The sequence below is a fragment of the Chryseobacterium nakagawai genome (genome assembly GCF_900637665.1).
Taxonomy (GTDB): domain Bacteria; phylum Bacteroidota; class Bacteroidia; order Flavobacteriales; family Weeksellaceae; genus Chryseobacterium; species Chryseobacterium nakagawai.
In genome coordinates this window covers 4,670,942-4,786,284 of the sequence record NZ_LR134386.1, presented here as the reverse complement: position 1 = coordinate 4,786,284, position 115,343 = coordinate 4,670,942, and the positions used below count along the sequence as shown (strand labels likewise).

Annotated in this window: 97 protein-coding genes and 1 tRNA gene (2 of these 98 running past the window's edge); 50 read left to right on the top strand and 48 right to left on the bottom strand. The window is 35.5% G+C overall.

Annotated features, from left to right (window positions below):
- Both ribB and EL260_RS21480 read left to right on the top strand, forming a co-directional pair.
- Positions 1-538, top strand: partial view of a 3,4-dihydroxy-2-butanone-4-phosphate synthase gene (gene ribB / locus EL260_RS21485; protein ID WP_123857543.1) — the 3' end only. 584 nt of this gene lie to the left of the window's left edge; only the last 538 of its 1,122 coding nucleotides appear in the window; its start codon lies beyond the left edge, outside the window; it ends in the stop codon at positions 536-538.
- Positions 539-640: 102 nt separating this feature from the next.
- Positions 641-1,225 carry a Crp/Fnr family transcriptional regulator gene (locus EL260_RS21480; RefSeq protein WP_123857542.1) on the top strand — a complete coding sequence of 195 codons (585 nt, stop codon included), beginning with the start codon at positions 641-643 and terminating at the stop codon, positions 1,223-1,225.
- Between the two features lie 125 nt (positions 1,226-1,350).
- Here the strand turns inward: EL260_RS21480 and fmt are convergent, their stop codons facing one another.
- From fmt to folK, 6 genes are all read right to left on the bottom strand, one after another.
- Positions 1,351-2,295: a methionyl-tRNA formyltransferase gene (fmt, locus tag EL260_RS21475; RefSeq protein ID WP_123857541.1), complete on the bottom strand. Its 945-nt coding sequence runs from the start codon at positions 2,293-2,295 to the stop codon at positions 1,351-1,353.
- A gap of 96 nt (positions 2,296-2,391) precedes the next feature.
- Positions 2,392-4,299: a RecQ family ATP-dependent DNA helicase gene (locus tag EL260_RS21470; protein WP_123857540.1), complete on the bottom strand. Its 1,908-nt coding sequence runs from the start codon at positions 4,297-4,299 to the stop codon at positions 2,392-2,394.
- Positions 4,300-4,377: 78 nt separating this feature from the next.
- A complete protein-coding gene (locus EL260_RS21465) occupies positions 4,378-5,814 on the bottom strand; it encodes an OmpA family protein (protein ID WP_123857539.1) in 1,437 nt (478 codons plus the stop codon).
- A gap of 212 nt (positions 5,815-6,026) precedes the next feature.
- The gene (locus tag EL260_RS21460) at positions 6,027-7,553 is read right to left on the bottom strand and encodes an OmpA family protein (protein WP_123857538.1); all 1,527 of its coding nucleotides are present in this window, start codon (positions 7,551-7,553) and stop codon (positions 6,027-6,029) included.
- 56 nt (positions 7,554-7,609) lie between these two features.
- Positions 7,610-8,731, bottom strand: coding sequence for an OmpA family protein (locus tag EL260_RS21455; RefSeq protein WP_123857537.1), 1,122 nt, complete (start codon positions 8,729-8,731; stop codon positions 7,610-7,612).
- Positions 8,732-8,748: 17 nt separating this feature from the next.
- Positions 8,749-9,165, bottom strand: coding sequence for a 2-amino-4-hydroxy-6-hydroxymethyldihydropteridine diphosphokinase (gene folK / locus EL260_RS21450; RefSeq protein ID WP_123857536.1), 417 nt, complete (start codon positions 9,163-9,165; stop codon positions 8,749-8,751).
- A gap of 20 nt (positions 9,166-9,185) precedes the next feature.
- Here folK and sppA point away from each other — a divergent pair, with 20 nt between their 5' ends.
- A complete protein-coding gene (gene sppA / locus EL260_RS21445) occupies positions 9,186-10,943 on the top strand; it encodes a signal peptide peptidase SppA (protein WP_123857535.1) in 1,758 nt (585 codons plus the stop codon).
- Between the two features lie 73 nt (positions 10,944-11,016).
- Here sppA and EL260_RS21440 read toward each other — a convergent pair whose 3' ends face one another.
- The 6 genes from EL260_RS21440 to rpmB form a co-directional block, all read right to left on the bottom strand.
- A complete protein-coding gene (locus EL260_RS21440) occupies positions 11,017-11,277 on the bottom strand; it encodes a GlsB/YeaQ/YmgE family stress response membrane protein (RefSeq protein WP_115968688.1) in 261 nt (86 codons plus the stop codon).
- A gap of 73 nt (positions 11,278-11,350) precedes the next feature.
- The gene (ftsY, locus tag EL260_RS21435) at positions 11,351-12,304 is read right to left on the bottom strand and encodes a signal recognition particle-docking protein FtsY (protein WP_123857534.1); all 954 of its coding nucleotides are present in this window, start codon (positions 12,302-12,304) and stop codon (positions 11,351-11,353) included.
- Between the two features lie 15 nt (positions 12,305-12,319).
- A complete protein-coding gene (locus tag EL260_RS21430; RefSeq protein ID WP_123857533.1) occupies positions 12,320-12,790 on the bottom strand; it encodes a RidA family protein in 471 nt (156 codons plus the stop codon).
- Between the two features lie 89 nt (positions 12,791-12,879).
- Positions 12,880-13,029, bottom strand: a complete 150-nt coding sequence (locus EL260_RS21425; RefSeq protein ID WP_065395045.1) for a DUF4295 family protein — start codon at positions 13,027-13,029, stop codon at positions 12,880-12,882.
- A 20-nt stretch (positions 13,030-13,049) separates the two neighbouring features.
- Complete coding sequence (rpmG, locus tag EL260_RS21420) at positions 13,050-13,232, bottom strand: 50S ribosomal protein L33 (RefSeq protein WP_027373683.1); 183 nt, start codon at positions 13,230-13,232, stop codon at positions 13,050-13,052.
- 6 nt (positions 13,233-13,238) lie between these two features.
- Complete coding sequence (rpmB, locus tag EL260_RS21415) at positions 13,239-13,481, bottom strand: 50S ribosomal protein L28 (RefSeq protein WP_002976757.1); 243 nt, start codon at positions 13,479-13,481, stop codon at positions 13,239-13,241.
- A gap of 240 nt (positions 13,482-13,721) precedes the next feature.
- On the opposite strand from rpmB, the gene EL260_RS21410 reads away from it, so the two are divergent.
- Positions 13,722-15,434 (top strand): T9SS type A sorting domain-containing protein, encoded by a 1,713-nt coding sequence (locus EL260_RS21410; protein ID WP_228445564.1) that lies wholly within the window; start codon positions 13,722-13,724, stop codon positions 15,432-15,434.
- A 370-nt stretch (positions 15,435-15,804) separates the two neighbouring features.
- On the opposite strand, the gene lnt is transcribed toward EL260_RS21410, so the two are convergent.
- Positions 15,805-17,439 carry an apolipoprotein N-acyltransferase gene (lnt, locus tag EL260_RS21405; protein ID WP_123857532.1) on the bottom strand — a complete coding sequence of 545 codons (1,635 nt, stop codon included), beginning with the start codon at positions 17,437-17,439 and terminating at the stop codon, positions 15,805-15,807.
- A 55-nt stretch (positions 17,440-17,494) separates the two neighbouring features.
- On the opposite strand from lnt, the gene EL260_RS21400 reads away from it, so the two are divergent.
- On the top strand, positions 17,495-17,908 hold the full coding sequence (locus EL260_RS21400; RefSeq protein ID WP_123857531.1) for a VanZ family protein: 414 nt from the start codon (positions 17,495-17,497) through the stop codon (positions 17,906-17,908).
- Here the strand turns inward: EL260_RS21400 and proC are convergent.
- The 8 genes from proC to EL260_RS21360 all read right to left on the bottom strand — a co-directional run bounded on the left by proC (position 17,898) and on the right by EL260_RS21360 (position 28,382).
- Positions 17,898-18,701 (bottom strand): pyrroline-5-carboxylate reductase, encoded by an 804-nt coding sequence (gene proC, locus EL260_RS21395; protein ID WP_123857530.1) that lies wholly within the window; start codon positions 18,699-18,701, stop codon positions 17,898-17,900. The two genes, EL260_RS21400 and proC, sit on opposite strands and share 11 nt — an antisense overlap.
- Before the next feature lie 123 nt (positions 18,702-18,824).
- The gene (locus EL260_RS21390) at positions 18,825-19,973 is read right to left on the bottom strand and encodes a cytochrome-c peroxidase (RefSeq protein ID WP_123857529.1); all 1,149 of its coding nucleotides are present in this window, start codon (positions 19,971-19,973) and stop codon (positions 18,825-18,827) included.
- A gap of 2 nt (positions 19,974-19,975) precedes the next feature.
- Positions 19,976-21,499 (bottom strand): DUF6850 family outer membrane beta-barrel protein, encoded by a 1,524-nt coding sequence (locus EL260_RS21385; RefSeq protein WP_123857528.1) that lies wholly within the window; start codon positions 21,497-21,499, stop codon positions 19,976-19,978.
- A gap of 28 nt (positions 21,500-21,527) precedes the next feature.
- Positions 21,528-22,751 (bottom strand): DUF4876 domain-containing protein, encoded by a 1,224-nt coding sequence (locus tag EL260_RS21380; protein ID WP_123857527.1) that lies wholly within the window; start codon positions 22,749-22,751, stop codon positions 21,528-21,530.
- 19 nt (positions 22,752-22,770) lie between these two features.
- On the bottom strand, positions 22,771-25,524 hold the full coding sequence (locus EL260_RS21375) for a TonB-dependent receptor (RefSeq protein WP_123857526.1): 2,754 nt from the start codon (positions 25,522-25,524) through the stop codon (positions 22,771-22,773).
- 139 nt (positions 25,525-25,663) lie between these two features.
- On the bottom strand, positions 25,664-26,677 hold the full coding sequence (gene murB / locus EL260_RS21370) for a UDP-N-acetylmuramate dehydrogenase (RefSeq protein ID WP_123857525.1): 1,014 nt from the start codon (positions 26,675-26,677) through the stop codon (positions 25,664-25,666).
- Positions 26,678-26,680: 3 nt separating this feature from the next.
- The gene (locus tag EL260_RS21365; RefSeq protein ID WP_123857524.1) at positions 26,681-27,166 is read right to left on the bottom strand and encodes a hypothetical protein; all 486 of its coding nucleotides are present in this window, start codon (positions 27,164-27,166) and stop codon (positions 26,681-26,683) included.
- Positions 27,167-27,176: 10 nt separating this feature from the next.
- Complete coding sequence (locus tag EL260_RS21360; RefSeq protein ID WP_123857523.1) at positions 27,177-28,382, bottom strand: pyridoxal phosphate-dependent aminotransferase; 1,206 nt, start codon at positions 28,380-28,382, stop codon at positions 27,177-27,179.
- Positions 28,383-28,596: 214 nt separating this feature from the next.
- On the opposite strand from EL260_RS21360, the gene EL260_RS21355 reads away from it, so the two are divergent.
- Both EL260_RS21355 and EL260_RS21350 read left to right on the top strand, forming a co-directional pair.
- Positions 28,597-30,390, top strand: a complete 1,794-nt coding sequence (locus tag EL260_RS21355) for a T9SS type A sorting domain-containing protein (RefSeq protein ID WP_123857522.1) — start codon at positions 28,597-28,599, stop codon at positions 30,388-30,390.
- A 242-nt stretch (positions 30,391-30,632) separates the two neighbouring features.
- The gene (locus EL260_RS21350) at positions 30,633-31,088 is read left to right on the top strand and encodes a DUF1801 domain-containing protein (protein ID WP_123857521.1); all 456 of its coding nucleotides are present in this window, start codon (positions 30,633-30,635) and stop codon (positions 31,086-31,088) included.
- A 512-nt stretch (positions 31,089-31,600) separates the two neighbouring features.
- On the opposite strand, the gene EL260_RS21345 is transcribed toward EL260_RS21350, so the two are convergent.
- The 5 genes from EL260_RS21345 to EL260_RS21325 all read right to left on the bottom strand — a co-directional run bounded on the left by EL260_RS21345 (position 31,601) and on the right by EL260_RS21325 (position 40,712).
- Positions 31,601-32,884: a TolC family protein gene (locus EL260_RS21345; RefSeq protein ID WP_232534818.1), complete on the bottom strand. Its 1,284-nt coding sequence runs from the start codon at positions 32,882-32,884 to the stop codon at positions 31,601-31,603.
- On the bottom strand, positions 32,859-35,969 hold the full coding sequence (locus EL260_RS21340; RefSeq protein WP_123857519.1) for an efflux RND transporter permease subunit: 3,111 nt from the start codon (positions 35,967-35,969) through the stop codon (positions 32,859-32,861). The genes EL260_RS21345 and EL260_RS21340 overlap by 26 nt, the downstream gene beginning before the upstream one ends.
- A gap of 65 nt (positions 35,970-36,034) precedes the next feature.
- Positions 36,035-37,138 (bottom strand): efflux RND transporter periplasmic adaptor subunit, encoded by a 1,104-nt coding sequence (locus tag EL260_RS21335; protein ID WP_123857518.1) that lies wholly within the window; start codon positions 37,136-37,138, stop codon positions 36,035-36,037.
- A gap of 191 nt (positions 37,139-37,329) precedes the next feature.
- The gene (gene mgtA / locus EL260_RS21330) at positions 37,330-40,002 is read right to left on the bottom strand and encodes a magnesium-translocating P-type ATPase (protein ID WP_123857517.1); all 2,673 of its coding nucleotides are present in this window, start codon (positions 40,000-40,002) and stop codon (positions 37,330-37,332) included.
- Between the two features lie 11 nt (positions 40,003-40,013).
- On the bottom strand, positions 40,014-40,712 hold the full coding sequence (locus EL260_RS21325; RefSeq protein ID WP_123857516.1) for an MgtC/SapB family protein: 699 nt from the start codon (positions 40,710-40,712) through the stop codon (positions 40,014-40,016).
- A gap of 438 nt (positions 40,713-41,150) precedes the next feature.
- On the opposite strand from EL260_RS21325, the gene EL260_RS21320 reads away from it, so the two are divergent.
- Positions 41,151-42,002, top strand: coding sequence for an EamA family transporter (locus EL260_RS21320; RefSeq protein ID WP_123857515.1), 852 nt, complete (start codon positions 41,151-41,153; stop codon positions 42,000-42,002).
- Positions 42,003-42,213: 211 nt separating this feature from the next.
- Here the strand turns inward: EL260_RS21320 and EL260_RS21315 are convergent, their stop codons facing one another.
- Positions 42,214-43,581: an ATP-binding protein gene (locus tag EL260_RS21315; protein ID WP_123857514.1), complete on the bottom strand. Its 1,368-nt coding sequence runs from the start codon at positions 43,579-43,581 to the stop codon at positions 42,214-42,216.
- Positions 43,582-43,591: 10 nt separating this feature from the next.
- Complete coding sequence (locus EL260_RS21310; protein WP_123857513.1) at positions 43,592-44,293, bottom strand: response regulator transcription factor; 702 nt, start codon at positions 44,291-44,293, stop codon at positions 43,592-43,594.
- A gap of 131 nt (positions 44,294-44,424) precedes the next feature.
- On the opposite strand from EL260_RS21310, the gene EL260_RS21305 reads away from it, so the two are divergent.
- Entirely contained in the window at positions 44,425-45,057 is a 633-nt protein-coding gene (locus EL260_RS21305; protein WP_228445562.1) for a YiiX/YebB-like N1pC/P60 family cysteine hydrolase, read from the top strand.
- A 312-nt stretch (positions 45,058-45,369) separates the two neighbouring features.
- Positions 45,370-45,681 carry an NIL domain-containing protein gene (locus EL260_RS21300; RefSeq protein ID WP_123857511.1) on the top strand — a complete coding sequence of 104 codons (312 nt, stop codon included), beginning with the start codon at positions 45,370-45,372 and terminating at the stop codon, positions 45,679-45,681.
- 433 nt (positions 45,682-46,114) lie between these two features.
- On the opposite strand, the gene murA is transcribed toward EL260_RS21300, so the two are convergent.
- Both murA and EL260_RS21290 read right to left on the bottom strand, forming a co-directional pair.
- The gene (gene murA / locus EL260_RS21295) at positions 46,115-47,422 is read right to left on the bottom strand and encodes a UDP-N-acetylglucosamine 1-carboxyvinyltransferase (protein ID WP_123857510.1); all 1,308 of its coding nucleotides are present in this window, start codon (positions 47,420-47,422) and stop codon (positions 46,115-46,117) included.
- The gene (locus EL260_RS21290) at positions 47,422-48,093 is read right to left on the bottom strand and encodes a DUF4290 domain-containing protein (protein WP_123857509.1); all 672 of its coding nucleotides are present in this window, start codon (positions 48,091-48,093) and stop codon (positions 47,422-47,424) included. Before EL260_RS21290 ends, murA begins: the two co-directional genes overlap by 1 nt.
- Positions 48,094-48,280: 187 nt before the next feature.
- Here EL260_RS21290 and EL260_RS21285 point away from each other — a divergent pair, with 187 nt between their 5' ends.
- Complete coding sequence (locus EL260_RS21285; protein ID WP_123857508.1) at positions 48,281-49,720, top strand: alpha-amylase; 1,440 nt, start codon at positions 48,281-48,283, stop codon at positions 49,718-49,720.
- A gap of 135 nt (positions 49,721-49,855) precedes the next feature.
- On the opposite strand, the gene EL260_RS21280 is transcribed toward EL260_RS21285, so the two are convergent.
- Both EL260_RS21280 and EL260_RS21275 read right to left on the bottom strand, forming a co-directional pair.
- Positions 49,856-50,266 (bottom strand): thiol-disulfide oxidoreductase DCC family protein, encoded by a 411-nt coding sequence (locus EL260_RS21280; RefSeq protein ID WP_123857507.1) that lies wholly within the window; start codon positions 50,264-50,266, stop codon positions 49,856-49,858.
- 5 nt (positions 50,267-50,271) lie between these two features.
- Positions 50,272-50,739, bottom strand: a complete 468-nt coding sequence (locus EL260_RS21275; RefSeq protein ID WP_123857506.1) for a heme-binding domain-containing protein — start codon at positions 50,737-50,739, stop codon at positions 50,272-50,274.
- A 503-nt stretch (positions 50,740-51,242) separates the two neighbouring features.
- On the opposite strand from EL260_RS21275, the gene katG reads away from it, so the two are divergent.
- The 4 genes from katG to EL260_RS21255 all read left to right on the top strand — a co-directional run bounded on the left by katG (position 51,243) and on the right by EL260_RS21255 (position 61,169).
- Positions 51,243-53,519 carry a catalase/peroxidase HPI gene (gene katG, locus EL260_RS21270; RefSeq protein ID WP_123857505.1) on the top strand — a complete coding sequence of 759 codons (2,277 nt, stop codon included), beginning with the start codon at positions 51,243-51,245 and terminating at the stop codon, positions 53,517-53,519.
- Between the two features lie 598 nt (positions 53,520-54,117).
- On the top strand, positions 54,118-54,555 hold the full coding sequence (locus tag EL260_RS21265) for a T9SS type A sorting domain-containing protein (RefSeq protein ID WP_123857504.1): 438 nt from the start codon (positions 54,118-54,120) through the stop codon (positions 54,553-54,555).
- A 6-nt stretch (positions 54,556-54,561) separates the two neighbouring features.
- A complete protein-coding gene (locus tag EL260_RS21260; protein WP_123857503.1) occupies positions 54,562-60,729 on the top strand; it encodes an RHS repeat-associated core domain-containing protein in 6,168 nt (2,055 codons plus the stop codon).
- A gap of 8 nt (positions 60,730-60,737) precedes the next feature.
- Complete coding sequence (locus EL260_RS21255) at positions 60,738-61,169, top strand: hypothetical protein (RefSeq protein ID WP_123857502.1); 432 nt, start codon at positions 60,738-60,740, stop codon at positions 61,167-61,169.
- Between the two features lie 177 nt (positions 61,170-61,346).
- Here the strand turns inward: EL260_RS21255 and EL260_RS21250 are convergent.
- A tRNA-Gln gene (locus EL260_RS21250) sits at positions 61,347-61,417 on the bottom strand.
- A 257-nt stretch (positions 61,418-61,674) separates the two neighbouring features.
- Here EL260_RS21250 and der point away from each other — a divergent pair.
- On the top strand, positions 61,675-62,985 hold the full coding sequence (der, locus tag EL260_RS21245; protein WP_123857501.1) for a ribosome biogenesis GTPase Der: 1,311 nt from the start codon (positions 61,675-61,677) through the stop codon (positions 62,983-62,985).
- Between the two features lie 113 nt (positions 62,986-63,098).
- On the opposite strand, the gene EL260_RS21240 is transcribed toward der, so the two are convergent.
- Entirely contained in the window at positions 63,099-63,581 is a 483-nt protein-coding gene (locus tag EL260_RS21240) for a GNAT family N-acetyltransferase (RefSeq protein ID WP_123857500.1), read from the bottom strand.
- Between the two features lie 31 nt (positions 63,582-63,612).
- Positions 63,613-67,533 (bottom strand): Pls/PosA family non-ribosomal peptide synthetase, encoded by a 3,921-nt coding sequence (locus EL260_RS21235; RefSeq protein ID WP_123857499.1) that lies wholly within the window; start codon positions 67,531-67,533, stop codon positions 63,613-63,615.
- A 141-nt stretch (positions 67,534-67,674) separates the two neighbouring features.
- Here EL260_RS21235 and upp point away from each other — a divergent pair, with 141 nt between their 5' ends.
- Positions 67,675-68,325 carry a uracil phosphoribosyltransferase gene (upp, locus tag EL260_RS21230; RefSeq protein ID WP_123857498.1) on the top strand — a complete coding sequence of 217 codons (651 nt, stop codon included), beginning with the start codon at positions 67,675-67,677 and terminating at the stop codon, positions 68,323-68,325.
- 2 nt (positions 68,326-68,327) lie between these two features.
- Here upp and EL260_RS21225 read toward each other — a convergent pair whose 3' ends face one another.
- The 3 genes from EL260_RS21225 to EL260_RS21215 all read right to left on the bottom strand — a co-directional run bounded on the left by EL260_RS21225 (position 68,328) and on the right by EL260_RS21215 (position 71,344).
- A complete protein-coding gene (locus EL260_RS21225) occupies positions 68,328-69,014 on the bottom strand; it encodes an alpha/beta fold hydrolase (RefSeq protein ID WP_123857497.1) in 687 nt (228 codons plus the stop codon).
- A 136-nt stretch (positions 69,015-69,150) separates the two neighbouring features.
- Positions 69,151-69,804, bottom strand: a complete 654-nt coding sequence (locus EL260_RS21220; protein ID WP_123857496.1) for a ComF family protein — start codon at positions 69,802-69,804, stop codon at positions 69,151-69,153.
- Positions 69,805-69,871: 67 nt separating this feature from the next.
- Entirely contained in the window at positions 69,872-71,344 is a 1,473-nt protein-coding gene (locus EL260_RS21215) for a helix-turn-helix domain-containing protein (protein WP_123857495.1), read from the bottom strand.
- 127 nt (positions 71,345-71,471) lie between these two features.
- On the opposite strand from EL260_RS21215, the gene aceB reads away from it, so the two are divergent.
- The 7 genes from aceB to EL260_RS21180 all read left to right on the top strand — a co-directional run bounded on the left by aceB (position 71,472) and on the right by EL260_RS21180 (position 78,964).
- Positions 71,472-73,046, top strand: coding sequence for a malate synthase A (gene aceB, locus EL260_RS21210; protein WP_123857494.1), 1,575 nt, complete (start codon positions 71,472-71,474; stop codon positions 73,044-73,046).
- A 118-nt stretch (positions 73,047-73,164) separates the two neighbouring features.
- Positions 73,165-74,445, top strand: a complete 1,281-nt coding sequence (gene aceA / locus EL260_RS21205; protein WP_123857493.1) for an isocitrate lyase — start codon at positions 73,165-73,167, stop codon at positions 74,443-74,445.
- A gap of 226 nt (positions 74,446-74,671) precedes the next feature.
- Positions 74,672-75,244, top strand: coding sequence for an OmpH family outer membrane protein (locus EL260_RS21200; protein WP_123857492.1), 573 nt, complete (start codon positions 74,672-74,674; stop codon positions 75,242-75,244).
- A 139-nt stretch (positions 75,245-75,383) separates the two neighbouring features.
- Positions 75,384-75,785, top strand: coding sequence for an acyl-CoA thioesterase (locus EL260_RS21195; RefSeq protein ID WP_123857491.1), 402 nt, complete (start codon positions 75,384-75,386; stop codon positions 75,783-75,785).
- Positions 75,775-76,158 carry a hypothetical protein gene (locus EL260_RS21190; RefSeq protein WP_123857490.1) on the top strand — a complete coding sequence of 128 codons (384 nt, stop codon included), beginning with the start codon at positions 75,775-75,777 and terminating at the stop codon, positions 76,156-76,158. The genes EL260_RS21195 and EL260_RS21190 overlap by 11 nt, the downstream gene beginning before the upstream one ends.
- A gap of 88 nt (positions 76,159-76,246) precedes the next feature.
- Entirely contained in the window at positions 76,247-77,689 is a 1,443-nt protein-coding gene (locus EL260_RS21185) for a serine hydrolase (RefSeq protein ID WP_123857489.1), read from the top strand.
- 15 nt (positions 77,690-77,704) lie between these two features.
- Positions 77,705-78,964: an erythromycin esterase family protein gene (locus EL260_RS21180; protein WP_123857488.1), complete on the top strand. Its 1,260-nt coding sequence runs from the start codon at positions 77,705-77,707 to the stop codon at positions 78,962-78,964.
- Positions 78,965-78,991: 27 nt separating this feature from the next.
- Here the strand turns inward: EL260_RS21180 and EL260_RS21175 are convergent, their stop codons facing one another.
- Complete coding sequence (locus EL260_RS21175) at positions 78,992-80,458, bottom strand: tetratricopeptide repeat protein (RefSeq protein ID WP_123857487.1); 1,467 nt, start codon at positions 80,456-80,458, stop codon at positions 78,992-78,994.
- Between the two features lie 275 nt (positions 80,459-80,733).
- Between EL260_RS21175 and EL260_RS21170 the strand changes: the two genes are divergently transcribed.
- The 4 genes from EL260_RS21170 (at position 80,734) to EL260_RS21155 (ending at position 83,804) form a co-directional block, all read left to right on the top strand.
- Positions 80,734-81,180, top strand: a complete 447-nt coding sequence (locus EL260_RS21170) for a 6-pyruvoyl trahydropterin synthase family protein (RefSeq protein WP_045500594.1) — start codon at positions 80,734-80,736, stop codon at positions 81,178-81,180.
- 24 nt (positions 81,181-81,204) lie between these two features.
- Positions 81,205-81,975, top strand: coding sequence for a UDP-2,3-diacylglucosamine diphosphatase (locus EL260_RS21165; protein WP_123857486.1), 771 nt, complete (start codon positions 81,205-81,207; stop codon positions 81,973-81,975).
- Positions 81,976-82,169: 194 nt separating this feature from the next.
- Positions 82,170-83,162, top strand: coding sequence for a LuxE/PaaK family acyltransferase (locus EL260_RS21160; protein WP_123857485.1), 993 nt, complete (start codon positions 82,170-82,172; stop codon positions 83,160-83,162).
- Positions 83,163-83,258: 96 nt separating this feature from the next.
- Entirely contained in the window at positions 83,259-83,804 is a 546-nt protein-coding gene (locus tag EL260_RS21155) for a hypothetical protein (RefSeq protein WP_123857484.1), read from the top strand.
- 269 nt (positions 83,805-84,073) lie between these two features.
- On the opposite strand, the gene aqpZ is transcribed toward EL260_RS21155, so the two are convergent.
- Positions 84,074-84,790 carry an aquaporin Z gene (gene aqpZ, locus EL260_RS21150; RefSeq protein ID WP_123860595.1) on the bottom strand — a complete coding sequence of 239 codons (717 nt, stop codon included), beginning with the start codon at positions 84,788-84,790 and terminating at the stop codon, positions 84,074-84,076.
- A 219-nt stretch (positions 84,791-85,009) separates the two neighbouring features.
- Between aqpZ and EL260_RS21145 the strand changes: the two genes are divergently transcribed.
- The 12 genes from EL260_RS21145 (at position 85,010) to EL260_RS21090 (ending at position 98,441) form a co-directional block, all read left to right on the top strand.
- Positions 85,010-85,630, top strand: a complete 621-nt coding sequence (locus tag EL260_RS21145) for a DUF5715 family protein (protein WP_123857483.1) — start codon at positions 85,010-85,012, stop codon at positions 85,628-85,630.
- Between the two features lie 64 nt (positions 85,631-85,694).
- A complete protein-coding gene (locus EL260_RS21140; RefSeq protein ID WP_228445560.1) occupies positions 85,695-86,465 on the top strand; it encodes a hypothetical protein in 771 nt (256 codons plus the stop codon).
- Between the two features lie 17 nt (positions 86,466-86,482).
- Entirely contained in the window at positions 86,483-87,106 is a 624-nt protein-coding gene (locus EL260_RS21135; protein WP_123857481.1) for a hypothetical protein, read from the top strand.
- Between the two features lie 17 nt (positions 87,107-87,123).
- On the top strand, positions 87,124-87,888 hold the full coding sequence (locus EL260_RS21130) for a sensor histidine kinase (RefSeq protein ID WP_228445558.1): 765 nt from the start codon (positions 87,124-87,126) through the stop codon (positions 87,886-87,888).
- Positions 87,857-88,534 carry a response regulator transcription factor gene (locus EL260_RS21125; RefSeq protein WP_123857480.1) on the top strand — a complete coding sequence of 226 codons (678 nt, stop codon included), beginning with the start codon at positions 87,857-87,859 and terminating at the stop codon, positions 88,532-88,534. Before EL260_RS21130 ends, EL260_RS21125 begins: the two co-directional genes overlap by 32 nt.
- 153 nt (positions 88,535-88,687) lie before the next feature.
- Positions 88,688-90,031, top strand: a complete 1,344-nt coding sequence (locus tag EL260_RS21120) for a T6SS phospholipase effector Tle1-like catalytic domain-containing protein (protein WP_123857479.1) — start codon at positions 88,688-88,690, stop codon at positions 90,029-90,031.
- A gap of 358 nt (positions 90,032-90,389) precedes the next feature.
- Positions 90,390-92,318 carry an ABC-F family ATP-binding cassette domain-containing protein gene (locus EL260_RS21115; RefSeq protein ID WP_123857478.1) on the top strand — a complete coding sequence of 643 codons (1,929 nt, stop codon included), beginning with the start codon at positions 90,390-90,392 and terminating at the stop codon, positions 92,316-92,318.
- Between the two features lie 148 nt (positions 92,319-92,466).
- A complete protein-coding gene (locus EL260_RS21110; RefSeq protein ID WP_123857477.1) occupies positions 92,467-92,820 on the top strand; it encodes a hypothetical protein in 354 nt (117 codons plus the stop codon).
- Positions 92,821-93,109: 289 nt separating this feature from the next.
- Positions 93,110-95,494, top strand: coding sequence for a TonB-dependent receptor (locus EL260_RS21105; RefSeq protein ID WP_185145925.1), 2,385 nt, complete (start codon positions 93,110-93,112; stop codon positions 95,492-95,494).
- A gap of 27 nt (positions 95,495-95,521) precedes the next feature.
- Positions 95,522-96,073 carry a hypothetical protein gene (locus tag EL260_RS21100; protein WP_123857476.1) on the top strand — a complete coding sequence of 184 codons (552 nt, stop codon included), beginning with the start codon at positions 95,522-95,524 and terminating at the stop codon, positions 96,071-96,073.
- A 175-nt stretch (positions 96,074-96,248) separates the two neighbouring features.
- Positions 96,249-97,583 carry a trigger factor gene (locus EL260_RS21095; protein WP_123857475.1) on the top strand — a complete coding sequence of 445 codons (1,335 nt, stop codon included), beginning with the start codon at positions 96,249-96,251 and terminating at the stop codon, positions 97,581-97,583.
- 171 nt (positions 97,584-97,754) lie between these two features.
- On the top strand, positions 97,755-98,441 hold the full coding sequence (locus EL260_RS21090) for a hypothetical protein (RefSeq protein ID WP_123857474.1): 687 nt from the start codon (positions 97,755-97,757) through the stop codon (positions 98,439-98,441).
- 195 nt (positions 98,442-98,636) lie between these two features.
- On the opposite strand, the gene EL260_RS21085 is transcribed toward EL260_RS21090, so the two are convergent.
- Together EL260_RS21085 and EL260_RS21080 are read right to left on the bottom strand one after the other, a co-directional pair.
- Complete coding sequence (locus EL260_RS21085) at positions 98,637-99,221, bottom strand: DUF3109 family protein (RefSeq protein WP_123857473.1); 585 nt, start codon at positions 99,219-99,221, stop codon at positions 98,637-98,639.
- A gap of 6 nt (positions 99,222-99,227) precedes the next feature.
- Positions 99,228-100,133: a DUF6427 family protein gene (locus EL260_RS21080; RefSeq protein ID WP_123857472.1), complete on the bottom strand. Its 906-nt coding sequence runs from the start codon at positions 100,131-100,133 to the stop codon at positions 99,228-99,230.
- Between the two features lie 42 nt (positions 100,134-100,175).
- On the opposite strand from EL260_RS21080, the gene EL260_RS21075 reads away from it, so the two are divergent.
- Positions 100,176-100,409, top strand: a complete 234-nt coding sequence (locus EL260_RS21075; protein WP_123857471.1) for a DUF6341 family protein — start codon at positions 100,176-100,178, stop codon at positions 100,407-100,409.
- Between the two features lie 79 nt (positions 100,410-100,488).
- On the opposite strand, the gene EL260_RS21070 is transcribed toward EL260_RS21075, so the two are convergent.
- The 5 genes from EL260_RS21070 to EL260_RS21050 form a co-directional block, all read right to left on the bottom strand.
- Complete coding sequence (locus EL260_RS21070; protein WP_123857470.1) at positions 100,489-100,932, bottom strand: universal stress protein; 444 nt, start codon at positions 100,930-100,932, stop codon at positions 100,489-100,491.
- Between the two features lie 59 nt (positions 100,933-100,991).
- A complete protein-coding gene (locus EL260_RS21065; RefSeq protein ID WP_123857469.1) occupies positions 100,992-101,597 on the bottom strand; it encodes a fumarylacetoacetate hydrolase family protein in 606 nt (201 codons plus the stop codon).
- A gap of 81 nt (positions 101,598-101,678) precedes the next feature.
- Positions 101,679-102,080: a putative signal transducing protein gene (locus EL260_RS21060; protein WP_123857468.1), complete on the bottom strand. Its 402-nt coding sequence runs from the start codon at positions 102,078-102,080 to the stop codon at positions 101,679-101,681.
- A 2-nt stretch (positions 102,081-102,082) separates the two neighbouring features.
- Positions 102,083-102,847: a 3'-5' exonuclease gene (locus EL260_RS21055; RefSeq protein ID WP_123857467.1), complete on the bottom strand. Its 765-nt coding sequence runs from the start codon at positions 102,845-102,847 to the stop codon at positions 102,083-102,085.
- A 59-nt stretch (positions 102,848-102,906) separates the two neighbouring features.
- Complete coding sequence (locus EL260_RS21050) at positions 102,907-103,620, bottom strand: CDP-alcohol phosphatidyltransferase family protein (protein WP_123857466.1); 714 nt, start codon at positions 103,618-103,620, stop codon at positions 102,907-102,909.
- 89 nt (positions 103,621-103,709) lie between these two features.
- Here EL260_RS21050 and EL260_RS21045 point away from each other — a divergent pair, with 89 nt between their 5' ends.
- From EL260_RS21045 to EL260_RS21005, 9 genes are all read left to right on the top strand, one after another.
- Positions 103,710-105,638 carry an LTA synthase family protein gene (locus EL260_RS21045; RefSeq protein WP_123857465.1) on the top strand — a complete coding sequence of 643 codons (1,929 nt, stop codon included), beginning with the start codon at positions 103,710-103,712 and terminating at the stop codon, positions 105,636-105,638.
- A 122-nt stretch (positions 105,639-105,760) separates the two neighbouring features.
- Positions 105,761-106,180, top strand: a complete 420-nt coding sequence (locus tag EL260_RS21040) for a DUF2147 domain-containing protein (RefSeq protein WP_123857464.1) — start codon at positions 105,761-105,763, stop codon at positions 106,178-106,180.
- A 351-nt stretch (positions 106,181-106,531) separates the two neighbouring features.
- A complete protein-coding gene (locus tag EL260_RS21035) occupies positions 106,532-107,512 on the top strand; it encodes a pyruvate dehydrogenase complex E1 component subunit beta (RefSeq protein WP_123857463.1) in 981 nt (326 codons plus the stop codon).
- Between the two features lie 123 nt (positions 107,513-107,635).
- Positions 107,636-109,627, top strand: a complete 1,992-nt coding sequence (locus EL260_RS21030; protein WP_123857462.1) for a KUP/HAK/KT family potassium transporter — start codon at positions 107,636-107,638, stop codon at positions 109,625-109,627.
- A 68-nt stretch (positions 109,628-109,695) separates the two neighbouring features.
- Positions 109,696-110,169: a Fur family transcriptional regulator gene (locus EL260_RS21025; protein ID WP_002976876.1), complete on the top strand. Its 474-nt coding sequence runs from the start codon at positions 109,696-109,698 to the stop codon at positions 110,167-110,169.
- Between the two features lie 3 nt (positions 110,170-110,172).
- Positions 110,173-111,915, top strand: coding sequence for an OstA-like protein (locus EL260_RS21020; RefSeq protein ID WP_123857461.1), 1,743 nt, complete (start codon positions 110,173-110,175; stop codon positions 111,913-111,915).
- A gap of 214 nt (positions 111,916-112,129) precedes the next feature.
- The gene (locus tag EL260_RS21015; protein ID WP_123860592.1) at positions 112,130-113,305 is read left to right on the top strand and encodes an aspartate aminotransferase family protein; all 1,176 of its coding nucleotides are present in this window, start codon (positions 112,130-112,132) and stop codon (positions 113,303-113,305) included.
- A 189-nt stretch (positions 113,306-113,494) separates the two neighbouring features.
- Positions 113,495-113,881, top strand: a complete 387-nt coding sequence (locus tag EL260_RS21010) for an START-like domain-containing protein (RefSeq protein ID WP_034696870.1) — start codon at positions 113,495-113,497, stop codon at positions 113,879-113,881.
- 78 nt (positions 113,882-113,959) lie between these two features.
- On the top strand, positions 113,960-114,775 hold the full coding sequence (locus EL260_RS21005) for an aminotransferase class IV (RefSeq protein WP_123857460.1): 816 nt from the start codon (positions 113,960-113,962) through the stop codon (positions 114,773-114,775).
- Between the two features lie 82 nt (positions 114,776-114,857).
- Here the strand turns inward: EL260_RS21005 and EL260_RS21000 are convergent, their stop codons facing one another.
- Positions 114,858-115,343, bottom strand: partial view of an N-acetylmuramoyl-L-alanine amidase family protein gene (locus tag EL260_RS21000; RefSeq protein ID WP_123857459.1) — the 3' portion only. Its footprint extends 99 nt past the window's final position; only the last 486 of its 585 coding nucleotides appear in the window; the start codon falls outside the window, past its right edge; its stop codon occupies positions 114,858-114,860.

Sequence of the window (115,343 nt, the reverse complement as noted above, 5' to 3'; positions counted from 1 at the left end):
TATTGAAGATTTAATTCACTATCAGCTTAAAAAAGGGAATCTTGTAGAAAGACTGGAAGAGAAAAAAGTAAAAACACATTACGGTGACTTTGACTTCTATGCATTTAGAGAGACTTCTAACGATCAGATCCATTTTGCATTGACAAAAGGAGCATGGACAGTAGATGAGCCGGTTTTGGTAAGAGTACAGTCTTCAGACTCATATTTTGATGTATTAACAAGATTGAATAATGGTGAAAAACCTTTATTGGAAAAAGTAACCAATATGGTGAACGAAGCTGGAAAAGGAGCTATCATCTTCATCAATAACGTTTCAAATTCAGAAAATACATTAAGAAAACTTCAGCAATTCCTGAACTATCAGGATGGGCAGGAGCAGCATCCTACTTTAGCGTACAACTATAGAGATTATGGTATCGGAACGCAAATCTTAAAGAATTTAGGAATTAATAAGTTTAAAGTAATCACTCAAAACCCTGCTATCAAGCCTCAGGTTGGAGGATATGATGTAGAGGTTACTGAATTGGTACAGCTATAATAAGTAAATAGACAATAGTGAATTTACTTCACTTTGAATAATTGTTTATAAAATGAAATAAAAGGTTTAGGATTTTTCTAAACCTTTTTTTATTTTTAAACCATGACCGAGTCTTTACAAAAACATATCCGGGAGTATGTGGAAATTTCAGATGAAAAGCTGGAAAAATATTGCAATGCCTTTACCCATCGAAAAATAAAAAAGAAAGAGTTTTTATTAATGGAAGGAAGTATCTGTGATTTTGAAGGATTTGTAGTGAGTGGTTGTTTTAAGGTTTTTCATACCAATCGAAATGCAGCAGAGCAGATATTATATTTTGCTATTGAAAATTGGTGGATCTCTGATATAGACAGCTTCATCAACAGGATTCCATCCAAGCTTACCATTCAGGCACTCGAAAACAGTGAAATTCTTTTGATTTCAAGAAAAGATAAAGAAAAGCTTTACCAGGAGATGCCGGAAGTGGAAAGATTAATGAGACTTAAATTTCAGAGTTCAATTATTGCATTACAACGCAGAATTATTGATAATTTAAGCAAGTCTTCTGAAGAGCGCTATATTGAATTTTTAAAAAAATATCCCCAAACAGCCCATCGTCTTACCAATATTCAAATTGCAGCTTATCTGGGAGTAACTCCTGAATCTCTCAGCAGAGTTCGTAAAAATATTGTAAAGAAAGATGAATAAGATCCGATGTTTTTTTTGCTTAAAAAAGTTATTTGACTTAACGATCCTGAATGGTTCAAAAAAGAAAAGTCACAACAAAAATGCCTGTTGTGACTTTTATGTATGGTTAAAATTCAACCGTAAAATTACAGGCTTATTTCGTCAAAGTTTCTGAAACCATTCAGGAAGTCCTTTACCGTCATTCTTTTCTTGCCTTCTAACTGAAGTTCCTGGGGAAAGTATACACCATCCTGAGTGTATATTTTGAACTCACTTTTTGAAATATCCAATGTTCCGGCAGGCTTTCCATGATTGGAGATTTCAAATTTTCCACTAAATATTTTTAATCCTTTTTCCTCTTCACCAATTTTCAAAGTTGTGAAAGCAGCAGGATAAGGCGACATTCCCAGAATAAACTGATGTACAGTTTTAGAGGGTGCCAACCAATTGATTCTAGTATCCTCTTTGAATATTTTATAGGCATTTTTCGGGTGCTCAACCTGGGGTTGAGGTTTTTCTTCAATAGCATTGTCAGCCAATCCATCTAATGTTCTTACGACTAATTTTGAACCCATTTCCATCAATCTGTCATGAAGACCTCCTGCATTTTCATCCGGTAGAATTTCAAGCTCTTCCTGAAGAAGAATATTTCCTTCATCAATTTTTTCATTAATGAAGAACGTAGTTGCTCCAGTTTTTTCTTCCCCGTTAATAACTGCATAGTTGATAGGAGCAGCACCTCTGTAGTCAGGAAGTAAGGATGCATGAAGGTTAAATGTTCCCATTCTAGGCATTTCAAAAAGAACCTTAGGCATCATTCTAAAAGCTACCACTACAAAAACATCAGCATCCAGTTTTCTGAGTTCTTCTAAAAATTCAGGATTTCTTAATTTTTCCGGCTGAAAAACAGGAATATTATTTTCTGAAGCATACACTTTTACTGGTGATTGGGTTATTTTCTGGCCACGTCCGCTTGCTTTATCCGCTACAGTTACCACACCTACAACCTGATGATGAGATTGATGAATAGCCTCCAAAGAAGTTTTTGCAAACTCAGGAGTACCTAAAAAAACGACTTTCAATGATTTCATAATGCAAAGATAAGTTTTTGCTCTGAGAGTGGGTAGCATATGAGACTTAGGAGAAGAGAAATGGTCTTTTTAAAATGCAAATCATTTCATTACTCATTACCCATGATTAAGTGCATAGGTTCTGAAATTCAACATTTTTACCTTTCCGGAGTCTAATAGAAAAATTAAGTTTTCCAATATGCTTTCTTTGGAATGATAACTTAGCTGTACAGAAAGTTCTTCGATGGTTGCTGATTTTTTTGCCAGTAAATTAATGATCTGCTGGGAAATGTTTTTGCCAAAAATAGACTGTTTATTCTTTTCACAAACAGAACACTGGCCGCAGTTTTTTGAATTTTTTTCCCCGAAATAAGCCAGAATAAGTTTCATTTTACAGTAATCCTTATCTTCAACATAGAATTTCATTTCTTCCCATTTCTGAATCTTATTTCGTTGAATATGTTCAAAAAGTTTCCAATAAGCATTATTGACAGCTCTCTCATCACGAGGTTTCAGAAATTTGATACTCGATAAAGCTCCGTCCAGATATTCAAGATAGTTTCTCTGTTGAAGCTCCTTTAGACGTTCTTTGATTAAAGGAATACCCACTCCAATTTTATTACTTACCTGTTGTTCACTGAACATCACTTTATGGGTTGTAATTCCGGACACAGTGCGGAGTAAAAGCTCTATGAAATATGCATCTTTTTGTGGCAGCTGATCTATTTCATCAGATTTAATAAAAAGCTCCAAAGATGACAGGCTTTTATTGTCATTGTAGTAAATGATTTCCTGGTTATGAAGGAAATTGAGGACATTATTGATTTTGGCTTTTGATAACCTGGTAAAGTTTTGTATTCCGGTTGTATTCAGTTGGAATGTTTTCTCGGGTAACTCAAATTCTGCTACCTGAAAAATAGAGTAGAGGTAGCTGATGATCTTTAAAAATTCAGCCTTGTTGGGAATCTGGTTTTTGAGAATTTGATCAAAGTTCAAAAGCTCCTGTTTGTTCCAAAGCATAAACGCAAAACTCTCCTTACCATCCCTTCCGGCTCTTCCTATTTCCTGGTAATAATTTTCAATTGAAGCAGCAGGTGAGTAGTGGAGCACAAAACGAACATTATCCTTGTCAATTCCCATCCCAAAGGCATTGGTAGAAATTAAGACCTGATTATCACTATTATTCCAGGTGTTTTGTCTTGTATTCTTTTCCTTTGTAGTTAAGCCTGCATGAAAATAATCTACATTTTTTAGCTGATTTTTCTTTAAAAACTCTGAAAGCAGTTCAGCTTCTTTTCTGGTTCTTACGTAAACAATTCCTGAATCTGTATTGTATTTTAAAATATCCAGAACCCGCTGAAATTTATCGGAAACCTCTTCTGTAAAGATTTTGATATTATTTCTTTTAAAGCTTTTCTGGAAAACAGCCGGATTTCTCAGCTCAAGCTTATTTTTGATCTCTTCCAAAACTTTTGGAGTTGCAGTTGCAGTAAGTGCCAGGCATGGAGTTTCCGGATTATTCATTCTGAAACCTTTAATATTCTGATAGCTTGGACGGAAATCCTGTCCCCATTCAGAAATACAGTGTGCCTCATCAACAGCAATGAATGATAGCTCTATTTCTTCGATATTCTGAAGAAACTGAATATTGGTTAGTCTTTCAGGAGATACATAAAGCAGCTTGGTAAGACCTTCTTTGCAACGATTGTAAATAGCTTCAGCATCATATTCATCCAATTCAGATGACAGGTATTCTGCTTCTATACCACGGAATTTTAGCTGATTCACCTGGTCTTTCATTAAAGCCAGCAAAGGGGAGATCACCAGACAGGTTCCTTCTTTTAATAAAGCAGGCAGCTGGTAACATAATGACTTACCGGCCCCTGTAGGAAGAAGTACCAGACTGTCTTTTTCATTGATAACAGCATTGATAATTTCTTCCTGAGAATCTCTGAAGCCGGTATAGCCCCAGAAATACTTAAGAGTATCATATTTTAGCTTTTGAAAATCCTGTGGAGAAATCATGTTGTAAAAATAAGGAAAGTATTAAGACAAAAAAAGCCACGCAATGCGTGACTTTTATATAATAAATTAATAAGCTTATTATTTAGCTTCGAAGTATACTCTTCTGTTAGCTCTGTTTTTCCACTCAGGGCATTTCGTTGCTGGTTCACACTCAGGATATTTAAGGTCTTTTTCACCTTTACCTACAGCGTTTAATTTGCCAGACTGAACTCCGTTTTTGATTAGATAGTTCTTAACGTTGTTGGCTCTTCTCTGAGATAATTTTTGGTTGTAAGCATCAGTACCTCTTGTATCAGTAGCCCCTACAACATTGTAAGAACCGTTTGAAGAATTGATGTAGTTTACGGCATTATTTAAGATAGGAGTGTTTGAAGGTAAAATTCTGTCAGAATTTAAATCAAACTCAATACCTTCCAGTTTAGTTTCAGTTTCTATTACTGGTCCTGTAGTGGTAGTAGGACAACCGTTGTTTTCAACAGGTCCTGGAACCGTTACACACTTATCGTAAAGGTCAATAACTCCATCAAGGTCTGTATCAAGAGCTACACCGGCACCATCCACTCTAGCTCCTGCAGGAGTGTCAAGCTGTCTGTCCCAATCGTCGCATACTCCATCGTTATCAGCATCCCCTTTCTTACATACTTCGATATCCTGGTTTTTATTAGCCAAAACATCAAGTTTGTAATAGATTTCCTGAAGTGGGTCATGCCACATTAAGTGAGACTCATGTTTTCCTAATTTTACAGAAAGTCCTAACGTTGCATTGAAGAAGTTATCAGAAACTTGTGAAGAACGTCTGTTGATATCACTGTATGGATCACCTCCACCATCAAAAGTATCATCACCAGTTACTACATACATTAATCTACCTTCAATATCAATTCTTCTGTTCACTTTAAACTTCAGACCTGTACCAGCCTGCATGAATAAAGAACCTAATTTAAATGGCTTCACTTCAGTCATCAATCTTTGTCCAGTGGCATCTTTTTGGTATGCTCTGTAAGCAATGGTACCAACACCGGCATATCCGTGTAGGGCCCATCTGTAAGGAGAATGATTATCAACTCTTCTTAAAAGGTTAGAGAAGTTAATATCTCCCAAGATTGAAATCGCGTCGTATTGAGTTCTACCCGCTACCGCCTTTGCATCAGGTGCTGCATCTTTGGTATTGAACCATCCTTGTCGTGTTTCACCTCTGTCATATTGTAAATTGATTCCAAATGCATGGGTGATCGCTTTATCAATACTTACATAAGCTGAATATCCGAAAAGGTTTTTACCGTTACCATTCTTAATGGAGGTTAAATCTGCTGACTGAAGTAGTGGAACTCCAACCCCTGCAGAAATAGACCAGTCATTAAATCTTTTTGATTGATTTGTGAATGGGGAAACGTTGGCAGACCCAGACGAGAACGTATTGGGATACTCTCCTTTTGAAACTGCCGTTGAGTCTTGTGCATAACTGGCAGTAGGAATCGCCAAAGCTAATGCAACAATTGCTAAACTTAATTTCATAGTGTTATTTTTTTAGTTAAGTTATTTTAAATGATTTTTTTACGCTAAAAAGTGATTTTTGTATTATTTTTTCCAAAACAATAGTGTCTATATCTTGCCAATCTTGCACCTATTCCCCGGAAAATGATATAAAGGTATGTAAAAAAATTCGTAGTAGAAAAAAAAAAACCGAAAAGAACAATTCTTTTCGGTTTTACATGTATTATAAGAAATTACTTCTTCTTTTTCTTAGATGGTGCTTTTTTTACTGGTTTTTTTACAGAAGCATCTTCATAGTCTTTCTTTTTAAGAGAATCCCATTCTGAACCTTCTATAAATCTTACCGTAACTTTTCTATCTGCCATTCTTTCAGCATCAGAGGCTGAAGCTGGAATTTTAGCATCTACAGATCCTACTCCTCTTGATTTCAGTACACTTTCATTGATACCTCTGTTTTCAAGCGCTCCTACTACAGCAGCAGCTCTTTCTTTAGATAATCTTAGGTTATAAGCTGCATTTCCTTTAATATCAGTATGTCCTGTTAATAAGTAGGTACCTCCGTTTTCTTTAATAATCGAAGCTGCTACATCAAGTTTACTGTTAGATTCAGGTCTGATCGTAGCCTTATTAAAGTTAAAGTAGATGTCTTTCAACGTTTTTTCTACTTCTACAGCAGTCTTATGATTATCTTTTTTCTCTATTGGACAACCGTTGTTTTCAACAGGTCCTGGAACTGTTACACATTTATCGTAAAGGTCAATAACTCCATCAAGGTCTGCATCAAGAGCAACACCGGCACCATCCACTCTAGCTCCTGCAGGAGTGTCAAGCTGTCTGTCCCAGTCGTCGCATACTCCATCATTATCAGCATCCCCTTTCTTACATACTTCGATATCCTGGTTTTTATTAGCCAAAACATCAAGTTTGTAATAGATCTCCTGAAGTGGGTCATGCCACATTAAGTGAGACTCATGTTTTCCTAATTTTACAGAAAGTCCTAAAGTTGCATTAAAGAAGTTATCAGAAACCTGTGAAGAACGTCTGTTGATCTCACTGTATGGATTACCTCCACCATCAAAAGTATCATCACCAGTTACTACATACATTAATCTACCTTCAATATCAAGTCTTCTGTTTACTTTAAACTTCAGACCTGTACCTGCCTGCATGAATATAGAGCCTAATTGAAATGGTTTCACTTCAGTCATCAATCTTTGTCCAGTGGCATCTTTTTGGTATGCTCTGTAAGCAATGGTACCAATACCGGCATATCCATGTAATGCCCATCTGTAAGTAGAATGGTTATCAACTCTTCTTAAAAGGTTAGAAAAGTTAATATCTCCAAGAATTGAGATTGCATCATATTGAGTTCTACCTGCTACTGCTTTTGCATCAGGTGCTGCATCTTTGGTATTGAACCATCCTTGTCTTGTTTCACCTTTGTCATATTGTAAATTGATTCCAAATGCATGGGTGATCGCTTTATCAATACTTACATAAGCTGAATATCCGAAAAGGTTTTTACCATTACCATTCTTAATGGAGGTTAAATCTGCAGATTGAAGCAGTGGAACTCCTGCTCCTACAGAAATAGACCAGTCATTAAATCTTTTTGATTGATTGGTAAATGGGGAAACATTCGCAGATCCAGAAGTAAAAGTATTAGGATACTTTCCATCTGCAGCTGCTGATGAATCTTGTGCATAGCTGACGGTAGGGATCGTCAATGCCAATGCAACGATTGCTAAACTTAATTTCATCGTGTATTATTTATTTTTTTGAATTTTTTTTGGAAAATAGCCTTTAGGCTTTTTTATTATTTGATAGGGCATCCGTTGTTTTCAACAGGTCCAGGAACGGTTACGCACTTATCATATAAGTCAATAACACCATCAAGATCCATATCTAAAGCAACACCGGCACCATCTACTCTTGCTCCTGCAGGAGTATCAAGTTGTCTGTCCCAATCATCACATACTCCATCATTGTCCTGGTCTCCTTTTTCACAAACAACAAAGTCTGTAGCAGCATTTTCTAAAACATTGGTTTTGTAGTATGCTTCCTGAAGTGGGTCATGCCATGCTAGGTGAGATAGATGCTTTCCTAACTTGAAAGATACTCCTAAAGATACCGTCCAGGCATTGTAAGATCTTCTGTTGTTAAGGATTGTATATCGATATCCTGATTCTGTAGGCGCTTTAGGATCGTAACTTGAATTATTGTATCCACTACCATCAAATGACTGCTCCCCACTGATAATATACATGGTTCTTGCTTCAACATCAATAAGTGGTGAAACATTATACTTTAGTCCTAAACCAGCCTGATAATATACAGAATTAATATCAAGGTCCTGCTTTACAAATAATGGTGTTCTTTTAGGATTGTCACTCCATCTGTTTCGATCATTGTCGTGTAAAGAAGTTCTGTACCCTTGAAGTCCAATTCCTCCATACCCGTGGAATGCCCATCTGTAAGGGGAATGATTATCTACTCTTCTTAATAAGTTGGAAAAGTTGATATCACCCATCAAAGCGATTTGGTCAAACTGTGTAGTTCCGGTAGCTACGCCCGCAGCTATTCCAGGAGCTCCAGGAAGTTGTCCTGTTTGTTTCGTTTCTCCTCTGGTGTAAATAAGGCTTAAACCGAAAGTATGTGAGATCTGCTTATCAATACTTATATAAGCATTGTATCCCCAATTCGTCTTATCCGAACGAAGAGATTTAAGTGCAGAGTGAACCATAAATGCGGAACCACCTCCTACGGAGATTGACCAGTCTCTGAAGCGTCTGGCTTTGTTGTCAAAAGGCTGTACGTTAGCTGACCCTGAAGAGAAGGTATTAGGATACTCAGTAGAAGAGTTTACTGTAGTACTGCTATTCTGAGCGAAAGCTGCAATTGGCAAGGTTGTAGCCAATAATAATAAACCTAATTTCATACAATATGTTTTATGTTTTAAATAAAATCTTTTAATAATATTCTGGAAAAATCCCTTTCAAAAAGATGTTTTTTATGAGGGATTTCTAATCTTTCTGATCTAAAATTTAATTCATTATACGTAATGATATCAATATCTATTATCCTGTCTGTGTAACCTCCGGATACTTTTGAATCATTAATTCTTCCCATTTCAACTTCTATCTCTTTAATACAATCAAGCAGCTGAATTGGTGAAAGATGCGTGAATATTATTGTTGCAATATTACAAAAAATATTGGAACTGGCAAATTCTACAGGATCTGATATCAAAAATTCGCTTATTTGTGAAATGTGATTTCCGGCATCACTTATTTTCTGTAAAGCAAGCTCTAAATTTTTTTTTTGCTCTCCTAGGTTACTTCCGAGTAACAAAACTACCTTTTGTTGCGACATATTAGAAAATTGATTGATTTATGAGAAGTTTCTTTAAAAATGTTTTGGCAAATATAGTAGCAATAATCATACTTTGCGCTGTGTTTTTCGTCTTTTTTATTATGATGCTTGTGTTTAGTTCTATGGGAAGCGACAAGTCTGTGGTAGTAAAAAAGAATTCGGTTCTAACGATTAATTTAAAGACCAATATAATAGACAGCCCTACAGAAGAACAAATGGATCTGTTTGGTTTAGGCAGCCAAAATAAGAATGTACTTCTTTATGATGTACTTGAGGCTATTAATAAAGCTAAAACTGATGATAATATTAAAGGGATCAGTATTGAGATGGATGACCTGAATGCAGGACTCACTCAAATTGACGATGTTAGAAATGCTATTGAAGATTTCAAGAAAAGTGGAAAGTTTGTATACGCTTACGGAAACGGAGTTTCTCAATCTGCTTATTATCTGGGGTCAGTAGCAGATCAGTATTATCTTCATCCTGCGGGAGGAATAGAATTGAAAGGACTTTCTACTGAGGTTACTTTCTTTAAGGATTTTGCAGACAAATATGGTATTGGAATAGAGGTGATCCGTCATGGTAAATTCAAGTCTGCGGTAGAGCCTTTCTTAAGAAATGATATTTCTCCGGAAAATAAAGAACAGCTAAGTACCCTGTTGAATGACCTTTGGAAAAATACATCTTATAAAATGGCAACGTCAAGAAAAATTGATACTGCTCAATTCAGAACGATTGTTGACAGCTTATATGGAATGATTCCTGAGCAGGGGTTAAAATATAAACTGGCAGATAAGCTTATCCAAAAATCAGAATATGAGGATATGCTTAAAACGAAGTTGAATGTAAAAGATAAAGAAAAACTGAATAAGGTCTCTTTAACCAACTATATCAGTTCTTTAACTAATGAAGATAAGTCAGGAGAAAAAGTAGCTATATTATATGCTTCTGGATCTATCAATAATGGTGATCAGTATAATGATATTCATTCTGAGAAGTATGTTAAGTATATTAAAAAGCTTCAGGAAGATGATAAAGTAAAAGCGGTTGTATTCAGAATTAACTCTCCTGGAGGAAGTGCGAATGCTTCAGATGAAATTTTATTTGAATTGCAGCAACTGAAAAAGAAAAAGCCATTGGTAGTTTCTTTTGGTGATTATGCAGCTTCTGGTGGTTATTATGTAGCGATGGCAGCAGATAAGATCTATTCGGAGCCTAATACACTTACAGGTTCTATTGGAGTATTTGGAGTATTACCTTATTATAAAGATATAGCCAATAAGAATGGTATTCGTGCAGATGTTGTGGCTACCAATGCTAACTCAATGTATTATTCAGGATTAAACGGAGTAACTCCTTATGGAGTAAACATGATGACGAGAAGTGTGGAAGGTACTTATAAAAGATTTGTACATTTCGTTACTCAAAACAGAAAGAAAACATTTGAACAAATTGATAATGTAGGTGGTGGTAGAGTATGGAGTGGTGTCCGTGCAAAGGAAATCGGTCTGGTAGATGAATTGGGAACTCTTAATGATGCGGTAAAGTTTGCAGCACAGAAAGCAGGGGTGAAATCTTACTATGTAGAATCTTATCCTAAGAAAATGACTCCATTCGAGCAAATCTTTAAAGATCTTAATGAAGAAGATGTTTCTGCAAGAATTATCAAAAATAAAATAGGAAAGGCGAACTATGAAATCTTACAACAGATTACAGACAAGAAATTACAGTCTGAGGTAAAAATGGAAATGCCTTACCAAATCAGAATCAACAACTAACTAAATTATATTGTACAAAAATCCCGGATCTGAAATTTCAGATCCGGGATTTTATTTTTTTATCAGCATTACATTAGCTTTTCTTCGTGGCCATTCCGTAAATCCAGAGGACAATCAAAGCTCCTCCGATGGCAAGAATCCAGCTTCTTGGATTCCAGAATGAAGTAACATCTCCCCAATGTAGAATGTAAACTCCTATAGCTCCTCCTACAAATGCTCCTATAATTCCTAGGATAATAGTGATTAGCCAACCTCCTCCTTGAGTTCCCGGCATAATCATTTTAGCGATTGCACCTGCAATAAGACCGAATAAGATCCATGTTATAATTCCCATAGTTGCAAATTTTTTAATGGTTAATATTTAAAAATGATTTGTTTTACTAATATAAGGGAAAACATGATGTAAATCATCTTTTCTTGAAGAATGAGTCTACAAATTCCGTACCATTGAAAAGCTGCAGATCTTGCATTTTTTCACCTACTCCTATATATTTTACTGGAATTTGGAACTGATCTGAGATCCCGATAACAACACCTCCTTTTGCTGTTCCATCTAATTTTGTCACAGCTAAAGCATTCACTTCTGTTGCTGCTGTAAATTGTTTAGCCTGTTCAAATGCATTTTGTCCTGTAGAACCGTCAAGAACCAATAAGATTTCATGAGGAGCATCAGGAATCACCTTTTGCATTACTCTTTTAATCTTGGAAAGCTCGTTCATCAGGTTGATTTTATTATGAAGTCTTCCTGCAGTATCAATGATAACAACATCTGCATTTTGAGCTACAGCACTTTGTACGGTATCAAAAGCTACAGAGGCAGGATCAGAGCCCATTTCCTGTTTTACAATAGGAACACCCACTCGCTCGCTCCATATAACAAGTTGATCTACTGCAGCAGCTCTGAAGGTATCAGCAGCTCCAAGAACTACTTTTTTGCCTTCGGATTTGAATTGGTGAGCTAGTTTTCCAATAGTGGTTGTTTTTCCAACTCCATTTACTCCTACGACCATAATAACGTAAGGTTTTTTTGAAGCATCGATATTTCCTGTTCCTGCATGAGGATTTTCAAGAAGTAATCCTGAAATTTCCTCACGAAGAATGGTATCCAGTTCGTTCACGCCCACATATTTGTCGCGGGCAACACGTTCTTCAATTCTCTCTATGATTTTAATGGTAGTGGAAGCGCCTACGTCAGAGGCAATCAGTACTTCTTCCAGATCATCCAGAACTTCATCATCTACTTTGCTTTTACCGACTACGGCCTTCGTCATTTTTTCAAAGAACCCCTGGCTGGATTTTTCCAATCCTTTATCCAGTGTTTCTTTTTCTTCCTTTTTGAAAATATTTTTAAACCAACTCATAGTTTTAGTTTATTCTTATCTTTTGTTTTTAATCACTGCTGTGGCTTCTACTTCTATCAGTACATCATTCCTGAAAAGCTTATTGACCTCTACAAGGCTGCTTACGGGAGGATTCTGAAGATTGACATATTCATCCCTTATTTTTCTGAAATCCGGGGTTTTTGAGATGTCTGTGATGAAGATAGTCAGTTTGACGATATCTTTCCCCGTACCTTCATACTCCTTCAGAATATTTTCAATGTTTTTGAAAATCTGATGGGTCTGTTCCTCTACATTATTTCCCACCAGGTTTCCTTTTGAATCTAAAGGAACCTGACCAGATAATAAAATCATTCTGGAAGTACCGCAATCAATGCTTACTGATTGTGATAATCCCGGGATGCTGAAAACTTTTGGTGAACTTTTGTATACTATAGGATCCATCGTTTTCTGACTGAATGAAAATTGAAAAATAACTGTGCCCATTAGTACAAGAATCTTCTTCATATTTCACTGATTAATAATCTGGTGAACAAAGATAACAAAAAAACTACCCAAAATATGAGTAGTTTTTTATATTGTAAATAAAGTATTGATTATTTTTTCAAAAAACCATCTACTTCATCAGCATTCATTACTTTTTCTTCGAAAACGTAAGCTCCTGATTTAGAAGACTTCACCATTTTCACCACTTTAGTCATTTTCTTAGACCCAGTTTGTAGGGTTGCTACTACTTTCTTTGCCATGGTAAGTTATTATTTAAAAATTACTTAATTTCTTTGTGAAGGGTAGATCTCTTAAGAACAGGATTGTATTTTTTCAATTCCAATCTTTCTGTTGTGTTCTTTTTATTTTTTGTAGAAATGTATCTAGACATTCCTGGCATACCGCTTTCTTTGTGCTCTGTACATTCAAGGATTACTTGAACTCTATTTCCTTTTTTTGCCATGATTTATTAATTCTTTTTAATCAATCCGTTTCTTGTAGCTCTTTCAATAGCTTCCTCGATTCCAATCTTGTTAATCACTCTCAATCCATGAGCTGATACTTTCAGTGTAACGTGCTTATCTTGCTCTGGAAGGTAAAACTTCTTCTCTAATAAGTTAATTTCAAAACGACGCTTCGTTTTGTTATTAGCGTGAGAAACGTTGTTACCAACCATTGCACGCTTTCCTGTTATTTGGCAAATTCTTGACATATCTCGATGTTCTTATTTGTATAATATTTGAGAGTGCAAAATAACGAAGAATTTTTTAGATAGACAAATCTTTTGGAAAATATTTGTAAATAAGTGACTGATTATAAATATTGATTTTTTAAAATATTCGAATTTTCGGGATATAGCAGTAAATCAGTGCTGATATATTTCATACCCGTTTTTTTTAAAGCAAAAAAAATAATATTCTATCTTTGTTTTTAATTAATCTAAATAAAAATTATGAAGAGAATTTATATTCTATTGTCTATGCTGCCTGTTGGTTTATGTGCTCAGAATTTTACGGAGATACAGACCGGGATGAACAATTTTTATTTCTCAGCTTCTGATATCGCTGATGTAGATAATAATGGTACACTGGATATTGTAGTCAATGGAGCTATAGATTCAGATGGAGATGGGAGCCCTGATGCTACCTATAATGAAGTGTATCAGAATACGGGAACAACCTTTCAGCCTTATACGGACCTGGGTGGAGATGTAACGCATTTGGGCGATATAAAATTCATCGACTATAACAATGATGGGTTGATGGATATTATTTCTACCGGGTTGAGCTATATGGATATTGTAAACTATAAGCATTACCGTTTTAAAAATACCGGAGTAGGTTTCACAAGAGAGGAGGAGCTTCCGGGAAAAATTTATGGCTCGTTAGAAGTTTTTGACTTCAATCATGACGGAAAGCAGGACTATGCCATCAATGGGACCCAATTTGCTCATGGAGGAGGCTTCAGAAATACGGTTGATTTTTATAAAAATACAGGATCGGGCTTTGATATGACTGAAAATTGGGCTGATGGAACTCAAAATGGAAGCTTTAAAATGATAGATCTTAATAATGATCAGCTTTTGGATATGGTTATTATAGGCTCAGATATTAATGGTGATCCGGTTTCTAAAGTATATATTAATCAGAATGGAACATTGGTTGATACACAAGCTCTTGATTCTTTAATTTCAGGAAAACTGGAAGTGGCTGATTTTAATGCGGATGGTTTTCAGGATATTGTAGTGGCGGGTAAGGATGCGAATGATGACCCCTATCTCGCAGTTCTTATGAATGACGGAACCGGTAATTTAATCACTCACCAAATCACATCAGAGGTTTCTGAAGCCTCAATAAGTGTTGGAGATTTGAATAATGATGGATATTATGACTTTATGATTGCCGGAGATATTAATTATAACGCAGTTGTAAAATCTTATTTATATAATGCATCCAGCCAGACGTTTACTGAAGGGGCTATCACAGGCTTACACAGCTTAGGTGGACCGGGAACGATGCAGCTGTTTGATTTTAATAATGATAATCATTTGGATGTCTTTTTAAGTGGATTTGATTGGGCCAGCCAGGATATTCCCTCTTTGACAAAAGTTTTTAAAAATAATGCTACAGAGCAGAATGCAAAGCCAATGGCTCCAACGCATTTGAATCTGACTAAAAACGGAAACCGATTTAACTTTACATGGAGTGGAGCAACAGATGATAAAACTCCAGTTAATGCGCTACGTTATGAAATTAAAGTAGGATCTACACCAGGTTCACATAATATTGCCAAATATATTGTAACGACTCCTTCATGGTTTCTGGATCTTGATCCGTCTGTTCAAAATGTATACTGGAGTGTAAGATCAATTGATGCTTCAAAGGTATATTCTGATGCATCTGCACAAGGAACATTGGCAACGAAAGAGAATACGATCAATCGTGAAAAAGACTTTGTTATATATCCTAACCCAACTTCTGATAAAGTTTATATGAAAGGGGAGAAGGTTTCAGAAGCTGAGATCTATTCAATGGAAGGCCGAAAGCTGAATGTGATTTTAAACAGAGATCAGTCTATTGATGTATCTCATCTTCCTAAAGGAGTATATTTATTAAAACTGAAAATAAAAAACGAAATAACCACTAAAAAAATTACTATTAAATAAATAACTGAATCATTTATTCTATCTTGAGAGAAGTCAGACGTCCAGCTGGCTTCTCTTTTTTTTTGTTCTGATAATCTATTATTATCCGTGAAAAAGATTGATTTGATGGAAATGATGCTAAAAAGTTTCCCGCAGATCTCACGGATTACGAAGATGTTTATGGATAGCGGCATGATAATGAACTTGTTTACTCATGGATATTACAGGTTTACATGGATGCTTGTATGAAAATTATGATATTGATGGGTTGCTAAATAAAAAAATCTGCGTCATCAGCTTAATCAGTGAGAGTTTACTATCTCTTAGATCTTGCAGATAACGCAGATTATATTTTTTCAGTATAAAAATCAGTGTGGCTGATATTCAAATACTAAGCTTTTTTGATTTTTGCCTGAAATCTTTTAATCAGATAATAGAATAATAAAAACCCTAAAGCAAACATTGAAAATCTCGAAAGAAGATCTCCTGCTCTTGAGTAAAATGTCATTCCTTCATAAAGATTGATCTTTGAAAATAATGCGGTTTGGTCTCCGTAGAAGGTATCTGCCATCACTTCTCCTTTAGCATTGATATGGGCTGAAATTCCACTGTTGGCAGCACGGGCAATTTCTCTTCTGGTTTCAATAGCTCTTAATTTTGCATAAGATAAAAGTTGCTTGTGTCCTTCTGTAACGCCCCACCAGGAATCGTTGGTCATAATACCCAGAAAGTTAGCTCCCTTCTTTACATAATCAGTGACAAATTCCCCATAAATACTTTCGTAGCAAATAATAGGCGCCATTTTTCCTTTGTTGTAAGGGTTGGAAAAGGCCATTCTTTCTTTATCTGTCCCTAAAGAAGCAACTGTTCCTCCTAAATTCAGCATGGCATCCCCTAAAATAGGTTTTAAAACATTCATATAAGGGAAAATTTCAACACCGGGAACCAATTTTCCTTTGTGATAGATCTGAGTTTTTTGTTGTGGAGCAAGCTGAATAGCGGTGTTGTAGCTTGCTACCCAAACTCCAGGATTGATCTGGTAAGCTTCTTTTGGTAGTGCTGCGGGATCGAAATACAAACGATGTGAGGAAATTCCTGTTGCAAAAACAGATCCGGGATGTCTAGATAAAAAGTCCTTGATATTATTTAAAAGTAAACTCTTTTCAATGCCTGTTTCAGAAATAGAACCTCTGCCTGGCAGGGATGTTTCCGGGGCAATATAGTAATCTATTTTTGTTGTTGAATTTTTCTCGGCCAGTGCCAAAAGATCCTGTTCGATCGTTAAGCTGTCTTTTGAATATTTTTCAGCATAAGGATCAAGATCAGGCTGAAGCATCAGTACATTAACCTGCCCGGATGGCTTTTCATTAAAACCGTTATATTTAATGATTGAAATGATCATCGGAACAGCAATTAAAGCTACTATAATTGATGAGTTTTTAATCAAATCTTTTTTCTTTCTTCCGGCTTCCCATGTTCTTACAGTATAGAAAATGAGAACATTGATTAATAAGATCCAGAAGCTTCCTCCGGTTGCTCCTAAGGTATCATACCATTGAATCAGTTTTGGATAATCTGAAAACACGTTTCCTAAGTTCAGCCAGGGCCAGGTAAGTTCCCAGCCTAAGTGGAATTTTTCAAAGCTCATCCAGATGGCGATAAAGAATCCTAATCCCCAATAGGTTCCCTGTGCATTTTTATACCAATGATAACATTGGAACACCAAAGAATATAAAAGTGAATTGACAAGAACCGGGAATACAACAGCCATCAGAGAGTGACTGCCATCCGGGTTTTTAGAGCCATACAGCCATCCTGTAGTGACAATATTCCAGATAACAAAGCAAAGATAGGATAGCCCGAAGATCATCCAGCTTTTTCTTTTATAGTCTGAAAATTTTGAAATTCCATGTTCCATCATGAGAAGAGGAACGAGGGCGAAAAATATAAAAAACGGAACTCCATAAGTAGGCCAAGAGACCGACAGCAGCATTGCTGAAATAAGTGTTAGCAGAACGTATTTCATTAAATTATTTTAATATACAAATTTAATGTTTTTGAAATGAATATATTAGCATCCGATGTTAAAGAAATTATATAAAATTATTATTCTTCCTTACACCCTGTTTCTGCTTTATCTGATGTTTTTTGGAATGGGCAGGTTTCAGTATGAGGATAATCTGATTACGGTTGAGCCCGTGTTTTCCACCATAAAATTTATCCAGGGTGCAATGTCATGGAAGGATATTGTAATTATTGTGGTGGGAAATATTGTGATGTTTATTCCTTTTGGTTTCCTGGGCTGGATTTTTCCAAAACTGGAAGATCTGAAATCTTTACTTTTTACTTTTATACCAGCCATTACCATTGTGGAAGGACTTCAATATTTTACAAGAATGGGAATATTTGAGGTAGATGATATCCTCCTGAACACGTTCGGTGTGTATTTAGGATGGCTGGTGTGTAGGTGTATTGAAAAAAGATTTAGCTATTGAGTTCTTTTGCTCTTTTTTCAGCATTTAAAATTCCCAGTTTTAGAATTTCCTTAAAGTTGTTTTCTTCAAAAGTTTTCAAAGCGGCTTCTGTGGTTCCACCTTTGGAGGCTACATCTTTGATCAGTTCTTCAAGGTTCTTTTCTGAATTATTAATGAGATGATAAGCTCCCAGCATGGTTTGTTTTACAAATAATTTAGAAAGGTTTTCTTCAATTCCCATTTCGATTCCTGCTTTAATCATAGCATCAATAATATAGTAAAAATAAGCAGGCCCACTTCCAGAAAGCGCGGTAACGCCATCCAAAAGATTTTCATCTTCTAAATACACAGACCTCCCGGTACTGTTTAATAATCTTTCAATGTTGATAAGCTGGCTAAAGGAAATACCATCTGCAGCCGTATAACCTGTAATTCCCATTCCCAGAAGGGTAGGAGAGTTGGGCATTGCTCTTACAACGAGTGGATGGTTTAATGATTTTTGAATTTTCTCAATATTAATTCCAGCCATAATGGATAGAACCATTTGATTATCCTTTAAGGTAAACTTAAAATTCTGAGCAACTGTCTGGAAATCCTGTGGTTTTACGGCAATGATAATTAAGTCTGCATCCAGCTCTGTAACTTCATCAAAGGTGGATGTTTTTGATTTGGGAAATTCACCTGTTATTTTAAAAATTTTAGTATGGCTTCGGGTAATCAGGTGAAGGTTTTCCGGCTTAATCAGTTCATATTTCAAAAATGATTTTGAAAATGATAGTCCCATGTTTCCGGCTCCCAAAATAGCTATTTTCATATTGGCGTGTTTATTTCTAACGAAATTAATGTTTTTTATCGGGATGAGGAAGAGGTGGGAAGCTGGGAGGTATTACAGTATTTTCAGCAACAAAAAGGTCCGGCGAATGCCGAACCTTTTTGTTTATTCTACCGGAAATTCCGGTCGTCTCATTTTATATTTTGTGCCTGAAAGAGCTTCAAGGAAGGAAACCAAAGCTTTTTTCTCTTCTTTGGTGAGCTTTAAAGGTTTTAATAAAGGATCAGTTACGGGATACAGCGGATCTTTCTCTTTTGCTTCAGGAGAAGGATCTATCATGTGCATTCCACTGTTGTATATATTTACGATCCCTTCCAATTCTCCGAAAAAGCCATTATGCATCCATGGTTGAGTAAGCATTAGATCTCTTAGCTGAGGGGTTCTGAATTTTCCTACATCTTCAGGTTTTTTGGTAATATTATACAATCCGAGATCTTCGTATTTTCTTTTGTAATAGGTAAGGCCAATATTGTGGAAAGATTCGTCTGTAAGATTTTGGCCGCTGTGGCAGTTCATACAGCGTGCTTTTGTTCTGAAAACATGCATTCCATAGATTTCTTCATCAGACAATGCATTGTATTTTCCCTCCAGGAATTTATCAAAACGGCTTGGCTGGCTTTTAATGGTTTTCTGGAAATCAGCTATTGCCTTTACAATTCTGTCATAGGTTACTTTCTCATCACCATAGGCATTTTTGAAAAGAGGTTTATATCCCTTTATAGCCTGGATTTTTGCAGGTAATGTTTTCACATCCATTGCCATTTCATGATGGGCTCCGAGTGGGCCTGCTGCCTGTTCTTCAAGCGTTTTTGCTCTGCCATCCCAGAAAAATGACTGTCTTTCTGCTATATTATACAAAGATATTGTATTTCTGTTTCCAAGAAGGTGATTGTTCCCTAATGCTACCTGTCTTCGGTCTGACCAACCCATTTCAGGATCGTGACAGGAGCTGCACGAAATCTGACTAGATTGGGATAATTTTGGATCAAAGAATAGCATTTTCCCCAGAATAACACCAGGCTTATCCTGTTCTACAAAAAATGTGGAGTCTCTTTTAATAGGGGAAAATTCTTTCCATTTTACACCATGATCAATATCCGGTTTGGGCCATTCTGAGATTGCTTTTTTATAACTTTTTACAATATCTTCGATGGTAGGGTCCTGAAGTTCCAGTAAATCCCGATTTACCTTAGGTGTAAAGCTTAATAAAGTCAATACAATACCCCCTAATCCCCAATATATTAATTTTTTCATGTCTAAAATGTTATCCCTATGCTTGCCGCTGCAAAATTATTGTTTTTTTCCTGGATTTTTTGTGTCTGGTATTGTGCACTTACAAAGAATGCCGGTAGTTTATCTAACTTAAAGTCATATCTCAGAACTGCTCCAAAAGCATTAATATCACTGGCCTGGAACATGTAGTCCTGTAATACCCATTCATCAACCGCCAGATTTGCTGTTGTGCTTAAAGCATTGATAGACTGGTTGACCATTCTTTTATAAAAATACGGCTGGAATGTAAGCATCTGATTATTATTAATCTGTTGTTTGTAATCAGCATTAAGTCCTAAATAAGAATATACAAATTTCTGTCCTGAATTTGGGTAAAGCCTGCGTTCCTTGATTTCTTCATATCCAAAAAACGGAACTGCTGTAATGGAGAACCTTTCCTGATTATACTGGTAAAAACCTTTGACGGTTGCAATGTAATTATCTCTGCGGTAAGCTTCTCTTTTGAAGATTTGAGTCATGATGGAAGTATTCATTGAATACCCATATTCAGAGCCAGTTTTTCGGGAAGAAGTATATCCTGCTAATAATCCGATACGGTGTTTTTCGTTAATATTAAAAAATTTAGCTCCTTCCAATTTAAATTCTTCATTTTTCAAGTCAGAAATGTTATTGTAGGTATTGGAGCCATCATTGTAGCTTTTAATGTTGTTCGCTTTTCCTATAACAGCCTGAAGGTAGAAATCTCTTCCTTGTTTGTTGGAGATCTGGATTCCTCCTTTATAAGCAAATTCTTCAAAAGTATTGGTAGGACGTGTTCCTCCGTTAAACAGATAGTTAGAAAAACCAAGTCCAGACATGAGGTATACATAAGGTCTTCCCAGAAGACTTTGAAACTGAATCGAATTATTTTGGGTGTATTTGTTAAATTCACCAAAAACTCCGACTTCATATTCTCTAAAGGCTCTGTAATTCACACCGGCATTTATTCTCAGGTCTGAAGTTTTACTTTCCAGTCTGGGATCTTTTGAACGATAGCCCATCTGTGCAGAATAACTTATCTGTCCGGCAACAGTCCATCGGCCCATTTTCTCAAGGTATCCTCCGGCAAACTGATAACGCTCCAGATTTAATTTCCCTCCAACAGAATCTGAGGTGATGTAAGGAGCTATACGTTCATAATCTAATGTTTCGTTCCACTTTACAGAGCTCATTTTTAAGTTCTGATAGCTTGCACTTCCCCATACAGATCGGTTAGGTTTCAGCTTTTGAAAAGACTGGGCTTTTATCATTAGTCCTTTGCTGCCATTTCCTAATTGCTGACGGTAAGCATTTTCTTTATTGTCCTGATAACCGACACTGAATTCTGAAAATGAAGAAGTACTATAACCCGACATGGATGCCGGGTTATAGTAAAAGTTATTTTTAAAATCTCTTTCCTGATTGTATTGATTATTGAGCGTTTTGAATAGTTTTAGACTATCCTGAGCTTTTATATTAAAAGAAACGACAATCAATAACAGGCAGAAAAATGTTTTTGTATGTAACATAATTTGCTGTTGAATATCGAACTGTATTTTAGTGAACGATACCATCTTTTAAACTTGGTTGAGCATCTTTTACAAAGTCATTAGATGAGTTGTTGGTATCCAGATAAAGGTTTTTACCATTAGTCATCTGTCCGTTTACCTTACGTCTTACGGATTTTCCGAAACGGGTAGGATCTTTATCAATAGTTCCTACGGAGGTCCATCCACCATCAATACTTGCAGAAGTAAGAGTATGAGCAAATTTTGAAGAGATGCTGTTGTTTACTCCATCAATAATCCATGAGTTAGGAATAGAATAAGCACTTTTCGATGTAACTCCACCTGCACTGTTGATGTAAGTATAATCATATTTGTTTTTATTCAGGAAGCTTTCTTCATTTTCATCGAATGGAAAACGGGCGATTACATAACTTTCAAAACCACGATCGTGTAAAAAGAACATGTTAAAGTTCATTTGTGAATAGATCACTTTTGCATTCGGAACAGAAGGATTGTCTACCTGTCCTAATGCCGGATTGTTTGAAGGATATTCAAAGTTCGCATTGTGAAGGTCATATGCTGTACTTGTCTGAGCTTTATGGTTGATCGCGTTGTCTGCAATAACGATGAAATCTCCTGGTTGTACAGGATACTCAGTACCGGAACCTGGAAGTACCATCACTGCTTTTACCGGGAATGACAGGTTAGCATTGTATGGAGTAGGGTTTTTATCTTCTACAGTCAGGAACTCAGACTGCCCAATGATTAGTCTGTCTGCAAATAATACTTCCTTGGTATTATTCGTTAATTTAAAATAACGCCCTGAGTTGTAGTTTTTACCTTCTACTGTTTTGATTCCTGTAAAGAAAACTTCTTCAATGATAAAGTCATCATGAAATTTCTTAATAATAATTGGAATAGTAAGGTTAGTGGCCGCCAGAGCAATATCGGTTTGAGCCATCGCTCCAACTGATACTTCTTCATTACCGGAAATTACACCACCGTTTACTGTAATTTTATAAGATCCATAAGGTAAAGGTAAAGAATACGTATTCACATTCTTAATGGTTTCTCTTCTTACCGCACCTGTATTTACTTCTCTGATTTCAAGATCCAAGCTTTTGTAAGACGAAATATTTTCACCTGAAAAATTTAATGTTAAAACTCCATTTTGCGTAGTTGTTGCTCCGAAATCATCACTTGTACATGATGTTACTGTAAATGTCGTAGCCATCATAGCGGCTAAACTTAGTAGTAAAACTCTTTTTTTCATGTTATTTTTTTGATATATATTAAAAATTGTAGTTTAATTCCATCCCAAAGTAAGGGCTGTTACCTCCTTTTCTGTAAACTTTTACATTGTTGAAAGTATAGGGGGCACTATAGTTAAAAAGCCTGTTGACAAATAATGAGGTCCGAAGCGCCTTATAAATACTTTTAGTGACTTTAATATTTCCTACCATAGTAAAAGTGTAAAGTCTATCCAGATTATCAGAAACTGAAACGTTTCTTACCAGCCATTGTTTATAAGTATCTGTTCTGTCTGCATCTGTAAAAGGATGTATTACTCCATCTACTCCATAATAAGAAATAGGCTCAGCAATTCTTCTGTCATTTCTGCTATAGTCATATAAGCTTCCTTGTATAGAAGCTGAAATAATCATATCCAGACTCGGGAGATACGTGTCTATAAGCAGATTGTAGTTGAGGTTTGAATTAACATAACCATAATCGGATTTATAGATTCCATAATAAGGATAGGCTTCTGTTCCGATAGATACGCTAGGCCTTTTAATAACAGGTGCTGAATTTCTGTATTGGGTTTTGAACCATGCACCGGTGAAAGTAAATCTTGTATTGATGGCTTTGATTCTTGGTGAGGTATACCCAAATTCAATTCCTTGCTTTAAAGTTTCGCTTCCGTTTTCAGTAGTGACATATTCCCCAAAAACAGTTTTAACTTCATAAGGGACATTGGTTAGATCCGGTCCGTTAGGGGTCCATTGGGTTAAATCTACTTTTGTGTTGTCATATTGTTTATAACGTTGAACAGTAGTCTGATCCATATTCCGGAAACCATTGTTCATGTTTTCTTTAAAATAAGTCATAAAGAACTCATGATTTCTGTATGCCAGGTCTAAACGAATTTCTTTTTTAATACTTTTTGCTGCATGAAGTTCTTTATTTTCCCTTGGCTGTACATAGGTCATAAAATTTACATATCGATACTGTTCATCATTATGGTAGTGATTCAGCTGAGTGTAATCCCAATATTCTTTGTTTGGATAAAGCATCAACAGCGTAGGCTGTTTGTAGAAAAGACCATATCCTAAGGTAACGTCTGTTTTTAATGGATAATCATTAATCATGAGATGAGGCAGGCTGTATTGGAAATTTAATCTTGGTTCAGCAAAAACTTTTTTACTGATAGAATAAGAATTATCAATTCCCAGGTTTTTGGACAATCTCAGTCCTGCATACAATGTAAATTTATGTTGATTGAGAGCGTAGCTCATTTGATCGCCTAAAAAAGCAGCTAATAGGTTGGAAGCAGGAATATCATTGTAAGGTCTTGGTCTTGCTATTCCTGAGCTGGCAGAAGGAGGTGTTTTCATATCGTACTGCATCCCCTTACCATTATTTTTTGAATATCTCCAGTCAAGTCCAGCTTCGTATTGGTGTGTTATTCCGAATGTTTTCTTTGTTCCGTTTGCCTGGAAAAAAGCTGTCATATCCAATGGTTTACCTTCAGTAGAAAATTCAGTGATATAACGTAGATTCGGATAATATCCTACATTCTCTCCTTGTTCTGTAGCCAGAGAAAAAGAACGGGGACCGGATAGCTGAACCAGTTTTACCTGTTCTATCTTTTCAAATCCCTGACGAATGGCTGTATTTAAAGTTAACTTGTTGAAAAATGAACTTTTATCCAGTTGATAAATAAAATTATTCGTTACGCTGATTCTTTTATTATTGGATTCATACTTGTCCGTTGAAGGATAGCCGTTGTCTGGATCATATTTTTTATTATCAATATTAGTGGAAAAGTCAATAGCAGATTTCCATTCCAATGGTCTCGACCATAGCGTTGAAATTTTCTTTGAACGGATGGAAGCGGTGATACGCTGGTAGGTTTCAAAATCATCAGTAGGATTTGCCTTTGAGTCTAGGTAATCTGCACTTGCGCTCAGTTGCCACTTATCGGTAATTTTAAAACCCTTGCTCAGATAATACTGCTTACTAAAACCGTCTGCTTTAAATCTTGCCTGAAGGGGAGAGGCCTTTATTCTTCGTTCAATTTTGATCAGCCCTGAAGTAAGATCTCCATAAGCAGCTGAGGGAATACCACGGATTATTTCTACCTTCTCAATATCATTGGTCGAAATAGTTCTCATATCAACTCCGGAAGTAGATGTTTCTCTACCTTTTGGGCCTTCTGCAAATTGCCTGTTATCTACCGAAATCTGCATATCTGCGTTGGAATTGATGATGTTATCATCAATCATGAATTGTACTCCAAGAGATGAAGTATTGTATTCATTTCCGCTATAGCCTGCTGTATTTTCTCTAAGAGTCGCTCTATTATTATAGTTTAAGACGGGAGCTTTCGAAAGCCCGCCGGGAAGAAGTTCCATAAGGTCCGTGAAACTTGAAGGCTGTAAATGTTGCATAGCCTGTCTGTCAATAACAGACTTAGTGGTTAATCCTTTTCCCTCTTTTGAAAATACAACCACTTCTTCCAGTTTATTAATGGGCTGAAGCTTAATGGTAATGTTTTGAGCGGAAGTAAGTGTAATGTTAAGCTCTTTTTCCTGGAAATCAGGATGAAGAACTTTTAGGTGATATTTACCATTGGGAATAGAAATATCTGTATTTCCATTTTTATCAGTAGTCAAAGAGGTTTGATTGATGGTAACGGAAGCCCCTTTTAATTCTTTATTGTTTTCATCAAAAACAGTAATGTTCAGTTGCAATTTTTCATTTTGAGCCTGTATAAACTGTAGACTGAAAATAAAAAAGAAAACAAAAAATAAAGATCTTTTCATTTTTATTTATTCTAAATAAGCAGGCTGCAAAATTATAAAATATAATGATGCTGACCAATGATTATTTAGAATAATTTAAAATAAGAAAGCAAAATTCTGGAAAATACCCGGAACTTTGTTATATAATCTAAAGTGAATGTTATATAATATTCACTTCCCGTTCCAATTCTATCCCGAATCTTTCTTGCACAGAGTGGATGATTTCAGTGGAAAAATCAAAAATTTCCTTTCCGGTTGCTTCTCCGGTTGCATTGATGATAACCAATGATTGAAGTTTGTGTGAAGCTACATTTCCAATTTGTTTACCTTTCCATCCGCATTGTTCAATCAGCCATCCGGCAGGTACTTTTACCGTATTGCCATTAGGATATCCTTGGATGTTTTCAAACTTCTGTTTTAACTCTTCAAACTGGGCTAAAGGAATCGTTGGGTTTTTGAAAAAGCTTCCGGCATTTCCAATCACTTTAGGATCTGGTAATTTACTTTGTCTGATATTAATAACAACTTTGGAGACATCCTGAATGGTAGGATTTGTAATTCCCAGATGCTCCAGTTCAGAAATAATAGCACCATAGGCTGTTTTGATGTGATGGTCTTTTTGGGTAAGCTTAAAAGTCACTTCCAGAATAATAAATCTTCCTTTTCCTTCCTGTTTGAAGATAGAATCTCTGTACCCAAATCTGCATTTTTCAAGGTCGAAAGTGGTAAGCTCAAGATTTTCCAAATCCAATACCTGGCAGTTGACAAATACATCTTTTATTTCCGTTCCATAAGCGCCGATATTTTGCATAGGAGAAGTTCCTACATTCCCGGGAATTAAAGAAAGGTTTTCTAATCCGCCATAATTTTTGTTCAGACAGTACATGACGAATTCATGCCAGTTCTCACCTGCTTTGGCGGTAACCAGAATTTCATTTTCACTGACTTCTTTTTCAGTAATTCCTTTTAAATTAAGTTTAATAGCAAGGCCGTCAAAATCTTTTGTCAGCAGAATATTACTTCCACCACCTAAAAATAAAATCGGCAGGGTGTTTTCTTTTGAGAAAGTAAGTGCATCTTTTAATTCTTCGATGCTGTTTATTTCAACAAAGTATTTTGCTTGGGCATTCACACCAAATGTATTGTAAGGTTGTAAGGAAAAATTTTCTTGCATGTTTTATTTGTATTCTTTGGGAAGAATGTTGTCTAGTTGTTCTTTAAGCAGTTGAAGTTGTTTGTAATGTTCCTGATCGGCAAAAGAATTGACATAGAAATGGGCTTTCTTAGGAGTGCGTATCTGAAAAGTTTCATCAATACCATCTACAGATTGTTGGCTGGGTGAACTTTTTATTTGATCAAGATCTTTAACATTGATTGAGGAGATGAGCTGCTTCCAGGTATCAATAGTGATTGCTGAAGCCCATTCCTGATGAGTTTTGTTGGCTGTAGCTCCCTTTTCTGCAAAAACAGAGTCTTTGGTCACTTTAATAATCCTGTACTCACCCATAGTTCCTCCTATATGAGATAATCTAATGAGTGTGATCTCATTTGAGTTTTTAGAAACTGCCGGCTGTTCCGATTTTTTGGAATCACAGGAAAAAAATGCCGACAGCAAAAAGATCGGAAATATGAGCTTCAGATATCTATTTTTTGTTGTCGGCATCCTGTATGATTTATAGGCTGAATTCTGCTCTATACTGTTTTAAAGCATCTTTCAGAATTTCAACACTTCTTTTAAGATCTTCTTCTTTCAGTACGTAAGCAATTCTTACCTGTTTTTTACCTAATTCAGGATCACTATAGAAACCTCCGGCGGGAGCTACCATAATCGTTTCTTTGTTGTTAGAATAAGATTCAAGCAACCACTGTGCAAATTTTTCAGTATCATCTACCGGAAGCTCAGCAACACAGTAGAAAGCACCTCTTGGTTTAGGGCAGATTACCCCTGGAATAGCATTTAAAAGGTCTACTAAAACGTTTCTTCTGTGAGTATATTCTTCTCTTACCGCTCTGATATAAGCTCCGTCATTTTGATGAGCCGCTGTTGCTGCGATCTGTCCCAAAAGAACAGGGCTTAATCTTGCCTGTGCAAAAAGTATAGCTGCATTACGGATTTTTTGAGAACGGGTAACCATACATCCGATTCTTACCCCACACATAGAATAACGCTTGGATTCCGAATCAATAACGATGCAGTTTTCTTTCAGTTCAGGAAAATCAAGGATAGATATCTGTTGTTTTCCATCATATACATATTCTCTGTATACCTCATCAGAGATGATTACAATGTCATATTTTAAAGCAATTTCAGCAAGTTGCTGAAGTTCTTCACGAGTATAAAGGTATCCTGTTGGGTTACCTGGGTTACAAATGATGATTGCTCTTGTTTTTTCTGTGATCTTTTTTTCAAATTCTTCAATTGGAGGCAGGGCAAAACCTGTATCAATGGTAGATGAAACGGCTACTACATTCACATCAAATGTACTGGTGAATCCATTGTAGTTAGCATAGTAAGGTTCAGGAATAATCACCTCATCTCCATCGTCACACAACGTTGAAATGGCAAAGTTGAGTGCTTCAGAACCACCGTTGGTAACAATAAAGTTATCAGGAGTAAGATCTGAAAAACCTAAAGAATGGTAATATTCGGTAAGGGCGTTTCTATAGTCTAAGTTCCCTTCAGAAAGTGCATATTCTAATACTTTAAGATCAATGTTCTTTAAAGCATTTAATGCTGTTTCCGGAGTTTCAATATCAGGCTGTCCGATATTAAGGTGATATACTTTTATTCCTTTCTGTTTTGCTTGTAACGCAAAGGGAACCAGTTTTCTTACCGGCGATGGCGGCATATGCAGTGCTCTGTTTGAAATATTCGGCATTGTTCAAAAAATTTGTATGACAAAAATAGGATTTAATTTCCCAATAATAAAATTAAGCGCAAGAAGAAACTGCTTATCATCTACTTCCAGGATGGGTAATTTTATTGATTTTACTATTGATCTTAAGATTATTTTGATTTGTTTTTGATTATTTATTAAAAATAATGCTTTTATATTGATATTTTTGTTAAATTACCATCCAAATGTGAATAAAATGACAATAAATTTATTTTTTAGAGCTTTTCCTGCTATAGCTCTTTTTTCAGCAACGGCCATGATGGCTCAAAATTTTCAAACGATGCCCATTGCATCCGGATTTACAGCTGATGTAATTGCTAATGGAATAGGATCGGCATCGGTTTCTACAACGTCTGATGTAGACGGGGTGTCTTTTGCTTTTGTGGCGAAAGATTTTAAACTGACTTCTACCAGTACTCCTCTCACGTATGGTCTTCCTGTAGACGGAATCATCAATTCAGTTGTAGCTTCTACTCCCGGACTTTCCTATCAATTGGGAGATTTAAGTGCTAATAACTCTTTAAAGCTAGCTTCAAGCGGGCAGAACGGAACTTTGGTGCTGACTACTCCAAAAGCTGCTGTTAAACTGTATATGCTTGCCACGAGTGGTAGTGGAACGTCAGTTGTAAGTGCTACAGTGACTTTCACAGATAATACAACTCAAACATTTTCCAATATCAGTCTTTCAGATTGGTACAACGGTTCTAATTTTGCCATTCAGGGAATTGGAAGGATTAATAGGGATAACGATAATCTGGACCCTAGCAGTAATAATCCAAGACTGTATCAGTCTGTTTTGAATATTGATGCCGCCAATCAGGCTAAGCCAGTACAAAGTATTACAGTTACTAAAAGTTCAGGAACCGGTATTCCTAATATATTTGCTTTCTCAGCAGATGCTTTTTCAGATTGTATGGCACCTGTTACAGATGCTGCAACAGGAATAACTTCAAATACTGCACAAATCTCATGGACAGTTCCGGCAAGCAATCAGACTACGGGGTATGATATTTATTATAGCACAAGTTCAACTACACCTGCGAGTAATGCCAATCCTAATCATTCCAATGTTACAGGAACTTCTTATACCCTGAATAACTTATCTCCAAGTTCAACTTATTATTATTGGGTAAGAGCCAATTGCAGTACAGCAACAAGTAAAAGTGCATGGTCTCTTGCTAAATCATTCACAACACAATGTGGTGCATTAGTACCTTCCTATACTAATAACTTTAGTAGTTTTCCGGGATTATGCTGGGCTAACAATTTAGTAGGAGGAGATCCGGCTACTGGGCCATCAGGTACAGGTAGTTCTTATTGGGGATCACGTAGCTTTTTAAATACTTCAGCTAATGGGCCGTCAGCATCTATGAATTTATATTCATCTAATAGAACAGGGTGGCTGAAAACGGTAGCTTTTAACCTCTCAGCAGGTGGCTATAAAGTGAAGTTTAATTATGGAGTCACTGCCTATTCAGGGACTGCTTCTTCTTCAATGGATAGTGATGATGTTGTTCATTTCCTGGCTTCCAATGATGGTGGAACTACATGGATGACTCTGCAAACCTGGGATGCAAGTAATTCTCCATCTAACACATCAAATGAATATACCTTCGATCTGGCTAACTTTACTAATGCAAATACTATATTTGCTTTTTATGGAAGTACAGGATCACAAGATGAAGGCTTAGATTATAATTTCTATGTGAAGAATTTCACCATTGAAAATGCTCAACTAAGTACCTCGGAAGTAAGCCGTCAGGAGAAAAAAGTAGCCGTTCATCCGAATCCGTTTAAGGATATCCTGTATATATCAGACACAAGAGATATTAAGTCTGTAACCGTAACAGATACTACAGGAAGAACAGTGAAAACGGTTGAAGGTTCTGCGAAAGAACTTGATCTAAACAGCTTAAATTCGGGACTGTATTTTGTGACTCTTTACTTTAAGGACGGATCTCATTCTACTGTAAAAGCAATCAAGAAATAATTTTTTAGTGTAAATAAAGTTGAGCGGCGGTGCATTGTTGTACCGCTGCTTTTTTATAATATGAGGAATCATGGTGTTGGAAGAAGGAAAGTCATCAAAGTTTTAAAATCATGTAACCCATATTGATTTATGACACTTTTCAGCAATGATATGCCGAACTGGAAGTTCCAATCTCCCTCTTCCAGCTTCTTGCCTAATAATCAATATTTTTTCTTAATTTAAACCTCTAAAACTCACTGAAAATGCAAATTATATCAAACTCTCTGGAAGACTATCTTTCAAAGATTCCAGAGGAAAGACAGGAATCCTTTAAAAAACTTTTTGATGTGATTAATGACAATCTTCCAAAAGGTTTTGAAGAAGCAACCAATTATGGAATGTTAGGCTGGGTTGTTCCTTTGAAAACTTACCCTGCGGGGTATCATTGTACACCAGGAAGTCCTTTACCCTTTATCAATCTGGCTTCACAAAAGAATTTTATAGCATTGTACCACATGGGATTGTATTCCCGTCCCGAACTTTTGGATTGGTTTGTTGCTGAATATCCTAAACATTCCAAGAAAAAGCTGGATATGGGAAAATCCTGTGTACGCTTTAAAAAGCCGGAAGATATTCCTTTTGATTTAATAGCAGAGTTGAGTGGAAAAATGACAGTAGAAGACTGGATTGGTATTTATGAATCTCAGTATAAAAAGTAGAGGGAGAAAGTTGGAATCCGGAGGTAGTTGTAGTATTATTGGCTTCTTTCAGTCTTTTGATGAAAAATAATTTCAATTTTAAGACATTAAAATTGAGACCTCTGTTGTTTGTTAATTGGATAAAGTTCGATGCTAATTTAAAAACTTGTTATTTGGCAATGTCATTCTGAATGTAATAAAGTGAAATGAAGAATCTAACTATTTATGGGATTCTTCCTACGTCAGAATGACAAGAGGTATAAATAAATGAGATATAATTGTCAAATTTTATTTCAAAAAGCCCCGAGATCTATAAGATTCAGGGCTTTTTTTGAATGAGGAAGACTGATGTCATTTGGTTTATATTGTTGAAAACTGGGAGTTAGAGGAAGGAAGTTAGGAAGTACTTGTCGTGCTACTGACTTTCTTTCAGCCTTTTAATGGAATCAATTCTCAATTTTTAAAAGGTTAATTAATAGGAGTTTGAGTTATTTTCCGACTGAATAAGCTTCCATCTTCCAACTTCCTTTCTTTTAAAAATTAATATCCCAGATTCCAGCTCTGCGTTCCAGCTCGATCAAAGCTGTTGCATTATCTGCAAGGGCCTGATAATAATCTTTTCTTACTCCATTGTAGGTTCTTTGAGCATTCAGTACTTCGAGAATAGAGCTTTCTCCCCTTTTGTAACTGTAGGTGATGCCATCCAGTATACTTTTCGCTTCAGTAAGCATTCCGTTATGAAATTGTTTTACCTGTTTCTGGGTGGCCATATATTGTTGATAAGCCTGCATGACTTCTGCCTGTATTCCCTGTTCAATCTGATGATATTCAAGTGCTGCCTGAGAGTGAGCCATTTCTGCTATTTTTACGCCTGCATTTCTTCTGTTGGAAAACTTCAAAGGAATACTGAGCCCTAATTTTACTGCATTTACAGTTGGAGAGGGAGCTATTTCATTCGTAGCTTCAGTGTGACGTTCTGCCCCGGCATTGATACCAAGATCTATTTTTCGGTTTGCTTTTTCAAGATTGATTTGGCTTTTGGCTACTTGCGTATTCTGTTTGGCAGCCAGTAGGTCTGCTCTTGTATTTAATGCCTGAATGATCAGATCATCAATATTAAAATCTCTATTGAAAGCATTAAAGTCCCCGGCAACATCTCTATCTGTTATTTTGCCATCGCTGAGAAATACAGCTAATCCTGTGATTGCTTGTTGCTCTGCACTTTCTGCCTGATATATCTCATTGAGAAGGGAAGCAGCCTCCAATTTACTCTGTTTTGAAGTGACCAGAGATATTGTTCCCAGGCGATAACGTATGCTGTCAGATTTAGCAAGCTGTAGAATATTTTTATAAGAATCCTGCTGTACTTCGAGGATCGCTTTAGATTTTAATGCTTCCAAATAACCTAAAGTAGCATCAGCACGAAGATTTCTGAAAAAATCCTGTAATTGAATTTTGCTTAATTCAGACTGATCCTTAGCTAGGTTTACTCTTGCTTTTCTTTTGCCTCCCAGTTCAAGGGTCCAGCCAAGGGAAGCTCCATATACGTGTCCCATATTTTCTTTAATCCCATTATTGGTCGTTTCTAGATCCAATTGCGGATCCGGAAACATACTTGCTGTCTGAATGGAAGCTTCTGCCATGCCTATATTGTACTTTTGAGCGGCATATCCCAGATTTTTCTTTCCGACAAGGCTTAGATATTCTTCAAAATTCAGAACTTCTTTTTCCTGTGCCTGTACCTTATTCGTCATACTGAGTAATAAGGTCACTCCTATGATAAAGTATACTCTAATTTTCATATATAAGTGCTTCATCTGATTCTAAATTTTGTTTTTCGTTGCGACGTTCTGCCATAAAATAGATAGCAGGAAGTACGAATAGTGTTAAAATAGTAGAGAACATTAATCCATAGACAATGACAGTAGCCAACGGTCGTTGTACATCCGAACCGATTCCGGTTGCCAGTGAGGCGGGGAATAATCCGATTACTGCTACTGTTGCGGTCATCAATACCGGTCTGAAACGATCCTTTGCACCTTTAATGACAGCAAGTTTCAAATCGTATCCTTTTTTACGGAGGTCATTGATATGGGAAATCATAATCACACCATTCTGAATAGCGACTCCGAAAAGGGCAATGAATCCTACAGCAGAGGATACGTTCAAAGACATTCCACGTATATTAAGAGCAAGCATTCCTCCAAATAATGCCAGCGGAACAATAGACATCAATACCAATGCCTGTTTGAAATCTCCAAACGCTCCATACAATAACAAGAACATAATAGCCAATGCCAAAGGAACAATAAATGCCAATCTGGAATAAGCCCTGTTTTGATTTTCAAACTGTCCGCCCCATTTGATCTGATACTTTTCATGGTCATATTTGATGTCTTTTTCAATCTTGTCCTGAGCCTTTTTCAGGAAAGAAGAAAGATCTGTTCCTCTTAAATTCAGTTTAACGGTAAGATGCCTCTTGTTCATTTCCCGGGTGATGGTACTTTCCCCGGTACTTAATTTTACTTCAGCAACCTGAGATAATGGAATTTTTGCCCCTGAAGCTGAGGTGAGCATCAGGTTTCCTATTTTATCAGGAGTATCACGGCTGTCTTCTGTGTAACGGCAGGAAATATCATACACTTTATTACCGATAAAGATTTGCGAGATGGCTTTTCCACCTAAAGCGACTTCAATAAGATCAGCCACATCAGCCACGTTTAATCCATATTGAGCAATCTTATCTCTGTCTGCAATAATCTGCAACTGAGGTAGAGGAGGTTCCTGGTCAATAGCAAGGTCAGCAGATCCCGGAATTTTGTTTAAGGTAGATAATATATTTTCTGCGATTCTTCTGGTTTCTTTGAAATCTTCTCCATATACTTTTACAACAAGTTCACTGTGTGCCCCGGAAATTTTATCCATTACCCCGTCAATCATCGGTTGTGAGAAACCTACTGTAAACCCTGGCATTTCTTTGTAATCAGCAGCTAATTCTTTAATGAGGTCTGCTTTGGTTTTCCCGGATGGCCATTGATCGTAAGGTTTTATTCCTACAGAAACTTCAAAGTGAGAAGCGGTCCATGGATCGGTTCCGTCATCATTCCGTCCAGCCTGAACCATCATATAAGTAATTTCCGAATGTTTTAATGTTCTGGCACGTAAGGTATCGCTCATTTCTTTTGCTTTGGCGAGGGAAATACCCGGAGGTAACTGTACCTGTAGCCAAATAGAACCTTCATCCAGCTCCGGAAGGAAGTCTTTTCCTACAGTATAAGAAAGCACTCCTGCTGATAATAAGACGATGGTTACAGGGATCATTACTTTTTTAGGGGTTAGCATTATTTTTTCGATTCTTTTTCCATAGGCTGCACTTATTTTTTCCAGCCATTTGTTGTGATATATTTTTTGTGGTTTCCGATAGATCACATAAGCCAGACCTGGAATAAGGAGTAATGCAACAGCAAGAGCCCCCAGTAAAGCATATCCTACTGTAAATGCCATCGGAGTAAACAGCTTTTTCTCTACTCTTTCGAAGGCGAATAGTGGAAGATAGGCTGTGATAATAATGATGGTAGAAAAGAAGATAGGTTTTGCTACTTCAATTACTCTTTGGGTAATCGTTTTCTCTTCTAATGCTTCTTCAGGATTCTCTTCCCTTTTTTTCAGAATAGTTTCAAGCATTACAATGGCTCCGTCTACAATAATCCCGAAGTCAATAGCTCCCAGCGAAAGAAGGTTAGCAGGAATATTGGTAAAATGCATTAAAATAAATGCAAATAATAAAGAAAGCGGAATGGTAATAGCGACCAATAAAGCACCTCGCCAGCTTCCCAGGAATACAATCAGGACAATAATAACGAGTACAATTCCTTCAGTAAGGGTATGGGAAACCGTGTGAAGAGTAGTACTTACAAGGTCTGTTCTGTCAAGGAAAGGGTGAATTTTTACACCGGGAGGAAGCGTTTCATTGTTTAATTCATCAATCGCCTCATGAACACCTTCCAATACTTGCGATGGGTTTTGACCTCTTAATAAGAGAACAATTCCTTCTACACTTTCAGGATAGTTTCGTTTTCTGTCTGTATATCCCAGAATTCCTTTTCGTTCCAGATTTCCGTATTTCAATGTTCCTACATCATTCAGAAATACCGGAACCCCGTTTTCAGTTTTTACTACAATTTTTCCAAGGTCATTTAAATCTTTTACAAGACCTATTCCCCGAATCACATACGCTAAGTTTCCACGGGGAAGCATACTTCCTCCGGCGCTCACATTATTTTTTGAAATGGTTTCGGTAACTTCTGATAATGAAAGACCATACTGTTCAAGTTTATGAGGGTCTAATTCCACCTGAAATTGGGTAGTAATTCCACCAAAATTGGTCACATCTGCAATCCCGGAAACCTGCTTGATACGTGGAATGATTACAAATTTTTGTAAATCTGTAAGTTCGCGCAAACTATGATTATTACTTTCAATAATATAACGGTACACTTCGCCAACAGGAGAGGTAAGAGGATCAAGACCAGGCTGTGCGCCATAAGGAAGAGTAACATCTGTAAGCCTCTCCTGAATACGTTGTCTCGCCCAATAGTCGTCTATCCCATCATCAAAAACCATGGTAATTATGGAGAGTCCAAAGGTACTTTTGCTTCGCATAACATGCATTCCAGGCAGCCCATTAAGAGCCCTTTCCAAAGGAATGGTAATTTGTTGTTCTACTTCTTCAGCAGCCAGCCCGGGAACCTGGGTAACCACCTGCGACGTTACATCAGCGATGTCAGGATAAGCTTCTACGGATAATTTGGTCCAGGAATAATAACCAAAGAACCCCAGTAAAAGGAAGAGTGCCAACATCAGCCACCTCTTCTGTATAGAGATTGTCAAAAGTTTTTTCATGTTCTTAATCGATATTATGTACAGTACAGATGTGTATTGTACTTTTTACATCAGTTCATTTTACATTATTTCGCATCCAGCATATAAATTCCACCCTCGGTCATGATGGTGTCTCCCACTTTTAATCCGGAGGTAATTCTGATCATTTTCTGATCCGCTTCTCCGGTGGTTACCGAACGTTTGGCAAATTGATTCTTGCCTGTTTTGATCCACACATATTGAGAACTGTCCTGCTGCATCAGGGCACTGATCGGAATCATAACTGTTTTTTGAGGAGTCGTAGCGAAATTGACAGTCGCATACATACCGGGTTTGAGTTTTCTGTCCGGATTATCACATTCGATAAGGACTTTTATACTTCGGGTATTTTCATCTACGACTTCATTGATGTGATACACTTTTCCAGTGATATTTCTGTCCGGATAAGCACTTACTTTTACCGAAACATGATCTCCGATATTGACAAAACGGATATCTTTTTCCTTTACATCTCCGGAAATCCAAACTTTGGATAATTCTGCAATGATGATGACAGGGTCTGCATCACTTTTTAGAAATTGGCCGTTGACAATTTTATTGGAAATAATTTCTCCGTTAATTGGGGCTCTTACAATAAGGGGGCTACCGATACCTCCGCCTTTGCTGTTATAAACTTTCAATGCAGAAGAAGCATTGGAAAGGGATGTTTTTTTATTTTTGAAATCAGTTTCTGCCTCGTCAAGTTCTTTCTGAATCCCGACTCCATGTTTTACCAGATCCTGCTGACGTCTGTAATTTTTCTCTGCGAGCTGTACATCATTCAGGGCATCTGTATAATCTTTCTGAACTGAAAAATAATCAGAGGAAAGGATTTCAAAGAGAGGGCTGTTTGCTGAAACATTTTGTCCAAGCTGAATGAATGATTTTGTAATTCTTCCGGAAAAGGGGCTGGCAATTTCAGCATAATGGTTGGGAATAGCCTGAATGGTTCCTGCTGAAACGATTCCGTCGCTATGTTCCTGCTCAGAAACGATTTCTGTTTTTATTTTTTTGAATACTGGGTTGTTTTCAGGGACGATTACATTTTCTCCTTTTACCAGAAGATCCTGATCCTGAGAATCTTCACTTTTGGGATTTTTACAAGAGGTAATAAATGTCAAAAGTACTATTGTGAATACTGCTTTTCTCATATAAGATGTTTATAACCACTAATTTAATTCTAATTTTCTTTTTATATCAATACAGTGTGATATTTATTTAAAATACCTTAAATGCTTGTTTTTTGCCGTTGCAAAAGTATTTCTATCCTTTCTGATAGCCGGTTAGAGAACCTTTAGAATGCTATTAGAATACCATTAGAAAGGATGGTATTTCTGAGGAATTATAGCCATTGTCCGAATTTTTTAATGAACCATTGTTTCACAAATTGGGTAAGGATACAATATCCTGTAAGAATTCCTATCAGATAAGGGAAATAGCTTAAAGGCAATGGCTGCATTTTCAGATATCCTGCCAATGGGGTGAAAGGAATAAGGATTCCAATCAACATGATTAAGCTCGTTAGGGCAACAACCGGTGCAGCAGCCCAGCTTTGGATAAATGGAATCTTTTTGGTTCTGATAATATGAACAATCAAAGTTTGGGACAACAGTCCTTCTACAAACCATCCGGTCTGGAATAAACTCTGATGCTCTGGTGTATTGGCTTTAAAAATAAAAAACATTACAGCAAACGTCATATAATCAAAAATGGAACTCAAAGGACCAATATAAAGCATGAATTTTTTAATACTGTCAGCTTCCCATTTTTTGGGTTGTTCCAGAAAATCTTTATCCATCGTATCCCAGGGAATAGAGGATTGTGAAATATCATACAACAGATTTTGAGTCAGAATTTGCAGCGGCAGCATTGGCAGAAATGGCAGGAATGCACTGGCACCAATCATACTGAACATATTTCCAAAATTACTGCTGGCCGTCATTTTTATATATTTAATAATATTCCCGAATGTTCTTCTGCCATAAATAACTCCACTTCTGAGTACCATTAAGTCTTTTTCGAGCAAAATGATATCTGCACTTTCTTTGGCTATATCAGCTCCGGTATCGACAGAAATTCCAACGTCTGCTTCTTTAATGGCTGCTGCATCATTGATTCCGTCACCCATAAATCCTACAGTATGACCTTTGGATCTTAATATTTTTACAATGCGTTGCTTTTGTAATGGGCTTACCTTGGCAAAAACGGAATATAAATCCATGTCCTTGCTGAGTTCTTCATCACTCATATTCTCCAGTTCATCACCAAGCATGATGGTGTTGATGGGAATTCCTACATCATGACATATTTTTTTCGCAACAATATCATTATCTCCGGTGATTACTTTTACTTCAACCCCTAATTTATGCAGGGCTTTGATACTTGGCTCTGCAGAAGGTTTAGCGGGATCAAGAAATCCAATAAAACCGGTAAGGATGAGGTGACTTTCATCTGCAACAGAATAATTGAGTGGATGATCTCCTTCAAATTCTCTGATGGCAACCAGTAAGACACGAAGCCCTTCTGCATTGAGCTTTTCAGACATTCTGATGATTTTTTCCTTCATAAGGTCATCTAACGGAATAATATTGTCATTCTCTATATGAAGGCTGTGGTCATCACCCGGATCTAAAGCATATGTACACAAAGACAGCATTTCCTCTACCGCTCCTTTTGAGATCATAAGGTGTTTTCCTTTTGAGGTATTCAGAATGACAGACATTCTTCTTCTTTCGAAATCAAAAGGAATTTCGTCTACTTTCAGATAGAGTTCATCAGCTTTCATGAGATTGTGGACTTCTGCATGATCCAGAACAGCCTGATCCAGCAGGTTTTTTAAGCCGGTTTGATGAAAACTGTTGAGGTAAGCCCATTTCAAAACCTCATCATCATCAAGACCACGCACGTTGAGGTGAGTTTCCAGAACGATTTTATCAAGGGTAAGGGTTCCTGTTTTATCCGTACAGAGAATATCCATAGCGCCGATATTCTGGATGGCATTCAATCTTTTAACGATTACTTTTTTCTTACTCATATTTACAGCACCTTTGGCAAGGTTAGCGGTAACAATCATAGGCAGCATTTCAGGAGTAAGTCCTACTGCCACTGCAATGGCGAATAAGAGTGCCTGCATCCAGTCTCCTTTCACGAATCCATTGATAAGGAAAATGACAGGAGTCATGACCAGCATAAACCGAATCAGTAAAAAGCTTACTTTGTTGACTCCGATATCAAATGCGGTTTCAGGCCTTTTGGAAACAAGGCTTCTGCTGATGCTTCCGAAATAAGTGAAAATACTGGTGTTAACAACCACAACCGTAGCTGATCCACTAACTACATTGGTTCCCATGAAACATATGTTTTGAAGGGTAAGTGGGTTCCTGTTTTTGGCATCACGGATAGGAAATGCATTTTTTTCAACAGGTAATGCTTCCCCTGTGAGAATAGACTCACTGATGAAAAGATCTTTGCTTTTCAAAATTCTGCAATCGGCAGGAACCATATCTCCGGCAGAAAGAATCACGATATCTCCGGGAACTATTTCAGTGATTTCTATTTCTTCACTTTCTTTGAATTTCCTTTTGGTAAGACAGCTGGTTTTTACCATTTTTTTCAATGCTTCTGCTGCCTTATTACTCCGAAATTCCTGAATAAATCTTAAAACAGTACTGAACAACAACATTACTGAAATAATAATACTTGTACTTAGATCTTTCTCTCCTTCAGGAATGAGAATTACATCAATAAATAAAGAAATTACAGCAATACACGCCAATATATAATTAAAGGGATTAAAGAAAGAATGAGCAAACTGCTTCAGCCATGAGGGGGCTTTTTGAGTAGCAATTTCATTTTTACCGTAAATTTTCAAACGGTCTTTCACTGTGTTTTCGCTAAGGCCTTCTTCTGAAGTTTCCAGCATAGCGTAAACCATTTTTTCGTTCTCTGAAGCGGCTTCTTTCAATTTAACAAGAGCGGCTGAGTTGATATTTTTATTGGAAGATTTTTTTAACATGGCTTTAATTTTTATAAATCATTTTCAGTACCTATAATTTCCCAGCTTACCTTGATGACTTTATCTTCAATGGTAAGTCTGCTGGCGGTTTTTTCCATAAAACTGTCTTGTGGTGTAGAAGAATGAACTTCTGCCGTGATAATGGCATTTTCAGGGACACCGTTATCATCGCTGGTAAGAGATTTCAGTAGTACTTTATCATTTCCACTTAATGATTGCATGAGTTGTACCCGGATATGATTTTCTACCTCACTTTTGCATTTGATGCTGAGTAGATATTCGGTGTAGTGATTTCTGCTGCTGATATTGTTCCCTAATTGTACTCCCAATGGTCGGAGAATAAGATGGGTGAGGATAATAAAACCACTGGTAATAGCAGCTTCCAAAGGAAGTCCTAATGCGGAGAGTGCTCCTACTGATGCAGAGCACCAGATGGTGGCAGCGGTATTAAGACCTCTTACGGTAAGTCCATCTTTCATGATAACTCCACCTCCTAAAAAGCCAATACCACTGACGATATAAGAAGCTATTCTGCCTGTGGCATCACCACCGATCCGGATAGAGAGAAGAACAAATGCTGCGGAGCCAAGGCATACCAGAGTATTGGTTCGGAGACCGGCGCTTTTTTGACGCCATTGTCTTTCAAAACCTATGCTGGCACCCAAAGCAAATGCCGTGAAAAGACGAAGAGTAAATTCGAATGTATTCATAACTTTTCCTTTTTTTATAAAGCTTATAAAGCTGTACGGGAAAAGTGAGTACAACTAAAGCTTTTAAGATTGATAATAACTGTAAGGATCTGCGTCCATGTGCTTTATTTTTTACACTGCAAAAGTAGTAGAACTGGCTTTTTTCACCTGTTAGAAAAGCTTTAGAATGTTATTAGAATTATATTAGAGAAAATTATGATGGTACTTTTTAAAATAAAAAATATAAGCAGAATCATGTTTTTAATGAGTTCTATTTAAGATTGATACTGTTCGTAGGTTTATCAATGGTTACAGATGAGAGCTTTAATTCGAATCTGTAACCATTTTTTAAGATAAAATTTCAATACATTTGGCAATAATTCAGCTTTATACAATAAAGTTTGTTTTATCTCCCGGTTTCAAACCAAAAGTTGTCTTTATAAATTATATATTTTAGAAATGAAAAATTCAAACTTAGCGATTCCTGCCACATTGTTAGCCATTATCTGTGTACAGGGTGGAGCATCTATTGCCAAGCAGCTTTTTCCGGCAATTGGAGCTATTGGAACCGTTACTTTGAGGATTGTACTTTCTGCTATTTTGCTTACTATCATCAATCGTCCTAAATTTTTACAGTTTACTCCACAAAAATGGAAGTATTGTGCAATGTATGGGGTGGGATTGGCTGCGATGAATCTTATTTTTTATATGGCGATTCAAAGAATTCCACTAGGATTGGCCGTAACCGTAGAGTTTGCAGGTCCTTTGTTTCTAGCATTGGCATTATCCCGTAAGTTATTGGATGTAGTTTGGGCACTATTAGCCTGTGCAGGAATATTGCTTATTGTTCCCTGGAAGAGCGATCATATAGATTTGTTAGGGCTGGGATTAGCTTTTCTCGCTGGAATATTCTGGGCTCTTTATATTGTAATGGGCGGAAAAGTTTCTAAAATAATGGATGGAAAAGATGCCGTAACCACAGGAATGTTATTTGCCAGTCTGGTAATTATACCTTTCACAATATGGGATGGAGCGGTCTTTAATATTACACCAACTATTTTTGTCAAAGGATTGGGAGTCGCTATTTTATCAAGTGCTTTACCGTTTTCTTTAGAAATGATGGCTTTAAAAAAGCTTCCTGCAAAGACGTTCAGTATCCTGATGAGCCTGGAGCCTGCATTTGCAGCCCTGTCAGGATTAGTTTTCCTTGCTGAAGAGTTATCTTTTTTACAGTGGATTTCTATTAGCTGTGTAATTGCTGCCAGTATAGGAACGACAATGTTCAATAAAACGGCTACCTCTCATAATTAATTTCTAAGAAGGTTAATTTTATTTCCCACAGATTACACGGATTTTCAGAGATGATTGCATGAAATCTGGTAAAAATATTTTAGTCTCGCAGATTGAACGGATTACACAGATTTCTTGATTGTTGGTACACGGATATTTGCGAACACAAAAAAATCAATAATTTCTAAACTTCTGTGTCTTTTGCGGTTCAAAATATCGTCAGATAAAAAAATTAAGCTGTTTTAATATCAAATATCACTGTGAAAACAGTCTCATTATTCTCAGACGCTACTTTGAGGATTGCGTGATGAAGATGAATAATTTTCTCAGTGAGGAAAAGTCCAATTCCATGGCCCTTTTCCTGTTTGGAGGTTTCACTTCTGTAAAAAGGTTCAAAAATATGGAGTAAGTCTTCCTGTGAAATGGTAATTCCTGTATTGATAAAGCGGATCAGAAGATTTTCGGTATTTACTTTTACATCAATGAGACAGGTATGGAACGGCGAATATTTACAGGCATTATCGATGAGGTTATTAAAAGCGACCTGTAATAAATATTCATTTCCCTGCACAATAAGCTGATGTTCTTCTATAGCGTTATCAATATTCAATGAAACTTTATATTCTGTATTTTCCTTTATTATTTTCGAATAAGATTCTAATAAAATTTCATCCAATCGTACTTCTGAAAAACTGATTTCATTAGGATCATAGCTGGCTTTGGCAAGGTCCATCAGGCTATTGGATAACTTTACCATATTACGGGCATCATCCAAAGCGTATTGAATAGTCTGTTGATATTCTTCCTGGGTCTGTTCCTTTTCAGAAGAGAATTCCAGTTCTGTAATAATAGCAGATAGTGGGGTACGCAGTTCATGTGAAATATTGGATACAAAATGTTTTTGAGCATCAAACGAATTTTCCAGGCGCTCAAGCATTCCGTTGAAATTTTCAGCCAGTTCATTAAGTTCATCTTTCTCACCCGTGGCTTTTAAGCGTAACTGTAATTTCCCGGCAGTGATATTCTTTATTTGATGAACCATTTCACTTAGCGGGTTCAATGCTTTTTTTGAAAGAAATATTCCGGCTAAATAAATTAATATTAAAATACTAATGAAGGCAATAATACTGATGGTAAGAAGATGACTGATTGATTTATAACCATATTGATCGTACCCCGCAGCGGTTACCAAATATTCCTTTCCATTGTGAGAATAGATAGTTCCTATAGCCTGCAGATCATCAATGAAAAAACTGATGTCTTTCTTTTTTAGAATACTGGAAAGCATTTTCGGATCTTCCTTAACAAAGTCTACCTTTGAATCATCATGATAGACCAGATTGAACTCAGGATCATAGATGGCTACCTGAACTTCATTAATTGTTTTTGTGTTATTCTTGTAAACACGGTGCATTTCCTTTTCACTTAATGTACTTTGAAAAAAAAGATTGGCTTTCGCTACCGCTTCGTTTCTGAGTTGGGCATAAAATGAAACTTCCCTGGCTTCACTCGAAGAATAGTATACTGCAATACCGTAAAATATCATCAACATAGCCGTGACAAAGGTAAAGAGTAGGGTAAGCCGGGTTCTTATTTTCATGCCTTATAAGTTATTGTTGATGTTCTTCATATCCTTTTTTAAGAATAAAACCCATTCCTGCTTTGGTATGGATCAGCTTATTCTCAAAATCTTTGTCAATTTTTTTTCGGATATAGTTGATGTATACATCAATAAAATTAGTGCCGGTATCAAAATGGGTTTCCCATACTTTTTCTGCAATTTCACTTCTGGAAAGTACTTTCTCTGAGTTTTCCATCATAAATTTGAGAAGATTGAATTCTTTAGGGGTCAGTTTGATAGGAACATGATCTCTGCTTACCGTTTTCTGTTCCAGATTCATTTCAATCCCTTCATATTTAAGGACAAAAACTTTTTGCTGTCTCTGTTGTGAAAAACGCTTTAGAAGGACATTAATTCTCGCCACCAATTCACGCATTTCAAAAGGCTTGGTCATATAATCGTCGGCACCGGCATCAAATCCTTCCAATTTGTCGTCCGTAGTGCCCAAAGCTGTAAGCATTATGACAGGAAGATTAGGTTTCAGAGCTTTTATTTCATTACAAAACTCCAGACCACTTTTTTTAGGCAAAACAATATCAGTGACTACAAGGTCATAATTTTTCTGCAATGCCAGTTTTAGTCCTGTTGATCCATCATATGCTGTACTTACTTCAAATTCAGCTTCCTGAAGTCCTTTTGTGATAAGCTTGGAAAGTCTGTCATCGTCTTCTACTAATAAAATATGAGGCATAAGAATAGGTGAAGTGTTTGTGAGTGAAAAGGTGAAGTGATATTCTTCACAAATGTAATGAATTCTATTTTGTAATTTTGGCGGAATAGAGATATAATTGAATGTTAGAACTTAAGAAAAAAATGTGTAATATGAGTAGAATTGCGGGCATTGTATGTTTATTAGTGCTGTTTTTGACTCAATGTACTACCCAGCAAAATACTATCCAGCTGCAAAACGGAGATTTACTTTTTGTTACAGCTAAAGAAACAGGACTTTCCGGAGCCATTAATAATGTTACCCAAAAGCAGAAAATAGCTTCTTTCGATCACATCGGTATTCTTGAAAAAGAAGGAAAGAAGTTGTTTGTTTTGCATGCTGCTCCAAAAGGGGGTTCCCAAAAGCAAACTCTCAAGGATTTTGTTAAAGATCAAAAAAGGGATCAGCAAAATGTTGTAGTCTATCGCCTGAAACCCGAATATCAGAAATCAATTCCTGTTGCTATTGAAAAGGCTCATTTTATGTTGGGAAAGCCTTATAATTTCAACTATATTTTGGATGAAAGTTCTTATTACTGTTCAGATTTTGTAGAAAGAGCTTTTCGGAATGATCACATTTTTAAATTAGAACCTATGACATTCATTGATCCTAAGACAGGAAAAACAAATGCATTCTGGGAAGGATTCTATACTAAGAAGAACCTTAAAGTTCCTGAAGGAGAGCCTGGTTGTAATCCGAACGGATTGGCCGGATCTGAAAAAATAGAAAGAGTAGGAGACCTTTAAGGCTGGATGCTGGAGGAGAGATGCCGGAAGCTATTATTGTTGATATTACTTATGAAGGCCGGAATTAGGTCGTATCAGGAATGATAGAAAAGAGTGTTATTGATGTTTGTCATTTCATGACTTCCAGTCTCCGAATTCCTTGCATACCGAATCTGAGTAAAATATAGAGAAGCTTAATGGCTTCTTTTTTTATGTTAATTTTTAAAAAATATTAGTCTACTAATTTGGTGGACTAATATTTTTTTATATTTTTGTGACAGATTTAAATGCAGAGCGCAATATGATCTGAGTACTAACCCAAAATGTTTAGCAATGATTACACCTAACCCAAGCCTGCAGGTTTTTCAAAATAAACTGAACCTGCCTAAAAAAGAATTATTATTGGAAATAGAATTGAATGGCAAAATGAAATTTGAGCATTTAATGAATACCATCTATAATCAAATGGGGATATGTCATAGAGTGTTGTCAGCGAATGTGGAGTATGTGAATGGATATAGTTTTGGTTCGGTACAGTTGTATATTAATGTCAATTCAGAAGACTATCAAAAGCTGGAAGTCTATCTGAATAAAAATAAACTTTTGAATACAACGGTAGAATATCTCTGCCGAAAGTATTTTTAAGGGAGATTCATATAGTTTTAATTACTCAAAGTGTCTGGTTCTTTTACCGGGCACTTTTTATTTATTCTGAATAATTTTTTATTATCTCGCAGATCAAACAGATTACACAGATATTTTAATATGAAAAAAGATGAAATAAAGAATAAATTTTCCAGGGTAAATTTTCAATGCTGTCAAAGATTACAATTGAAGGAGCGAAAATTCCCCTCCTCCGGAGGGGTGTCAAAAATTCTTTGAATTTTTGACGGGGTGGTTCTAAAAAGAACTTGTATTATTTTGTAAACGCAAAGTTTTATTTCCAAACCTTATATTCTAAGGAAGCAAAGTAATAATCAATTAAAATTGATTTAACGAAGCTTATGTTAGAATGGTGAGATATAGTCATAAAAAAGCGCTCAGATTTTTCTGAACGCTCTATGTAATAAAAATAAGTTTAAATTCTTTCGATATCGGCACCAAGTGCTTTTAGTCTTCCATCGATGTTTTCATATCCTCTGTCGATTTGCTCGATGTTGTGGATAATAGATTTTCCTTCTGCAGAAAGAGCAGCGATAAGAAGGGCATTTCCGGCTCTGATATCCGGGGAAACCATTGTTGTTCCTCTTAACGGAGCTTCCTGGTTTAATCCGATTACGGTCGCTCTGTGTGGATCACATAATATGATCTGAGCTCCCATATCAATTAATTTATCTACGAAGAATAATCTGGATTCAAACATTTTCTGGTGAACCAGGATACTTCCTTTTGCCTGTGTAGCTACAACTAAGATGATGGATAATAAATCCGGGGTGAATCCAGGCCATGGAGCATCAGAAATGGTAAGAATAGATCCGTCAATAAATTTCTGAATTTTATAATGTTCCTGAGCAGGAATATAAATATCATCACCACTTTGCTCAAGCTCAATTCCCAGTTTTCTGAAGGTGTTAGGAATAACTCCTAATTGGTTCCAGTTTACATTTTTGATGGTGATTTCAGATTTCGTCATGGCAGCAAGACCAATCCATGATCCGATTTCCACCATATCAGGAAGCATGGTATGTTCCGTACCTCTTAAATAATCTACTCCTTCAATGGTAAGAAGGTTAGATCCGATCCCTGAAATATTAGCTCCCATTCTGTTCAGCATTTTACATAATTGCTGAAGATAAGGTTCGCAGGCAGCGTTATAAATTCTTGTTTTGCCTTTTGCTAAAGCAGCAGCCATTACAATATTAGCCGTTCCGGTCACAGAAGCTTCTTCCAATAAGATGAATTTTCCTGTAAGTTCTTTCGCTTTTAAAGAATAGAAATATTCTTCTTCGTCGTAATGAAATTCAGCACCAAGTTCAACCAATCCCTGGAAATGAGTATCCAGTCTTCTTCTTCCGATTTTGTCTCCTCCGGGAGTTGGCATATAAGCTTCTCCATAACGTGCCAACATAGGACCCATCAACATAATTGATCCACGAAGTTTGGCTCCGTCTTTTTTAAATTCATTGGATTTTATATAGTCGAAGTTTACTTTATCAGCCTGGAAAGTGTAATCTCCATGACCATTTTTAGTAACCTTTACACCGAAGTCTCCAAGAATTTCAATCAGTCTGTTTACATCGTGGATATCCGGAATATTTTTAATCCTTACTTCCTCATCAGTCAACAGCACTGCACATAAAATTTGTAGAGCCTCATTTTTGGCTCCTTGTGGAGTTATTTCACCCTGCAGTCTTTTCCCTCCTCTTATTTGAAATGTTCCACTCATTATTTTCTGTTTTTATGATTGTTATTATGCCTTCTCTTGTTAGGTTGGTTGTTGTTGTTTTTATTATTGTTATTATTCCTATTGTTGTTATTGTTATTATTTCGGTTGTTGTTATTGCTGGTATAGTAGATTTTACTTTTTTCAAGAGAATCAATTCCTGTAAGATCTAACCTGTTCTCAGACAATTCTTTCAAGTGTCTGAAGATAACATCATCCGTTACGTGTTCTTTATTGTAAACATTGTAGGATTTCTTCATATTGTTGGCAATAACCTCAATAAGGGCTTCTTTTTCATCCCCTGTTTCCAGTTCAATTGCTTTTTCTATTAATTGAAGAATACTTTTTCCGTAAAATTTAAAGTCTCCCTGAAGTTTTGGGTACTCCATTCTTTTAGGTTTTTCTGCCAATTGTTCCGGGGTAGGGAACGGATAAGGAGCGTCTACATCCAAATCATAATCTGCCAGAATATAAAGATGATCCCAAAGTTTATGTTTATAATTTTCTTCGTCACGAAGTTGTGGGTTTCTCTGACCCATAAAATCGATGATTGCCATAGCCATTTCGTTCCTTTCCTCTTTGGTAGGAAGTTCTTTGCAGCGCTCAACCAACTGTTGTATAATTCTGCCGTATTCCGGCATATGAAGCTGAGTTTTTTGGGTATTGTATTCCATAGTATGCAAATATATGGATTAAAAGAAAAATTGTTTCGAGAATCTTAAAAATTTATGATTTTTTAATGAAAATTTCAGATCTAATTCTCTTTGAAATATTATTTAAAATGAAAATATTTCTCACTGTTTTGAATTTGTTTTCAATAAAAATGTAACTTGGTTGATATATTCATAATTAAATATTCCAATGAAAAAAACACATTTTATTCTTTCCCTACTGGCTTTAGCGCTTGTTGGCTCCTGCCAGAACAACGATGAATTAAGTACAGAATCCTCCAAGAAGGAAGAGGTACATAATAAAATAGTAAATGTAACCCATCATGATGGAAGACCTTTCAGTACAGGGGCTGGATCTGGATCATCGCAGGCAAAGTTTGTGGCAGGTCCTGGTGGCAGCGTTCTCATGCAGGGGTTCTATTGGGATGTTCCTGATGGGGGAAACTGGTGGAATACCGTTAAAGACAAATTAACAGCATGGTCTAATGCAGGGGTGGGAGCTGTATGGCTTCCTCCAGCTTCAAAAGCTCAAAACGGAGCTTATTCCATGGGATATGACCCAACCGATTATTATGATTTTGGGAATTTTAATCAGAACGGAAGCACAGAAACCCGATTTGGTTCAAGAACAGAACTGGAAGCATTGATTACAAAGGCCCATGCAGAAAATATGCAGGTCTATGCTGATATTGTCATTAATCATAACAGTGGCGGTCAGTCTGAAGCCAATCCATTTACAGGAACTAATACCTGGACTAATTTCTCTGGAGTTGCTTCCGGAAAATTTCAAAGAAATTACAATGACTTTTATAAAAACGCTTATGGAAATAATGATGAAGGTGCTTTTGGCGGATTTCCGGATTTGTGTCATGCCAATCCACATGTACAGGATTGGTTGTGGGGAAGAGATGATTCCGTCGCGAAATATTATAAAAATGTAATGAAATTTGATGGCTGGAGATTCGATTATGTGAAAGGATTCGGCCCTTGGGTGGTGAATACCTGGAATTCTAAAGTAGGAGGCTTTTCTGTTGGTGAACTCTGGGATTCAAATGTGAATACCTTAGAATGGTGGGCTAATAATGCCAATAGCTCCGTCTTTGATTTTGCTGCTTATTATAAAATGGATGAAGCCTTTGATAACGGAAACCTGAATGTACTGAATGATGATATGATGTGGAAAAGAAACCCATACAAAGCGGTAACCTTTGTTGCCAATCATGATACGGATATCATTTATAATAAAATGCCAGCCTATGCTTATATTCTGACTCATGAAGGATATCCTACTATTTTTTACAGAGACTATGAAGAATGGCTGAATAAGGAAAGACTGAACAACCTGATCTGGATTCACAACAATAAAGCTACAGGAACCACTTCTATTCTATATACAGATAATGATGAATATATCGCGAGACGTAACGGTTACAATGGAAATCCGGGACTTGTGGTTTATATTAACACCTCATCAAGCTGGCAGGAAAGATGGATCGATACAAATTGGACTAATCAGCAGATTAAGGACTTTACCGGAAATTCAAGCTGGTATCCGACAACGCAAGGAGACAAGCGGGTAAAAATTCAATGCCCTCCGAATAGTTATTCTGTGTGGTCGCTTAATTTATAAGTAATGAGTAATGAATGTTGGATTCTGAACTCAAAATTGGATAAGTAATAATATAATCTCTCGCAGATTTTGCTGATTAAACAGATTCTTTATGAATAATATAAACATCTGTGTAGATGTGAAATCTGTGGGAAATTACACCTGAATAAACTTTTTCTTCTGATGCTGATCCGGAAGAAAACATTTTTGATTGGCCAGTTTCATTCTGTTTCTAGAAATAACATCATAAGCCTTGTCACTCAGAAAGGCTGGCATTATTTTGCCAATAGCTGAAAGTTTATAAATTCCGCCTAAAATATTGGCAATTTGGAGGACAGCTCTGGATTTTATGAAGTAATACTGTTTGGGTTTCCAAAGGTATAAAGTGTTGAAAAATTTTGATTCTAAACCTCTTTCTGATAAGAACTGCTGTCCGAATTCGGATTGAAGTGAAGCAAACATAAATTGGTCTTTGGTATCTCTTTCCAGAATCCATTGCACCCAGAAATTGCAGACGCCACAATCTCCGTCAAAAAATACAATATGTTTGTTTTCCCAGTTTTCCACAACTTTTATTTATTAAACATGATCCTTCTTTCTGTGTCTTCTTTGGCTTGTTTGAAATACTTCACAAGATCTGCACGCTGTTCATCGGTTAGTTTGGCATCCTGATGTCCAATATAATAAGATTCAAGTGGCATTTCTTTTTTCTCCACCATTTCCATACACTCTTCAAGCTTACGAAGCTGTCTTTGAGGTTCATATACTGCAAAGGTAGAAAAATTAAGATGCTTTCTGCCTTCATTAATATGATTTTTTACATACCATGAGACGGGTGAAATATCAGCATACCACGGATATTTAGTCTCATTGGAATGACAGTCATAACAGGATGTTCTGATGAGCTTAGCTACTTTTTCAGGAGTATTTTTTATTTTCAAAAAGTCCATGCCTGGTGTAGGGCGCGGATTGGTTTTATCAATAGGAAAAAACTGAATGATAACGAAAGCTACAAGGAGAATAATGAGTACTTTTTTCATTAGGATTTATGTTTGTGGATTATAAAGATAGTTAATTTTTTAATGGTGAGGCTGGAAGTTGGAAGATGGGATCGGGAGGTACTTGAAGACTAGGCTTAGATGTTCTTTAGTGAGAAGGTTTTAGGTTGATGCCAGAGCTGAACAAGTGAAGTTTTTGTTACTGGAAAAAAATAGAATCATCAAAATGAATTTATAAAGTTTGTTTTCTTACTACAGGAAACTTTCAATGTTTAGCTTCCCCCTTCCTGTTTTTTTCTCTTACGTTGAGTTATTCTAAATAGAGTAGAGGTAACCCAATGGATTTAAAAAATGACTAACTTAATACCACAATTGTGTCTATAGTTCAGATGCTGTCGGAGCTGTTTTGTTATAGTTTTTAACTATCATTGAAATAATTATTAATAGATTGTATTTATTGAATGAACGTTGTAAGTTTGTCATGTCCTTACAATAAAGGAGTTACTTAAGCTGTATTAATCAATATAAAAAATAAATAAACGACAATGGAAAAAGATTTGAATGACATCAGTAAATGCCCGTTTCATAACGGAACAATGAAGAAGAATGTAGCTGGTGAGGGTACTCAAAACAAAGATTGGTGGCCGGATCAGTTAAGAGTAGATCTTTTGCGCCAGCATTCATCACTGTCTAATCCTATGGATCAGGACTTTGATTATGCAGAAGCATTTAAAAGCCTTGACCTTGAAGCAGTGAAAAGAGATCTTCACGCGTTAATGACAGATTCACAAGATTGGTGGCCGGCAGATTTTGGCCATTACGGACCCTTATTTATCCGTATGGCCTGGCACAGTGCCGGAACATATCGTGTGGGCGATGGTAGAGGGGGAGCTGGAGCAGGACAACAGCGTTTTGCCCCATTGAACAGCTGGCCTGATAACGTAAGCCTTGATAAGGCAAGAAGACTATTATGGCCTATTAAACAGAAATACGGAAGAAATATATCATGGGCAGACCTTTTAATTCTTACAGGAAATATAGCCCTTGAATCGATGGGATTCAAAACTTTTGGATTTGCAGGCGGACGTGCAGATGTATGGGAACCGGATGCAGATGTGTATTGGGGATCTGAGAAAACATGGTTAGGCGGAGATTTGCGATATGCTCATGGTTCTGAAGGAGTAGTAGAAGGTCATTCGGCAGTTCTTCCTACCGATGATAACGCAGATGGAGATATTCATTCCAGAAATCTTGAAAATCCATTGGCAGCGGTACAAATGGGATTAATTTATGTAAATCCTGAAGGACCGGATGGAAATCCTGATCCGATTGCAGCGGCTAAAGACATCAGAGATACCTTTGGACGTATGGCGATGGATGATGAGGAGACTGTAGCTTTAATTGCAGGTGGACATACTTTTGGGAAAACCCACGGTGCCGGTCCGGCAGATCATGTTGGCAAAGAACCGGAAGCCGCCGGAATTGAACAACAGGGATTAGGATGGTCAAGTAGCTATAAGTCAGGAAGTGGAAGAGATGCTATTTCTAGTGGTTTAGAAGTAACATGGACAGAAACTCCGACTCAATGGAGCAATTATTTCTTTAAAAATTTATTTGAAAATGAATGGGAACTGACGAAAAGCCCTGCCGGAGCTCACCAATGGGTAGCAAAAGACGGTGCGGAAATCATTCCTGACGCATTTGATTCTAATAAAAAGCATAGACCCACTATGTTGACAACCGATCTTTCATTAAGATTAGATCCGGTGTACGAAAAAATTTCAAGACATTTTTATGAAAATCCAGATGCGTTTGCAGATGCATTTGCAAGAGCGTGGTTTAAATTAACCCACAGAGATATGGGACCTCGTGCCCGTTATTTGGGACCGGATGTTCCGCAGGAAGAACTAATCTGGCAGGATCCTATTCCGGAAGTAGATCATGAATTGGTTAATGATTCCGATGTTGAAGCACTTAAAGCAAAAGTTTTAAATTCTGGATTGACTATTTCTGAACTGGTTTCAACAGCTTGGGCTTCTGCTTCCACTTTCAGAGGAAGTGATAAGAGAGGAGGAGCTAATGGTTCAAGAGTAAGATTAGAGCCTCAAAGAAACTGGGCAGTCAATAATCCGGCTCAATTACAGAAAGTTTTAGGAGTATTGGAAGGGATTCAAAATGAATTTAATGCTCAAAATGGAGGTAAGAAAATATCTTTAGCAGATGTAATTGTTTTAGCAGGAAGTGCAGCTGTAGAAGCTGCTGCAAAAAATGCTGGTCATGAGGTGAAAGTCCCTTTTGCGCCAGGAAGAATGGATGCTTCTCAAGCGCAAACAGATATAGAATCTATGGGATATCTGGAACCTGCCGCTGATGGATTCCGTAATTATCTGAAAACGAAATTCACTGTTTCTACAGAATCCTTATTAATTGATAAAGCACAGTTATTAACTCTTACTGCTCCGGAATTAACTGTTTTGGTAGGAGGAATGCGTGCTTTGGATACTAATTTTGATGGTTCAAAAAATGGGGTATTCACCAGCCGTCCAGGGGTTCTTACCAATGATTTCTTTGTTAACCTTTTGGATATGGGAACCCAATGGAAAGCCATGTCTGACGATAAAGAAATATACATAGGAACAGACCGAAAAACAGGTCAGCCAAAATGGACAGCTACCCGTGCAGATCTTGTTTTCGGATCAAACTCTGAGCTAAGAGCGATTTCAGAAGTATATGGAAGTGCTGATGCACAAGGTAAATTTATCAATGATTTTGTATCTGCCTGGACTAAGGTGATGAATCTGGATAGATTTGATTTGGCTTAATTTTTTAATCATATAATAAAAAATAGGCTGTCTCATTTTTGAGGCAGCCTTCTTTGTTTACCAACTCTCCTTATTGGTGCGAGCGTCAGGCTAGTATCATAATAAATATACCAATTTTTAATAACAAGAAGTTGTTTTGTATTGGTCACGAGCCAGAGGCTCGCGCCGGCGGGGGGTATGATAGTATCAAAAAACTAAAAACTAAGCAAAACCTAACCAACAGCTAGTTTAAAGAATAAACATCTTGCAAAAAGTGGTAACAAAACTGAATTACTAATTACTAAACAACTAAAGTTACTATACCATGAGCAAGACATTCAATTTCTTATTTATTTTTTATAAAAAAGAATACATCCGACCAAACGAAACAGCTCCAATTTGTTTACGAATTAATCCCGCAATTCAATTTTTTCCCCAAGCTGAGTCGCTGCTTTCTGAGTGTTGAAACCTTTTATATGCTTTTACATATTCTATTTCATTTTATTGTTAAAGTGAGGAATCATTATGAAAATAGAGGTTGATGTTAAAGAATATTAATAAAATGTTGTTTGATTCATAATATTTGTTAATTTTGGGATTAACCATAATACTAATAATCATGAAAAAAACTAAATTTTTGATCAGTTTTACTGTTCTGGCATTTCAGTTTTCCTATTCTCAAACTTTAACATTCAAATATGATTCAGGAGGGAATCAGGTCGTCAGAAAATACTGTGATGGATGTACTCACGTAGCAAAGTCCTCGGCAATTAAAAACAGTTCTATTGCAGAAGTTCCTAAAAAGCCATCAGAAATTAAAATATATCCCAATCCTACGAGGGATAAAGTAACGCTTATTTGGTCTGAAGAGACAGATCTGTTAATTCAAAAGATAGAATATGTTGCGTATAATTTTACACAAATCAGACCTTTAGAATTTAAAAGGGGTGAGATGAAGGCGATGATTGATTTGTCAAAAGAGCCTATAGGAATGTATGTTGTCGTATTTCATCTGACAAACGGAGAAAAGTTAACTTATAAAATATTAAAAAACTAATACAATATGAAAAGAAGATTTGTTTTCTTAATATTTTTATTTCTTACTTCGCTTCTGAGATCACAAAGCGTTGGAAAAACAGATGGCAACTTTTCAGTTTCGTTGGCCGGAGGGGCAAGCTATTCTGTCCCTATTAAAAATTTACCGGGCATAAAGGACATGGTGCCAAGCATCTCATTGGATTATTCAAATCAGTCGGGCAACGGGGTTGCAGGCTGGGGCTGGAATATTCAAGGTATATCTTCTATTACAAGAGTATCCTCAACAAAATTTCATGACGGAGTTATTGATCCTATTGACTATGATGGCAATGATAGATTTGCTTTGGATGGTCAAAGACTTATTTTAAAGACAGGAACTTATGGGGGAGATAATGCTGAATATCAAACAGAAAATTATTCAAATTTGAAAATTGTTTCCAAAGGCGCTACTCCTGATGGACCTTCCTATTTTATTGTTTATTATCCAAATGGAAATGTTGCTATTTATGGAAATGATGCGAATTCCAAAAATTCATTCGAATGGAAGATCAGCCAGATTGATGATGTTAAGTATAACAGAATTGAATATGGTTATAGTAAGGAAGGAGCGAATACCATTTATTTATCAACTGTTAAATATGGAGGAAATCCGTCTGTAGGGCAATATACTCCAGTTAACGAAATCAATTTTTATTATCAGAATAGTTCCCGCAATGAGCAGAATTATGTATATGATTCAAAATTTGTCTACTTAACTAAAAAATTGGAAAGAATTGAGGTTAAGGGTAACGGTCAATTATATAGAAAATATGGATTGACTTATGATGTAACCTCTCTAAATTACGAAAGGTTAACACAGATTAAAGAATTTAATTCAGCAGGGGAATCTGTTGTTCCTATTATTTTTGAATATGATACAACAGTCAATGGGCTTACTAATAATTCCAGAACAGTGACAAATGTATCTCCTGCTTTTGACAATTCAAGCTGGAACTATGTTTCTGGCTATTTTGATAAAGATGGTGCCCTTGATTTTATGACCTATCCAGGGTCTAAAGATAAATTGTATCGATTTAATTCGAGTACTTTATTAAATTCTTCGTCAAACATTTCGGGTAGTTTAATAAATGTTGAAAAATTCACTGATATTTTCTCAACAAAACTTGTTTTGGCTAATAATAAATTCTACGGTCTTGATGCATTGTCAACTGTTAGCAGCAATGGATCTATGATGTTACCTGATGAGATTGTTAAGGTTAATAACTATATTTCTAATACAACATATAATTCTTTAGATTTAACATTCTCAAATTCTTATACTTTTCCGACTGCGGAAAATTATGGATGCTTCATGGATAATCCTACCTATTCGCGAATTCCGAAAAAATATATTTCAGGAGATTTTGATGGCGATGGGGTATCTGATATCTTAGCGATATCTTTTCCTTATTATACTTCTTATACAACGAGTAACTGTGGCAACGGACCGGTTATTGATCCCGGAGATGGAAGCAATCCGTGTTGTACACAGAATAATTATAATAATATTTCTAATTTTTATTTCCTTAAATCTGATGCTAATAATACAGGCACTCAAGATCCATTATTTATCGGATCAAATAATATAATTACTTCTTCATCTAGGTTGTATGTTGCTGATTTTAATGGGGATGGGAAATCTGATCTTTATGTAGTGAACAATTTGAAAATTTCTGTTTTCAGTTTTGAAAACAATAGTTTTACTTTGCTGCATGAAACCAGTAATTCTTTCTATACACTAAGTAAGCCTATTTACTTAACTGATTTTAATGGTGATGGTAAAACGGACTTAATTACTCCTGATGCTAACGGAAGCTCAAATTGGATCATTTTGGTTTCCAACGGAAAAACTTTCCAGCCTGGATATATTAATACAGGAATTACCTACTATGCTCCTCAGGTTATCAATACATGTTATCCAAATGGATCCGGAGGTCAGTTATGTGGTTATATGCAGCAGGCATTTTATTATATATTTTCAGATATTAATGGCGATGGTAAAGCAGATGCTATTGTACATGATGTGCTTACTCCTTATAATTATCCACAGGGAGGACAATGGAATTATCCTTACAATCAGTATGGAGATAATTTTACCGTGAGAGATAAAGGAAGTATCAGATATAATATGGGTAATGATGCAAACGGGTTTCCTGCATTCTCCGCTTATATTGATAACTGGCAAAATAACTTTACAAATGGAGGAGCTACCAATAAAGGAACTCCGATCTTTTTAAATAATCCGACTGCTACCAATCAGAACTTAGATTATGCTTTCTTTGGAGGAGATAAAATTAAATATGTGTCTTTCAAAAAAGATAACAGGGTAGATGTTGCTTTAAAGAGGATAAAAGAAAATGATATCCTAACGACAATAAACTACAGTCCCCTTCTGGATAATGGAAACGGAGTATATGCAGAAGATCAGGAAGAACTTTATCCTTATGCCAACATCAATAACTCCCTTTCTACCCAATTGGTAGCACAGGTTACGAAAAGTTTCAATGGGGAAAGCAAAATTCAGGATTATAAGTACAAAGGAGCGGTTGTAAATTTTGAAGGAATTGGCTTTTTAGGATTTAAAGGAGTTGCTACTTCATCTGTGTATGGAGGAACGGTAACTCAGAAATTGTGGACCGTGTCAAAACAAAGCCCTCAAAAACGTGGAGCTAATATTGAATCTTATCTTATTAATGGAAGTCCTAATTTTGATTCTCCAGCAAGTTTTGTAACAAAAACACGGAAGACATTTTCTTCAACATTGCTATCTAACAAAGTATTTGTCAATTTACCAACAGAGATACAGCAGATTGACAATCTGACAGGAGTTACAAAGTATACATATTTTGATGTCTATGATGTTTATAATAACGCTACAAAGACCAGAGATGTCGCTCCAGGTGGCGAAAAAACAACCCTTCTTGAATTTGATAATAACCCATTAGGAATCTCAAACCAGTATTTTATTGGAAGACAAACTAAAAAGACAGAAACTCAAACGTTAGGCTCTGAAACATTTTCAACCGAGCAATTGCTTTCTTATGCTAATAATCTGGTTTCTCAATTCAAGAAAAAAGGAAATGCTACAGATTTTATAACAGAAGATTATCAATATGATAATTATGGAAATTTAATTCAGAAAACAATGTCTGCACCTAATATGACTGCGAGAGTTGAAAAAATGCAGTATGATGCCTCTGGACGATTCATCGTAAAGTCTACCAATATTTTAGGTTTTGAAGATAAATTCAACTATAATTCTGCTTTCGGATTTTTACTATCGAAAACCAATCATCTTAATCAGACAGTATCTTATGAGCATGATGGTTGGCAAAAGAAAATAAAAGAAAGAGATATTTATAATAACGAAACCAACTTTACTTATGACTGGATCACATCCGGGGATTTTACTAATGGAATAAAAATTAAAGTTACTGAACCTACTGGTGCAACTAGTGAAACCTATAATGATGTATGGGGAAGAAAACGAGTGGAAAGAAAGTTGAGTTTAAATAATAAGTGGATTGACATACGGACAGACTATAACATTTTTGATAAACCATATAGAGTTAGTAATCCATATTTTTCTACCGTAACACCATCTCAATGGATGGTGAGTGAATTTGATGAATATAATAGAATCAAAAAAATGATTTTCCCAACAGGGAAGATAATAACCACTAGCTATAATGGCTTAAATGTTACAGTAGTTGAAGGAACAAAAACACAGACCACAACAAGTGACGCCTGGGGAAATAAGATCAAATCCAGTGATAATGGCGGAACGGTTAATTATTCATATTTTGCCAATGGAGCATTAAAAAATTCAGATTATGGCGGATATGTCATAAAATTTGAACAGGATGGATGGGGAAGAAAAACAAAAATGTATGATCCGGCTGTAGGGGGGTATTATACTTATGAATATGATATTTTAGGACAACTTTTAAAAGAAGAAAATCCTAAAGGAAAAACATTTTTCACTTATGATCAGTTTGGAAGGCTTGTTCATAAGAAAATTGAAGGGGATGCTACAGATATAGAAACAGATTATAATTACAATTCGTTAGGGCTTTTAGAGTCCGAGCTGGGAACTTCAAATGGTATTCCAAACACATTCAATTACCAATATGATAATTACTATAGGTTTGCAGAAAAAGAAGAAGACAACGGTTTTGCGACATTTAAGAAAAATTATTCATATGATAATTTTGGAAGAATAAGCGAAGAATTTACTCAGACCCTGGTTAATTCTGTATCCAGCGAATTTAAGCATAAGAATTTTTATGCATCTTGTGGAGTTTTATATAGAATTACAGATGATGGAGATAAATTAATATGGCAGCTTAACAAAACAAATGAAAAAGAAGACGCTTTAAATGCTCAGTTGGGTAATGGAACAGAAATAAATAATGAATATGATGGTAATTTTTATCTTCATTCTATAAAACACTATAATAGCACCAGTGCAAATATTATTGAGAATATTTATAATTTTTCTGCTATGACCGGTACTTTGCAAAACAGAAACAATACAGTAATTCAGGGAGGATGGTTAGAAAATTTCGAATATGATAATCAACAAAGACTTGTAGCTTGGACTAATCCCAACGGATCGCAATCACAGACCTATGATGCCTACGGAAGAATAGACAACAATAGCAATGTGGGCGACTACAAATACGATGGCGTTAACAGATATAAAAAAGAAACCATTAATCTGAATCCTGTTGGTGATTCATATTACAGTGTAAACACTCTGCAGGAGGTCGAATATAATTCGTACAGAATGCCGACTGTAATAAAACAGGAAGGATACGAAATGGCTCACTTTAATTATAATATTCATCAAAAGAGATCGGCTGCAGATCAAGATTTTTATACTGATTTTTCTGTATATGGAAAAGGAAAAATCTATTCTGATGATAGCTCTGTTGAGATCATTAATTATAATTATTTAGGAAAGCCAAATGTTAATGCATTGGGGACCCGGATTATCACTTATATTGCTTATGATCCTTACACTGCTCCAGCTGTTTATATCAAAGATTTTAATGTTAATATGGATGTATTGAGTGAAGGAATACATTATCTTCATAGAGATTACCAGTCGACCATTTTAGCAATTTCAGATCAAAAGGGTAATGTTGAAGAACGAAGACATTTTGATCCATGGGGAAATCTTGTGTATTTAGAAAAGAACGGAAAGATAATTAATTTAAACAAAGTAGCTCCTGATTTAATGATTGAGCGTGGTTATACAGGACATGAGCATTTCTTTCAGGTTGGGTTGATACATATGAATGGAAGAATGTACGATCCTAGACTGCACACTTTCCTTTCTGTAGATAACTATATTCAGGATCCTTTTAATACCCAGAATTATAATCGATATGGATATGTACTGAATAATCCGTTAGCATATACAGATCCAAGTGGAGAACTGTTTTCATTTATTACTGCTATTTTTGATACATTTAAAAATATTTTCACTCATGGTGTCAATTTTAGTGATTATGACTACAGTAGAACTTCAAAAGCCTGGAAAATTGATATGGGCCTATTTAAAGGTAATTTCGGACAGATCCTGAGCAGATTTACATGGGAGTCTGATCAGTCAATGTTGGGATACCTTTCCTCAGGATTCTATAATCTCTTCGGAGGAGTAAAAAGTGTTACTTACTATGATGGTGCAACAGCAGTAGAATCTTATAAACCAAATTGGGGTGGGTTTACACTTGGAAACTTTATAATTGGTGATAGAGGTTTACAGGCAGATCCCAACAATAGTTTATTCCAGCATGAGTATGGTCATTATTTACAAAGCCAGAAATTTGGTCTGTTCTATATGCAAAAGTTTGCGATACCAAGCTTTTTTGATACATTAAGCAAAAATAATCATACTTTACACTTTGCAGAGCAGGATGCGAATTCAAGGGCTTTTACCTATTTTAATAAGCATGTTGAGAATTATAACGGCTGGGATAGAAGAAATGTAATCGTAGGATATGATTGGACTAAATCGTATAACGATATTGCAAATCAAATGGCCCTGTCCAATAATCTTACTCATCTGAAGTGGTATGATGCTGTATTATTTGCAACTTCAGGGTATGCGATTTCAGGAATTTCTAATTATTTTATTAATAAATAATAAACTTTATGAAAAATGTTATTCTTCTGCTAAGTACAATGATGATGCTTGTTTCTTGTGTATACAGCAACACTGAAAATAGCCACCAGGTAATAACGTTTGTAAACAAAACTCATAAAACTTTGTATGTATTAAGTTCCTATGAATATCCTGATACAGACGTTTATAAGCAAAGTCCCGATCCTAAACTGGGAGGATATAATAAGGTTGAAGCAAATCAGGCCACCCAAAATGTATTATCATCCAAAACATCGTATGAAAATCTGTATCATTCTTTAATACCATCCGGTGTTATGATGGTCTACGTTTTTGATGGATCTACTTTAGAGACGAAGGGATGGGATTATGTTAAAGCAAATAATCTTGTTTTGAAACGATACGATCTTACATTACAGGATTTGAAAAATATGAATTGGGTAATAACCTATGATGGAAATTAGCATTTAATATTTTAGTAAAATAACAGTAACGAAGCACTTACAGAAATGTAGGTGCTTTTTTATTCATTTTTCAATTTAGAAACAACACTAATATAAAAATTAATATAACCAGATTGGGCTTTGTAATTTTTTTAAATCTATAAAAAACAAAAACCATCCTTAAAAAAGGATGGTTTGTAGACCCACAGGGATTCGAACCCCGACTGACGGTACCAAAAACCGGAGTGCTACCGTTACACTATAGGTCTGTTTCGATGCTGCGAAATTATAGAATTTATTTTAAATACGAAAATCAAAATTAAAAAATTATGAACATAATAGGGGAGTAGCAGGCTTATTCGTTGATAGCCAAAGAATTATTTTTTGTGGAAATTTTACAGAATCAGGAAGGTTTCTAATACTAAATAATAAAATCTTATCTTTGCAAAAAATTGGGCTCCAAAAGTTGGAGTAACCCATTAATAACTTATCCTTAGCGCAGCAAAAGGATTATTAAACATTTTTTATGTCAAATATTGTCGCAATCGTTGGACGTCCCAATGTAGGGAAATCCACGCTTTTTAACCGTTTATTAGAGAGAAGAGAGGCTATTGTAGATTCTACAGCCGGTGTAACCAGAGACCGTCACTACGGAAAATCTGACTGGAATGGAGTAGACTTTACGGTAATTGATACCGGAGGATATGATGTAGGCACCGATGATATCTTCGAAGAAGAGATCCGTAAACAGGTACAATTAGCAGTAGATGAAGCTACTTCTATTATCTTTATGATGAATGTGGAAGAAGGGCTTACAGATACTGATTACGAAATTTACAGACTACTTAGAAGATCCAACAAGCCAATTTATATCGTTATCAATAAAGTAGATTCATCGAAAGAAGAACTTCCTGCAACAGAATTCTACCAATTAGGAATTGATAAATACTATACGCTTTCTTCTGCTACAGGTTCAGGAACAGGAGATCTATTGGATGATATTGTAAAGGATTTCCCAACTACAGAATATAAAGATCCTTTTGAAGGGTTACCTAAAATCACGATCGCAGGTCGTCCAAATGTAGGAAAGTCTACAATGACCAACGCTTTATTGGATGTTGAAAGAAATATTGTAACCGATATTGCAGGAACTACAAGAGACAGTATCCAAACTTTATATAATAAATTTGGTCACGAGTTTGTATTGGTAGATACAGCCGGAATGAGAAGAAAGTCTAAAGTAAATGAAGACTTGGAATTCTATTCCGTAATGAGGTCAATCCGATCTATTGAATATTCTGATGTTGTTATCATCATGGTAGATGCTACTCAGGGATGGGAATCTCAGGATATGAATATCTTCGGATTAGCACAGAAAAACAGAAAAGGAATTGTTATTCTTGTGAACAAGTGGGATTTGATCGAAGACAAGCAAACCAATACAATGCGTGATTTCGAAAAATCAATCAAAGATAAAATTGGTCAGTTCCAGGATATTCCCATTCTATTCGTATCAGCTTTAACGAAGCAAAGAATCTTAAAAGCTGTAGAATTAGCAATGGAGGTTTATGAAGACCGTAAGAAGAAGATTAAAACTTCAAAATTGAATGAAGTGATGCTTCCTATTTTCGAAAATACACCACCACCTGCATTGAAAGGGAAGTATATTAAAATTAAATATTGCGTTCAGCTTCCTACACCATCACCGCAGTTTGTATTTTTCTGCAACCTGCCGCAGTATGTAAAGGAACCATACAAGAGATTTACTGAAAACCAGTTGAGAAAACAATTTGGTTTTACCGGAGTTCCGATTGAAGTATATTTCAGACAAAAATAAAAGAACAGTGTTCATAAAAAATCTGGTAGGTTTCCTACCAGATTTTTATTTTAAATAACACTTAATATGATTGTCCGCAATACTTTCTACAAAGCACAACTTTCAGCCTTTTATTATAGCCATTTTTCATAAACGATCCTTACCGGACGATACCCCTGCGAAGCCAGCCAACGCTGCATCGTATCATTGTTACAAAGTGTAAAGCGATATATTTTTCGGATGGTATGATCAGAATACATCTCTTCAAATGCTTTATTAAGAGCTGAATAAATACCTTGCTTTCTGTATTCCTTTTTTACATATCCTTCAGAAACATAGAGATCATCGCCTTCTCCCAGTTCAAAATTACTGTCATCTTTTTCATCAACATATCCAAACAGGAAACCTATGACCTTTCCATCAGTTTCTGCAATGAGAAAAGTACCCTCATTTTCTTCCTCGCATTCTGCCATAAACCGGAGATAATTGTCCCTGATCTGACTCCAGTCGGCAGTGTTATTATTCATCTCTTTTTCAGAAATATGAAGTTCTCCTACCAATTCATCTACGATAGGCAAATTTTCAGTAATTTTAATTTTTTTGATGGAATAGTTCATAATGATATTTTTTTACCAAATTCCGGCTTAATTATTTTCCTCTCAATGGGCTTCCATACCACGAAGTATTATCTGAAAGAACTTCTCCTTTCATGACTAATGAAAGAGCATCAATGTTTACATTATTTCCAATTTCAGTATCATATAGAATAATTGTTCTGGAGTTGATGGTTGTCTGACTTCCGATTTTTACCCCGCCCACTTTCATAATTCTGTCTTCAAAAAGATGGGTTTGAGGTCCGCAGTCTTCATTCAGCATAGATTCGTCACCAATGGATACCATATCAAACTCTGTAATATCAGTAGTGTTTAGCCACACTTTTTTACCGATTTTTACTCCCAGAAAACGCATGAAGAAAGGGAGCCACCATGTACCACGAAGAAAATCAAGGAAAAACTGTACAGGAAGTGCTTCATAGATTGTAGTAATTCCCTCACTCAGCCATACTTTCAGACTGTACATCGGCATTTCGGTTTTCTTGTATTTTCCCACGCATATCCATTTCAGTAATACTGTGAAGAAAAAAGAAGGTAAAGCAACGATTCCTAAATAATAAAAAGGAGCAAATAACAACAGATAAAAGATTTTCCCTTCTAAATAAGTACTGGTATAGGCAATAAATAATACACTGCATATGATAACTACCGTTTGTGGAAGAATAATTCTGATTCCTTCAACAATTGCTCTGGCCAGTTTAAGACTGAAAGAAGGATTGTAGGTAAGGTTATCCTGGAACCCATCAGATTTCTGTCTCGAAGGAAGACCAATTGGAGGAGATCCGAACCAGTCTCTTTCAGATGAGTTTTGAAGTTGTTCTTCGGAAGGAGCTTTACTCAATACGCCAATCAGCATATTGTCACCTAGTTCATACCCTTGTGGAATAAGTCCGCTGTTTCCTACGAAGCTGTTATTTCCAATTGTTGTTTTAGATAAAATTAATTTTTCATTTCTTACATCATGCTCTCCCAGAATAACCGCATCTGCAATAAAAGAACCTTCTCCAATTTCCAAAAGATGGTGAGAAACATCGCTGGCTGTTGATATTTCTGAATTTTTACCCACTTTTGCACCCATCATTCGGTAAAATTTGCTGATATAAATTGAAGCAAAAAGAGGATGAATGATAATAAGTGATAAATTAAAGATCTGATCCTTGATCCATTTTCTATAATAGGTAAAACTATATACAGGATAGATCCCGGGCTTCATATTGTATTGTAAAATCCTTGTAAGAATACTTACGACAGCCATAAATAATAAGATGTATACTGTGGAAAGTATGGGAGCCTGCCATAAATAATAAAAACTATAATCAGAAGAACGGTCATCCAGATAATACAAGGTGTAAAGCGTAGGAGCCAATGGTAAAACAATCAGAAGCGGAAAGAAAAATAAAGAACATGAATATAACAAAGCATACCGGTTTCTTTTAGCCGCTGAAGAAAGCTTAGGAACTTCAACTTCTTCTCCTGTTTTTACCCTTACTTTTTCAGCAGGACTCCCATTCCATACTTCACCAAATCCGATTTTTCCTCCTTCATTCAGACAGCTCAAGTCTTGAAGTTCTCCAAATTCTTCAATCACTGTATCTCCACATACAATGACAGAAGATCCAAGATAAGCATGAGCCTTAATATGTACTTTTCTTATTCTTAAAATACCATTTTCAACAGAAGCGTTATCGATACTGCAACCTGAACTGGTATTTACATTTTCATCAATAGTAACAAGGTCTTCAGCAGCAATAGGTAATAAACTTAGCTGAGCACTCGGATGTACTTTTACTCCCAATAATCTTAAATATTTTGGATATAATGGTGTTTCTACGATAAATTCAGAAGGCATTAATCTTTTGATGGTTTTCCATAACCACCACCTGAAATAATACCAACCCCAAAGCGGATAATCTCCTTCCTTAATTTTTCCGATCACCAGCCATTTGGTTAAAACAATAATAAGTGAATAGACAGGGGGAATTAAAGTATACAGTAAAAATGCGCTTAATAAAGCATAATGTAACCCATATCCATTAAGCTGAAAATAATAATAGCTTAAATAAGGAAAAAATATCTGGATACTCAACAGGGCAAATACAACCAGAAGACTTATGGTCTGGGCAATATTACAGGCGATATACTGCAAAGTTGAAACCCTGTGAAAAGGTTCCTGATGGGATAATTTTTGTGTTTGTTTATTTTTAAGGCATTCCGAATAGGCAGATAGTGGGCGGTTTTCATAAATTTCCTTTAATGAAGCAGTCGGAATTCCTGCTTTCTGACGTAAATGTGAGACTAAAGTAGCCGCAAGCAGAGAATGCCCTCCAAGATCGGTGAAAAAATCCTGATTCAGATTAATTTCTTTTCCAGGGAACACCCATTTCAGTGTTTGTAATAATCTTTCTTCGACAGGAGCATCGGTATCAACCTTAAGGGTATCACTTTTTTCATGAACGGTAAAGCTTTCCGGAATAGGAAGGCGCTTCCGGTCGATCTTACCACTCGGCATCCTTGGCATTTCCTTCATCCGAACAATGGAAATAGGAACCATATAAGGAGCCAGGAATTTGGCTAACTCTTTTCTCATTTCATTCTCATCAAATGAGTCATCATTACTCATAACGGCATATCCCACAAGTTGGCCCTGTCCGTTGGAATCTTCTTTTACTGCTACTGCTGCAGAAGAGACATGTTGAAGCTGATTTAGGCGGGTCTCTATCTCTCCAAGCTCAATTCTATAGCCACGGAGTTTAATTTGGTCATCTATTCTTCCCTGGAAATCAATAAATCCATCCTCTCTTATGATAACAGCATCTCCTGTTTTATAAATCTTGTCTCCGGGAAGCTCCGGAAAGGGGTTGAACAGAAATTTTTGTTCAGTAAGTTCCGGAAGGTTAAAATAACCATTGCTTACTCCTGGTCCGGAAATAATCATTTCACCACGCTCTCCTCTTGGAAGAATATTCATATTCTCATCAACAATAGCAATGTGATAATTGGGAAGCGGAGGGCCAATTGTAAGATCTTCCTGACTGTTCAGCTTTACCATATTAGATGAAACTGTGGTTTCCGTTGGGCCATAGCTGTTAATAAATATTCTGTAAGGTTTGGCCCACTTTTCCTGAACCTGCTTAGTACAGGCTTCTCCACCAGTATTAATAAATCTGATGGCTGGAACCTCATCTATAATAGCCAGAATACTTGGAACTGCATGAAGTACCGTGATATTATTTTCTGTTAAGACATAGCTGAGTTCATCAATAGCTTTTACAGTAGTAGCATCGGCAATCCAAATGGTGGCTCCGGCAAAAAGGCTGATCCATACCTCTTCACACCACATATCAAAAGAAACGGAGAACCCCTGATAGACAATATCTGTATCTCTTATCTCTATAAAATCCTGCTCGGAACGTATCAGATGGCATATGTTTCGGTGGGAAATGGGAATTCCTTTAGGATTTCCAGTACTTCCGGAAGTAAATAATACATACGCCCAGCTATCCGGATTAGAACGGATTGCAGGAGGTGGAACGATCTCTTGCGGTTGAGAAGCAATTGACAATGGCCGACAGTGGATGTGTGCATCCGTATCTGAAAAATAAGTTTTGACATTAATATCAGTAAAAACCTTCTTGATTCTGTCTTCAGGCATTTCCCTGTCTAGCGGGATGTAAGAAGCACCTGCTTTTAAAATTCCAAGTATAGCTACTGGAAGTTCTAGACTTCTTGGATACCAGACCCCTACACAGTCACCGGGTTGTACACCCTGGCTTTGCAATTGTAGAGCAATCGCATTACTCCAACTATCCAGTTCGGCGTAAGATATTTTTTTATCTTTAAATATAAAGGCCGTTTTGTCTTCATATTTTTCAAAAGTGGGAACCAGTAATTCAGGCAGAGTTTCGTCTTTTATAAACTCTGGACTGATTTTTCCTAAAATCAGACTTTTCATCATTAAAAATATAATATATATGTGTTGGGAAAATTATATAAATGTAGTTTATTTCTACTCATATCCAATCTGCAAATTCGTTTTTTAGTTGTAATTTTGCAGCAATTAATGTTTTACTAACTGTAATTAAAACCTAAAATCTTCATGCTTACTATTTTATCGCAAAATTTTTCCCTTGTTAATGAATGGATTAATGAACTTCGAAACGTTCAAGTTCAGGATGACCGAATGAGATTCCGAAGAAATATGGAAAGAATCGGAGAAATTGCGGCATTTGAAATCAGTAAAGGATTAGAAGTAAGAGATGTTGAAATCCAAACTCCTTTAGATACCATTAAAACCAGGGAAATTGCAGTACAACCAGTGATTACAACCATTTTAAGAGCGGGTGTCCCATTATTCGAAGGGATTCTTAATTATCTTGACAGAGCCGATTGTGGTTTTGTAGCAGCTTACAGAAAGCATGATGCGAACGATTATTTTTCTATTAAACAGGATTATTTGACTTGTCCAAACATTGAAGGAAGGCCTTTAATTGTAGCAGATCCTATGTTGGCGACTGGAGCTTCCCTGATTGAAGCCATCAAAGATCTATTGACTAACGGAACCCCAACTCAACTTCACATTGTAGCGGCTATTGCTTCAAGACAAGGTGTTGAAACAGTTCAAAATGCTTATCCTGAAGCTCACATTTGGGTAGGAGCCATTGATGAAGAACTGACATCCAAAGGCTATATTACACCAGGATTGGGCGATGCCGGAGATTTAAGCTACGGCGAAAAACTTCAAAGGTAATTTTAAGAAAGATTCCAGAAATCTTTTATTAAATTCAATAATAAATGGGGTCGTACTTTATCCATGGGATGCTTTGTCTCAGGAAGTACGGCCAATTTTGCATTGGGAAGTTCTTTATAAACGGTTATACTTTCATCAATAGTGACCATATTATCTTTATCTCCAACCATAATCTGAACAGGGATATTAATCGTGGCTAGATTGTTTTTCAGTGGTGGATTTTTACCCAAATCAATCATTAAATCAGCGATAGCCGGAAGTAACTGTTTCCACTTTGAACCATGTTGCTTCTCTAAAGTCTGAGCATAGTGAGGAATTTTTTCAAGAATAGCATCCGGATTAAGCATTTTACTTTCTTTTAAAGCTTGCTCCTCAGTCCAATCGAATTTTGTACCCAAAGTCATAATCGAATGTACATTTTCAGGATGTTTCATGGCATAGCAAAGTGCAGCATAACCACCCATGCTGTGTCCCAGGATATGCACATCCGTTAGATTGTTTTCTGTACAATATTCTGCTAACTCCTGGGTATATTTCTCTATATTAATTCCATCTGAAGGAAGTTCACTGTTTCCATGTCCTGAAAATAAAGGGGTATGAATTGTAAAATAGGATGAAAGGTCATCCAGATAAGGGGTGAATATTTCGGAGTGACCTAAGGCTCCATGCAATAAAACCAAATTCGGCATGATTATTTGTTTTTCGGAAAATTAAGCAAAAGATTCGGAACACGAAAACGAAGGAATTATTCTAGAAGTTTAGTCATAAACGGGTGGTAGATGTAAAACAGCAATCTGTAAACTTTATACCTTACATCACACTCTTCTATACATCCATTGCTATCACCAATACACTAACCGTATTATCACCAGCATTGAGTACTTCCCAGGCAATAGAAGAAATCGTAGTTCCTGTTGTAAAAACATCATCAATGAGCAGAATATTTTTTCCAGTTATAGGTTGGGTAGCTGAAAATGTATTGATCGTTTCCAATCTGCCTTTTTTATTCTTTAGAGCTTGGGCTTTGGAATAATAGTTTCTCTTGATTAATTCATGGTCAAATGGTATTTCAAAATATTTTGAAAGAGTTTCTGTATATAAATGAAGCTGATTGTAACCTCTTTCTCTCTGTTTTTTAGGGTGAAGAGGAACACTTACGAAAAGATCAGGTTTCCGATCTTTAAAATCCAATCGTTCACACGTCCATTCTGCTAAAATTTTTCCGGTGATTTCCCTGTTTCTGTATTTTAATTCATGAATGATTTTCCGACTTAAGTTTTCCTCCTCAAACTGTATAAGCGCATACGTATTCTCCACAGGAAAAAATAGTTGGCACTGTTCTTTAACTGGATTATTTTTGGTGTAGTCATAATGGGTAAAATGAATTTGACCAAAGCATAGGTCACAAACCAAAAGATCTGCTTCAATAATTCTGTTACAATGAAGGCATCGGTTAGGAAAGAGTAAGTCCAATATCATAAGTGTGTTTTTACTAAGATATAAAATAGTTTTGAGTCTCTACTCTAAAACTCTCAGACTCTTTTGTTTAAAATTCTTTCTTTATTTTCTCAATCGCATTCTTCATACTAAGATTAAAATGTTCTTTTTCCAATCGAACCGGTGAAGCTTGTCTTACTTCACAATCTGGGATACTGCAGGCTTCACAGGTGACTCCTACATTAATGGTCTTTAATGATGGAGATTTTATGAAGCTGATTTTTTTGATCGTTTGTGAGTTTAGTAAGATCCCAAGACAATAACTTCTGTTGCTGCCATCAGAAAAAGGATTTTTCTGAGAAGTAGAAATAACCAGATAGCTTATTCCCTGGTCTTTATAATGAGAGATCTGAGCATCCGTAAGAGTTTCATTTTCCTTTAAATGATGTAGGTTTTTTACAGCGATCCATCTTCTGCAATAATGTTCATTCATTGCATTGGCATGAGGAGCCTGTTGATGATTGAGATGAAGTTCTTTTAGAATTTGAATCTTTTCAGAGCCTTTCTTTTTAACCAGGCATAAATAAAACAGATCCTTAATTCCCATTTCCGCAGAAAGAATATTGGTGAGTCGGTAATAAAAAGTTTCAGGTGAATGGGTAAAACTGTTAATGAGGTTGGCAAAGTTCTCCGGTTCCCAGGAATTTTGTTGGAAAAATTCAGAGGCTTTTTCAATAACTGGTTCTTTAGAAATTAATAAGGCTCCTGCAAAGTAAGAAGCATAAAAATTATTAAGGATTTCTTCAAAACTCCCAAAATCAAGCCATGAATAAGTGGTAGGACGAACTTTCAATTCCAAAACATTAAACCCTATTTCCTTTGCCAGAATAAATGTTTTCTGATCCTTTTCAAGCTTTTTATTCAGAAGCAATAATTTTTTATCCGGAAAAAATAAGGATCGTAAATTATCCAGTGTTCCATATTTTTCAAAATCTTCCCATTGAATCGTATAACTAAATTTTTCAGTAAGAATAGTCTCCAGAATATCAGACTTTAAATCTTTATCAATTTGAAGATGATTTTCTTCCGTGAACAGGCTTACTTTATCTTCAATTTCTGGAAAATAATTATCATACAATTCCTGAAAAGATCTCAAAACAGCAAAATAAAACCTTTCCTTTCCAAGATTATAATTCTGGGAAATCTCTATCAGAGCATTAATAAAAGCGGTGACTTTTTTAGGAGCATCACTAATGATACTGATGAGATTATTTTTGTTGATTCCAAATAATTCCAAAGGAACTTCCTTGAAGAAATCAGATTGTAAAATTTCATTAAAAGGAGCAAGGCTTTTATCCAGTTTTGTAGAAACTAAATCATCAAAAGTACAGTTCAGTGCATCAGAAAGCTGGATGATCTTATCATGTTTTGGGTATTTCTTTCCGTTTTCAATCTCATTAAGATAAGATTTTGATAATCCGGTCTTTACTGCAAGATCCTGTAGAGACCAGTTTTTCTTTTGTCTCTGTTGTTTCAGTTTTAGTCCGAAGACTGTTTTGATAAAGTCGCTTTCTGAATTCATTACTCAAATATAAATAATTAGATGCGATTATTCGCATAATAATTTTTAAATAAATTTAGCGAACGTTCGCTATTTTATAAAAGTTTTTGTTTATGTTTGTAGTATCAAATCACAAAATCAACATGTTATGGAAACTAAGACTCAATTAAAAATTACGGCTCAAGAGCAGTTTGAAGAAATTTTCACTCCCGATTTGATAGATTTCTTAATCGCATTACACCAGAATTTCAATCATAAAAGAATAGCACTTCTGGAAGAACGAAAAAAAACGCAGAAAGAATTCGATCAGGGAATCCTTCCGAAATTTTTGAAGGAAACAGAAGAGATCAGAAATGGAAATTGGGTTTGCGCACCATTGCCGGATGATTTATTAGACCGAAGAGTAGAAATTACAGGTCCGGTTGACCGTAAAATGATTATTAATGCGCTGAATTCAGGAGCCTTTACCTTCATGGCAGATTTTGAAGATAGTAGCTCACCCACTTGGAAAAATGGAATGGAGGGACAAATTAATCTTTCCGATGCTATTAATAGAACCATTGATTTTACCAACGAAGCAGGAAAAGCTTATCAGCTGAATGAAAAGACAGCCGTTTTGTTAGTCCGTCCGAGAGGACTGCATCTTCCTGAAAAACATATTAAGATTAATAATGAAGAAACATCAGGATCCCTGATAGATTTTGGAATTTACTTCTTCAGAAATGCAAAAAAGCTTTTGGAAAAGGGAAGTGGTCCATACTTTTATCTTCCGAAATTGGAACATTATAAAGAAGCAAGGTGGTGGAATGAAGTATTTGTCTTTGCTCAGGAATATTTGGGAATTCCACAAGGAACTATCAAAGCAACGGTTTTAATTGAAACCATTACAGCCTCATTTCAGATTGATGAAATTTTATATGAATTAAAAGAACACAGTTCCGGTTTGAACTGCGGAAGATGGGACTACATTTTCTCATATATTAAAAAGTTTAGAAACCTTCCGGAATTTATTGTTCCGGACAGAGATCAGGTAACAATGACCTCGCCTTTTATGAGTGCGTATTCAAAAAGAGTGATTGAAGGCTGCCACAAAAGAAATGTTCATGCGATGGGTGGGATGGCAGCGCAAATTCCTGTAAAAAATGATGATGAAGCCAATAATATTGCGTTCGAAAAAGTAAGAAGCGATAAAGAAAGGGAAGTAAAGAATGGCCATGATGGAACCTGGGTAGCACATCCTGCATTAGTTTCAGTAGCTAAAGATATTTTTGATGAATATATGCCTTCCAAAAATCAGATCGATAAAAAATTTGAATACAACATACAGGAAAGTAATCTGCTGGAAATCCCGAAAGGTGAAATTACAGAGAAAGGAGTAAGAAAGAATGTCAATGTAGGAATTCTCTATCTCGAAAGCTGGTTGATGGGAACAGGAGCCGCCGCAATTTATAATCTGATGGAAGATGCCGCTACTGCTGAAATTTCAAGAACACAAATCTGGCAATGGCTGAAAAATGAAGCAGTATTAAGCGACGACAGAACATTAACCAGAAATATGGTTCTTCAATGGGAATCCGAAGAAATGGACAATATTGAAAAATATGTGGGCGAAGCCCGTTTTAAAAACGGAAAATTCAACCTTGCCAAAGAATTATTTAATGAGTTGATCTTCTCAGAAAATTTTGAAGAATTTTTAACCCTGAAAGCATATCCTTTTATTTAGTTTGAGAGTCGAAGACTTGAGTGTTTAAGAGTTTTAATCCTACATCTGTTGATAATCATTCTAAACCTCGTATCCCGAATCTCGAACCCTATAACTCAACAAACAAAATCCAAATATTATGAAAACAAGACAAGAACAAAACCAGGCTCTAGAGCAAGATTGGCTGACAAACCCACGCTGGAATGGTGTAAAAAGACCTTATGCCGCAGAAGAAGTTTTAAAACTTCGGGGCTCTTATACTATTGATTATACGATTGCAACAGAAATGTCTAAGAAATTCTGGGAGAAATTAAATACTCAGGATTATGTGGCAGGATTGGGAGCATTAACAGGTAATCAGGCTGTGCAGGAAGTGGATGCCGGTTTAGAAGCAATTTATCTTTCAGGATGGCAGGTAGCAGCAGATGCAAATCTCTCTGGGGAAATGTATCCCGATCAGTCTTTGTATCCAGCGAATTCAGTACCATCTGTAGTGAAAAAAATCAATAATGCTTTACTAAGAGCAGATCAGGTTCAGTCAGTAAGTGGAGCCGGAGATAAAGAATATCTTGTTCCCATTATCGCAGATGCTGAAGCCGGTTTTGGAGGAAACCTGAATGCATTTGAACTGATGAAGCAAATGATTGAAGCAGGAGCTGCCGGTGTGCACTTTGAAGATCAGCTTTCCTCTGCAAAGAAATGTGGACATTTAGGTGGAAAAGTACTGGTTCCTACTCAGGAAGCTATTAATAAATTGATTGCAGCACGCTTGGCTGCTGATGTATTGGGGGTTCCGAGTCTTATTATTGCAAGAACAGATGCAGATGCTGCAGACTTACTCACTTCAGATATTGATGATAGAGATAAAAAATTTGTAACAGGAGAAAGAACTTCCGAAGGATTTTATGTAGTAAGAAATGGAGTAGAACAGGGGATAGACCGAGGATTGTCTTATGCACCTTACGCTGACTTGATCTGGATGGAAACTTCAAATCCAGATTTGGAGCAGGCTAAAAGATTTGCTGATGGAATTCACGCAAAGTTTCCAGGAAAAATGCTTGCATATAACTGTTCGCCTTCATTCAATTGGGCGGCTAAACTAAGTGTTGAAGAAATGTCTACTTTCCGTGAAGAGTTAGCTAAAATGGGATATAAATTCCAGTTTATTACATTGGCAGGATTCCATGCTTTGAATACGGCGATGTTTGAATTGGCTTTAGCCTATAAAGAGAAGGGAATGGCTGGGTATTCAGAACTTCAGGAACGTGAATTTGCTTTACAACAGAAAGGATTCAGGGCTGTAAAACATCAGTCCTTTGTAGGAACAGGATATTTTGATGAGGTTCAGAACATTGTTACCAACGGGTCTTCAGCTACCGTAGCGATGAAAGATTCTACAGAGACGGCTCAGTTTCACTAAAGCTCAGTTTTTTGCATTATACATATTATCGAAGCTCTCCTCAATTTTTGGGGAGGGCTTTATGTTGAAAAAACTTTTATGATGAAAGCTTTTGTATGATTTTTACACTGTTTTTGAATAGTTTTTATACTTTAAGTAAGGCTAAAAAATGAAGATGATCTTAAATGAAAAATTATACTATATTTGGACACGGAAAAAAAGAATTTTCGAAAAAGTATATATTATAATGAAACTAATTAAATTATTTTTTATTGCAGCAGGATTAACTTTAACTGCTAATACTGTAAATGCTCAACAGAAGATCGGAAGTGTAAATACTGCAGATATTTTTGACAATATGACTGAAGTAAAAACAGCTGGTGAATCTATTGATAATTTGACTAAAACAAAACAGTCTGAAATTGACAAACTGATTAATGAATATCAGACAAAGCTGAAAGTAGCACAGGATAAAGAAAAAACATTCAACGATACTAATAAAGAAGCCTTAACTAAAGAACTGATTGCAGCACAGACGGAATTAGACAATTTGGGTAAAAAAATTGAAGAGGCAAGAGCACAGGCAGCTAAAGAAATTTCTGCTAAGCAGGGCGAACTGTTTACTCCAATACAACAAAAAATAAAAACAGCTATTTTTACAGTGTCAAAAGAAAGAAACTTAAGCTTTGTATTTGATATTGCCACGCAGGGAAGTAACCTTGTTTACACAGATGAGAGTGAAGATATTACTGCACAGGTAAAAGCAAAACTAGGAGCTACAACAACTTCTAAACCTGCAGCAGGAAAAGCTAAAAAATAATTTCAATGTATTGAATACTATAAAACGGAATCAGATTTATCTGGTTCCGTTTTTCTTTACCCTACATAGTTGTTTTTACACGGAAAGCATTGGAAATCTTTTATTTTAAATCATAAATTTGGGTAAATATTTCAACAAGATGGATTTAGTATATGAAAAACAGATTAAAGTGACAGAACAACATATCGATCAGAATAACCACGTCAATAACGTACAATATGTACATTGGGTAGAAGAAGTAGCAGCAGAACACTGGAATCTTTTAAAACAGAAAACTGAATATGAGAATGATGCCTGGATGCTTCTGGATCATCATATTCGTTACAAAAAACAAGCATATCTCAATGATATAATTACAGTAAAAACTTATCCGCAAAACCCGGAAGGAGCTAAGCAGCCAAGGAAAGTAGAATTCTATTGTAATGACGAACTGGTAGTGGATTCAAGTACACTTTGGGTACTATTTGATACAAATGCAAAGAAGATTAAGAGGCTGGAAAACAATTGGCTTGAAAAATTAAAAAAGCACAGTGAAGAATAAATTAAGAAAAATAATTACAAATCAGAGAACGTATTTATATTCTGTTACCGATCAATTTCATGCCGAAACGGAAACCAATACGCTTACTGTAAAGATATTTTTAAATGGTGAAAAACAGACTCCATTAATCATTGATTTTCTAACCTTTGATGATTATATTATGGGGCAGCCTCTGAAATCGGGAATCAGTTTGATGAATATCAAAACAAATTCCATGGAAGTGATCAATATCAATGAACCCAAATATATACATCAATTTATTTTACAGGGAATAGAAAAGGGTTGGAGCAGAAAGAATAAAATAAAGAAACAAAATGGATTGAATTATTTAGCTGAGTTAGGGTACAAAGTTGAACAATTACAGCCCAATTGAAATTTGCTGGGTCATTTATCAAAAAAATAAAAATTTTTGTAACATAATAAAGTTTTTTGTTGTCTTATGAATAATAGATCAACAAACAATGAAACAATCCATTTTAACAGCTCTATTTTTTAACATATCCATTTTAGGATTTAGCCAGACAGCAGAACAGTCAAAAGCAATTGATAGCTATATAAAAAATGTTATCCAAATCAATGAAATTCCCGGAATGGCCGTAGGAATTGTAAAAAATGATAAGATAACATTTCAACAATACTATGGGCGTGAAAACCTGGAAAGTGATAAAAAAGTAGATTCCAATTCTAAGTTTAGGATATACTCCACTACAAAGCTAATTGCCAATGTTGGCCTTTTTAAACTTGTAGAGGATGGAAAATTATCAGTAGAAGATAAAATTTCAAAGTATATAGAGAACTTGCCCAAAGACTGGCAAAATATCCAAATTAAAAATCTTCTTTCCCATTCTTCGGGACTTCCGGATATGGCTGATATTAAAGATTTCTCAGAAAAAGCAACCCATAGTGAAATCATTAGCCGTTTGTCTAAGGAAAAAAATGAATTTGAAGCTGGGGATCATTACCGGTATAATCAGACAAATTATCTTTTGATTGCTATGATTATTGAAAAAATAACAGGAAAAAGTTTTGAAGAGTATATTTATGAAAAACAATTTCCGGACTCTAGAAATCAGGTGGTTTTTTCATCTAATTCTATTGAAGAAATCCCTAACAGAGTAGGGAAATATAATTATAATCCGGAGAAGAAACAGTATGAGAAATTAACTTCTATTGATGGAGTGAGATCCCATTCAGCCAATGGTTTGGCGGTTACACTTCCTGCTTTTTTACAGTGGAGTATCCATTTCAATAAAAATAATTTTGTGAAACCAGAAACAAAAAAGATGATGTGGAAACCGTTCCACTATAAAAATAATGACTGGGAATTCGGGTATGGTTGGGAAATTACAGATAACAATAATACGAAGTCATATGGTTTTTCGGGAGGAAATGTAAATGCCTACAGCATTTTTCCAGATCATGATATGGCGATTGTTGTCATGTATAATGGAAATAAAGGTTTTCCGGTAATGTATCAAATGATAAATCATATTGCAGGAATTATAGATAAAAACTTAATGAATCCTTATATGCTGGCTGAAGAAATCACAATTGCAGAGCCTTTTGCTCATCCCAATCTGAAGAAGGAAATTTATGGATACAGAATAGAAAATGACAAGGTGGTTTTTTCCTATCAATATCCTAAGAATTCAAGTACAGAATTCATTAAAAATGTTTCAGTAGCAGGTGCATTTAATAATTGGAATATGAATGATCCATCATATCAGATGGTTCCTAAAAAGAATAATCTCTTTGAGGTTGCCGTTCCCAAGTCTCAATTTGAAAAGGGAAAAAGCTATGGCTTTAAGTTTGTGATGAATAAGAGCGGATGGTTAACCATTCCTTACAATACAGCCAATACCGATGGAACTTCGGATAATAATTTAGCCCTGAAAATTAACTAAAAAATTAAATATACAATGTTAAATAGATACTTAACTCTTGCCTTTCTATCATGTTTTTTAATTGGTTTTTCACAAAATACCAAAAATGAGATTCAAATTCCAAAGCAGTTTGCTGGCCAAAAGAATAGGGTTAAAGCGGTAAAAAACATCAGTGAACAATTGAAAGATCATACGATAGTAGGGTTGGGAGAAGGAACACATGGAACCAAAGAATTTAATGAAATCAGAGCTGAGATTTCTAAACAATTAATTAGTAAAAATGATTTTAAAATTATAGCATTTGAAAGTGCGTATGGTGATGCTTCTTTTCTTAATGAGGCTGTTAACTCAGGGATTGATTTGAATATTGCCTTAAAGAAATATATGACTTCTATCTGGCAGACCAAAGAAATCTATAATCTGTTGATGTGGATCAGAGAATATAATAGTAATCATACAGACAAAGTAATTATTTCCGGGTTCGATACAGACGTTATTACAAAGAGTGCAGAAGTTCTGAAAAAGCCTGTTAGCTTAGGAAAAGAATATACTGAGATTGCAAATGAGATTCGCATAAAAGCTGGATTACAGGATGAAATGTGGGAAAAACAGAATGATCCGTCTTTCAAACTAGACATGAAAGCTGTCATAAAAAATGGTACAGAAGGATTTTTATTAGCTAAGAAAGCAGACAGTTTGTATGGACAAAAAATGGATCTGAGTTCAAAACTTGCTTTATACAATCTTGAACAAGGGTTTAAGATTCCTTATGAGGCAAGTAAAAAAAATTACGATGTTTCGAGAGACCTTATTATGGCTGAAATGATTGGGAAAATTCAAGCTACCTATAATAAAAAAATGATTCTTTTTGCCCATAACGGTCATATTGCTCTCAAACCGATTCTGGTAGATGGAATGGGGGGATACATTAAAGAAAAATATGGAAAAAAGTATTATGCATTAGCAACTTCTACCTCTTTTGGAAGCTACAGCGCTACCACTGATCCACGTGCAGTGAAAAGTAATAAATATACATCATATCAACTCCCGAATCCATTGGAAAACAGTTGGGAGGTGAAACTAGGGAATCATAATTATGAAAATTATTTTGTGAATTTTGATAATAGTTCAGAAAAAGGGTACGGAGAGGCTTTTAAAATGAGATTTGTAGGCTATGGTCCTATCACTGTTGCAACAGAAAAATTTACGATTACAGAGCCGTTAAAGCTTAATGAATGTTTTGATGGGATCGTTTTCATTAAACAGACTAATGCGTCAGAGCATTTAGAGTATTAATTAAGTTTTACTGATTTTAAAGATTTTTTATAAGTTTATTAAAAATTCATTTAAGTCCACAGAGGATTCCAGGTTCAGTTTTTTACGGATACGGTATTTTCTATTTTCCACTGTACGAATGGAAGCATGGGTGTAGAATGCTATTTCTTTTGCAGTAAAGTTAAGATGCATCATAGCACAGCATTTAAGATCATCGGGAGTCAGTTCCGGGGTTATTGTTTCCAGTTTTTTGAAAAAATCAGGATAAAGCTCTCTGTATTTTTTTAAGAAAACGGGCTGATCTTCCTTGGCATAACGTAAAATATCATCTATAGAATCTTTTTGGATCTCATCCTCCAATGTATTGATCTTGTTTTGTTTTTCTTGGATTATTTTTTCTTTTTCCCTGGTAGTAAGCTTCAGCTTATATAAACGTCTGTAATATCTTATCAGTATAAAAAGAAAGAACAGTAATAAAAGAATCGAGATACCAGTAATAATAAGATACTTTCTTTTTTCTTTGATTTGCTTGTCCCTCGTATCTTTCTCAAGGGAATTCAATACTGTTTCCTGTTCTGTAATATTTATTACTCTCAGGCTATCATTTAATTTTTCGGCATTTTCATCAGCAATCTTATAATTCTCAAAGTCATTTTTTGCTTTATAAGATGCTTTTAACCCATTATAAATATCTGCTAAAAATTTTTTATCTCCTATTGCCATAGCAGATTTTAAAGCTTTCAGTTGATAGAGTATTGCACTGTCCGGCATCTTTTGATTGTGGTAAATTTCTCCAAATCCTAGATTGATATGAGCACTGATATAATTATCCTCGGCTCCATTGAGCGTTGCCATTGCTTTTCTCAGTAGCTTTTTTGCCTGTTCACCATTTCCTTTGTAGTTTTCGATGCGGCTCCGGCCTATGTATGCCATCCGAAGTGTCCCTTTGTCCCCGGAAAGTTCAGCCTCTCTAAGAGACTGTATAGAATAACTATCTTCTTTATCATGGTTGCTGGCATACATTGAAATCTGTAGCCCTTGTGCATAGAGCTGGGCTTTGGTCTTGTGGTCATTCTGGTCCATTTCTTTTATGGCCTCATCCAGTAAGCTGAATGCACGATGGGTAAATCCACGTCTGGAATATACCATGGCAAGCAATCCCATAGCCTTTGCTTTGATCCTGTCATTATTATATTTTTCAGCTTCTTCAATAGCCCTTTGAGAATAGATGCTGGAACTGTCATTTTTATTGGTAAAATAAAAACAATAAGCCTGATAATATAGGGATTCAGTAGCGACCTCTCTGATGTTTCCTTGTATTGCTTTCCTGCGTAAAGTTTTAAACTTGTCAATATATTTCTTGGGGTCATCACCAAAATCTTTGGCATACTGAATCAGTTCTTTTTCATACTGCTCTTTTTTATCAGGTATTATATTTTCAGACTGATATGCTTTTACAACGCACAGGAAAAAAAGAAAAAAAACGAATATTATTTTATACACCCGGTTTTTCATTGTATTAATAATTTAAATATTCAATAAATAAACCAATAGTCTTTGGGGAACCGGTAATTAAAATACTTTAAAGAAATAAATTTTGATCAAGATTTATTATATATTTCAAAGTTAATTATTTAAAAAATAATAATCAATCCTTTCCTTGGCATTGTAGTGAAATATGTATTTTAAAATGAAAGGTCCCGGATTAAAGGTATGATCAGGTAAAATATAAGTATTTTTCTTTTCCGGACATCATTTTACACTCACCTCAAATTCCTTATCTTTGCAATATGATACGTATTACAAAAATTTTTACATTCGAAACAGCCCACGTACTATACAATTACGATGGAAAATGTAAAAATATGCATGGACATTCTTATAAACTGTTTGTAACAGTGAAAGGAAAACCGATTAATGATATTGATAACCCTAAGAATGGGATGGTAGTTGATTTCGGAGATATCAAAAGTATCGTAAAATCTGAGATCGTAGACGTTTGGGATCATGCAGTGCTTTTAAATGCCCTGACTCCTCATAAAGAATTGGGTGATGATCTTGAGCAAAAAGGCCATAAAGTAATCTATTGCAGCTTCCAACCCACCTGTGAAAATATGCTGTATGCTATTGCAGCCAAAATAAAATCAAGACTTCCAGAAGGAATTTCCTTGGCTTATCTTAAACTTCATGAGACAGAAAATTCTTATGGAGAATGGTTTGCAGAAGACAATCAATAATTATTATCCTATAAAGCTCAGAAGGTGTTAAAGACAACAATTAATTTAGAACCTGGAAAAAAAGTATATTTTGCTTCAGATCAGCATTTCGGTGCACCTACTCCTAAAGAAAGTAAGGTACGTGAAGAAAAATTTATACGATGGATGGATCAGATCAAAGAAGATGCTCAGGTTTTATTTTTAATGGGTGATCTTTTTGACTTCTGGTATGAGTGGAAGCATGTGGTACCTAAAGGATATATCCGTGTTCTGGGGAAAATTGCAGAACTGAAAGACAGAGGAATCCATATTTATTTTTTTGTGGGAAATCATGATCTTTGGATGAAAGATTATCTCGAAGAGGAAATTGGATGCACGGTTTTTTACCAGAAACAATATTTTGAAATGGGTGGAAAACAGTTTTTACTGGCTCATGGAGATGGTCTCGGACCTGGTGATAAAGGATATAAGAGAATGAAAAAAGTTTTTACCAATCCGGTGGCAAAATGGTTTTTCAAATGGCTTCACCCTGATATCGCTATGAAAGTGGCCTTGTACCTTTCCCAAAAGAATAAAATGATCTCAGGAGAAGAAGACAAAGCATTCTTAGGAGAAGATAAGGAATTTCTTATCATTTATTCGAAGGAGAAGCTGAAGACCCAAAAGATTGATTATTTCGTATATGGGCACCGTCACCTTCCTATGGTATTGGATTTGGGGCAAAATTCAAAATACATCAATTTGGGAGACTGGATTTCCTATTTTACCTATGGCGTTTTTGAAAAAGACTTTGAACTGAATACTTTCGATAAATAAAACAAAAAAATTACCCCTAAAAAGAGGTAATTTGAGAATGAGTGGGGGACTCATTCTGTTTTTAATCCATATTCCATTGAAGTACTTGCAAGAAGTTTACCAAAGTCAGGTTCTCATATTAAAAAAACATTAAATAAAAATATTTTATCCCAGTAATTGCTTTACACTGAAGTAATAAGACGATTGAAAAAATTATGGAGACGAACAATATATTCAACATACAGACTGAACAGGATTTCCTGAATGCATCATTGAAAACATTTCGTTATCAATATGAAAATGTTGAGATATATAGGAAGTTTGTAGATTTTTTAAACATCAGTCCGGATGAGGTTGATGATCTGTCGAAAATTCCCTTTCTTCCGATTGAAATGTTTAAAAACCATCAGATTCTGGATAGAAATGTGACTACGGATTTATTTTTTCAGAGTTCAGGAACCACACAGATGAATCTTTCAAAGCATTTCATAGCCAATACGAATTTGTATGAAGAAAGTATTTACAAAAGCTTCGAAAAATTCATTGGTAAACCAGAAGATTTTATTTTCCTTGGACTACTTCCAAGTTATCTGGAAAGACAGAATTCATCACTGATTTATATGGTGGATTATCTGATGAAAAAATCAGAAAAACCTGAAAATGGATATTTCCTTTATAATCATTCCGATCTTTTCAATCTTTTAAACCAATTGCAGGATAAAAAAGTGATTCTTTTCGGAGTTTCCTTTGCGCTGTTAGACTTCTTAGACTACTGTCATTCTGAGCGAAGCGAAGAATCTCTAAAGGTTCTTGAAAACCTAATCGTTATCGAAACTGGTGGAATGAAAGGAAGAAAACAAGAAATGACAAAAGATGAACTCCTGAAAATTTTACAGGAAGGCTTCAAAACAGACAAAATCTATTCAGAATATTCAATGACAGAGTTGTTATCTCAGGCGTATTCCCTGGGAAACAACGAATATCAATGCCCTAATTGGATGAGAATCAAGATTAGAAATGCAGAAGATCCTTTATCTTATGAAAAAGAAGGAAGAACGGGTGCTATCAATATTATCGATTTAGCCAATACCCATTCCTGTTCCTTTATTGCCACTCAGGATTTAGGTAAGATAATAGGGGATAAGTTTCAGGTTCTGGGAAGAATAGATCATTCTGATATCAGAGGCTGCAGCTTATTGGTGAGTTAAATAAAGCTTGCTTCAGAGTTCGGGTTTCAGAGCTTTAAATAGGCCATCTTACAATCCTATGTGAAAATATCATATTTGGTATCTAAACTTTAAATCATGATCAAAATAGAAGAACTTGTTCACGCATATATCCACACCCACTGCGATTTTGAAAAAGAACTCGTTTTGACGAATTATTTTCAGGCAGACTGGGAAGCCGATATTCTTATTGTTGATGCAGAAGGAGTAAGTCATGAAATTGAAATCAAGCTTTCAAAAAGTGATTTTAAAAATGATTTTAAAAAATCATATATCAATAAAGATACTGGGGACAAATTTCTAAAGCATGATAAAATTTCCTGTGGTGATTATATTTGTAATATGTTCAGCTTTTTGCTTCCAATGGGAATGGTCGACGCAAGTCTCATTCCTGAACATTGTGGAATTATAGAATTTTATCATAATGCAGATACCTGGGATACGGAGTTCTATCTTATCCGTGCACCAAAATGCCTCCATGAAGATTCTTACTGGAAACTGAATGATAAAGATCTTTTTATCAGAAAAATGGCATTGAACTTACTTCAACGTAAAATGGAAATCAAAGGAAAGCATGAAGAACTCATTTTCAAAAATCCTTTTGATCTTAAAAATAAGAAGTAAGAAAATATTTTATTCCAAGATCGAATGGAATTGATTAAGAGTTAAATATAAACCTAACAGGTTTCTAAAACCTGTTAGGTTTTGTAATATTTTCATCAGTTGAAAGAAAATATGTATTATTTTTTACCCCATAGGGGCATAGCTAAAGTCCTTTATTAATAATGAAGTTGCTTTTTTACCTCCATAAAATAAAATCAAGTTCTTATATAGCGTAAAAAAAATCCCGTCATTAGACAGGATTTTATAGGTATTTATAATTCTAAAATTTATTAGTCCGTTACTTCCTCAGTATCTCTCTGAAGTAAGAATTTGTAGATTAATCCACCTACAATTCCACCAAGAATAGGAGCTACCCAGAACAACCAAAGTTGTGACATAGCCAATCCGCCTGTGAAAACTGCCTGTGAAAGGGATCTTGCAGGGTTTACAGAAGTATTCGTAATAGGGATAGAGATTAAGTGGATCAAAGTAAGGGCAAGTCCAATCGCAATACCAGCAAACTTACCATTAGCCCATTTATCTGTAGCCCCCATAATAACGATAAGGAAGAACGCTGTTAGTAAAAACTCAGCAAGGAATGCCGCTCCCATGCTGAATGCTTTTCCGTTGTAGACCGCTTCTCCATAGAAATTGGTAGCAAATGCTCCCGGTTTTGAGAAATCTACAACTCCGGCTCCGTTAAGGATTGTGTATAGACATCCTGCAGCTACAATAGCACCAAGACATTGTGCTACAATATAAGGGATAAGGTCTTTTGCAGAAAACCTACCACCCGCTAAAAGTCCGAAAGAAACTGCTGGGTTGAAGTGGCCACCGGAAATATGTCCTACAGCATAAGCCATGGTAAGAACAGTAAGACCGAAGGCAAGAGCAACTCCTAAAAGTCCGATGCCAATATCAGGAACACCTGCTGCAAAAACAGCGCTCCCGCAACCTCCGAAAACAAGCCAAAATGTGCCGAAAAATTCAGCAAAAAGTTTTTTTATCATGTTGTTTATTTTAAAAATGTAACTCAAATGTAGAATTTATATCTTAAAGTAAAAAGTTAAAACTTAAAAAATATTTCAAAATTAGAGGTGCAAAAATTGTAAATTCAATAAATTGGTTTGATGTTTGTTTGGGATTTGTCGGATACAATTATAGTTATTATTAAATGAACTAACATAATTGTTTTATCCTTCGTTAGTAATTTAAAGTGGTGGTTAATGAGAAAGTTTCTTTGTGTGGTTTTTGTACCTTTTATGTATAGTTTACATTATTCGCAGGCGGCCAAAAAAGTGCTTCCCTGCTATGATCTTACAACTGTTTTGAAGGTTGAACCTACTGCACTTTACAAACCCCATCTGGATGCCTCCAAAAGTTTTGGAGTACACTTACTGAAGGACTCCAAGACTGTACAGAAATATATCAGCAACGGAAAATTTCATAAAATTAAGAAGTCAGGAAAAGGGTATCAGGTACAAAAACTTGATTATAGTAAAGCCTATATGGTTTCTAAAGGAAAGACCACGCTGGAAAATATCGGGTCCAAATTCAGCAAGGCAACAAAAGGAGGGACATTCACTGTTTCATCCATCACCAGAACACTAGAAGATCAATGCAGATTGAGAAGAGTCAATTCTAATGCTTCATTAGGAATCAGCTCCCATAACTATGGGAATTCCTTTGATATTTCTTATATACGATTTAACAATGTCCTAAAATACAACCCCAAAATGGAGGTGGCTTTAGAGAAAGTTTTAAAGCATTATTCAGATGCCGGGAGAATTTATTACATTAAAGAAAAGCAGCAGAGTTGCTATCATATTACAGTGCGTAATTATTAATTAAATTCCTACTTGCACAGCATGTTTAGTTTATATAATTTTATACAACTAAAAAACCATGCTTATGACAACATTAAACATCGTAGATTATTTGCTTCCTGTAGGAGATTGTAAAGTTGCTGCAGACGAATGGGAACTTTGCCGTTGCAATTTTTTCAAAATAAAAGATTTAATCCCTACCAATTATGTCTTTAATATTTCCGATGGTCCGCTCAATTGGATGAAAAGTTATAAAGACTATCCTGAGTTCTGTGCAGCAATGGGAATTTGGAAAGATCAGGTAATCTTGATTTTTTACCCTATGAATGAAAAGGGAGACAGAATAGATCAAAAAGAATATCCTTTCAGTGTTCTTACTGAGCTTACTGAAGATGTAAAACTCCAGGAAGTCCAGGAATATACTATTGTTAAAAATGCCATTCTTTCGAAAGGACTTGAAAAAGTAGAGCAAAATTCAGATATGGCTTTCCCTATATCCAATAAGCCTATTTTAGATCAGGATATTGCTATAGAAGCTATTGAAACCTGGAGAGAATCAGGAATGGATTGGTTTTATAAAGAGCATGAGGAATCCAAAGGATTGGGAATCTTTAAACGATTTTATGTACCTACCGCAGATCTATGTCTTTCAGATGCTGGACTGAGGGAAATTAAGTGTTCTTTTGGACTTAAGTACAATAAAGTATATGGAAAAATGTTAGTAACTCTTATTTTCATTTCTTTCCGCGAAGATCTTCAAAACTCACAACGTGCAGAGACTATTTCCAATATGTATGATTGGGCAAAACCATGTCCGCCTATCTGCCGTATACCAGGAATGGAAGGTGAATTTTAAAATAATGAATAAAAGGAATGGCAGATCTTTATAAGACGATTTTATTCCTAAACTACGGATTGCTTCTGGCTGTTATAGTGTTGGGAGCTATTAAATACCGCATATTAAATCTTAAGGAAAAGCAATATTTTTATTGTATTGCTTTTCTGTTTTTTATTGAATTACTGAATCTTGCCTTGCCTTACATATTCAGACTCGATGATACCTCATTTCTTTATCCGTTCTACATTGCCGGAGAATTTTTTTTACTGACAGGTTTGTTTATTAGAAAGCTGAATTGGCCCAAATACCTTTTAGGATTGGGTGCTGTAATTGCGGTAAGTTTTATGATCTCAAAATATAGTTTTGACTATCCTGTCAATGCCGATATTGCAAAGGTGGTTTCTAATATCATTATCATCTGCCTTTCAGGAGTTGCTCTGATTAATGAGATCAAAAAGACATCAGATCAGAATCGTTTTCTTTGGGTAGATGCCAGTATTTTTTTCTATTACTCTGTTTCTGTATTTATATTTATCATTCAGCATCAGATTGCCAATCTTTCAGAAAACAATTATTATATTCTTTTCACTGCCAATAACGTGTTTTCAAGTATATTATACTGTTCACTTATATATACCTTCATCCGATTAAAGAAGTAACCTTAAATATCAACCTTTTGATTCTTATAATTGTCACCATAGCAATTATAGTATCCTTTATTCTGCTTGCCTATAGAGCTTTTATAAGCAGGATTATTAAAGAAAAAAATGTACAGCATGAAGCAGAAGTTCTTCATCAGAAAAAACTGGCTTTAGAAAACATCAAGGCTCAGGAAGAAGAACGTAAAAGAATAGCCGTGATGATTCACGATGATATAGGAAACAGGCTCAATATCCTTTCTTTATGGCTCAATAACCTGGATACCAAGGGAGATGATTTGATTAAAAAAAATATTTACAGCCAGATGTCTTCACTGATTGATGCTGCCAGAAGTATTTCCCATTCATTATATCCTGTTAATCTTGAATCGGTGGGGTTGGTTTTATATGTAGAAGAACTCATTGCCAACCTTTCTCACAAAATTAATATATCCATGCAGGTAATGCCCGGATATGAAAAAAAGGATCTCTTTGTAGAAGTACAGCTGTACCGGATTATCCAGGAATTTACTACCAATGTCATTAAGCACTCAACAGCGACGGATCTTTGGATCTACATTAAAGATTATCCGCAAAATATGGCGGTCGTTATTTCAGACAATGGACAGGGATTCGAATATGAAGAGGTGAAAAAAGGCATGGGAATTAAAAACATCGAATCCAGGATCAAATCGATGAATGCCGTTCATAAGTGGAAAAAATCTTTTTTAAATAAAGGAAGTCGTTTAATCATTAAAATTCCGAAACATCATGAGTTCCCAAATCAAAATAGCACTGATTGATGATGAACAGCTAATCCTTGAAGGGGTAAAAATGCTGCTGTCCAATGAAAAAAATATATCTGTATGTCTCACTGCAGATAACGGACCTGATTTTATAGAATACCTGGAAAAACTTTCAGAAAAAGAATTTCCAGATATAGCATTGGTAGATATCCAGATGAAGCCGATGAATGGTTTTGAGCTGGTAGAAATTCTCAAAGAAAAATATCCGGATCTTAAAATCATTATTCTTTCTTCTCATTACAAAACATCCGTTTTAGGATATATGGTTAAGTTGGGTGTTTCAGCTTTCCTTCCTAAAAATTCAGATAAGAAAACATTTATTGATGCCATTACGATGGTTGATAAAAATGGAGTTTTCTTTACGGCTGAAGATCACCAGATGCTGTTTACCTATATGAACAGTTCAGCCAAGAAAAATTCACTCTTTGAAACTGAAGATGAGCTGTCTGAACGAGAAAAAGATGTTGTAAAACTAATCTGTCAGGAATTTACAAACAATGAAATTGGTGAAAAACTTTTTATCAGCCCCAGGACCGTTGAAAGTCATAGACAACGTATTCTTGAAAAAATAGGAGCCAAAAATACTGTGGGAATAGTCATTTATGCCATTGTAAACAATATATACTCGCTTGAAAAAATTTGATTGGATTCCGTAGAAATACGGAATTTTTTATTTGGTACTTTTCACTCTAGCCAAACTGCTCTTTCTTCCGTTATTTTGGAATGTCTCTTTGAGGGATTTTAAATAAAAACATAAATGTACAGAGAAGATCTGTCATAAAAAATTAACAACAGAATGAATGACAGTAGAGTGATTTCCGTCGGAATTTTCTTTGACGGCACAGGAAACAATGGAGTAAATGCACTTTCAGCAGATAAACCACTGAATAATAATGAAAGCTATCATGGGGCATTTACCAATATCTATAAATTATACAAGTTATTTATTGGTAGCGAAAAAATATATATTGAGGGAATAGGAACCGTTTCAGGCCAGGAAGATAGCAATTTTGCCATCACAACTTGCGCCAATCCACCTTATGGAAAAGGATATTCTTCAGATGATAAATTACAGAAAGCAGAAAACTTTGTAGAGAAGATTATTCATGATGTAGACTGTGAATATCATTTTTATTTATATGGTTTCGGAAGAGGGGGAATGCTAGCCAGAACTTTTAGTCATTGGCTTTTCTCAACCTATTCTTTAGCTAAGATGAAAGTGAAGTTTTTGGGAGCTTTTGATACGGTAGAGTCCAAACCATTTAATACATATGATCTCAGTGGAGCTTATCATGTGGAAAATGTATTGCATATCTGTGCCATCAATGAATGCCGATTCTTTTTTCCACTGACGGGATTTTTTGAAAATTCAAAAATGATGCAGGATTACCGGTTCAGGAATACGACTTCCGTTTGGAAAGAAATTTTTGTTCCGGGAGCTCATGCAGATGTTGGAGGTGGGTATCTGGAAGGACCACAATCCGTATATATATCTACAGATTTTGCCAATACAGAGGATCTGAAGAATTATGTCCAAAATATAAGAAGCAGAAAAACGAATGCTGAAGGAAATAAAATATGGGATGCCTTACTTTCCGAATTCGGAATGGAAAGGAAAGATGCTTTTTCTAAAGCCTATGTCTGCAGGGATAAAGTTTACAATGAACTCTCAAAACTATATGGAAAGCTGATGCTGGAAGAAACCAATGAAGTTTCACCTGTTTTTACGTCAGGAAAAGATTTCGAAACAGATTATAACAGGCATCCTTTGTTAGAAAGTTTATATGAAGAAATGACGATATATATAAAAGAGCTATCACTAGATAAAAAACCAAAATACAATTACAGTAAACTGGCCGATTATATCCATATTGCTGCAAATTTTGGGCTTTATCGCGATGGTTTATTGAAACGATCCGAATATGAAATGAATGTTGAACTTCTCAACAACGGATTGAATGTTTCAAGCAGTACTATTGTAGACCAGAACAGTCATGCAAGACTTTCTGCAGAACTTCATCTTCCTGAAGACAGTTTTGTAGCCGACTTTTTGTACGGAACAAGTGTTCCCAATAATGATATCTGGACTCGTTCAGTTATCAAAACTCCAACAACAAAACTGGATGAAATCAATAATTAATCTCACTTCTTTTTAGTTTTAAATTTAGGTTAGGGAACATCGTTTTAGATGTTCCCTTTATCGATAATACCTCTTTTTATAATTATTGGATTTTAAATTTCGTACATTATATTAGGATAGCTTTTGAGTTCCAATGCTCAATAATTTTTCAATACATTTTGATTGTAGAGCAGATAATTTTTGTATTCCAAAATATCATTTGTACAGCTTCTGAATATTTTTTTAATAAATCTTACTGGAAAATTGACTGATAAAAAACCAGCTAAAATGGTCAGTTTTTTTATTTCTGGGCTATTCATTTCTTTTTCCGTATTTTTGCACCCGAAAATTCATTATTCATTACTAATTATCAATTAAAATGCTTTCGGTTCAAAGTTTAGGATTACATCATTCAGGAAATTATTTATTTCAAAACGTAAATTTCACCATTAAAAAGGATGATAAAGTAGGGCTCGTAGGAAAAAATGGAGCAGGAAAATCTACTTTATTAAAAATGCTGTCCGGAGAAATTAACTTCTACGAAGGAGAAGTGATTAAAGAGGGAAGTGTTACCATTGGTTTCCTGAAACAGGATCTTGACTTCGTAAAAGGAAGAACAGTGTGGGCGGAAACTATGCAGGCGTTTGAGCAAATTAATGCATGGAAAAATGAGCTTGAAGAGGTTAATCATCAAATGACGACAAGAACCGACTACGAAAGTGATTCCTACACGGATTTGATTAATAAAATGACCGAACTGAATGACCTTTTAATGAACCATGACGCTTACAATCTGGAAGGCGATATGGAAAAAGTGCTCTTTGGTTTAGGGTTTAAAGCTGACGATTTTCAAAAAATAACTGATGAATTTTCAGGGGGATGGAGAATGAGAATCGAATTGGCAAAACTGCTTCTTCAAAAGAATGACATTATGCTTCTCGATGAGCCTACCAACCACCTGGATATGGAATCTATCATTTGGCTGGAAAACTTCTTAAAAGATTATCCGGGAGCTATTGTTCTTGTAAGTCACGATAAACAGTTTATGACTGCTGTTTGTAACCGTACTTTTGATATCAATAATAAGAAGGTTGATGACTATAAAGCCAACTATACCAAATATCTTGTAATGCGTGAAGACCGCCGTGAAAAATTGATTCAAGCTAAAAAGAATCAGGATGCGGAAATCAAGCAGATGGAAGATAACATTAATAAGTTCCGTGCAAGTGCTACCAAAGCCTCTTTTGCACAGTCTCTTATTAAGAAATTAGACAAAATTGAGCGTATTGAAGTAGATAACGAAGACGTTTCAAAATTCAATATCCGTTTCGTACAGTCTATGGTTCCGGGAAAAGTAATTTTTGAAGCAGAAAAGCTTGGAAAAGCTTATGGTAAGAAACAGATTTTTGATGATGTAGATTTTATTGTTCAAAGAGGAGATAGAATTGCCCTTTTAGGACAGAACGGACAAGGAAAAACAACCTTGGCCAAAATTTTAGCTGGAGATATCAAAGACTACTCAGGAATCTGGAATCTTGGACACAATGTAAATATCGGGTATTTTGCCCAAAACCAGGAAGAAGTTTTAACACCGAATAAAACAGTTCTTGAAGAAGCAGAAGATGCTGCTACGGAAGAAACAAGACCAAGAGTAAGAGACTTATTAGGATCTTTCCTATTCCAGGGAGATGCTGTTAGCAAGAAAACGAAAGTACTTTCCGGGGGAGAAAGAAACCGTCTGGCACTTTGTAAACTGTTACTTCGTCCTTTCAATACATTGATTATGGATGAACCTACCAATCACTTGGATATTCAGTCTAAGGAGATCATTAAGTTGGCATTACAGAATTTTGAAGGTACATTGATCGTAATCTCTCACGACAGAGAATTTCTTCAGGGACTTTGTGATAAAATCTATGAATTCCGTGATGGGAAGATGAAAGAATTCCTTGGAGACATCAATGAATATCTTGAGTACAGACAAAAAGAAACCATCAGAGAGATTTCCGCAGAAAAGGCTAAACTTCATAGTGATGTGAAGGAAGAACCTAAGAAGGTAGAAGAAAAACCTGTTGTTAGCGACAGTCAAGTATCCAATATTGTCAGCAAGGAACAAAAAAATATTCAGAATAAAATTAAAAAAGTAGAAGAGAAAATTTCCGAACTTGAAGCCAAAGTAGAAGAAATGGAAGCTTCTTTCGCTAAAGAAAATCCTTCCGAAGAAACTTTAGAAAAATATAATAAAGCTAAAGAAGAGCTGGATAGTGCTCTACAGGAATGGGAATACTTAGGAACTCAACTTGATTAATTAATCATATAAATGCTTCATAATTTTCTTTTTGAAGCATTTTTTTTGTAACAAAATAATATACTTTTCTACTTATCAAAAATGAACTGTAAAAGTAATTTAATGGAAGTTGTAGCTGAAAATTAAATTATTTTCATAATTTTGAACCATGATTAAAGAAAGCAGAAATTTAAAAGTATTTATCTCCAGGCTATTGTTTGGGGTGTACTTCATCGCGCTGCTTTCTCAGAGCTTTCATCATCACGAATCGGTAGATTATTTTAAAGCATTTAATTTTAAAAAAGTCGAAAATTCTGTAACGAAAGCAATTACTAAAGAGAAAGCGGGTGACTGTCTGGCCTGCCACTTTTTGGTGACCGGACACACATTAGCTCCTGAAGAATTTAGCTTTAGCTTTGAGCATTATACGCACGAAGTAAAGCAAATGATCGCTATTCAGGAAAAAATCTGGTCTCAGACCAAATTTAACTTTCAGCTTCGGGGACCGCCCACAATTTCCTAATCAATACATTCTTATTGGGTTTACAGCTCTATATTCTAGAGTTTTATGAAGATTTGAAGTCTAATGTTTAAAGTAGTTGAAAAACAACAGTCGATTTTTAATAAGTAATACTACTGGTTAAAAATACTCAGTTACTTACTTCTATTATACTTAACTTCATCATTGTCATTATTAATAATACATTTTACATGCATATTATGCATCGTATCATGAATCCAAACCCATTCAATAAATTTTTAACGAAAAATGTACCTATTATGAAAAGGGTACGCAATCAATCTATTTTACAATGAAATTGATATATTGCCTGTTGCTGATCTTTTGTGGATCAGTATTTACGAGTGCACAGAAAACGTATACTGTACAAGGAACGGTTCAGGATTTTCATGATAAAACCATGCTGGAAAATGCAGTGGTGAAAATTGGAAATCTTACAGCCAAAACAGATAAAAAAGGAGTATTTTCCTTTGATAAAGTCCCTGCAGGGAAGTATACACTCATTGCAAAACATCCTGATTGCAATGATTATACTGAAAATATAGGAGTTGATCAGGATCTTCATATTACCATTATTTTAGAACATCATTCAGGTGATATAGAAACCATTACTTTACATGGAAGCCATAAAAATAAAGGTTCTGTAGTAATGAAAACACTGGATAAAACAGAGATTGAAAGAAACTCCACGGAAAACCTTGGGAATATTCTTTCGAAAATTTCAGGAGTTTCAGCGTTGAAAACAGGGAATAATATCACAAAACCTGTGATACATGGTCTTTATGGAAGCCGTATTTCTATCATGAATAATGGAGTGAAGCTTGCAGAACAGGAATGGGGAGCAGAGCACGCACCCAATGTGGATGTGAATGACTTTGAACATATAGATGTTATCAAAGGAGCATCCGCTTTAAAATATGGAAATGATGGAGTGGCAGGAGTTGTTCTTTTAGAACCTGCAATTCCTCCAAAGAAAGATACGATCATGGGGAATGTGAAGCTTTCAGGAATTTCCAATGGAAAAGGAGGCGAAATTTCAGCCAATGTACTTAAGGCCTGGAAAAATGAATGGTTTGTGAAAGCAGGAGGAAGTTATAAGAAGCTAGGAGATTTATACATTCCGCATCATACGCTTCAAAATACCGGAGTGGAAACTAATTCTTTCAATTTTTCATTTGGGAATCATGGTTTTATGCAGGGGTTTGATGTTTCCTACAGCGGAACTAACCAGGATTTTGGAATTTATAGAGGAGCGCATCTTGGAAACGGGTATGATATCTATAAAGCAATGACGTTGGGACAACCTTATTTTCTGGATGATTTTGGATATAATATAGGTTATCCGAAACAGACTGTGGAACATCATATTGCGAAGATTTCTGCCTATAGACGTTTTGCAGATTTTGGTAAAATTACTTTTCAATATAGTTTTCAGTTAAACAGACGTAAAGAATATGATATCAGAAAAGGAGACTTGAAAGATACTCCTTCTATGGATTTAAGGCTGATTACCCATTCGGCAAGCCTTACTCATCTTATTGAGCGTTCAAAATGGAGCCTTGAAAGTGGGATTTCAGGAGGATTTCAGGATAATTATCCTAACCCTGCTACAGAAGTAAGACGCTTAATTCCGGATTATTACCGTTATGATGCAGGAGCATTTTCTGTTTTTAAATACCGTTTTACTCCAAAACTGAATGCAGAAGCTGGAGTGAGATATGATTTTAGCAGATATGATTCTTATAAATATTATGATGCTAAAGAATGGAATGATAAATATGCAGCTGTTTTTCCACAATTTTATGTGAAAGAGAGTGGAAGCAGAATATTATCTCGTCCAATTATTGACAATCATAACTTCTCGGCTAATGTAGGGTTGAATTATAACCCTTCTAAAAGCTTTGATATCAAATTTAATTTTTCAAGAATGAGCAGAACACCGAATCCTGCGGAATTATTTGCAGATGGGCTTCATCATTCTGCTGCCATTATTGAAAAAGGAGATTTAAGAATCAAAAAAGAAGAGATTTATAATGCTAACCTTTCATTAACAGGGCGTTTCAATGTTTTGAAAGGATTACAGATAGAGGCTAATCCTTATATTATTTTCTCTGATAGTTTCATTAATCAAATGCCGGTGGAAATTCAGAATACAAGTAGAGGAACCTTTGCGGTTTGGGCATATCAGCAGGTAAAAGCCAGAATGTACGGAATAGATGCTGATGCACAGCTTAATATTTTGGATAATTTGAAATGGACTACCAATTTCAGTGCTTTGAGAGGAGATGATTTGACGAATAATGAACCTCTTATTCTCATGATGCCTATGAATCTTAGAAATTCATTGGAGCTGAAACTAAACAAACCTACTAATTTCTATATCAGACTGGAAAATGAAAATGTATTTAAGCAAAATCGTTTCCCTATCAGAGATCAGTCGGTACAGTTTATAGAGGATGGAGAAATGGTAACTAAAATCATAGATTACAGTACTCCTCCTGCCGGATTTTCAATATTTCACGCATCTATAGGTACAGATCTTTTCAAAAACATGAATCTGAATTTCAGAATCAACAATATTTTTAACAAAGAGTACAAGGAATATCTTAACAGATTGAGATATTATATGCCGGAACCGGGAAGAAACTTTGTGGTTACTCTTAAATACAATTTTTAACTCTTATTATTTAAAATTTAAATTACAATGAAAAAATTATTCAATATATCACTATTATTATTCGCTGCTGTTCTATTGTTTTCCTGCCGTGACGGGAATGATATTCCTGAAGATATTCATGAGCATGAAGAAGTGGGGCAGGTGATTGTGACAGCTACGAATAAGGCTGATGGAACAAAACAAACCGTAACAGTTACTAACGGCCAGACAACAGACCATTTTCATCTTACTCAAGGAGCAACATATGCTGTAGATGTTAATTTCCAGATTAAGCATGGAGATCATTACCATGATGCAGAGGAAATTATAGAAGAAAAAGATATGCACTTTGTTACCTATAAATTCTCAGGAGCAGATATTAAAGTAAAAAGAACAGCTGATGACGTGGTAAGAACTGATGGTAAGAAATTGGGACTTAAAACTGAATGGACAGTAGCTACCGCTGCAGCAGGTAAAGCAAACATTACCCTTGTACACGGAGCAACTGCTGTGAATGACAACTCACCTTCAGCAGATAACCAACAGGGAAGTACTGTGGGCGGTGAAAGCGATGTAGATATCTTCATTGATTTTCATTAATTAAGAAGTAAGCTCTCCCAAGAAAAGAGCATACATATCGTCATATTAATTTGGAGAAACCACTGAAAAATTCAGTGGTTTTTTTATTTAACAATATTTGGCTGTATTAGTTGATTTTAAATGGGTGATTCTAATAAAAAATTCATATTTTTGCAACCTAAAATTTTAATCAATAATGAAGGTTACCGCACAAAACCATGATGATGTAAGTGCATTACTTACTGTAACATTGGAGAAATCTGACTACAAAGAAAAAGTAGAAAAGCAATTGATTAATTATGCTAAAAATGCGCAAGTTCCTGGGTTCAGAAAAGGGAAAGTGCCTTTGAGTATGGTTAAAAAACAATATGAAGCAGGAATTGCATTTGAAGAAATCAACAGACAGGTTTCTGATGCTTTGAACAACTATGTTAACGAAAACAAGTTAAGATTAGTTGGTCAGCCTATTCCTCAGCCTGTAAACGAATTAGATTACAATGCTGATCAGGTAACAGTTGCTTTCGAAGTAGGATATGAACCTGCATTCACTATAGATTTAGCTAAATATGAAGCACCTCACTACAAAGTAGAAGCTTCTGAAAAAGAAATCAGCAAGAGTATTGAAAACATGCAGAAGCGTTTCGCTGAGCAGGTTCCTCAAGATAAAATCACTAAAGATTCTTACATCGCTTTAGAAGTTTCTCAAGTTGTGGAAGAAGATGCTGAAGGAGAGCACCACCACCACCCAAAGAACGTTACCATTACAGGTGAAAACAAAGAAGCTTTCAAATTAGTAAAAGCTTTGAAAATGGATGGATCTGTAAAAGTAACTAAAGAAACTCTTGCAGGTGATGAAGAATTAGCTAAAGAATTAGGGTTCGGAAAAGAAGAAGTTGAACACTTACACCACAATGAAATTGAAGTGAAAGTAAAAGACTTCTATTCATTAAACTTAGCTGAACTTAACCAGGAGTTATTCGACAAAGTATACGGAGAAGGGAACATTACATCTGAAGACGAGCTTAAAGACAAAGTTAAGACTGAATTAGATGAGTATTTCCAACAAAATGCTGATGTTCACTTCGTGAATAAAGTATTAGAGCAAGTTACTGAAAAAGAAGAAGTATCACTTCCTGAAACTTTCTTAGTAAAATGGTTAATGTTCTCTAACCAGAACGTTCAGTCTGAAGATCAGGCTAAAGAAATCCTTGAAGCTGAGAAAAACCAATTGAGATACCAGATCATCGAAGGTAAATTGATGACTGATAACGAAATCAACCTTGACTATGCTGATGTATTGGCACAAGCTGAGCAATTAGTGAAAAACCAATTGGCTATCTACGGAATCCACCACCTAGGTGATGAAGAGATCCAAAAATACGCTGTTGAAATGTTGAAAGATCAGGAGCAAGTAAGACAAATCTCTTCTGAAGTTGCTATGGCTAAACTAAAAGATGTAATTCTTGAAAAAGCTAGCAAAAAAGAAACTAAAATTTCGCACGACGAATTTTTAGAAGAGCTTAAAAAATAATTATACTCAGATATAAATATTTCAGAACCGTCAATTTTTTGGCGGTTTTTTTATTTAAAAAATTTTCTAGGCTTTCTCTGAGTTATTTAGGCATCCCTTATTGCCCCATTATTTATAATTTACCTATGTCCGCCAATATTCCTATATTTACCCTTTAAACTTATTATATATATGAAAAAGATCATCATTCCATTTTTCTGTGCCGTACTTTTCTCTGTTCCGGCAGCAGCTCAGAAGAAAGATGCCGCTTCTGTAAAAACGGAGGCTGCCAAATCAACCTTAACAGCTAAAGAAGTATTAGATAATTACTTTAAGGCATTGGGAGGAAAAGAAAAATTAGAAGCCGTAAAAACGCTTTATATGGAAAATATCATGTCTGCTCAGGAAATGAAGATTACCATGACTACCAAAAAAATGGGAAATAAATTCAAGTCTGTACAGGCACTGATGGGAAAGCAGATGGTTCAGTTTTTCGATGGTGAAAAAGGATATTTTGATCAGATGGGAAACAAAACGGCAATTCCTGCGGATAAAGTTGCTGAGCTGAAAAAGGCAAAACCGGTAGATGCATTGGCTTTTGATGGGGCTACTTTTCAAAATGTTACTGTAGAAAAACTGGATGGTAAAGATTACAATGTTTTGTCTTCAGATAAAGGACAGTTTTATTTTGATGCTGCTACAGGACTTTTATATAAGACAATTGCTGGAGAAGGAAATGTAACGATAAAGAGTTATATGACTGTAGACGGATTACAATTCCCTGCTGATGTAGATGCAGAAGGATCAGGTCAGGAAGTGAATATTAAAACCACTAAGATTACAGTTAATTCCGGAGTAACGGATGCTGATTTCAAATAGTTAAAAAAGTAATGAACCAGAGACTGGAAGCTGGAAGTTATTGAGAGTAATTAATAATTGTAATCCTTACTTAATTTTTCCAAGATTATTGGTTAAGATTATAAGTAATTAATAGTTCAATACTAACCTCCATCACCCATCACTTACATAAAAAAGCCGGAAATAATTCCGGCTTTTTTATTTGAAGAGGGTTGTTTATGAACCATATTCTTTCTTCCATTCATCGGCAGCTCCGCTCAGAACAGTGTAAAATTCTTCACCGTACTTTCTGATCAACGGAGTTTTCAGGAATTTATAAACAGGAACCTGAAGCTCTTTTCCAAGCGTACAGGCATCGCTGCAAACATTCCATTCATGATAATTTAAAGCCGTAAATGCAGAATACTCTGTAACACGGATAGGGTATAGGTGACATGAAATAGGTTTTTGCCAGTCTACGGCTCCATCTTCATATGCTTTTTCAATACCACATTTTGTAATTCCTTTCTCATCAAAAGTTACATAAGCACATTCGCGGTTTTCCACCATGGGAGTAACATACATTCCGTCGTGTGGATCGGTAGTCCATGTACCTTGTTCCTCAAGCGCTTTAATGCCCTCCTGAGTAAGGTAAGGTTTGATTTTATCAAAAATACCGTCCAGTATTTCAAGCTCATTTTTGTCCAGTGGAGCTCCAACATCACCTTCCACACAACATGCCCCCTTACATTTGGTAAGGTTGCACACAAATTCTTCGGAAAAGATTTCCTCAGAAATCAATTTATCGTCTATCTGAATCATAATTTTTTAAAATAAATCAAAATACGTACCTGCTTTAAAGGTAAGTAAACTCAAAATAATAAGCCATAAGCCGGCCTCCTGCATCCAATATTTGGGTAAGAATCTCATCATTCTGCTTAGAATAATACTTGACGGAAATGCCAGAAGCAGCAAGTATTCGTAGCTTTTATTCATGTATAGAATGATGCTAACAAGCTGAGCTAAAGAAAAGACCAGTAGAAAAGTATATTTATATCTGCTTATCGGGCTTTTCTTATTATAATTTTGAAAATGGTCATATACCGCATAAATAAGCATCAATGCCACGGGAACTAACGGGAATAATTCTGTATAATCTGTTACTGGTTTCATTTTTCCAAATGGAAAATAATCAATATTCCATGAAGTGAACTGAATGAAATACATCACAGAGAAATAGCTGAATGCAATCATAATAACCCCTAAAAGGAATCTGAACAAGTTGAGACCTACTTTGGCAGAGGTTGCAATCACATGAATAATTACAAAGACAGCCATGGGCCATGTGGTTGGAAGGAAAATAAAGTTTAATGCTACGATGGCACCCACCAATACATAAGACTTCTTCCTTATATCTTCATCCGCACTGGTTAAAAGTAAGATCAGGAAGGAGTTGGTTAACAGTGAAACTGCAATTCCTATATCTAAATTTCCCGGATACAGTCCAAAAATAAAAAATGTATATAAGAATAAGGGAAGATGAGTCTGATAATTAAGGGCAATGCTATGAAAACAAAAATATCCCAAGGCAATTCCCAGAAAAGTAATTCCGGCAATAATTGCCTCATAAGTATTGAAATTCAGTATGTTAAATATTACGACTACTAAAAGAAGACAACCAATATAAACAGGAATTGAAAAAATATTGCTTTCTTTTGAAAGTAATTTAAACATTTTTTATAAATTTGTACAAAGTTAATTTAAAAAAGGAAAATAATGACGTCTTTCTTTCTATTCTTAAGCAAAGTTTTCAAATCGAGTTTCGGGTTCTTTGATGCTTTTGGAAATGTTTTAAACTGGATTCTATTTATAGTTTGCTGTGTATTATTTACTTACTGGTGCTACGTACTGGTAGTAACCCTAGGTGGTGATAAAGATAAAGATTATTATTCCCCAACGGAAGGTAAGAATCCTTACTACGATCCGAAAATCTACAAAAAAGAAGGTTAATTAATTGGTTATATAGTAAAAAACCGATCAAATAATTTATTTGATCGGTTTTTTTATTACTAACGATTAAAATTTTCTTTTACTTGGTCTCGTGGATAGGAAGAACCAAAACAGGAATACTTGAACTTTTCGTTAGCCCTTTGGTAAGGCTTCCTACAAATACATCGTAAATTCCGCTTCTTCCATGTGATCCCATCACAATATAATCTGCATTTTTTGCTTTGGCATGTTCAAGGATTATATCTTTTGCTAGTCCTTGTTTTAAAAGATGTTCACAATCGATATCATGGGCGATAATTCTTTGCTCAATTTTATTAAGCTGAACCAATTCTTCCCTGATTTCATTCGCTTCCACTTCCGGAAAATATTGAAATCCCATATCACCAATGGCAAAGCCGATATCTGATGGTGCAACATGGATTAGGTAAATTCTACCATTAAGTTGTTTTGCAAATTTTATGGCACCTTCCACCAGTTGGTCTGTCTTGTCCCCAAAATCTACGGGTAATACAATATTTATCATAACCTTTCATTTTGTTATCTAAAGATATGAAAAATTTACCAGACTTTTATGTTAAATACTTATAATATTCGGATATCAAGGATTTTTTCGCTTTCAAGATAAGCTTCCAGAATATCATTTTCATCTACTTTTCCAACACCTTTTGGAGTACCGGTAAAAATAAGGTCCCCTACTCTTAAAGTGAAATATTGAGAAACAAAAGCAATAATATCATCAATGCTGAATAGCATGTCTTTGGTATTACCATCCTGAACCTTATCTTTATTCTTTAATAATGAAAAAGAAAGGTTGTCAAGCTTAAAATTTTCTTTTTTGAAGAAGTTTCCTACAACAGCAGAACCATCAAATCCTTTTGAAAGCTCCCATGGTAATCCTTTTGATTTTAATTCGCTCTGAAGATCGCGGGCAGTAAAGTCAATTCCTAAAGTCAATTCTTCGTAATGTTTATGAGCTACTTCTTTCTGGATATATTTTCCTCCTTTTGATACCTTTACCACTACTTCCAGTTCATAGTGGATATCATTAGAGAATTCTGGAATATAAAAATCATTTCCCTTTAAAACTGCCGTATCCGGCTTCATAAAAATAACAGGATTCTCAGGAATTTCGTTTCCTAATTCTTTAGCATGCTCGCTGTAATTTCTTCCTATGCAAATGATCTTCATAATTCTTTATTTATTTTGGGACTGCGTCATTATGAGAAATGAGGCAATCCTATGATTAATGTAAAAATTTTATTGGAGTACTTATTCATGAGTAAACTCATTCCCACAATAGTAACACACAAATTTATGGCTTGTCAGAAATGAGATTCCAAAGAAACTGGTAGCCCTGTCATCTCTGTAAATATGATTAGAACCACACTCTGGACATACAAAATCAAATTCCGGATTTTCAATAGTATGTTCTACTTCCAATGAGTATTGTTCATTGTCTTTATAATCCTGTAGAACCTGGCCCGCTTTTTCCCGGTCTTCTTCAAAAACCTGAAGCTGAATACCACCTACAGCCTGAGAGAGCAGCCAATCCGATTGAATAAGCTGTTCATTGGCTATGAAACTGTTGATTCCGTTTTCAGCCAGAATCTGTTTATCCCTATTCGCTTCCAGGGCCGTTTCATAAAATTTAAAAGAAACCAGATCAGACATATTTAAAATCTACTTGATAGTTGAATTTTGGTGAATACTTTTTTGGTATACAGCGGGAAATCTGCGTTCTGAAGCCATGCAAAGTATCCAAGATCCTTCTGGAACACAGCTTTTACTCCCTGTCCTTTATATTTTCCGAAGTTGAAGACCTCTTCCTGCTTATCATTATATCCGATAAATCCGGCAAGGTCTGCATTTTTATTATGGAAAGTGAACTCGCTTAATGGAGCAATTTCATTCGGAATGTCATCATATTTTCCTACCTGAGCATCCAGTACTTCAAAAGTAGCCATTACATCCGCTTCTGCTGAGTGTGCATTTTCCAGTGTTTTTCCACAGTAAAACTGATACGCAGCACCTAAATTTCTAGGTTCTTTTTTATGGAAAATAGTCTGTGCATCTACCAATCTGAATTTGCTAAGGTCAAAATCCATTCCCACTCTTAGCAGCTCTTCAGCTAGAAGAGGAACGTCAAATCTGTTAGAATTAAAACCTCCCAGATCAGTGCCGGCAATCATTTCCATTACTTTAGAAGCAATTTCCTTGAAGGTAGGTGCATCTTTTACATCCTCATCATAAATCCCGTGAATTTCACTGCTTTCTTTTGGGATTGGCATTTCCGGGTTCACACGCCATGTTTTGCTTTCTCTGGAGGTATCAGGATTTACTTTTAAGATACAAATTTCAACAATTTTGTCTTTTCCGATGTTGGTTCCAGTCGTTTCCAGATCAAAAATGCAAAGGGGTTTATGGAGTTTTAAGTTCATGTGTATAATTAATAATTTGAAAATGTGTTAATGTTAAAAATAAGAGTTCTCTCTGATTTCTATTTTAATTGTCTTTGAAAAATAAGTGATACCAATATATAATAGATGACCAGCATCGGAATTCCCACAATCTTGAAGATGGAAAGAATAGCAATCCCGCCAATCAATAATACTACTTTTGGATAGTTATCTTTTAGTGTTTTAGATTTAAACTTCATCGCCATCATTTTAATCGGGCTGATAAGAAGCCATGACGTAAGGAATGTAAGAATGATAAGAATGACTGCGTTTTCAAACAGGAAGCTAAAAGTTCCGGTTTCCTTAAAAGCATAATACAATCCAAATAATAAGACGGTATTAGTAGGTGTATTTAATCCTTTAAAATAATATCTCTGTTCCTCATCAAGATTGAAGATTGCGAGTCTTAAACAAGAGAAAACAGTTACTACCAGACCAATATACTTAATTTCAAAAGGGAAATGAAGTCCAAGAAGCTCAGTTCCAAATGGCTCAAGTGCTTTATACATGGTAAGCCCGGGGATAACTCCGAAGCTCACCATATCCGCAAGAGAATCAAGCTGAAGTCCAAGATTAGAGTTTGATTTTAAGGCTCTGGCTACAAAACCATCAAAAAAATCGAAAATTGAGGAGAGTACAAGGCATAGTGCCGTTGTTTGATAGTCTCCTAAAATAAGATGTATTACACCCACGCAGCCAGCAAATAGATTAGCCAGGGTTAAGGCATTAGCCAGATTATTCTTTATAAAATCCATAAGTACAAAATTACAGTTTTTAAAAATTCTAACTCAAAATAATATGCACTAAAAAACGCAATAAAGTGATTTTGATGTAAATTTGCCGCATGAAATTTTTAAAAGGATTTAGAAAACAGGAAGTTCTGGCATTGCTGTACAGGATTTTTTTAGCCTATGCTTTTTATCAGATCGCAAGACTTTTATTCTGGTATTTTAATAAAGATCTTATTAAAGTAGACTCTGTTTCAGAGTATCTTAAACTGGCTTACCATGGTACGGCTTTCGATACCACGGCTATATTGTATGTTAATGCATTATTTATATTATTAAGCCTTCTGCCATTGGTTATTAATACTAAGAAAGGATTTCAGAAAGTCCTTTTCTGGATTTATTTTCTGACGAATGGATTGGCTTATGGTATGAATTTCGGAGATTTTATTTATTATAAGTTCTCCCAATCAAGGCTTACTTCAGCAGTATTTCAGGTAGCAGAGCATGAATCCAATGTTTCCCAGACGCTCATGATTTCTGTTGGTCAGCATCCTTTTGTGCTGATTTGGTTTATTGTTTTAATGGGATTATGGGTTTTCCTGTATAAAAAAGTAAAGGTTGATGAAGCAAAACCGACTCAATTGCTTCCTTATTTTTTATCTTCCATCGTTACTTTGTGTATCACAGCAGTTTTGGTAGTAGGAGGAATCAGAGGAGATTTCAAACACAGTACAAGGCCAATCAATATGGTGGATGCCACGCGTTTTGTAGCCAATCCATTGCAGGGAAATTTGGTTCTCAACAGTACATTCTCATTCTTCAGAACTCTCAATACTAATAATTTTAAGGAAGTTCATTTTGTAGATCAGAAGTATATTGAGGAATATGTTCAACCATATAAACAATACGACAGAAAAGTAGAAAACCGACCCAATATTGTAATTTTCATAGTAGAATCTTTTGGGAGAGAGTATTCAGGAGCATTTAATAAAGATAAAAATATTAAAGATTACGTTTCTTACACTCCGTTTATGGATAGTTTGGCAACGCAAAGTCTTATTTTTCCAAACACGTTTGCTAACGGAAGACAATCTATTCACGGAATGAGTAGTGTGTTGGCAGGAATTCCGAGTCTTACGGATGCTTTTACAGGTTCTCCATACTCCAATCAAAAAATTCAGTCTATTGTTTCTGTCTGTAATGATCTGGGCTATGATACCTCTTTCTACCACGGAGCTCCAAATGGCTCTATGGGATTCCTTGGATTTGGTAATATCTTAGGATTTAAACATTATTTTGGGAAAACAGAATACAATCATGATGAGGATTTTGATGGAATGTGGGCCATCTGGGATGAACCCTTCCTTCAGTATTTTGCTAAGAATGTAGGAAAAAAACAACCTTTTATGACTACCGTTTTTACGGCGTCTTCTCACCATCCATTCAAAATTCCTGAGAAGTATCAAGGAAAATTTAAAAAAGGAAAAATAGAAATGCACGAGCCGATACAGTATACGGATTATGCAATAAAAAAATATTTTGAAACAGCTAAAAAGGAACCTTGGTTCCACAATACAATTTTTGTTTTCACAGGAGATCATACCAATCAGATTTATTATCCGGAATATGAGAAAGCGATGAACCGATTTGCTGTTCCATTGGTGTTATATTCTCCAAATCCCGTATATCAGCTTAAAGGAGAAAATCCTGAAATAGCTCAACAAATAGATATTTATCCAACACTCGCAGACTTGATTGGTTACAATAAACCTATCAGAAGCTGGGGGAGAAGTTTGGTAAGTGATAAGAAATATCCAAGTATTATGATCAATTCGGATGGAAATAATGAACAGTTTATGATTGGAAATTATATTTATCGTTTTGATGGCAAGGAAATTGTCGGAGTATATAACAAATCTGATCTTGCTCTTGAGAAGAACCTGATTGACCAGTTAAAAACACCTGAAGTAGAACAGGGAAAACAGACTGCAAAAGCATGGTATCAGGATTATATGGATAGAGTGATTAATAGAAAGTTGAATTAGGTAATCTAATTATTTGCTCTTTTATGCTTTGTATAATAAAAGTTTTTGTTCGTTAAGAATTAATTTATATTTTTATCAATACATAGAAAAGTATATTGTATTAAAATTAAAACTATAGAAATATGAAAAAAATAATGTTAACATTCGCGCTTTCTTTATTTGGTGTGATGACCTTTGCACAGATAGAAGGAAAGTGGAAGACAATAGATGATGAAACCAAACAAGCTAAATCTATTGTAGAGATCTTTAAGAAGTCAGACGGGAAGTATTACGGGAAAGTATCTCAGTTATTGATTAAACCGGCAGATCCTAACTGTACAGCTTGTAAAGATGATAGAAAAGGTAAACCAATTTTAGGATTGGAAATTATCAGAGGTTTGAAAAAAGAAGGAGATGAATTTACTGGTGGGAGTATTACTGATCCTAAAACAGGAAAAACATACAAATGTACCATTACAAAAAGCGGTGATAAGCTTAATGTAAGAGGGTATTTAGGATTATCATTATTAGGAAGAACCCAGGTTTGGGAGAAAGCTAATTAATATAAGTTTAAATAGAATTTTAAAATGGCATTTCAGAAATGGAATGTCATTTTTTCTAAAAATATGTAACGAAAATAAAATCTCTTCACCTATAGAATATAAGTACCGAGAAGAGAAAATATTTATACAATTTTTTAAACGTATTAAAAGTTTATCCACAAAATAAATGTGTTTCGATAATTCTTTCAGACTCTATTAACTTTCCTCTTGCAGCCTCTATTTCCCTTTTCCATAAAACATCCTTTTTTGAATTATTATTAATATTGAAGCATCTTGTTCAAATGAAACGCCTTTTTGTTATGTGTATAATAAAAAAACACTATTTTTGTAGTCTAAATTTTTCAAGAAAATATGGCAGAATATACTTTTCGTGAGGTAATTGCACAGGCAATGAGCGAGGAAATGCGTAAAGACGAATCCATTTACCTGATGGGGGAGGAAGTTGCAGAATATAATGGTGCATATAAAGCTTCAAAAGGAATGCTGGATGAATTTGGTCCAAAAAGAGTAATCGATACACCGATTGCAGAACTTGGATTTACAGGGATCTCTGTAGGAGCAGCAATGAATGGGAACAGACCTATCGTAGAATTTATGACATTCAATTTCTCTTTAGTAGGAATTGACCAGATTATCAATAATGCGGCGAAGATCCGTCAGATGAGTGGTGGACAGTGGAACTGCCCAATCGTATTCCGTGGACCTACTGCTTCTGCGGGACAACTAGGTGCAACTCACTCTCAGGCTTTTGAAGGTTGGTTTGCCAACTGTCCGGGGCTTAAGGTTGTAGTACCATCAAACCCTTATGACGCAAAAGGATTGTTGAAAACAGCTATTCAAGATAATGATCCAGTTATTTTCATGGAATCTGAGCAAATGTATGGTGATAAAATGGAAATTCCTGAAGAAGAGTACTACTTACCTATCGGAAAAGCAGATATCAAGAAAGAAGGTAAAGATGTTACTTTAGTTTCTTTTGGTAAGATCATGAAGTTGGCGATGCAGGCAGCTGAAGATATGGAGAAAGAAGGAATCTCTGTGGAAGTTATTGACCTTAGAACAGTTCGTCCTTTAGATTTTGATACTATTTTAGAATCTGTAAAGAAAACAAATAGATTAGTGATCTTAGAAGAAGCTTGGCCATTTGGATCAATATCTTCTGAAATTACTTATATGGTACAGCAAAAAGCATTTGATTATTTAGATGCTCCAATCAAGAGAATTACTACTCCTGATGCACCTGCACCTTACTCTGCTGCATTATTTGCAGAATGGTTCCCTAAACTTGAAAAAGTAAAAGAGGAAATCAAAAAAGCGATGTACGTTAAATAATGATAGATTATAGAGAAAAACTTCCGAAAGGAAGTTTTTTCATTTATTATATTCATGAAGAAAAATTCTTGGGGTCATAAAATTGATATAAATTTGCGCTTTTAAAAAAATAAATTGGCTGATATGGCAGAAGTTACAGAAGGCGGTCATCACTTTGACTTAAAGAAGCTTTCATTTGTAGGCGTTATAGTTTCGCTTGGAATCGTTTTCGGAGATATTGGGACCTCACCACTCTATGTAATGAAGGCGATTGTGAATGCAAGAAAAGATGGCGCTACGATGCCATTTGATGAATACATTGAAGGAGCATTATCCTGTATCATCTGGACATTGACGCTTCAGACCACCCTGAAATATGTGATTATTGCTTTAAGAGCAGATAACAAAGGGGAAGGTGGAATTCTTGCGTTGTATTCACTAGTAAAAAAACTCAAGAAAAAGTGGCTCTATGTAGTCGCCATTATTGGAGCATCCACACTCGTAGCAGATAGTGTAATTACCCCTTCCTTAACGGTGATGTCTGCAATTGAAGGGTTGAAAATCTATAATCCTGAAACTCCGGTAGTTCTCATTACTTTAGTCATTCTATTCATTATTTTTGTCGTACAGCAGTTCGGAACAGCCTCCATTGGTAAGTTCTTTGGTCCAGTGATGGTAACCTGGTTCCTTGTTTTAGGAATTTCAGGATCCATGCATATTTTTGACCATATTGAGATTATCAGAGCTTTCAATCCAATGTATGCATATAATCTGATTACGCATTCCTCAAGTGCCATTGTAATTATGGGAGCAGTATTCCTATGTACAACAGGAGCCGAAGCTTTATACTCAGATTTAGGACACTGTGGTGCAAAGAATATCAGAATCAGCTGGATTTTTGTTAAGCTTATGCTTATACTGAACTATTTAGGACAAGGATCTTGGTTGTTGGATAACTATCATCAGGTACATAATGGAGTGAATCCATTCTTTGGAATTATGCCGGAATGGGCTGTTCTACCAAGTGTAATCCTGGCTACTGCGGCAGCAATTATTGCCAGTCAGGCGGTTATTACAGGATCATTTACCATGTTCTCAGAAGCTATGTCTATTTCTTTCTGGCCGAATCAACATATTGAATATCCTTCAGGGATTAAAGGACAGATGTATATTCCTAGAATTAACTGGGGATTGATGGCTTTCTGTTTTGTAGTGGTAATATTCTTCCAGAAATCAGAACGCATGGAAGCTGCCTATGGACTTACCATTACCATTACCATGTTGATGACTACAATTCTTCTTTTATACTGGCTGAGCCGTACAAGAGTAAGTAAGATTTTTATCGCTGGTTTTGCTGTTGTATATCTGTTCCTGGAATCAGGGTTCTTCTATGCTAACGTAATTAAGTTTGTAGATGGCGGTTGGTTAACCATGGTATTAGGTGGATTTATTGCCGTATGTATGTATGCATGGTATAATGGAAGATTAATTAAAGCCAACTTCATCCAATATGTAAAAATTGATAAATACGTTTCTATCCTTAAAGACATGAAACTGGATGAATCCATTCCAAAATATGCAACAAACCTTGCCTATTTGAGCAGAGCCAAAAGAAATGATGAAGTTGAATCAAAAATTATTTATTCCATCATCAAAAAACAGCCAAAAAGAGCAGATCATTACTTTATCCTGAGTATTGTGAATCAGGAAGATCCCTATACATTTAAATATACGGTAGATGAAATTCTTCCTGGAACCGTTTATAAGATCAATTTCCTTTTAGGATTCAAAGTAGACCGAAGAATTAATGATTATTTCAACATGGTATTAAGAGACCTTATGGCAGATGGAACCATTCCTTCAAGAAGCAGCCATCCGTCTTTAAGAGCCCATAATATACCGCCGGATCTGAAATACGTAATCATTGATAACACCTATATCAACGATATACTTTTAACTGTTAAACAGAAGATTACCCTTAATATTTACAACTTTGTAAAGTATATAGGAAGTGATGACTTTAAGGCTTGGGGAGTGTCTTCTCACAACGTAGAAGTAGAATCTGCCCCTATTACGGAACTTACTGTTTATGACAATAAAATTGAACAGTCTGGGTACTTCCGTCATAACTCGTAATACTTGGAGTATTTAAACCATGCTATCTATTTAAATAAAATTCAATAAATTTGTAGATAATTTTTTTAATGGATACAATACAAAAAGAAAAAAATATAGCATTGATCAAGGATGTTTTAAGAAACTACTTATTAGAAAAAGGGTTCAGAAACACTCCTGAAAGATATACAATATTAGAAGAAATTTATAATATGGATCATCACTTTAATGTTGATGATCTGTATCTTCTGATGATGCAGAAGAAATATCATGTTTCTAAAGCAACCATTTATAATACTATTGAAATCTTTCTTGATGCTGGTTTAATCCGTAAACATCAGTTCGGAGAAAAGACCCTTACCTCTTCATCTTATGAGAAGTCTTATTTTGATAAACAACATGACCATCTGGTGATCTACAAAAAAGATTCGGATAAAGAAATTGAAGAAATTATTGAATTCTGTGACCCAAGAATCCAAGGAATCAAAGAAGCCATTGAAGAAGCATTTGGCGTAAAAATTGATTCTCATTCGCTATATTTCTATGGCACTAAGAATGACTAATTAATGAGAATAATCCTTTTTCTGTTTATCTTTATTTCTACGCTTAGTTTTGCGCAGGATAAAACTCCTGTGAAGAGAGATCCTTATTTACAGACTCCTTTGCCTGCAAAACCTCAGCCGTTGAAGCCTGAAGATAAAATAAAACTTATCAACGCAGATAAAATTATTAAAGATCCCACAAAGTATGATGGTAATCAGTATTTTGTAGGAAATGTTCAGATAGAACAAAAGGGATCTATACTTACCGCAGATGAAGTTGTTTTGTATAGTGAAGAAAACTTTGCAAAAGCAATTGGAAATGCAAAGCTTCAGAATGCTGATGGCTCTGTGATTACAGCAGGAGAAATGGAATATGATGGGAATACCCAAAAAGGTGTTGCCCGGAAAAATGTTGTCCTGACAGATCCTAAACAAACTATTAAAACTGATGTTTTGTATTATGATAAGCTCTCAAGTCAGGCTTATTTTAATACAGGAGGTACTATTTCCGACACTCAGGGAAATGTAATGTATACTAAGTCTGCAACCTATTTTCTCGATACTAAAATGATTGATTTTGTAGGAAACGTGAAAATAGATAATGCTCAATACATTATTGAAGGAGTTAATATCAAGCAGAATCAGAATACCAAAGTAGCCGAATTTTTTGGACCGACTACCATTACCAACAGAGCTAATCCAAAAAACAGGGTGTATACAGAAAGAGGAACCTATAGGATGGAAACCAAAGAAGCTTTCCTGAACAAAAATTCCAAGATCTTTTATAATGATAAAATCCTTACTGGTGATGATATGTATTTTAATCAGATCACAGGTTTTGGGAAAGCCACGGGAAATGTAAAGCTGGATGATCCGAAAGAAAGAAGATATATGAAAGGCGGGTATGGTGAAATCTTTGAGAAGAAAGATTCTTCAATGATGACTAAGAACCCTTATGCTGTAAAAATTATGGAAAAAGATACCGCATATTTTGCAGCAGAAAAGATTATCTCTTATCAAAAACCGGATTCTTTAGATATCACTATCAAGAAGAGCTTTTTAAGAGCTTATAAAAAGGCAAGAATGTACAAGTCCAATGCGCAGGGAAGAGCAGACTCTATTGCTTTTAATGAGACGGATGGTGTTATGCACATGTATACAAAACCTATTTTGTGGAGTGGTGAAAAACAGGTGACAGGAGATAAAGTTGAAGCCTATTTTAATACCAAGAATGAAAATATAGATTCCTTAAAAGTAATTGGAAACGCCTTTGCCATTAGTAAAGTAGACTCTTTAACCCTGAAAGATGAATTCAATCAGGTGAAAGGTAAGTTTATGACCGTTTATTATCAGGGTAATGATATTAAAGAGGCTAGAGTAGTGGGAAATGCACAGTCTATTGCTTACGTAGATGATGTAAATAAAGAAACCCAAAAACCAGAGAGAATTGGAATTACGCTTTCGGCTTGTGGTATTATTGGTGCTTTATTTGAGGAAAGAGCATTGCAGATTATTTCCTGTAGTATTGGAGCTACTGCAGATACCTATCCGATGAGTAAAATAGAACCTTCAAGAAGAAAGTTTCCTGATTTCAACTGGAATACGAAAGATCGGATCAGGAAGTGGCAGGATATATTGGTAGACAGTCCGGACTATGAAGAAACCAAATATTCTTCAGATAATGAACTGTATGATCATGCTCAAGAAGCTATAGAAAAAGAACGGGCCAAAGAAGAGGCTAAGAAGCCTAAAAGAGTCAGAAAATAATCATATATTATATATGAACCGCTTTATTTTAAAGCGGTTTTTTTATGCCTAAATTGATATGCTTTTTGGAAATAAAAATTCAGAAAACGTATTATGTATACTAATCTTTTTAAAACCATTTGTAAGTTATTAGAGTGATTTTTATTCCTGATCAATAATTTCGGTGTTTGACGAATCTTTTATAGCTTTGCTGAAATTTTTTGAGACAATGGAAATGCACAAAGATTTTTTTATATATCAGGCACAAACCACAAAATTTGCTGCAGGTTTTGAAGTTGAAAAAGCAGAAGGAAACTATATCTATGGTACGGACGGGAGAAAATATCTTGATTTTGTGGCAGGAGTTTCTGCCAATACATTAGGGCATTCACATCCAAAAATAGTCAACGCGATCAAGGAACAGGCAGATAAATATCTTCACGTAATGGTGTACGGAGAATATGCTCAGGAGAAACCCATTGCATTATGTAAATTACTTGCAGAAGCTACTCCGGAACCTCTGGAGGTAACGTATCTGGTGAATAGCGGTGCAGAAGCTATTGATGGAAGTTTGAAGCTGGCTAAAAGATATACAGGAAGAGAGGAGATTATTTCCTTTAAAAACTCCTATCATGGAAACACCCATGGAGCACTAAGTGTTTCAGGAAATGAAAATCATAAAAGAGAATTCCGCCCATTATTGCCAATGATTACTTTTATCGAATTCAATAATGAAAATGAATTTGAGAAAATTACAGAGAAAACAGCGTGTGTTATTCTAGAAACAATTCAAGGTGCTGCAGGATTTCTGGTTCCAAATGATGATTATTTGATTAAGCTGAAAAGAAGATGTGAAGAAGTTGGTGCACTTTTAATTCTGGATGAAATTCAACCCGGATTTGGAAGAACAGGGAAGCTATTCTCATTTGAACATTTTGGAATGGTTCCGGATATCCTTGTAATGGGAAAAGGAATGGGAGGTGGAGTTCCAGTAGGAGCCTTTATGAGTTCCAGAAAAATTATGGAAACGTTATCCCATTCTCCGAAGTTAGGTCACGTTACGACTTTTGGAGGGAATCCACTGATTGCTGCAGCCAGCTATGCTACTTTGAAAGAAGTGCTGGAAAGCGGTCTAATGGAAGAGATAGAAGAGAAAGAAAAGCTGTTCAGAGAACTTTTGGTTCATCCGAAGATTGAAAATATTAATGGTAAAGGTTTAATGCTTGCCGTAAATCTTGGAGAGCCTGAATATACCTTGCATGTTGCTAAAAAATGTATGGAAAATGGGCTTATTGTATTCTGGCAGTTGTACAGAAATGAATATTTGAGAATCTCTCCACCTCTTACATTATCTCTTGATGAAATTCGACAAGGTTGTCAGATTATACTTGATATTCTGAATGAAAATTAAAGATAAAGTCTCTCCAAACGGAGAGATTTTTTTTATGCTTTACATGGTAATTTTAAAGGCTAATACTTAACATAATACATATTTATAATCTCTGATAAATATCATGCATATTCTTTAAAAAAGTAACTGCAATTTTGTGTAATAAAAAAATTAATTTATATATTGCGGGACGATAAAAACAAAGATTATATGGCGAAACATAAAGTCCATTACGAATTCCCAATGCATTGTTTATCAGAGATTTTATACGAATATCTGGCTACAGCAGAGGGGTTGTCTGAATGGTTTGCGGATGAGGTTACAGAGAAAGGCGATGATTTCTTTTTTAGCTGGGGCGGAGGACCTGCTGAAAAGGCCACTTTGATCAGATATAAGCCTGAAGGTTTCGTGCGTTTCAGATGGGAAGAAGATGAGGGAACTAAAAACTTCTTTGAAATGACAATCACAATAGATGATATTACAGAAGATTTGGCACTAAATATTACAGATTTCTGTGAAGAAGGTGACGAAGAAGAAAACGCAATGTATTGGGAAAATCTTATTGAGAATCTCAGAATAAAATTAGGCGCTGCATAATGCAGGGCTGTATCAAATGATAAAACTGATGAACGATTTATCGTTCATTATTTTTTTGTAAATAAATCACATCAAAAATTGGAAAATCAATATTTTACATCAGACGCATTGAATGTAAGGAACAGAGCCTTTATTTGGGGCGATGCAGTGAAGGTTTCTTTCTTTGTAAGAGACGGTAAATTGATCATGGATGAAGAATGCTATTTCTTCCTGATGGCTTCCATGAGAAAGATGAGAATGAATATTCCTTTAACCTATACCCTGGAGTTTTTTCAGTCCTTATTCCAAAAGGATATTATAGACGGTAAAGGAATAAAAAATGGAATTATTAATTTCCAGGTATTTAGAAATCAAGATGCTGTGACATTGGCAAAATCTTCAATTTCGTATTTTTATGAAGTTGAAGAGATGGATGATATCCTTGCGGTTCACCAAAGACCTTTGGAGCTGGATATGATTAAGGAAATTAATGTAAACAATAATCTGTTAAGCAATATCAGAGTACACAGCCCGGAAAATATCTACGGAGGAATTTATGCTCAGGAAAATGATCTTGATGATGTTATTCTTTTAAACCCTAATAAAAGAATTGCCCGTACTACTTCCGGTAACCTTTTATTTATGGAAGGCGATGTAATTAAAGTTCCAAAACAGACAGAAGGAGCTTATATCTCTCCTTTAATGGAAAATTTTGTCACTTTCTTACATAAAAGTAAACTGGCTGATATCCAGGAACACGAGATTATTGCATTTGAATCTCAGAAAGCAGAAGAGATTTTAATGATTTCTGATGAGAAAGGCATATTTTCTGTAGGTAAAATAAGAAATAAAACCTTTGAAACTTCCCGATTTACAGAATTGGTAGAGAGTTGGAAAAAGAGTTTTAACTCATAAAATTGACAAACCCGGTAAACAACAAAGTTACAAAGTCCTTTACCGGGTTTTATTCTGAGTATATCAGAAATTGTTTCTATATTTAATTTTCGTTGATGATGTCAACGAATTTTTTTGCGATTTCTTTTTGTCCGTTTTCACTGGTAATGTAAGCTCTGTCTGCAGAATTATTGATGAATCCCAGTTCAACCAGTACAGCAGGTGCTTTGGTTTCTCTTAAAATATGGAGGTTATTACGCTCTTCAATTTTACGAACATTAAATTTTTTGTAGATTTTTCCTGCCAGTTTCTTAGAGTCTTCAGCATTTTGAACATATATTTCAGTTCCATGCTTAGAAGTTTCCTCCTGAGAAGAGGTATTAACATGGAGTGAAATGACCATTTCAGGATTCAGTTTATTGATTTGATTGGTTCTTTCAGAAAGGGTGGGATAAGTGTCTTCATTTCTTATTAAAATCATTTCATATTGATCCTGCTTTCCATTAAGTTTTTGAATTTCTTTTGCGATTTTTAATGTAATATCCTTTTCACTAAAGCAGCCATACACGGCTCCATTATCATTTCCACC

Excerpts from the sequence above, each read along its gene's own strand:
- EL260_RS21055 (WP_123857467.1), bottom strand. The coding sequence starts at position 102,847 with ATGAACTTAAAACTCCATAAACCCCTTTGCATTTTTGATCTGGAAACG.
- EL260_RS21160 (WP_123857485.1), top strand. The coding sequence starts at position 82,170 with ATGGAGACGAACAATATATTCAACATACAGACTGAACAGGATTTCCTG.
- der (WP_123857501.1), top strand. The coding sequence starts at position 61,675 with ATGTCAAATATTGTCGCAATCGTTGGACGTCCCAATGTAGGGAAATCC.
- EL260_RS21085 (WP_123857473.1), bottom strand. The coding sequence starts at position 99,221 with ATGATTCAGATAGACGATAAATTGATTTCTGAGGAAATCTTTTCCGAA.
- lnt (WP_123857532.1), bottom strand. The coding sequence starts at position 17,439 with ATGAAATACGTTCTGCTAACACTTATTTCAGCAATGCTGCTGTCGGTC.
- EL260_RS21155 (WP_123857484.1), top strand. The coding sequence starts at position 83,259 with ATGATCAAAATAGAAGAACTTGTTCACGCATATATCCACACCCACTGC.
- EL260_RS21060 (WP_123857468.1), bottom strand. The coding sequence starts at position 102,080 with ATGTCTGATCTGGTTTCTTTTAAATTTTATGAAACGGCCCTGGAAGCG.
- EL260_RS21185 (WP_123857489.1), top strand. The coding sequence starts at position 76,247 with ATGAAACAATCCATTTTAACAGCTCTATTTTTTAACATATCCATTTTA.
- EL260_RS21170 (WP_045500594.1), top strand. The coding sequence starts at position 80,734 with ATGATACGTATTACAAAAATTTTTACATTCGAAACAGCCCACGTACTA.
- EL260_RS21110 (WP_123857477.1), top strand. The coding sequence starts at position 92,467 with ATGATTAAAGAAAGCAGAAATTTAAAAGTATTTATCTCCAGGCTATTG.
- EL260_RS21215 (WP_123857495.1), bottom strand. The coding sequence starts at position 71,344 with ATGAATTCAGAAAGCGACTTTATCAAAACAGTCTTCGGACTAAAACTG.
- EL260_RS21275 (WP_123857506.1), bottom strand. The coding sequence starts at position 50,739 with ATGAAAAAAGTACTCATTATTCTCCTTGTAGCTTTCGTTATCATTCAG.
- EL260_RS21045 (WP_123857465.1), top strand. The coding sequence starts at position 103,710 with ATGAAATTTTTAAAAGGATTTAGAAAACAGGAAGTTCTGGCATTGCTG.
- aceA (WP_123857493.1), top strand. The coding sequence starts at position 73,165 with ATGAAAACAAGACAAGAACAAAACCAGGCTCTAGAGCAAGATTGGCTG.
- EL260_RS21180 (WP_123857488.1), top strand. The coding sequence starts at position 77,705 with ATGTTAAATAGATACTTAACTCTTGCCTTTCTATCATGTTTTTTAATT.
- EL260_RS21290 (WP_123857509.1), bottom strand. The coding sequence starts at position 48,093 with ATGGAATACAATACCCAAAAAACTCAGCTTCATATGCCGGAATACGGC.
- EL260_RS21265 (WP_123857504.1), top strand. The coding sequence starts at position 54,118 with ATGAAAAAAACTAAATTTTTGATCAGTTTTACTGTTCTGGCATTTCAG.
- EL260_RS21105 (WP_185145925.1), top strand. The coding sequence starts at position 93,110 with ATGAAATTGATATATTGCCTGTTGCTGATCTTTTGTGGATCAGTATTT.
- EL260_RS21135 (WP_123857481.1), top strand. The coding sequence starts at position 86,483 with ATGGCAGATCTTTATAAGACGATTTTATTCCTAAACTACGGATTGCTT.
- EL260_RS21440 (WP_115968688.1), bottom strand. The coding sequence starts at position 11,277 with ATGGGAATTATAACATGGATCTTATTCGGTCTTATTGCAGGTGCAATC.
- ftsY (WP_123857534.1), bottom strand. The coding sequence starts at position 12,304 with ATGAGTTGGTTTAAAAATATTTTCAAAAAGGAAGAAAAAGAAACACTG.
- EL260_RS21300 (WP_123857511.1), top strand. The coding sequence starts at position 45,370 with ATGATTACACCTAACCCAAGCCTGCAGGTTTTTCAAAATAAACTGAAC.
- EL260_RS21360 (WP_123857523.1), bottom strand. The coding sequence starts at position 28,382 with ATGCCGAATATTTCAAACAGAGCACTGCATATGCCGCCATCGCCGGTA.
- EL260_RS21340 (WP_123857519.1), bottom strand. The coding sequence starts at position 35,969 with ATGAAAAAACTTTTGACAATCTCTATACAGAAGAGGTGGCTGATGTTG.
- murB (WP_123857525.1), bottom strand. The coding sequence starts at position 26,677 with ATGCAAGAAAATTTTTCCTTACAACCTTACAATACATTTGGTGTGAAT.
- EL260_RS21175 (WP_123857487.1), bottom strand. The coding sequence starts at position 80,458 with ATGAAAAACCGGGTGTATAAAATAATATTCGTTTTTTTTCTTTTTTTC.
- EL260_RS21065 (WP_123857469.1), bottom strand. The coding sequence starts at position 101,597 with ATGAAGATCATTTGCATAGGAAGAAATTACAGCGAGCATGCTAAAGAA.
- EL260_RS21040 (WP_123857464.1), top strand. The coding sequence starts at position 105,761 with ATGAAAAAAATAATGTTAACATTCGCGCTTTCTTTATTTGGTGTGATG.
- EL260_RS21390 (WP_123857529.1), bottom strand. The coding sequence starts at position 19,973 with ATGAAAAAATTAATATATTGGGGATTAGGGGGTATTGTATTGACTTTA.
- EL260_RS21480 (WP_123857542.1), top strand. The coding sequence starts at position 641 with ATGACCGAGTCTTTACAAAAACATATCCGGGAGTATGTGGAAATTTCA.
- murA (WP_123857510.1), bottom strand. The coding sequence starts at position 47,422 with ATGAGTGGAACATTTCAAATAAGAGGAGGGAAAAGACTGCAGGGTGAA.
- EL260_RS21095 (WP_123857475.1), top strand. The coding sequence starts at position 96,249 with ATGAAGGTTACCGCACAAAACCATGATGATGTAAGTGCATTACTTACT.
- EL260_RS21325 (WP_123857516.1), bottom strand. The coding sequence starts at position 40,712 with ATGAATACATTCGAATTTACTCTTCGTCTTTTCACGGCATTTGCTTTG.
- EL260_RS21050 (WP_123857466.1), bottom strand. The coding sequence starts at position 103,620 with ATGGATTTTATAAAGAATAATCTGGCTAATGCCTTAACCCTGGCTAAT.
- EL260_RS21460 (WP_123857538.1), bottom strand. The coding sequence starts at position 7,553 with ATGAAATTAAGTTTAGCAATCGTTGCATTGGCATTGACGATCCCTACC.
- EL260_RS21010 (WP_034696870.1), top strand. The coding sequence starts at position 113,495 with ATGGCGAAACATAAAGTCCATTACGAATTCCCAATGCATTGTTTATCA.
- EL260_RS21305 (WP_228445562.1), top strand. The coding sequence starts at position 44,425 with ATGAGTAGAATTGCGGGCATTGTATGTTTATTAGTGCTGTTTTTGACT.
- EL260_RS21120 (WP_123857479.1), top strand. The coding sequence starts at position 88,688 with ATGAATGACAGTAGAGTGATTTCCGTCGGAATTTTCTTTGACGGCACA.
- EL260_RS21260 (WP_123857503.1), top strand. The coding sequence starts at position 54,562 with ATGAAAAGAAGATTTGTTTTCTTAATATTTTTATTTCTTACTTCGCTT.
- folK (WP_123857536.1), bottom strand. The coding sequence starts at position 9,165 with ATGTCGCAACAAAAGGTAGTTTTGTTACTCGGAAGTAACCTAGGAGAG.
- EL260_RS21220 (WP_123857496.1), bottom strand. The coding sequence starts at position 69,804 with ATGATATTGGACTTACTCTTTCCTAACCGATGCCTTCATTGTAACAGA.
- EL260_RS21015 (WP_123860592.1), top strand. The coding sequence starts at position 112,130 with ATGCACAAAGATTTTTTTATATATCAGGCACAAACCACAAAATTTGCT.
- EL260_RS21030 (WP_123857462.1), top strand. The coding sequence starts at position 107,636 with ATGGCAGAAGTTACAGAAGGCGGTCATCACTTTGACTTAAAGAAGCTT.
- EL260_RS21385 (WP_123857528.1), bottom strand. The coding sequence starts at position 21,499 with ATGTTACATACAAAAACATTTTTCTGCCTGTTATTGATTGTCGTTTCT.
- EL260_RS21350 (WP_123857521.1), top strand. The coding sequence starts at position 30,633 with ATGCAAATTATATCAAACTCTCTGGAAGACTATCTTTCAAAGATTCCA.
- EL260_RS21080 (WP_123857472.1), bottom strand. The coding sequence starts at position 100,133 with ATGTTTAAATTACTTTCAAAAGAAAGCAATATTTTTTCAATTCCTGTT.
- rpmB (WP_002976757.1), bottom strand. The coding sequence starts at position 13,481 with ATGTCAAGAATTTGCCAAATAACAGGAAAGCGTGCAATGGTTGGTAAC.
- EL260_RS21070 (WP_123857470.1), bottom strand. The coding sequence starts at position 100,932 with ATGATAAATATTGTATTACCCGTAGATTTTGGGGACAAGACAGACCAA.
- EL260_RS21375 (WP_123857526.1), bottom strand. The coding sequence starts at position 25,524 with ATGAAAAGATCTTTATTTTTTGTTTTCTTTTTTATTTTCAGTCTACAG.
- EL260_RS21335 (WP_123857518.1), bottom strand. The coding sequence starts at position 37,138 with ATGAGAAAAGCAGTATTCACAATAGTACTTTTGACATTTATTACCTCT.
- EL260_RS21310 (WP_123857513.1), bottom strand. The coding sequence starts at position 44,293 with ATGCCTCATATTTTATTAGTAGAAGACGATGACAGACTTTCCAAGCTT.
- EL260_RS21225 (WP_123857497.1), bottom strand. The coding sequence starts at position 69,014 with ATGCCGAATTTGGTTTTATTGCATGGAGCCTTAGGTCACTCCGAAATA.
- EL260_RS21240 (WP_123857500.1), bottom strand. The coding sequence starts at position 63,581 with ATGAACTATTCCATCAAAAAAATTAAAATTACTGAAAATTTGCCTATC.
- EL260_RS21200 (WP_123857492.1), top strand. The coding sequence starts at position 74,672 with ATGAAACTAATTAAATTATTTTTTATTGCAGCAGGATTAACTTTAACT.
- EL260_RS21035 (WP_123857463.1), top strand. The coding sequence starts at position 106,532 with ATGGCAGAATATACTTTTCGTGAGGTAATTGCACAGGCAATGAGCGAG.
- upp (WP_123857498.1), top strand. The coding sequence starts at position 67,675 with ATGCTTACTATTTTATCGCAAAATTTTTCCCTTGTTAATGAATGGATT.
- EL260_RS21455 (WP_123857537.1), bottom strand. The coding sequence starts at position 8,731 with ATGAAATTAGGTTTATTATTATTGGCTACAACCTTGCCAATTGCAGCT.
- EL260_RS21430 (WP_123857533.1), bottom strand. The coding sequence starts at position 12,790 with ATGAAGAAGATTCTTGTACTAATGGGCACAGTTATTTTTCAATTTTCA.
- EL260_RS21020 (WP_123857461.1), top strand. The coding sequence starts at position 110,173 with ATGAGAATAATCCTTTTTCTGTTTATCTTTATTTCTACGCTTAGTTTT.
- EL260_RS21465 (WP_123857539.1), bottom strand. The coding sequence starts at position 5,814 with ATGAAATTAAGTTTAGCAATTGTTGCATTAGCTTTGGCGATTCCTACT.
- EL260_RS21235 (WP_123857499.1), bottom strand. The coding sequence starts at position 67,533 with ATGATGAAAAGTCTGATTTTAGGAAAAATCAGTCCAGAGTTTATAAAA.
- mgtA (WP_123857517.1), bottom strand. The coding sequence starts at position 40,002 with ATGTTAAAAAAATCTTCCAATAAAAATATCAACTCAGCCGCTCTTGTT.
- sppA (WP_123857535.1), top strand. The coding sequence starts at position 9,186 with ATGAGAAGTTTCTTTAAAAATGTTTTGGCAAATATAGTAGCAATAATC.
- EL260_RS21410 (WP_228445564.1), top strand. The coding sequence starts at position 13,722 with ATGAAGAGAATTTATATTCTATTGTCTATGCTGCCTGTTGGTTTATGT.
- EL260_RS21320 (WP_123857515.1), top strand. The coding sequence starts at position 41,151 with ATGAAAAATTCAAACTTAGCGATTCCTGCCACATTGTTAGCCATTATC.
- EL260_RS21400 (WP_123857531.1), top strand. The coding sequence starts at position 17,495 with ATGTTAAAGAAATTATATAAAATTATTATTCTTCCTTACACCCTGTTT.
- EL260_RS21145 (WP_123857483.1), top strand. The coding sequence starts at position 85,010 with ATGAGAAAGTTTCTTTGTGTGGTTTTTGTACCTTTTATGTATAGTTTA.
- EL260_RS21100 (WP_123857476.1), top strand. The coding sequence starts at position 95,522 with ATGAAAAAATTATTCAATATATCACTATTATTATTCGCTGCTGTTCTA.
- EL260_RS21425 (WP_065395045.1), bottom strand. The coding sequence starts at position 13,029 with ATGGCAAAGAAAGTAGTAGCAACCCTACAAACTGGGTCTAAGAAAATG.
- EL260_RS21365 (WP_123857524.1), bottom strand. The coding sequence starts at position 27,166 with ATGCCGACAACAAAAAATAGATATCTGAAGCTCATATTTCCGATCTTT.
- katG (WP_123857505.1), top strand. The coding sequence starts at position 51,243 with ATGGAAAAAGATTTGAATGACATCAGTAAATGCCCGTTTCATAACGGA.
- EL260_RS21470 (WP_123857540.1), bottom strand. The coding sequence starts at position 4,299 with ATGATTTCTCCACAGGATTTTCAAAAGCTAAAATATGATACTCTTAAG.
- proC (WP_123857530.1), bottom strand. The coding sequence starts at position 18,701 with ATGAAAATAGCTATTTTGGGAGCCGGAAACATGGGACTATCATTTTCA.
- aceB (WP_123857494.1), top strand. The coding sequence starts at position 71,472 with ATGGAAACTAAGACTCAATTAAAAATTACGGCTCAAGAGCAGTTTGAA.
- EL260_RS21285 (WP_123857508.1), top strand. The coding sequence starts at position 48,281 with ATGAAAAAAACACATTTTATTCTTTCCCTACTGGCTTTAGCGCTTGTT.
- EL260_RS21090 (WP_123857474.1), top strand. The coding sequence starts at position 97,755 with ATGAAAAAGATCATCATTCCATTTTTCTGTGCCGTACTTTTCTCTGTT.
- EL260_RS21125 (WP_123857480.1), top strand. The coding sequence starts at position 87,857 with ATGAGTTCCCAAATCAAAATAGCACTGATTGATGATGAACAGCTAATC.
- EL260_RS21140 (WP_228445560.1), top strand. The coding sequence starts at position 85,695 with ATGACAACATTAAACATCGTAGATTATTTGCTTCCTGTAGGAGATTGT.
- EL260_RS21380 (WP_123857527.1), bottom strand. The coding sequence starts at position 22,751 with ATGAAAAAAAGAGTTTTACTACTAAGTTTAGCCGCTATGATGGCTACG.
- fmt (WP_123857541.1), bottom strand. The coding sequence starts at position 2,295 with ATGAAATCATTGAAAGTCGTTTTTTTAGGTACTCCTGAGTTTGCAAAA.
- EL260_RS21345 (WP_232534818.1), bottom strand. The coding sequence starts at position 32,884 with ATGAAGCACTTATATATGAAAATTAGAGTATACTTTATCATAGGAGTG.
- EL260_RS21255 (WP_123857502.1), top strand. The coding sequence starts at position 60,738 with ATGAAAAATGTTATTCTTCTGCTAAGTACAATGATGATGCTTGTTTCT.
- rpmG (WP_027373683.1), bottom strand. The coding sequence starts at position 13,232 with ATGGCAAAAAAAGGAAATAGAGTTCAAGTAATCCTTGAATGTACAGAG.
- EL260_RS21025 (WP_002976876.1), top strand. The coding sequence starts at position 109,696 with ATGGATACAATACAAAAAGAAAAAAATATAGCATTGATCAAGGATGTT.
- EL260_RS21075 (WP_123857471.1), top strand. The coding sequence starts at position 100,176 with ATGACGTCTTTCTTTCTATTCTTAAGCAAAGTTTTCAAATCGAGTTTC.
- EL260_RS21315 (WP_123857514.1), bottom strand. The coding sequence starts at position 43,581 with ATGAAAATAAGAACCCGGCTTACCCTACTCTTTACCTTTGTCACGGCT.
- EL260_RS21355 (WP_123857522.1), top strand. The coding sequence starts at position 28,597 with ATGACAATAAATTTATTTTTTAGAGCTTTTCCTGCTATAGCTCTTTTT.
- EL260_RS21115 (WP_123857478.1), top strand. The coding sequence starts at position 90,390 with ATGCTTTCGGTTCAAAGTTTAGGATTACATCATTCAGGAAATTATTTA.
- EL260_RS21195 (WP_123857491.1), top strand. The coding sequence starts at position 75,384 with ATGGATTTAGTATATGAAAAACAGATTAAAGTGACAGAACAACATATC.